At 62.5% G+C, this 115,343-nt stretch carries 94 protein-coding genes and 1 riboswitch (2 of these 95 running past the window's edge); of the genes, 37 read left to right on the top strand and 57 right to left on the bottom strand.

Annotated elements, in window-relative coordinates; all coding sequences use genetic code 11:
* The 9 genes from parC to nudF all read right to left on the bottom strand — a co-directional run.
* Positions 1–1,648, bottom strand: partial view of a DNA topoisomerase IV subunit A gene (gene parC, locus KCX70_RS19410; RefSeq protein WP_212618508.1) — the 5' portion only. It extends 611 nt beyond the left edge of the window; only the first 1,648 of its 2,259 coding nucleotides appear in the window; its start codon is at positions 1,646–1,648; its stop codon lies beyond the left edge, outside the window.
* Positions 1,645–2,028 (bottom strand): bleomycin resistance protein, encoded by a 384-nt coding sequence (locus KCX70_RS19415; RefSeq protein ID WP_212618509.1) that lies wholly within the window; start codon positions 2,026–2,028, stop codon positions 1,645–1,647. Before KCX70_RS19415 ends, parC begins: the two co-directional genes overlap by 4 nt.
* A gap of 11 nt (positions 2,029–2,039) precedes the next feature.
* On the bottom strand, positions 2,040–2,558 hold the full coding sequence (locus KCX70_RS19420; RefSeq protein WP_212618510.1) for a retropepsin-like aspartic protease family protein: 519 nt from the start codon (positions 2,556–2,558) through the stop codon (positions 2,040–2,042).
* Positions 2,555–3,538, bottom strand: a complete 984-nt coding sequence (locus KCX70_RS19425) for an esterase-like activity of phytase family protein (protein ID WP_212618511.1) — start codon at positions 3,536–3,538, stop codon at positions 2,555–2,557. The genes KCX70_RS19420 and KCX70_RS19425 overlap by 4 nt, the downstream gene beginning before the upstream one ends.
* Positions 3,535–5,421 carry a DNA topoisomerase IV subunit B gene (parE, locus tag KCX70_RS19430; protein ID WP_212618512.1) on the bottom strand — a complete coding sequence of 629 codons (1,887 nt, stop codon included), beginning with the start codon at positions 5,419–5,421 and terminating at the stop codon, positions 3,535–3,537. The genes KCX70_RS19425 and parE overlap by 4 nt, the downstream gene beginning before the upstream one ends.
* A gap of 18 nt (positions 5,422–5,439) precedes the next feature.
* Positions 5,440–6,057 (bottom strand): YqiA/YcfP family alpha/beta fold hydrolase, encoded by a 618-nt coding sequence (locus KCX70_RS19435; protein ID WP_212618513.1) that lies wholly within the window; start codon positions 6,055–6,057, stop codon positions 5,440–5,442.
* A 145-nt stretch (positions 6,058–6,202) separates the two neighbouring features.
* Positions 6,203–7,018, bottom strand: a complete 816-nt coding sequence (gene cpdA / locus KCX70_RS19440; RefSeq protein ID WP_212618514.1) for a 3',5'-cyclic-AMP phosphodiesterase — start codon at positions 7,016–7,018, stop codon at positions 6,203–6,205.
* A 168-nt stretch (positions 7,019–7,186) separates the two neighbouring features.
* Complete coding sequence (locus KCX70_RS19445; protein WP_021209718.1) at positions 7,187–7,633, bottom strand: DUF1249 domain-containing protein; 447 nt, start codon at positions 7,631–7,633, stop codon at positions 7,187–7,189.
* Positions 7,630–8,247 (bottom strand): ADP-ribose diphosphatase, encoded by a 618-nt coding sequence (gene nudF, locus KCX70_RS19450; protein WP_021209719.1) that lies wholly within the window; start codon positions 8,245–8,247, stop codon positions 7,630–7,632. Before nudF ends, KCX70_RS19445 begins: the two co-directional genes overlap by 4 nt.
* Positions 8,248–8,474: 227 nt before the next feature.
* Here nudF and KCX70_RS19455 point away from each other — a divergent pair, with 227 nt between their 5' ends.
* Entirely contained in the window at positions 8,475–9,203 is a 729-nt protein-coding gene (locus KCX70_RS19455) for an RsiV family protein (RefSeq protein ID WP_249121667.1), read from the top strand.
* On the opposite strand, the gene cytX is transcribed toward KCX70_RS19455, so the two are convergent.
* Together cytX and thiC are read right to left on the bottom strand one after the other, a co-directional pair.
* On the bottom strand, positions 9,175–10,470 hold the full coding sequence (gene cytX, locus KCX70_RS19460) for a putative hydroxymethylpyrimidine transporter CytX (RefSeq protein ID WP_212618516.1): 1,296 nt from the start codon (positions 10,468–10,470) through the stop codon (positions 9,175–9,177). The genes KCX70_RS19455 and cytX overlap by 29 nt on opposite strands.
* 681 nt (positions 10,471–11,151) lie before the next feature.
* Positions 11,152–13,032 carry a phosphomethylpyrimidine synthase ThiC gene (thiC, locus tag KCX70_RS19465; protein ID WP_212618517.1) on the bottom strand — a complete coding sequence of 627 codons (1,881 nt, stop codon included), beginning with the start codon at positions 13,030–13,032 and terminating at the stop codon, positions 11,152–11,154.
* Between the two features lie 104 nt (positions 13,033–13,136).
* Positions 13,137–13,243, bottom strand: a riboswitch (TPP riboswitch).
* Between the two features lie 173 nt (positions 13,244–13,416).
* Here thiC and KCX70_RS19470 point away from each other — a divergent pair.
* The gene (locus KCX70_RS19470; RefSeq protein ID WP_102853167.1) at positions 13,417–14,874 is read left to right on the top strand and encodes a TolC family outer membrane protein; all 1,458 of its coding nucleotides are present in this window, start codon (positions 13,417–13,419) and stop codon (positions 14,872–14,874) included.
* Between the two features lie 111 nt (positions 14,875–14,985).
* Here KCX70_RS19470 and waaA read toward each other — a convergent pair whose 3' ends face one another.
* On the bottom strand, positions 14,986–16,260 hold the full coding sequence (waaA, locus tag KCX70_RS19475) for a lipid IV(A) 3-deoxy-D-manno-octulosonic acid transferase (protein ID WP_212618518.1): 1,275 nt from the start codon (positions 16,258–16,260) through the stop codon (positions 14,986–14,988).
* Positions 16,261–16,405: 145 nt separating this feature from the next.
* Here waaA and KCX70_RS19480 point away from each other — a divergent pair, with 145 nt between their 5' ends.
* The 4 genes from KCX70_RS19480 (at position 16,406) to KCX70_RS19495 (ending at position 19,724) form a co-directional block, all read left to right on the top strand.
* On the top strand, positions 16,406–16,738 hold the full coding sequence (locus tag KCX70_RS19480) for a DMT family transporter (protein ID WP_031311223.1): 333 nt from the start codon (positions 16,406–16,408) through the stop codon (positions 16,736–16,738).
* A gap of 76 nt (positions 16,739–16,814) precedes the next feature.
* Positions 16,815–17,990, top strand: coding sequence for an NAD(P)/FAD-dependent oxidoreductase (locus KCX70_RS19485; RefSeq protein ID WP_212618519.1), 1,176 nt, complete (start codon positions 16,815–16,817; stop codon positions 17,988–17,990).
* Positions 17,987–18,799, top strand: coding sequence for an aldo/keto reductase (locus tag KCX70_RS19490; RefSeq protein WP_212618520.1), 813 nt, complete (start codon positions 17,987–17,989; stop codon positions 18,797–18,799). The genes KCX70_RS19485 and KCX70_RS19490 overlap by 4 nt, the downstream gene beginning before the upstream one ends.
* Before the next feature lie 37 nt (positions 18,800–18,836).
* Positions 18,837–19,724 (top strand): metal ABC transporter ATPase, encoded by an 888-nt coding sequence (locus tag KCX70_RS19495; RefSeq protein ID WP_212618521.1) that lies wholly within the window; start codon positions 18,837–18,839, stop codon positions 19,722–19,724.
* Positions 19,725–19,757: 33 nt separating this feature from the next.
* Here the strand turns inward: KCX70_RS19495 and hldE are convergent, their stop codons facing one another.
* The 4 genes from hldE to msbA all read right to left on the bottom strand — a co-directional run bounded on the left by hldE (position 19,758) and on the right by msbA (position 25,371).
* Positions 19,758–21,179: a bifunctional D-glycero-beta-D-manno-heptose-7-phosphate kinase/D-glycero-beta-D-manno-heptose 1-phosphate adenylyltransferase HldE gene (hldE, locus tag KCX70_RS19500; RefSeq protein ID WP_102853162.1), complete on the bottom strand. Its 1,422-nt coding sequence runs from the start codon at positions 21,177–21,179 to the stop codon at positions 19,758–19,760.
* 80 nt (positions 21,180–21,259) lie between these two features.
* Positions 21,260–22,654 carry a PIG-L deacetylase family protein gene (locus KCX70_RS19505; protein WP_212618522.1) on the bottom strand — a complete coding sequence of 465 codons (1,395 nt, stop codon included), beginning with the start codon at positions 22,652–22,654 and terminating at the stop codon, positions 21,260–21,262.
* Between the two features lie 3 nt (positions 22,655–22,657).
* The gene (locus KCX70_RS19510) at positions 22,658–23,554 is read right to left on the bottom strand and encodes a GNAT family N-acetyltransferase (RefSeq protein ID WP_212618523.1); all 897 of its coding nucleotides are present in this window, start codon (positions 23,552–23,554) and stop codon (positions 22,658–22,660) included.
* Positions 23,554–25,371, bottom strand: a complete 1,818-nt coding sequence (gene msbA / locus KCX70_RS19515) for a lipid A export permease/ATP-binding protein MsbA (protein ID WP_102853159.1) — start codon at positions 25,369–25,371, stop codon at positions 23,554–23,556. Before msbA ends, KCX70_RS19510 begins: the two co-directional genes overlap by 1 nt.
* 35 nt (positions 25,372–25,406) lie before the next feature.
* Here msbA and KCX70_RS19520 point away from each other — a divergent pair, with 35 nt between their 5' ends.
* On the top strand, positions 25,407–26,009 hold the full coding sequence (locus tag KCX70_RS19520) for a lipopolysaccharide kinase InaA family protein (protein ID WP_102853158.1): 603 nt from the start codon (positions 25,407–25,409) through the stop codon (positions 26,007–26,009).
* Here KCX70_RS19520 and KCX70_RS19525 read toward each other — a convergent pair whose 3' ends face one another.
* The 15 genes from KCX70_RS19525 to glnE form a co-directional block, all read right to left on the bottom strand.
* Positions 26,010–26,579: a serine acetyltransferase gene (locus tag KCX70_RS19525; protein ID WP_212618524.1), complete on the bottom strand. Its 570-nt coding sequence runs from the start codon at positions 26,577–26,579 to the stop codon at positions 26,010–26,012. It lies immediately after the preceding gene.
* Entirely contained in the window at positions 26,576–27,769 is a 1,194-nt protein-coding gene (locus KCX70_RS19530; protein WP_102853156.1) for a polymerase, read from the bottom strand. The genes KCX70_RS19525 and KCX70_RS19530 overlap by 4 nt, the downstream gene beginning before the upstream one ends.
* The gene (locus KCX70_RS19535) at positions 27,766–28,878 is read right to left on the bottom strand and encodes a capsular biosynthesis protein (protein WP_212618525.1); all 1,113 of its coding nucleotides are present in this window, start codon (positions 28,876–28,878) and stop codon (positions 27,766–27,768) included. The genes KCX70_RS19530 and KCX70_RS19535 overlap by 4 nt, the downstream gene beginning before the upstream one ends.
* A 7-nt stretch (positions 28,879–28,885) precedes the next feature.
* Positions 28,886–30,118: a hypothetical protein gene (locus tag KCX70_RS19540; protein WP_243391845.1), complete on the bottom strand. Its 1,233-nt coding sequence runs from the start codon at positions 30,116–30,118 to the stop codon at positions 28,886–28,888.
* 14 nt (positions 30,119–30,132) lie between these two features.
* Positions 30,133–31,050: a glycosyltransferase family 2 protein gene (locus KCX70_RS19545; protein ID WP_102853154.1), complete on the bottom strand. Its 918-nt coding sequence runs from the start codon at positions 31,048–31,050 to the stop codon at positions 30,133–30,135.
* The gene (locus tag KCX70_RS19550; RefSeq protein WP_212618526.1) at positions 31,037–32,791 is read right to left on the bottom strand and encodes a carbamoyltransferase family protein; all 1,755 of its coding nucleotides are present in this window, start codon (positions 32,789–32,791) and stop codon (positions 31,037–31,039) included. The genes KCX70_RS19545 and KCX70_RS19550 overlap by 14 nt, the downstream gene beginning before the upstream one ends.
* A 96-nt stretch (positions 32,792–32,887) precedes the next feature.
* A complete protein-coding gene (locus tag KCX70_RS19555) occupies positions 32,888–34,330 on the bottom strand; it encodes a lipopolysaccharide kinase InaA family protein (RefSeq protein ID WP_212618527.1) in 1,443 nt (480 codons plus the stop codon).
* Complete coding sequence (locus KCX70_RS19560; RefSeq protein WP_212618528.1) at positions 34,327–35,073, bottom strand: lipopolysaccharide kinase InaA family protein; 747 nt, start codon at positions 35,071–35,073, stop codon at positions 34,327–34,329. Before KCX70_RS19560 ends, KCX70_RS19555 begins: the two co-directional genes overlap by 4 nt.
* Positions 35,070–35,804 carry a lipopolysaccharide kinase InaA family protein gene (locus tag KCX70_RS19565; RefSeq protein WP_212618529.1) on the bottom strand — a complete coding sequence of 245 codons (735 nt, stop codon included), beginning with the start codon at positions 35,802–35,804 and terminating at the stop codon, positions 35,070–35,072. Before KCX70_RS19565 ends, KCX70_RS19560 begins: the two co-directional genes overlap by 4 nt.
* A complete protein-coding gene (gene rfaP, locus KCX70_RS19570) occupies positions 35,804–36,610 on the bottom strand; it encodes a lipopolysaccharide core heptose(I) kinase RfaP (RefSeq protein ID WP_021209743.1) in 807 nt (268 codons plus the stop codon). Before rfaP ends, KCX70_RS19565 begins: the two co-directional genes overlap by 1 nt.
* Positions 36,607–37,728 (bottom strand): glycosyltransferase family 4 protein, encoded by a 1,122-nt coding sequence (locus tag KCX70_RS19575; RefSeq protein ID WP_212618530.1) that lies wholly within the window; start codon positions 37,726–37,728, stop codon positions 36,607–36,609. Before KCX70_RS19575 ends, rfaP begins: the two co-directional genes overlap by 4 nt.
* Positions 37,728–38,732 carry a lipopolysaccharide heptosyltransferase I gene (gene waaC / locus KCX70_RS19580; protein ID WP_212618531.1) on the bottom strand — a complete coding sequence of 335 codons (1,005 nt, stop codon included), beginning with the start codon at positions 38,730–38,732 and terminating at the stop codon, positions 37,728–37,730. The genes KCX70_RS19575 and waaC overlap by 1 nt, the downstream gene beginning before the upstream one ends.
* On the bottom strand, positions 38,733–39,767 hold the full coding sequence (waaF, locus tag KCX70_RS19585) for a lipopolysaccharide heptosyltransferase II (protein WP_212618532.1): 1,035 nt from the start codon (positions 39,765–39,767) through the stop codon (positions 38,733–38,735).
* A gap of 68 nt (positions 39,768–39,835) precedes the next feature.
* On the bottom strand, positions 39,836–40,759 hold the full coding sequence (gene ilvE, locus KCX70_RS19590; RefSeq protein WP_212618533.1) for a branched-chain-amino-acid transaminase: 924 nt from the start codon (positions 40,757–40,759) through the stop codon (positions 39,836–39,838).
* A 42-nt stretch (positions 40,760–40,801) separates the two neighbouring features.
* Positions 40,802–43,744, bottom strand: coding sequence for a bifunctional [glutamate--ammonia ligase]-adenylyl-L-tyrosine phosphorylase/[glutamate--ammonia-ligase] adenylyltransferase (gene glnE, locus KCX70_RS19595; protein ID WP_212618534.1), 2,943 nt, complete (start codon positions 43,742–43,744; stop codon positions 40,802–40,804).
* Between the two features lie 278 nt (positions 43,745–44,022).
* On the opposite strand from glnE, the gene aceE reads away from it, so the two are divergent.
* Positions 44,023–46,668, top strand: coding sequence for a pyruvate dehydrogenase (acetyl-transferring), homodimeric type (gene aceE, locus KCX70_RS19600; protein WP_212618535.1), 2,646 nt, complete (start codon positions 44,023–44,025; stop codon positions 46,666–46,668).
* Positions 46,669–46,695: 27 nt separating this feature from the next.
* A complete protein-coding gene (gene aceF, locus KCX70_RS19605) occupies positions 46,696–48,693 on the top strand; it encodes a dihydrolipoyllysine-residue acetyltransferase (protein ID WP_212618536.1) in 1,998 nt (665 codons plus the stop codon).
* 77 nt (positions 48,694–48,770) lie between these two features.
* Here the strand turns inward: aceF and KCX70_RS19610 are convergent, their stop codons facing one another.
* Positions 48,771–49,298: a hypothetical protein gene (locus KCX70_RS19610; RefSeq protein ID WP_212618537.1), complete on the bottom strand. Its 528-nt coding sequence runs from the start codon at positions 49,296–49,298 to the stop codon at positions 48,771–48,773.
* A 114-nt stretch (positions 49,299–49,412) separates the two neighbouring features.
* Here KCX70_RS19610 and KCX70_RS19615 point away from each other — a divergent pair, with 114 nt between their 5' ends.
* Together KCX70_RS19615 and msrA are read left to right on the top strand one after the other, a co-directional pair.
* Positions 49,413–52,088 (top strand): sensor domain-containing protein, encoded by a 2,676-nt coding sequence (locus KCX70_RS19615; protein WP_212618538.1) that lies wholly within the window; start codon positions 49,413–49,415, stop codon positions 52,086–52,088.
* A 100-nt stretch (positions 52,089–52,188) separates the two neighbouring features.
* The gene (gene msrA, locus KCX70_RS19620; protein ID WP_021206476.1) at positions 52,189–52,836 is read left to right on the top strand and encodes a peptide-methionine (S)-S-oxide reductase MsrA; all 648 of its coding nucleotides are present in this window, start codon (positions 52,189–52,191) and stop codon (positions 52,834–52,836) included.
* 395 nt (positions 52,837–53,231) lie between these two features.
* Here msrA and KCX70_RS19625 read toward each other — a convergent pair whose 3' ends face one another.
* The 3 genes from KCX70_RS19625 to KCX70_RS19635 form a co-directional block, all read right to left on the bottom strand.
* On the bottom strand, positions 53,232–55,010 hold the full coding sequence (locus tag KCX70_RS19625) for an acyl-CoA dehydrogenase C-terminal domain-containing protein (protein WP_102853139.1): 1,779 nt from the start codon (positions 55,008–55,010) through the stop codon (positions 53,232–53,234).
* A gap of 240 nt (positions 55,011–55,250) precedes the next feature.
* Positions 55,251–57,044 (bottom strand): acyl-CoA dehydrogenase C-terminal domain-containing protein, encoded by a 1,794-nt coding sequence (locus KCX70_RS19630; protein WP_212618539.1) that lies wholly within the window; start codon positions 57,042–57,044, stop codon positions 55,251–55,253.
* 102 nt (positions 57,045–57,146) lie between these two features.
* Complete coding sequence (locus KCX70_RS19635) at positions 57,147–58,448, bottom strand: GGDEF domain-containing protein (RefSeq protein WP_212618540.1); 1,302 nt, start codon at positions 58,446–58,448, stop codon at positions 57,147–57,149.
* 10 nt (positions 58,449–58,458) lie between these two features.
* On the opposite strand from KCX70_RS19635, the gene KCX70_RS19640 reads away from it, so the two are divergent.
* Positions 58,459–58,599 carry a hypothetical protein gene (locus KCX70_RS19640; RefSeq protein WP_212618541.1) on the top strand — a complete coding sequence of 47 codons (141 nt, stop codon included), beginning with the start codon at positions 58,459–58,461 and terminating at the stop codon, positions 58,597–58,599.
* A gap of 3 nt (positions 58,600–58,602) precedes the next feature.
* On the opposite strand, the gene KCX70_RS19645 is transcribed toward KCX70_RS19640, so the two are convergent.
* Both KCX70_RS19645 and KCX70_RS19650 read right to left on the bottom strand, forming a co-directional pair.
* Complete coding sequence (locus tag KCX70_RS19645) at positions 58,603–60,408, bottom strand: phenylacyl-CoA dehydrogenase (RefSeq protein WP_021206472.1); 1,806 nt, start codon at positions 60,406–60,408, stop codon at positions 58,603–58,605.
* Positions 60,409–60,649: 241 nt separating this feature from the next.
* Positions 60,650–60,904: a hypothetical protein gene (locus tag KCX70_RS19650; protein WP_212618542.1), complete on the bottom strand. Its 255-nt coding sequence runs from the start codon at positions 60,902–60,904 to the stop codon at positions 60,650–60,652.
* A 196-nt stretch (positions 60,905–61,100) separates the two neighbouring features.
* Between KCX70_RS19650 and KCX70_RS19655 the strand changes: the two genes are divergently transcribed.
* Positions 61,101–61,889 (top strand): SRPBCC family protein, encoded by a 789-nt coding sequence (locus tag KCX70_RS19655; RefSeq protein ID WP_102846702.1) that lies wholly within the window; start codon positions 61,101–61,103, stop codon positions 61,887–61,889.
* Entirely contained in the window at positions 61,889–63,058 is a 1,170-nt protein-coding gene (locus KCX70_RS19660; protein WP_102853133.1) for a zinc-dependent alcohol dehydrogenase, read from the top strand. Before KCX70_RS19655 ends, KCX70_RS19660 begins: the two co-directional genes overlap by 1 nt.
* Here KCX70_RS19660 and bioD read toward each other — a convergent pair.
* The 5 genes from bioD to bioB form a co-directional block, all read right to left on the bottom strand.
* Positions 63,048–63,731: a dethiobiotin synthase gene (gene bioD / locus KCX70_RS19665; protein WP_212618543.1), complete on the bottom strand. Its 684-nt coding sequence runs from the start codon at positions 63,729–63,731 to the stop codon at positions 63,048–63,050. The genes KCX70_RS19660 and bioD overlap by 11 nt on opposite strands.
* Positions 63,728–64,552 carry a malonyl-ACP O-methyltransferase BioC gene (bioC, locus tag KCX70_RS19670; protein ID WP_212618545.1) on the bottom strand — a complete coding sequence of 275 codons (825 nt, stop codon included), beginning with the start codon at positions 64,550–64,552 and terminating at the stop codon, positions 63,728–63,730. The genes bioD and bioC overlap by 4 nt, the downstream gene beginning before the upstream one ends.
* Positions 64,552–65,271 carry an alpha/beta fold hydrolase gene (locus tag KCX70_RS19675; RefSeq protein ID WP_102853130.1) on the bottom strand — a complete coding sequence of 240 codons (720 nt, stop codon included), beginning with the start codon at positions 65,269–65,271 and terminating at the stop codon, positions 64,552–64,554. The genes bioC and KCX70_RS19675 overlap by 1 nt, the downstream gene beginning before the upstream one ends.
* Positions 65,264–66,445, bottom strand: a complete 1,182-nt coding sequence (gene bioF, locus KCX70_RS19680; RefSeq protein ID WP_212618546.1) for an 8-amino-7-oxononanoate synthase — start codon at positions 66,443–66,445, stop codon at positions 65,264–65,266. The genes KCX70_RS19675 and bioF overlap by 8 nt, the downstream gene beginning before the upstream one ends.
* An 85-nt stretch (positions 66,446–66,530) precedes the next feature.
* The gene (bioB, locus tag KCX70_RS19685; protein WP_212618547.1) at positions 66,531–67,586 is read right to left on the bottom strand and encodes a biotin synthase BioB; all 1,056 of its coding nucleotides are present in this window, start codon (positions 67,584–67,586) and stop codon (positions 66,531–66,533) included.
* A gap of 93 nt (positions 67,587–67,679) precedes the next feature.
* On the opposite strand from bioB, the gene KCX70_RS19690 reads away from it, so the two are divergent.
* Together KCX70_RS19690 and KCX70_RS19695 are read left to right on the top strand one after the other, a co-directional pair.
* On the top strand, positions 67,680–68,387 hold the full coding sequence (locus KCX70_RS19690) for a ComF family protein (protein ID WP_212618549.1): 708 nt from the start codon (positions 67,680–67,682) through the stop codon (positions 68,385–68,387).
* Positions 68,388–68,451: 64 nt separating this feature from the next.
* Positions 68,452–69,426: a serine/threonine protein kinase gene (locus tag KCX70_RS19695; protein ID WP_212618551.1), complete on the top strand. Its 975-nt coding sequence runs from the start codon at positions 68,452–68,454 to the stop codon at positions 69,424–69,426.
* A gap of 158 nt (positions 69,427–69,584) precedes the next feature.
* Here the strand turns inward: KCX70_RS19695 and KCX70_RS19700 are convergent, their stop codons facing one another.
* On the bottom strand, positions 69,585–70,433 hold the full coding sequence (locus KCX70_RS19700) for a 23S rRNA (adenine(2030)-N(6))-methyltransferase RlmJ (RefSeq protein ID WP_212618552.1): 849 nt from the start codon (positions 70,431–70,433) through the stop codon (positions 69,585–69,587).
* Positions 70,434–70,659: 226 nt separating this feature from the next.
* On the opposite strand from KCX70_RS19700, the gene KCX70_RS19705 reads away from it, so the two are divergent.
* Together KCX70_RS19705 and KCX70_RS19710 are read left to right on the top strand one after the other, a co-directional pair.
* Positions 70,660–71,700 (top strand): NAD(P)H-dependent flavin oxidoreductase, encoded by a 1,041-nt coding sequence (locus KCX70_RS19705; RefSeq protein WP_212618553.1) that lies wholly within the window; start codon positions 70,660–70,662, stop codon positions 71,698–71,700.
* Positions 71,701–71,785: 85 nt separating this feature from the next.
* Positions 71,786–72,313: a sterol desaturase family protein gene (locus KCX70_RS19710; RefSeq protein ID WP_021206459.1), complete on the top strand. Its 528-nt coding sequence runs from the start codon at positions 71,786–71,788 to the stop codon at positions 72,311–72,313.
* Here KCX70_RS19710 and KCX70_RS19715 read toward each other — a convergent pair.
* From KCX70_RS19715 to fni, 5 genes are read right to left on the bottom strand one after another with little or no spacing between them, the layout of a single operon-like run.
* Entirely contained in the window at positions 72,273–73,199 is a 927-nt protein-coding gene (locus tag KCX70_RS19715) for a phytoene/squalene synthase family protein (protein ID WP_212618554.1), read from the bottom strand. The two genes, KCX70_RS19710 and KCX70_RS19715, sit on opposite strands and share 41 nt — an antisense overlap.
* Positions 73,196–74,713, bottom strand: a complete 1,518-nt coding sequence (locus tag KCX70_RS19720) for a phytoene desaturase (protein WP_212618555.1) — start codon at positions 74,711–74,713, stop codon at positions 73,196–73,198. The genes KCX70_RS19715 and KCX70_RS19720 overlap by 4 nt, the downstream gene beginning before the upstream one ends.
* Positions 74,710–75,876, bottom strand: coding sequence for a lycopene beta-cyclase CrtY (gene crtY, locus KCX70_RS19725; RefSeq protein ID WP_212618556.1), 1,167 nt, complete (start codon positions 75,874–75,876; stop codon positions 74,710–74,712). The genes KCX70_RS19720 and crtY overlap by 4 nt, the downstream gene beginning before the upstream one ends.
* Positions 75,869–77,158 carry a glycosyltransferase gene (locus tag KCX70_RS19730; protein ID WP_212618557.1) on the bottom strand — a complete coding sequence of 430 codons (1,290 nt, stop codon included), beginning with the start codon at positions 77,156–77,158 and terminating at the stop codon, positions 75,869–75,871. The genes crtY and KCX70_RS19730 overlap by 8 nt, the downstream gene beginning before the upstream one ends.
* Before the next feature lie 43 nt (positions 77,159–77,201).
* Positions 77,202–78,251 (bottom strand): type 2 isopentenyl-diphosphate Delta-isomerase, encoded by a 1,050-nt coding sequence (gene fni / locus KCX70_RS19735; protein ID WP_212618558.1) that lies wholly within the window; start codon positions 78,249–78,251, stop codon positions 77,202–77,204.
* 145 nt (positions 78,252–78,396) lie between these two features.
* On the opposite strand from fni, the gene KCX70_RS19740 reads away from it, so the two are divergent.
* The 10 genes from KCX70_RS19740 (at position 78,397) to KCX70_RS19785 (ending at position 96,361) form a co-directional block, all read left to right on the top strand.
* Complete coding sequence (locus tag KCX70_RS19740; protein WP_212620392.1) at positions 78,397–79,278, top strand: polyprenyl synthetase family protein; 882 nt, start codon at positions 78,397–78,399, stop codon at positions 79,276–79,278.
* A 119-nt stretch (positions 79,279–79,397) separates the two neighbouring features.
* Positions 79,398–81,200, top strand: a complete 1,803-nt coding sequence (locus tag KCX70_RS19745) for an acyl-CoA dehydrogenase (RefSeq protein WP_212618559.1) — start codon at positions 79,398–79,400, stop codon at positions 81,198–81,200.
* Positions 81,201–81,523: 323 nt separating this feature from the next.
* Positions 81,524–83,269: a potassium/proton antiporter gene (locus KCX70_RS19750; RefSeq protein ID WP_021206451.1), complete on the top strand. Its 1,746-nt coding sequence runs from the start codon at positions 81,524–81,526 to the stop codon at positions 83,267–83,269.
* 110 nt (positions 83,270–83,379) lie between these two features.
* Positions 83,380–86,694 carry a mechanosensitive channel MscK gene (mscK, locus tag KCX70_RS19755; protein WP_212618561.1) on the top strand — a complete coding sequence of 1,105 codons (3,315 nt, stop codon included), beginning with the start codon at positions 83,380–83,382 and terminating at the stop codon, positions 86,692–86,694.
* Positions 86,695–86,774: 80 nt separating this feature from the next.
* Positions 86,775–88,235: a protein adenylyltransferase SelO gene (gene selO / locus KCX70_RS19760; protein WP_212618562.1), complete on the top strand. Its 1,461-nt coding sequence runs from the start codon at positions 86,775–86,777 to the stop codon at positions 88,233–88,235.
* Between the two features lie 280 nt (positions 88,236–88,515).
* Positions 88,516–89,034, top strand: coding sequence for an Hcp family type VI secretion system effector (locus tag KCX70_RS19765; protein WP_021206448.1), 519 nt, complete (start codon positions 88,516–88,518; stop codon positions 89,032–89,034).
* Between the two features lie 189 nt (positions 89,035–89,223).
* A complete protein-coding gene (tssI, locus tag KCX70_RS19770) occupies positions 89,224–91,287 on the top strand; it encodes a type VI secretion system tip protein VgrG (protein WP_212618563.1) in 2,064 nt (687 codons plus the stop codon).
* Positions 91,284–92,132: a DUF4123 domain-containing protein gene (locus KCX70_RS19775; RefSeq protein ID WP_212618564.1), complete on the top strand. Its 849-nt coding sequence runs from the start codon at positions 91,284–91,286 to the stop codon at positions 92,130–92,132. The genes tssI and KCX70_RS19775 overlap by 4 nt, the downstream gene beginning before the upstream one ends.
* A gap of 14 nt (positions 92,133–92,146) precedes the next feature.
* On the top strand, positions 92,147–95,584 hold the full coding sequence (locus KCX70_RS19780; protein ID WP_212618565.1) for a T6SS effector BTH_I2691 family protein: 3,438 nt from the start codon (positions 92,147–92,149) through the stop codon (positions 95,582–95,584).
* An 18-nt stretch (positions 95,585–95,602) separates the two neighbouring features.
* Positions 95,603–96,361, top strand: coding sequence for a hypothetical protein (locus KCX70_RS19785; RefSeq protein ID WP_249121669.1), 759 nt, complete (start codon positions 95,603–95,605; stop codon positions 96,359–96,361).
* Positions 96,362–96,597: 236 nt separating this feature from the next.
* Here the strand turns inward: KCX70_RS19785 and KCX70_RS19790 are convergent, their stop codons facing one another.
* Positions 96,598–97,314 carry a UTRA domain-containing protein gene (locus tag KCX70_RS19790; protein WP_102853109.1) on the bottom strand — a complete coding sequence of 239 codons (717 nt, stop codon included), beginning with the start codon at positions 97,312–97,314 and terminating at the stop codon, positions 96,598–96,600.
* 351 nt (positions 97,315–97,665) lie between these two features.
* Between KCX70_RS19790 and KCX70_RS19795 the strand changes: the two genes are divergently transcribed.
* The 6 genes from KCX70_RS19795 to KCX70_RS19820 all read left to right on the top strand — a co-directional run bounded on the left by KCX70_RS19795 (position 97,666) and on the right by KCX70_RS19820 (position 103,232).
* Positions 97,666–98,724, top strand: a complete 1,059-nt coding sequence (locus KCX70_RS19795; RefSeq protein WP_212618567.1) for an ABC transporter substrate-binding protein — start codon at positions 97,666–97,668, stop codon at positions 98,722–98,724.
* A gap of 101 nt (positions 98,725–98,825) precedes the next feature.
* Positions 98,826–99,629: an alkaline phosphatase family protein gene (locus KCX70_RS19800; protein ID WP_212618568.1), complete on the top strand. Its 804-nt coding sequence runs from the start codon at positions 98,826–98,828 to the stop codon at positions 99,627–99,629.
* Positions 99,626–100,537, top strand: a complete 912-nt coding sequence (locus KCX70_RS19805; protein WP_249121670.1) for an ABC transporter permease — start codon at positions 99,626–99,628, stop codon at positions 100,535–100,537. The genes KCX70_RS19800 and KCX70_RS19805 overlap by 4 nt, the downstream gene beginning before the upstream one ends.
* On the top strand, positions 100,524–101,336 hold the full coding sequence (locus KCX70_RS19810) for an ABC transporter permease (protein WP_212618569.1): 813 nt from the start codon (positions 100,524–100,526) through the stop codon (positions 101,334–101,336). The genes KCX70_RS19805 and KCX70_RS19810 overlap by 14 nt, the downstream gene beginning before the upstream one ends.
* Positions 101,337–101,577: 241 nt before the next feature.
* Positions 101,578–102,579, top strand: a complete 1,002-nt coding sequence (locus tag KCX70_RS19815) for an ABC transporter ATP-binding protein (protein WP_102853105.1) — start codon at positions 101,578–101,580, stop codon at positions 102,577–102,579.
* Complete coding sequence (locus KCX70_RS19820; protein ID WP_212618570.1) at positions 102,579–103,232, top strand: HAD family hydrolase; 654 nt, start codon at positions 102,579–102,581, stop codon at positions 103,230–103,232. Before KCX70_RS19815 ends, KCX70_RS19820 begins: the two co-directional genes overlap by 1 nt.
* A 1-nt stretch (position 103,233) precedes the next feature.
* Here KCX70_RS19820 and KCX70_RS19825 read toward each other — a convergent pair whose 3' ends face one another.
* The 7 genes from KCX70_RS19825 to KCX70_RS19855 form a co-directional block, all read right to left on the bottom strand.
* Entirely contained in the window at positions 103,234–104,430 is a 1,197-nt protein-coding gene (locus tag KCX70_RS19825) for a hybrid sensor histidine kinase/response regulator (protein ID WP_212618571.1), read from the bottom strand.
* A 3-nt stretch (positions 104,431–104,433) separates the two neighbouring features.
* Positions 104,434–105,033 (bottom strand): chemotaxis protein CheB, encoded by a 600-nt coding sequence (locus tag KCX70_RS19830; RefSeq protein ID WP_212618572.1) that lies wholly within the window; start codon positions 105,031–105,033, stop codon positions 104,434–104,436.
* On the bottom strand, positions 105,030–105,848 hold the full coding sequence (locus KCX70_RS19835; protein WP_212618573.1) for a CheR family methyltransferase: 819 nt from the start codon (positions 105,846–105,848) through the stop codon (positions 105,030–105,032). The genes KCX70_RS19830 and KCX70_RS19835 overlap by 4 nt, the downstream gene beginning before the upstream one ends.
* A 1-nt stretch (position 105,849) precedes the next feature.
* Positions 105,850–109,338 carry a response regulator gene (locus tag KCX70_RS19840; RefSeq protein ID WP_212618574.1) on the bottom strand — a complete coding sequence of 1,163 codons (3,489 nt, stop codon included), beginning with the start codon at positions 109,336–109,338 and terminating at the stop codon, positions 105,850–105,852.
* Between the two features lie 218 nt (positions 109,339–109,556).
* A complete protein-coding gene (locus KCX70_RS19845; protein ID WP_003301559.1) occupies positions 109,557–109,715 on the bottom strand; it encodes a YqaE/Pmp3 family membrane protein in 159 nt (52 codons plus the stop codon).
* A gap of 106 nt (positions 109,716–109,821) precedes the next feature.
* Positions 109,822–110,028: a hypothetical protein gene (locus KCX70_RS19850; RefSeq protein ID WP_212620413.1), complete on the bottom strand. Its 207-nt coding sequence runs from the start codon at positions 110,026–110,028 to the stop codon at positions 109,822–109,824.
* Positions 110,028–110,861, bottom strand: a complete 834-nt coding sequence (locus tag KCX70_RS19855; protein WP_212618575.1) for an MBL fold metallo-hydrolase — start codon at positions 110,859–110,861, stop codon at positions 110,028–110,030. The genes KCX70_RS19850 and KCX70_RS19855 overlap by 1 nt, the downstream gene beginning before the upstream one ends.
* A gap of 205 nt (positions 110,862–111,066) precedes the next feature.
* Here KCX70_RS19855 and KCX70_RS19860 point away from each other — a divergent pair, with 205 nt between their 5' ends.
* Genes KCX70_RS19860 through KCX70_RS19870 form a run of 3 tightly spaced genes read left to right on the top strand, consistent with a single transcriptional unit; the run spans position 111,067 to position 113,706 of the window.
* Positions 111,067–112,446: an NfeD family protein gene (locus KCX70_RS19860; RefSeq protein WP_212618576.1), complete on the top strand. Its 1,380-nt coding sequence runs from the start codon at positions 111,067–111,069 to the stop codon at positions 112,444–112,446.
* 3 nt (positions 112,447–112,449) lie between these two features.
* Entirely contained in the window at positions 112,450–113,211 is a 762-nt protein-coding gene (locus KCX70_RS19865) for a slipin family protein (protein ID WP_021206422.1), read from the top strand.
* A gap of 3 nt (positions 113,212–113,214) precedes the next feature.
* Positions 113,215–113,706 carry an LEA type 2 family protein gene (locus tag KCX70_RS19870; RefSeq protein ID WP_021206421.1) on the top strand — a complete coding sequence of 164 codons (492 nt, stop codon included), beginning with the start codon at positions 113,215–113,217 and terminating at the stop codon, positions 113,704–113,706.
* Between the two features lie 154 nt (positions 113,707–113,860).
* On the opposite strand, the gene treF is transcribed toward KCX70_RS19870, so the two are convergent.
* On the bottom strand, positions 113,861–115,343 hold the 3' portion of the coding sequence (gene treF, locus KCX70_RS19875; RefSeq protein ID WP_212618577.1) for an alpha,alpha-trehalase TreF. The gene runs 143 nt beyond the window's last position; only the last 1,483 of its 1,626 coding nucleotides appear in the window; its start codon lies off the right edge, out of view — the gene reads right to left on this strand; the stop codon is at positions 113,861–113,863.

The following is a 115,343-nucleotide window of genomic DNA, read 5'->3' on the forward strand; positions in this document are numbered from 1 at the left end:
CGTACTGGTTGGAGCGACCGGGAGCGGCAGCCTTGAAGCCATCGCCGGCCTTGTAGGACAGGCCGGTGGCGTCGATATCGTGGCCCTTGGCGCAGCGCGCCCAGCCCTTTTCGGAAATGACGACGGTGACCGGCTCGGAGGGCAGCAACTCGTTTTCCGACAGCGCCCGGGCCTCAGCGCGCGCGACGATAGGCGAGCGGCGTTCGTCGCCATAGGTTTCGGCGTCGGCGAGCAGTTCCTTGCGCACCAGTTTCTTCAGCTTGGTCTCGCTGCCAAGTAGCGCCAGCAGCCTCTCACGTTCCTTGGCCAGTTCGTCCTGCTCACCACGGATTTTCATCTCTTCCAGCCGTGCCAGTTGCCGCAGGCGGGTATCGAGGATGTAGTCGGCCTGCAGCTCGGAGAGTTCGAAACGCGCCATCAGCACCGGTTTGGGCTGGTCCTCGGTGCGGATGATGTGAATCACCTCGTCGAGGTTGAGAAAGGCGACCAGCAAGCCTTCCAACAAGTGCAGGCGTTTTTCGACCTTGTCCAGGCGGAACTGCAGCCGGCGACGCACCGTGCCGATGCGGTAGGTCAGCCATTCGCTGAGCAATACCTTGAGATTCTTCACTTGCGGCCGGCCATCGAGGCCGATCACGTTGGTGTTGACACGATAGCTGGACTCCAGCTCGGTGGTGGCGAACAGGTGCTGCATCAGCTCGTCGGCATCGACGCGATTGGAGCGCGGGATGATGACGATTCGGCAAGGGTTCTCATGATCGGATTCGTCGCGCAGATCGGCCACCATCGGTAGCTTCTTGGCCTGCATCTGTGCGGCGATCTGCTCCAGGACCTTGGAGCCGGATACCTGATGGGGCAACGCGCTGACCACGATATCGCCGTCCTCGACGCGGTACACGGCGCGCATGCGCACCGAGCCGCGACCGCTCTCGTACAGCTTCAACAGATCGGCGCGCGGCGTGACGATTTCCGCTTCGGTCGGATAATCCGGCCCCTGAACGTGCTCGCAGAGCTGCTCGACCGTCGTCTTCGGGTCGTCCAGCAGCCGTACGCAGGCGGCGGCCACTTCACGCAGGTTGTGCGGCGGCACATCGGTGGCCATCCCCACCGCGATGCCGGTGGTGCCATTGAGCAGCAGATTGGGCAAACGCGCCGGCAACGTCGCCGGCTCGTCGAGCGTGCCGTCGAAGTTGGGCACCCAGTCCACCGTACCTTGGCCGAGTTCGGACAGCAGCACCTCGGAATAGCGCGACAGACGCGCCTCGGTGTAGCGCATGGCGGCGAATGACTTCGGATCGTCCGGCGCGCCCCAGTTGCCCTGGCCGTCGACCAGCGTGTAGCGATAGCTGAAGGGCTGCGCCATCAGCACCATGGCTTCGTAACAGGCCGAATCGCCATGCGGATGGAATTTACCCAGCACGTCACCGACCGTACGCGCCGATTTCTTGTGCTTGGAATCGGCGTTCAGCCCCAGCTCGCTCATGGCGTAGATGATGCGCCGCTGCACCGGTTTGAGGCCGTCGCCGATATGCGGCAGGGCGCGATCCATGATCACGTACATCGAATAATTGAGATAAGCCTGCTCGGTGAAGTCGGCAAGGGAGCGGCGCTCGACGCCGTCCAGGCTCAGGTCCAGGGTTTCGCTCATGAGCAGTTTTCTTCACTAGAGGTGGATGTTATCGAGGCGTGTTCGCCGAATTTGATCAGATTGCCGTGGGGGTCGATGACGTACAGCTCCTTCATGCCCCATGGTCGCAACACCGGCGGCTGTAGCGCTAAGCCGTGCCGGCTGAACTCATCGAACAATGCCTGGCAATCGCCGGTGCGCACGTAGCAGGACGTGTTCTCTGCCACATGACGATCCGCGCACAGCCAGAAATGCAGCTCGGCCCCGTCACGCGCCAGCATCAGGTAATCGGCATCCTGTCGCAGCACCCGAAAGCCCAGATGGCTCACGTAGAAATCACGGCTCTCGTCGAGATCCAGCGATGCCAGTACCGGTACGGTCGCCTCTATGGAAGTGGTCATCAAGCCCGCCTTCAGGGAGTTTCCTGGCGCAGCACCAGGGTGCCTGCGCGCTGGGTGAATTCGAGCTGCTTCAAGGCGCTCATGCCGAGCAGCACCTGCTCTGCGCCAAAGCCTGGCGCGATGAGGGCACGCACATCATGCAGCACGATGTCGCCCAACGTGAGGCTGTCGAGCGTGGTGCGATACCCCGTGCTGGGGCCGTTGGCTGTCTGCAGCGCAACGCGAGCGCCACGGGACAAACCTAGACGTTCGGCCTGCTCCGCAGGGATCGCCACATCCGTGGCACCGGTATCCAGCAAGAAGGTTACCGGCAGGCCATTGATCAGCCCGTCCGCCACGAAATGGCCCTGGCCATTGCTGACCAACCGCACCTCGATGTGATTTCCCTGTACCACCGAAACGGGTTCGCGGTTTGGATTGAGGCGACTCTGCTCCCAGTCGGCGAAGAAACGCGTCGCCAGCAGCAGCCCCGCGCCCCATGCCAGTACCAGCATGACGCGGCCGGCACGGCGGCCGGCTGGCTGGGTCACTGCTTGACACCCCAACCGCCCTTGGGCGCGGCGAAGCGCCAGACAACCGGCCGTTTCTCGCCATCGGCACGCGTCATCCCATTGTTATCGATGCCGATCCAGGCGCCCTCCGCGTCTACCCACAAGGCCTCGGCATTGCCGAACGGCGTGTCGTAGCGACGCGCATCGGCCAACGCCGTGGTGGCGTAGGTCCAGCACGCCTCGCTATCGCCGGTGGCCGGCTTGCGTCGGCAGATCTGATGCCGGACAGGCTCGAGGGTGAACAGTTTGTCCTGATGGAAAGCCAGGCCGGAAAACCGTCGTGGCTGGTCGCCTTCATTCATTGCTGCCGGCGGCGACTCGCGGCCCCCTTCGACCAGCAAGACGCAACCGCCGGTGCATTTCCAGGCATTCTGCTTGCGATGCATCACCAGCAGCCCCCGACGACTGTGTTCGGCCGCAAGCCAGAGGCGATCAGCATCCGGGTCGACGGCAACGCCTTCGAACATGGCATTGAACTGGAGCAACATGCCGCTCGCACGGGCCTGACGAACCAGACCATCGGGAAGGCTCAGCCATTGCGCGGTACCCGCCGGATTGACCCGCAGCACCGCCGCGTGCGCTTCGCTGACCAGGTAGCGGTTGCCGAGGCTGTCGCAGCTCAGCCCCTCGAAATCCATCTCACCGCCGCGCAGCATGCCGGTAATGGCGGCCCGTATGCGCACGCCCCATGACAGCCCGGTATTCGGCACGGGCGGCAGCTCGAAGTGCTCGGCTTCGGCGCGCCAGACGGTATCGCTGGCATCGAGTCGGTACAGCACGTTGTCTTCGCGGTCCGACACCGCCCAGAGCGCGTCGCCGCACCAGGCCAGCCCGGAAAGATTTCCCTGCTCGATACCCTCGACAGGATGCTCACTGACCAGCGCCAGCTCCGAAAGGTCTTCGGCAGCCCATGCCGGTGCCACCAACGCCAGCAGCAATAAAAGCCAGCAACGGTTCAAATCAGCACCTCGGCCAGGTTGCCCTTCGACTCGAGCCAATTCTTGCGGTCGCTGGCGCGTTTCTTGGCGAGCAGCATGTCCATGATCTCGCGGGTACCGTCGAAGTCATCGAGGGTCAGCTGCACCAGCCGGCGGGTGTTGGGGTCCATGGTGGTTTCACGCAGTTGCGGCGGGTTCATTTCGCCGAGGCCCTTGAATCGGGTGACCTGCGGTTTGCCACGGCGCTTCTCGGCCAGAAGACGCTCGAGGATGCCGTCGCGCTCGGCCTCATCGAGCGCGTAGAAGATGTCCTTGCCCAGGTCGATGCGGTACAAGGGTGGCATCGCCACGTACACGTGTCCGGCGTCAACCAGCGGCCGGAAGTGACGAACGAACAGCGCGCACAGCAGCGTGGCAATGTGCAGGCCATCCGAGTCGGCATCGGCGAGGATACAGATCTTCCCGTAGCGCAACTGGGACATGTCCGCCGCTCCGGGATCGACGCCGATGGCGACCGCGATGTCATGCACCTCCTGGCTCGCCAGCACCTCGCCGCCATCGACCTCCCAGGTGTTAAGGATCTTGCCACGCAGCGGCATGATCGCCTGGAACTCCTTGTCACGGGCCTGCTTGGCCGACCCGCCGGCCGAATCGCCCTCGACCAGAAACAGCTCGGAGCGCGCCGGATCCTGCCCCGCGCAATCGGCCAGCTTGCCGGGAAGCGCCGGGCCCTGGGTGATGCGCTTGCGTTCGACCTTCTTGCTGGCCTTGAGGCGGCGCCCGGCATTGCTGATCGCCAGTTCGGCGAGCTGCATGCCCAGTTCGGGATGGGCGTTGAGCCAGAGACTGAAGGCATCCTTGACCACACCGGAGACGAATGCCGCCGCCTCGCGCGACGACAGGCGCTCCTTGGTCTGGCCGGAAAACTGTGGCTCCTGCATCTTGGTCGAGAGCACGAAAGCGATCCGCTCCCAGACGTCTTCCGGCGCCAACTTGACGCCGCGTGGCAGCAGGTTGCGGAACTCGCAGAATTCACGCATCGCGTCCAGCAGGCCTTGCCGCAGCCCGTTGACATGGGTGCCGCCCTGCGCGGTCGGGATCAGGTTGACGTAGCTTTCCTGAACGCTGTCGCCCCCTTCCGGCAGCCACAACAACGCCCAGTCGACCGCTTCCTTGCTACCGGACAGGCTGCCGCAGAAGGGTTCGTCGGGAAGCCGCACGAACTCGCTGACCGCGTCGACCAGATACGAACGCAGGCCGTCCTGGTAATGCCATTCGACTTTTTCGCCGGTGCTCTTGTCTTCGAAACTGACGCTCAGCCCCGGACACAACACCGCCTTGGCCTTGAGCACGTGCTTGAGCCGGCTGATGGAAAACTTCGGCGAATCGAAATACTTCGGGTCGGCCCAGAAATGCACGCTGGTGCCGGTGTTGCGCTTGCCAACCGTACCGATGATCTCCAGCTCGCTGGCCTTGAAACCGTCGGTGAAGGCCATGCGGTACTCGTTGCCATCACGCTTGACGGTCACCTCGACCCGGGTCGACAGCGCGTTGACCACCGAGATACCGACGCCGTGCAGGCCACCGGAAAACTGGTAGTTCTTGTTAGAGAACTTGCCGCCGGCATGCAGCTTGGTGAGGATCAGTTCGACGCCCGAAACGCCCTCCTCCGGGTGGATGTCCACCGGCATGCCACGACCATCGTCGATCACTTGCAGCGAGTTGTCCTGGTGCAGGATCACCTGCACGGAGCTGGCGTGACCCGCCAGGGCCTCGTCGACACTGTTGTCGATGACTTCCTGCGCGAGGTGGTTGGGCCGCGAGGTATCGGTGTACATACCCGGACGCTTGCGGACAGGGTCCAGGCCCGACAGGACTTCAATGGCTTCGGCGGTATAAGACATAAGCGTCTCGTGATGTCCTTATGAATCGGAAAAATCGAGTTCTGCGAAGCTGGCCGGATCGAAGCCGGCGAACGCCAGCAAAGCGGGAAGGCGCTCGGCGAAGCCCTGGAAGCCATGGTCGCCACCGGCCTGGATGCGCACCGCACAGCCCTGGTAAAAGCTCGCCGCATGGCGGTAGTCCAGCGTCTCGTCGCCGGTCTGCAGCCAGACCTGATAGCGCTCGGCATCCCGCGGCGGCGGAACTTCCAGCTCGGCGAGAGCCGTGACGTGATCCTCGGTAAGTTCCCAGACCTCGCCTGTATAAAGGTTGGTCTGCGGACCAAGATAGCCGTCGAAGTGGCGATGCGGCGTCACCGCCGGATTGATCAGCAGCGCCTTGAGCCCGTGGCGCTCGGCGAGGTGCGTTGCATAGTATCCGCCGAGGGAGCTGCCGACCAGCACGGGGCGCCCCAGTTCGACAATGGCCGCCTCGAGCTGGGCAATGGCCTGACGAGGGTGATGATGCAGGGCTGGCACTCGCAACCGGTCGATCGAGCCGATACGCTCCATTGCCGCGGTCAGCTGACTGGCCTTTTGCGATAGCGGAGAGCTGTTGAGGCCGTGCATGTAAACAATGGCGGGCTGCGTACGGGTCATGCTGGTTCGCTGAGCTGGCAAAAGACGGGAAAGGCTACTAGGCGAGATACGCAGGCTGCAAGCTGCGCCCGCCGTCCGAGCGGCGATTGGGTATCAAGCGCCCTTCGCGTGACTCGAAAAACGCTGTCCGCAGCCTGACGTAACGTCAGTAGCCCTTGACGTCGTAATTGACCTCGAAATCGACGCCAACCACGCGTGAGACGCCCGTTTCGAGTGCGCCGTCGGCATGCAGCCGCAGCCAGCGATAGCCTGGCGCGCGTGTATCGACCTGGAAGTCCTCGCTGCCAGGGGCGAACTGCACGCCGGTCGACGGCGTCGCCAGCAACCGAACACCGCTGCGCCAGCCGTCGAATTCCTGGTGAATGTGCCCCCAGAGCAAAGCCTTGACGCAACTGAAGCGATCGAGCACCTCGAACAGCGCTTCGCGGTTGTGCAAGCCGATGCTGTCCATCCATCGACTGTCGATGGTGACCGGGTGATGATGCAGGCAAACCAGGTGCGGCCGTTCCGGCGCCTGTGCCAGAGTCCGCTCCAGCAATTCCAGCTGATCGTCACGAAGCAGCCCGAACACCGAGCCCGGCACCAGCGTGTCGAGCATCACCACGCGCCAAGCGCCCATTTCCAGCACAGGCTCCATCAGGTCGCTGTCGAGCGTGGCCTCGCGCATGGCGTCCAGCTCGTCATGATTGCCAGGACACCAGCGCGCCGGCGCATCGATGCGCTCGGAAAGCTGGCGAAACCGCGTGTAGGAGGCAAGGGAGCCGTCCTGCGACAGGTCTCCGGTGGCCAGCACCAGATCCACGCTGGGTTGCTCGTGCAAGACCAGGTCGACGACTCGCTGCAGGCTCGCGGCAGTATCCATGCCCAGCAGTCGCCCGTCCGCCTCGGCAAACAGATGGCTGTCGGTCAGCTGTACGAGCAGCACCGAATCGTTGTTAGCAGTGAGGGGCGCAGCAGCCAAGACCCGTCTCCTTTGGCGAATTCGCAAAAGAATTATGGTGGCTCGCAGCTACAGGGGTAAACCACACGATGCGGGCATGCATCACAGACGAGCGAATCGATGCGGCGGCCGGGTTCCGGAAGCTGAACGCAGACCTCGACCTTTGGGTTGCAGAACCGATCGGCGCGCTTACAGAACCGGCTCGAGTTCGTGGCCACACGCCAGACAATGCCCCAGCCATTCACCGAGAAACAGGTTGAGCTGATTCTTCTCGTCGGGCTGATGCATTTGAGCGTTGGGATAGCTGTAGATGCCGCGGAAACGTCGAGCATTCTCGGCACTGATCACTTCCGCCATGCGCGCATCATGGTAGACCCGCACGTCCATCTGCGGTACTGGAAGCCAGGGCAAGCAGTCCTGCTGGCTGATCTGCACGGTGGTGGTGTAGGGGCAGCTCTCCACGACTTTCAGCACCAGCACGCCGAGCAGTCGATCGCCCTGGCTCATGGCGATTCGGCGAATGTCCGGCTGGTTGCGCATGTCCGGCAACAGGCGCATCAGCCGCAGGTAGTTGGCCTCGCAGGCCGCCTGCAGCTCCAGCAGATCGACACGGTATCGTTCGCGCGTTCGCCTCATGTCCACGCCCCCCTGATCTCGTCGCGATTCAGCGCCAGCCATTGCAGCGCGATGATGCTCGCGGCGTTATCGATGCCGCCGTCGCGTACGGCCTGCAATGCCTGCTGCAACGACCAGACGTGCACGCGAATATCCTCACCCTCTTCGTCCAGGCCGAACACGCCGCCCGCATTGGAGCTGTCGCAACGCCCCACGTAGAGGTGCACGCGCTCGGTGCTACCGCCGGGCGACGGGAAGTAGGTCGTGACCGGCCACAGCTCGCCCACTTCCAACCCGGCTTCCTCGATGGCTTCGCGCCGCGCCACCTCTTCGGGCTGCTCGTCCTTGTCGATCAGGCCGGCGACCAGTTCGATCAGCCAGGGGTTAGCCACCTTGCCGACCGCCCCGACCCGGAATTGCTCGATAAGCACGACCTCGTCGCGGCGAGGATCGTAGGGCAACACGCAAACCGCATCGTGACGGACGAACAATTCGCGCTCGAGCTGCCGGCCCATGGCGCCACTGAACAGGCGATGTCGCAGTTGCAGACGATCCAGGCGATAGAAACCGCTGAAGCATTGCTCTCGCTCGACGATCTCGACATCATCCGGACCGGGTTTGAAGGTATCAGTCATGAATCACTCACATATCGGTTTTGTCCGCGCCCAGGGCGCCGGAAAGGCTGTAACCGTCACGGCGTGAGCGGTTTCTCAGATGTCATCCTAGCGCGCCGTTTATTCAGGCGCAGCCTTTTGCAGACCACTCGTATCGGGAAAGATTGCCGACGCCCGGTTCGAGAACTTCGCATCCGTCAGGCACTCGAAACCGCACCGCAGCCACCACAAGAGCCATGAAATCGTCCATGTCCTTTCGCCAATCCGTCACTCTGATCACGCTCAGCCTGCTCCTCGGCGCCTGTCAGCATTTTCGCGGCGAGCCGCCGGTCGAGGTTCGCCAGGTCATCAGCGAACAGCGCCCCACCGGATGCGCCGAACAGGACGAGCACTGCCCGTTGGTCAACATCGACACCCAGCTGTTCGCCGACGAGCCTGCGCTGAACGCGCTGATCGATGCGCGGCTGCGCAAGATGACCGTGAACAGCCCAGACGCCGAAGTGCCCGCCACGCTCGAAGGCTACCAGCAGGCCTTTCTGCGCAACGCCGAACCCGGGTGGAGCAGCTATCTGCAATCGAAGCTGATCGATCAGCATGGTTCGCTGCTGGTGATCGAGCTGTCCAGTTACCTCTACACCGGCGGCGCGCATGGCATGCCGGGGCGCGGCTTCATCAACTATGACCGAGAGCAGGACCGCGAGCTAGGGCTCGCCGACGTACTGCTGCCCGGCAAGGAGGGCGCCTTCTGGCGCGCGACTGCCAAGGCGCATCAGCGTTGGCTGCTGGCGAACCAGCAGGACGCCGAGTTCTCCCGGCAGTGGCCTTTTGTGCGTACCGCCAACGTCGCACTGCTACGCGACAAGGTGCTGCTCAAATATGACGTCTACAGCATCGCGCCTTATTCGAGCGGCCATCCCGAGCTGGAAATCCCCTACACGGAACTGCGCGCTATTGTGAAACCGGAGTACCTGCCGTAGCGCGACCGAGACGACTCAACAGCAGCAGAAGCCCGCCGGACAAAAGCAGGGCCGGCAGGCTCGCACCGATTTCCGGCCAGGCGCTGGCCAGCACGTGGTAGGCGATCACGCCACAACCCCAGGCGAGCAGCGTATCCCAGCGCAAGGCCATGACCGCGACCTGCGACTGGCCCCGCTGGCGAAGCAGGTAATGGTCGACCAGCACCACCCCGAACAGCGGCGCGAACACCGAGCCGATCAGCAGCAGGAAGTTCTGGTATTCGGCCAACGGCGCGAGCCAGGCGATGAAGGTGCAGAGCACACCGATGGCGAGCGCCAGACACTCGACACCGACAGGCAGCAATACACCAACCGAAACCGCCGCAGAATGGATATCGGCGAAGGCGTTTTCCGTTTCGTCGAGCAGAATCAACAACAGCGGGATACCCAAGCCGGCCCCAGCCAACGCCAGCAACAGCGCATTGACCTCGCCGCTGTCGGCGAATGCCAGGGTGTAGGCAACGCCCAGGCCCATCAGCCAGACGTTGCCGATGAAAAAGCCCAGCACCGTGCCGCCGAAGACCCGCCGCGCCGCCTTGCCGTAACGCGAATAGTCGGCGATCAGCGGCAGCCACGACAGCGGCATGGCGATGGCGATATCGAAGCCCAGTGCAAAGGGTAGCGAACCATCGCCCTGACGCGCCCAGAGGGCCGCGAGATCGGCCTTGGCAAAAAGATTCCAGGTCAGCCAGAGGCAGGCACCCAGAAGCAACCAGATGCCCCATCTGCGCAGGATCCGGCGGACGAAGGTCAGCGGACCGGCAATCGCCAGCAGGGTGGCCAGCGCACCGAAGACCAGCGTCCAGAGCACCGGACTGACCAGCCCGCTATGCTCGCCGAACGCCCGTGTCGCCAGCAGACTCGCGGCGTCGCGCATGACGATGATTTCGAACGCGCCCCAGCCGACCAGCTGCGCCAGGTTGAGCAGCGCCGGCACGATTGCGCCGCGCTGACCAAGCGTGCGCTTCAGATTGGCCATAGATGACAGTCCGGTATCACTGCCGATCACCGCGACGGCCCCGAGCAGCAGGACACCGACCGCAGTGCCGCTGACGATGGCGAGCAACGCGCCGCTCATACCCAGCCCCGGCGCCAGCAAGGCACCGAGCTGCAGCACCATCAGGCCCACGCCAAGGGAAAACCACAGGGAAAACAGATCGCGCCCGCCGAACACACGGTGTTCAGAGGGGATGCGCTGATGCGGAGAGTAGCGGCCTGGAATGTTCACGTTTTGTCTCAAAGAATTGTTGTGGAAAACCGGCCCAGCCGGGTGTGTTTTGCTGCGTAGGCGGATCGCGCTTTATCGAACCACCGAACAGCGGCGTCACGCGGTGGATGTAAAAAGCGACATCCACGCTACGAAACTGCAGATACCACTGGAGCGTCGAGGAGCTCGCGGTCGAGACCGCTCCCACACTGCGGGGCTGGGTGGATCACGTTCATCGATCCACCGATCAGCTGCGTCGCCCAGTGGATGTGAAAAGCGACATCCACCCTACGAAACTGCAGACGCCCCTGGGGCGTCGAGAAGCTCGCGGTCGAGACCGCTCCCACACTGCGGGGCTGGGTGGATCACGTTCATCGATCCACCGATCAGCGGCGTCGCCCGGTGGATATGAAAAGCGACATCCACCCTACGAAACTGCAGATACCACTGGAGCGTCGAGAAGCTCGCGGTCGAGACCGCTCCTACACTTCGGGATTGGGTGGATCACGTTTCATCAATCCACCGAACAGCGGCGTCGCCCGGTGGATATGAAAAGCGACATCCACGCTACGAAACTGCAGATGCCCCTGGCGTCGAGAAGCTCGCGGTCGAGACCGCTCCTACATCAGGGGCTGGCGACGTGATCCCGCAGTATCCGGATCACGGAGCTCGTCCAGCCTCCCGCCTCCAGCGCATTTATCGTCAAACCTGCTTGTAGATCACGGAGCCTTCATCCTTGAAGCGCGAGGACTGTTCCTTGAAGCCGGCCTCGATGGCCTTTTGCTCGTCGGTCAGGCCGTTTTCGGCGGCGTATTCACGGACTTCCTGGGTGATCTTCATCGAGCAGAATTTCGGCCCGCACATGGAGCAGAAATGCGCGACTTTGGCCGAGTCCTTCGGCAAGGTTTCGTCATGGAAGGCGCGGGCGGTGTCCGGATCGAGGCCGAGGTTGAACTGGTCCTCCCAGCGGAATTCGAAACGTGCCTTGGACAACGCGTTATCACGGATCTGCGCCCCCGGGTGGCCCTTGGCGAGGTCGGCGGCGTGGGCCGCGATCTTATAGGTGATGATCCCGGTCTTGACGTCGTCCTTGTTCGGCAGGCCCAGGTGCTCCTTCGGCGTGACGTAGCAGAGCATGGCGCAGCCGAACCAGCCGATCATCGCCGCACCGATACCGCTGGTGATGTGGTCGTAACCCGGCGCGATGTCGGTGGTCAGCGGGCCGAGGGTGTAGAACGGCGCCTCGTCGCAGCATTCGAGCTGCTTGTCCATGTTCTCCTTGATCATCTGCATCGGCACGTGGCCCGGACCTTCGATCATGCACTGGACATCATGCTTCCAGGCGATCTTGGTCAGCTCGCCGAGGGTTTCCAGCTCGCCGAACTGCGCGGCGTCGTTGGCGTCGGCGATCGAGCCCGGACGCAGGCCGTCGCCCAGCGAGAAGCTGACGTCGTAGGCCTTCATGATTTCGCAGATTTCTTCGAAATGGGTGTAGAGAAAGTTCTCTTTATGGTGCGCCAGGCACCACTTGGCCATGATCGAACCCCCGCGGCTGACGATGCCGGTGACGCGCTTGGCGGTCAGCGGCACGTAGCGCAGCAGCACGCCGGCGTGGATGGTGAAGTAGTCGACGCCCTGCTCCGCCTGCTCGATCAGCGTGTCGCGGAACAGCTCCCAGGTCAGGTCCTCGGCCACACCGTTGACCTTCTCCAGCGCCTGGTAGATCGGCACGGTGCCGATCGGTACCGGCGAGTTGCGGATGATCCACTCGCGGGTCTCGTGGATGTGCTTGCCGGTGGACAGGTCCATCACGGTATCCGAGCCCCAGCGGATGCCCCAGGTCAGCTTGGCCACTTCTTCCTCGATCGAGGAACCCAGCGCGGAGTTGCCGATGTTGCCGTTGATCTTCACCAGGAAGTTGCGGCCGATGATCATCGGCTCGAGCTCGGTGTGATTGATGTTGGCGGGGATGATGGCGCGGCCGCGGGCGACTTCGCTGCGGACGAACTCTGGGGTGATTTCCTTCGGAATCGAAGCACCGAAGCTCTGCCCGACGTGCTGCTCGATGAGCAGGCCGGCCGCACGCGCTTCCTGCAGCTTCATGTTTTCGCGGATGGCAACGAATTCCATCTCGGGCGTAATGATGCCCTGACGCGCGTAGTGCATCTGGCTGACGTTCTTGCCCGGCTTGGCGCGGCGTGGATTGCGCACGTGGGCAAAGCGCATCTTGGTCAGCTCGGTATCGGCGAGGCGCTGCTGACCGAACTGCGAGGTCAGGCCATCGAGCAGTTCGGTGTCGCCACGGCCCTCGATCCAGGCCGAGCGCACGTCGGCCAGGCCTTTACGTACATCTATCTGTACGTTCGGGTCGGTGTAGGGGCCGGAGGTGTCGTAGACCAATACCGGCGCGTTGATCTCGCCACCGAAGTCGGTCGGGGTGACGTCGAGACTGATCTCGCGCATCGGCACGCGGATGTCAGGGCGAGAACCCTGCACATAGATTTTCTGCGAACGCGGGAAAGGCTGGATCGACTGCTGATCGACCTGGGCCGATTCACTGAGGTTTTGTTGTTCTGCACGCATCTGGCTGGCTCCTCGATAGTTGTCGGAGCGAACCTGAAAAACACGGCGGGAAAAGGGCATCGGGGTGCGCCGGGACTGGCGCCGAGAGAGCTGGCCGGAACGACTGGCGAGCACATCTTGTTCCCTACGCAGGCCTTAACCTGATCAGGTTCAACGGGATCCGGAACTTTCCGATCTCAGCCTTCGATTCAAGGCACCCCGACAAGAACGGGATCGAGTGTAATCAAGTGTTCGGTGGAAAGCCACGCCGAGCCGGAGACGCGCGACCGTCGGGTCACGTTTGCGATCTGCCACCCGGCCGCTTCAAGGCGCCGCCAAGCACCTTGACCGCTCGCCTGGCGGCGCATAGCCTTGCCCATCACTTCGCTTCAAGGAAAGACGCACATGCTGCGCAGACTCACGCTGGCACTCGCTGTGACGGCCGCCTCGTCGGGGCTGGCATGGGCCGATACCGCACCCTCGCTTTCCAGCCGCACCGACCTGATCAGCGTCTACCGACAGGCAGTGGAAAATAACGCCGATCTCGCAGCCGCCAGGGCCCAGTACCAGGCGACTCAGGAGATCGTGCCCCAGGCGCGCGCCGGATTGCTGCCCAATCTGAGCGCGGGCGCCGAGACCAGCCAAACCCGTACCGATGTCGACACCAGCGCCGGTTCGAGATCGCTGTCGCGTAGCGGCACGGTCTACCAGGCGACGCTGAGCCAACCGATCTTTCGTGCCGATCGCTGGTTCCAGCTGCAGGCGGCCGAAGCCATCAGCGAGCAGGCGGCGCTCGAGTATTCCATCGCCGAGCAGGACCTGATCCGCCAGACGGCACAGGCCTATTTCGCCGTGCTGCGCGCGCAAGACAACCTGGCCGCCGCCAAGGCCGAGGAGTCAGCCTTCAAGCGGCAGCTCGATCAAGCCGATGAACGTTTCGATGTAGGCCTGTCCGATCGCACCGATGTACTTGAGGCTCAAGCCGGTTTCGATACGGCTCGCGCCAACCGCATGATCGCGAAGCGCCAGGTCGATGACGCGTTTCAGGCCCTGTTCACGCTGACCAATCGTGAATATCTGGCCCTGGAAGGTATCGAGCACAGCCTGCCCGTGCTGCCGCCCGTGCCGAACGATGCGAGCGCCTGGGTTAACACCGCAGCGCAGCAGAATCTTAATCTGCAGGCGGTTGACCAGGCAGTCGTCGCCGCCGAGGAAACATTGCGCCAGCGTCGTGCCGGCCACGCGCCGACAGTCGACGCAGTCGCGCGCTACAGCAAGGGCGACAACGACAGCCTGGGCTTTTCCAATACCGGATCCATGGACATCCCGGGGTTCGATCTGCCGCGCTACAACGGCGATGTCGAGCAGAGCAGCATTGGCCTGCAACTGAACATTCCCTTGTATAGCGGCGGGCTGACGACCTCCCAGAGCCGCGAAGCCTTCTACCAGCTGACCCAGACCGAGCAGCAGCGCGAAAGCCTGCGCCGTCAGGTGGTCGAGTCCACCCGCAACCTGCATCGCGCGGTCAATACCGATGTCGAGCAGGTGCAGGCGCGCCGGCAGTCGATTGTGTCCAACCAGAGCGCACTGGAAGCCACCGACATCGGTTACCAAGTGGGCACGCGCAATATCGTCGACGTGCTCGACGCCCAGCGCCGGCTGTTCGCCGCAGTGCGTGACTACAACAACGCGCGCTACGACTACATCCTCGACAACCTGCGTTTGAAGCAAGCCGCTGGCACGCTCAATCCGGGCGACCTCGAAGATCTGCAACGCTTCCTAAAGGCGGACTACGACCCGGACAGCGACTTCCTGCCGCCGGACCTGTCGGAGAATCTTGGCCGACCGGTGCGGGTCGAGTAATCAGGCCAGACACTTGGCCGTTCGCGCAGTCACGCACCTTCAGGTGCGTCATCCGCATCGCTTGACAGTCGCGGCCGCCATCATCGAGCGGCCTGCGTCTCGGGCGGAGAGCTAACGTCGTTCCAGTAGACGTTCCAGCTCCGCCAGCAGGCGTCCCAGCGCGCCCTGATTGTTCTTTAGCACGCGGTAGCCTGCACGCCTCGCCTGCTCCGCCTTGGCAGCGTCGCGCCAAAACTCCATGACGGCCACCGCCAGCTCGGGAGCGCTGTCGAGCTCAACGAGCGCTCCGGCTTCGCGCAGTTGCGCTGCAATATCGAGAAAGTTGAACAGATGCGGGCCGGTCAACACCGGCTTGCCCAGGGCTGCGGGCTCGAGCAGGTTATGTCCCCCGGTCGGCACCAGGCTGCCGCCCACAAATGCCACATCGGCCAGTGCGAAGAGAAACAGCAGTTCGCCCATGGTGTCGCCGAGCACCACTTGCGTCGATGCCTGGGGCGGCTCGCCAAGCGAGCGCCGAACCGTGGAGAAACCTTGCTTGCGACAGAGTTCGTGAACCGAACCAAAGCGCTCCGGATGACGCGGCACCAGGATCAGCAGGGCGTCAGGTCGCTCCGCCAGCAACTGGCGATGCGCAGCCAGCAGGATTTCGTCTTCGCCGGTGTGGGTGCTCGCGCCGATCCATATCGGCCGCTCCGTTGCACCCCATTGTTGACGAAGCTGTTCGGCACGCCCGAGCAGCGAGGGGTCGACGTTCAGATCGAATTTGATCGAACCGGTTACCCTGACTGCACTGTCGCGCGCGCCAAGTTGCCGGAAACGCTCGGCTTCGGCTTCGGTTTGTGCGGCGATCAGACTCAACTCGGTCAGCATCGGTGCGGTCAGCCGGGAGAAGCGCGCATAGCCGCGCGCCGATCGCTCGGACAGCCGCGCATTGGCCAGTGCCACCGGAATGCCACGACGCGCACATTGATGGATGTGGTTGGGCCAGAGCTCGGTTTCCATCACCACGGCCAGCTTCGGCTGCAGTCGATCAAGAAAACGTGCCGCCGCGCATGGCAGATCGTAGGGCAGATAGCAGTGCTGCACGCTGTCGCCGAACAAGGCCCTAATACGTTCGGAGCCGGTTGGCGTCATGCAGGTGATGGTAATCGGCAACTGCGGGTAACGTGCCTGCAACGCACGCACCATCGGCGCGGCAGCAATGCTCTCGCCGACCGAGACCGCATGAACCCAGATACCGCCGGGTTGAAATACCGGCATGCCAACGGCAAAACGTTCACCGATGCGTTTTGCATAGGCCGGTGCTCGACGGGCACGCCAGAACAGTCGAATCACCACGAGGGGCAAGGCGAGATGGAACAGCACAGTGTAAAGGGTACGATTCATGGGCGCGGAGCTTAGCAAAGGCCTCGATGAAACGGCCACCACGAGGCCCTCACCGAAAACGCACCAGCAAGCCGAACTTGCGTGCACAGGCGCAGCCGAATGAAGCGCAGCGCGAATCGATCGCCCTGCTTGTACCGGAGGGCGTATGACTGGCTATCTGTATCTCGCTATCGCAATTACGGCCGAGGTGATCGCAACGACCTCGATGAAAGCCCTCGACGGTTTCAGTCGGCCATTACCGCTGTTACTGGTCGTCGCTGGCTACAGCCTGTCCTTCTGGATGCTCAGCCTGGTGGTCAAAACCATCCCGGTGGGCATCGCCTATGCCATCTGGGCAGGCCTCGGCATCGTGCTTGTGAGCGTCGCGGCCGCGGCGATCTATCAGCAGAAGCTCGACCTGCCGGCCGTTCTCGGCATGGTCCTGATCGTCGCGGGCGTGGTGGTGATCCAGCTGTTTTCTAGCAGCACGGGCCACTGAGGCTGCCACCGGGCGTCAATTAAAGCCGACGGGCAAGCGGTTATACTGCTCGCCTGATTTCACAGCGAGGCCGACCATGTCCGATTCCCTGAGCACCGACATCCTGATCGTAGGCGGTGGCGTCGCCGGCCTGTGGCTGAACGCGCGCCTGCGTCAGGAAGGCTATTCGACCCTGGTGGTGGACAAGGGCGCGCTGGGTGGCGGGCAGAGCGTCAAGTCGCAGGGCATCATCCACGGCGGCACCAAATACGCCCTGGGCGGCGCATTGACCGGCGCCTCCGAAGCCATCGCCGACATGCCACGGCGCTGGCGCGAAGCGCTGCAAGGCCACGGCGAACTGGACCTTTCCGGGGTGCATTTGCTCTCCGATGCGCACTATCTCTGGTCGCCCGGCACGTTGACCGGCAACCTCACCAGCTTTTTCGCCAGCAAGGCGGTGCGCTCCCGAGTCGATCAGGTCAAGGGCAACGAGTTGCCGCCGGCGCTGCAGCATCCGAGATTCAAGGGCAAGGTCTATCGCCTCAGCGAGCTGGTGCTGGATGTGCCCAGCCTGATTCGACGGCTGGCGGAGCTGGCCGGCCCGGGCCTGCTGAAAGCCGAACGGATCGAGCCGCTCAGAGAGCACAACGAGCTGACCGGACTGCTCGTCGACGGTCGCGCTATCCGCGCCCAACGCATTGTTCTTACCGCCGGTGCCGGCAACGCCGGGCTGCTGGACGCGCTGGGGCTGGCGCAGCCGGCGATGCAAAAACGCCCGCTGCACATGGTGCTGGTCAAAGCCGCCGCGCTGAAGCCGCTTTACGCACACTGCCTGGGCGGTGGCTCGAAGCCGCGGATTACCGTGACCAGCCATCCGACCGCCGATGGTCAATGGCTCTGGTACCTGGGTGGAGACCTGGCCGAGGCCGAGGGGGTCGCACGCGACGAAGCGGCGCAGATCGCCGCGGCAAAGAAGGAGCTGGCCGAACTGGTGCCCTGGATCGACCTGACCTCGGCCCAATGGGCCACGCTGCGCATCGATCGCGCCGAGCCGGCCCAGTCAGCGCTGGCCAGGCCAGACAACGCCTTCCTCGCAGACCAGGGCCGGCTGCTGGTTGGCTGGCCGACCAAGCTGGCGCTGTCGCCCGATTTCGCTGACCGCGTGCAGGCCGCGCTGGTCCGCGATGGCATTCGCCCTCAGCCGCACCCCGCACTGCCGGAACTACCGCACCCAGCCATTAGTGGGCCTTTCTGGCAGGGGCTGTTGGCATGAACGATACCCTGCACGACTTTCACAGGCCGCTGGGCGGCACCGGGCTCACCGTATCGCCGTTGGGGCTGGGTACCGTCAAGCTGGGTCGTGATCAGGGCGTGAAGTACCCCAACGGTTTCCGCATCCCTGACGATGCGCAGGCCCGCCAACTGCTCTGCCTGGCGCGCGACCTGGGCATCAACCTGATCGACACGGCGCCCGCTTATGGCATCAGTGAACAGCGCCTGGGACCTTTGCTTCAAGGCCAGCGGGAGCACTGGGTGGTCGTCAGCAAGGTCGGCGAGGAGTTCGTCGACGGCCAATCGCATTTCGATTTCTCGCCGGCGCACACGCGCCTCTCGGTGGAGCGCAGCCTCCGGCGCCTGCAGACGGACAGAATCGAACTGGTGCTGGTGCACTCGGATGGGCGTGACGTGGAAATACTGCGCAACAGCGGCGTCTACGAGACGCTTGCCGAGCTCAAGCACGAGGGCAAGATCCTTGGCTACGGGCTGTCCGGCAAGACGGTCGAAGGCGGCCTGCTTGCGCTCGAGCAGGGCGACTGCGCCATGGTGACCTACAACCTCAGTGAGCAAGCCGAACGTCCTGTGCTCGACTACGCTGCAAGCCACGCGAAGGGCATCCTGATTAAAAAGGCGCTGGCCAGCGGTCATGCCTGCCTGACACCAGGCGCAGACCCGGTACGGGCCAGCTTCGAGCTGTTGTTCGCGCATCCCGGGGTCGGCGCGGCCATTGTCGGCACCATCAACCCGCAACATCTGTCAGATAACGTGCATACCGCTGCAGCCGTTTTGTCCCAACAACAATAACGACGGCCCTACGGCCGACCGACCCAGGAGGAGCCGAATGCCGCGCGTATTGATCCGCAAGAATCCCACCGCGTTCAAGACCCTGCCAGTGCTCGTCGAGGCCAGCGCGGAGGGTTTGCGTTATCAGAGCCTGGGCCGTCCGCTGAATTTCGCCGAGGTGCTCGAACGTCGACGCCCTGTGGATGTAGACGATCCTTCGTGCTTCCGCCTCGAACTCGCCAATCTCGGTGTCTCGGTGCGCCTGACGCTCAGCTGGCAGGGCCAGGAATACTGGGTGCTGGTGCGTCAGCAGCGTCTGGATCGAGGCGACGTCGTGTTGAAGCTGATCTCCGGCTATGTACCGGCGCACGAACTCAGCCTGCCGCTGCTGACAGCCATTCAGGAGGTCGCCGAAGAATGCCTGCTGGAAACCCCGGAGGGCTGGCTCGCGGGGCGCTTCGGCGACATCTGGCTACCGGTACCCTATCAGGGCAGCCTGCGCTACCGCGAAACGGTGCATTTCAACCTGGCGTCGCTGTCCGGCTCGGCCCGACCGGTCCAGTATGGGCAAATGACCCTCATGGAGCGGCCCAGGGCTTATGTGCACCTGCCTACCGCATCGCTGCAACTGGTCTACGACATGCGCCTGGAACTGCCGAAAGAGACCCGTGAACTGAGCCTGTTCCATGTCGACGAGCGCCTCGAGGACGGCAAGCTGGTGGCCCAACTGGACCGCAGCCGTCCCGACCTTTACCTGATACCGTTGCAGCACGGGCGACCTACCGCCTCGCTACTGACCCTGCGCAAGGGCCTGCCGGTGCCGGCCAGTACCCGCGGGCTGTGGCTGTCGGAGAGTTTTGCACCGCAGCACGAGTGGGTGGTGCGCGACGAGCGCATACGCTGGCGCGACTGGATCGGCACGACCAGCGCTGCCGCGGGCCGCTAGCGGCCGACCCGAGCCGGCCTGGAGTGGCCGGGCTCAGCGGCTGCGGATCTTCTCGACGATGGCGGTGGTGGAGCTGTTCTCCACCAACCCCAGCACCTTCACGATGCCACCGTAGGCCGTCACCAGATCGGCGCCCACGACCTGATCGACACCATAATCGCCACCCTTGACCAGGATGTCCGGCTTGACCTGCGCCAGCAGATTTTCCGGCGTGTCCTCGGGGAAGCAAACGACCCAGTCCACCGCACCGAGGCCGGCCAGCACGGCCATGCGCCGATCCACCGAATTGATCGGCCGACCAGGCCCCTTCAAACGGCTCACCGAAGCGTCGTCGTTGACCGCGACGATCAGACGATCACCCTGCGCGCGGGCCTGCTCCAGATAGGTCACGTGACCGGCATGGAGGATGTCGAAACAACCATTGGTGAAAACGATTCTCTCGCCCTCGGCGCGTGCATCCTCGACTGCCGTCAGCAACTGCTCGACCGTCATCACGCCGCGCTCGGAGCCCTCCTCGCGCTGCACGGCGCGACGCAACTCGGGCGCGCTGATGCACGCGGTGCCCAGCTTGCCGACGACAATGCCGGCAGCGAGATTGGCCAATGCCACCGCCTGTGGCAGCTCTTCACCTGCCGCCATAGCCGCGGCGAGGGTCGAGATGACCGTATCGCCGGCACCGGTGACATCGAAGACCTCGCGCGCCCGCGCTGGCAAGTGCAGCGGCGAATGGTCCGGACGCAGCAACGTCATGCCATGCTCCCCACGGGTGACCAGCAACGCCCCGAGTTCGAGGCTGCGCATCAGCTCGGCCCCCTTGGTCACCAGCTCGGCTTCGTCAGCGCAATGGCCAACGATGGCCTCGAATTCGCCGAGGTTCGGCGTAATCAACGACGCGCCTCGATAAATCTCGAAATCCTTGCCCTTGGGGTCGGCCAGGACCGGGATGCCGCGCTGGCGTGCGGCCCGAATCAGCGCCTGATGGTTGCGCAGCGCCCCCTTGCCGTAGTCCGAGAGGATCAGCACCTTGATGCCGTCCAGCAGCTCTTCGACCTGCGCCAGCAGCGCTGCGGGATCGGTTTCGAAGGGTTCCTCGAAATCCATCCGCAGCAGCTGCTGATGACGGCTCATGACCCGCAATTTGATGATCGTCGGCTGATGTTCGATGGACTGGAAATACGCCCCAACCCCCGCGGCCGCCAGGCTATCGGTCAGGCTTTGCCGCGCTTCGTCGACGCCCGTTACGCCTACCAGCATCGCTGGCGCACCCAATGCCGCGATGTTCAGCGCTACGTTGGCCGCGCCACCCGGCCGGTCTTCGACCTGATCGACCCGGACCACCGGCACCGGCGCCTCCGGCGAAATCCGCGAGGTACCGCCATGCCAGTAACGATCGAGCATGACATCGCCAACCACCAGTACGGAGGCTTGGTCGAAACGGGGCATGGACAGCTTCATGGCGGCTCCGGTGAAGAAGAAAAACGGCGGCGATCATACCATGCATGCCTCTCCCGCCGGCCTCGGCCAGCGGGGCGGCCTCATAGCTTGCGCACCCAGAACAACTCGTGGCGGCGCACCGCCTTGCGGAAAAACTCATCATCGCCGGTGGCCGGCCAGCGACGGCCAGCCAATACCGTCTGAATCAACCGACGCAGTCGCTTCTTGAGCGGCAAACGCCCTTGCAGATCGTGCTGCATGCCCAGCGCCATCGCCTTGTTGAGGCGTGTCTCGGCATCCAGCACCGGGCTCCACAAAGGCTCGGCCGGCAGCGGCTCGATCGCCGGCGGCAACGCCACGCCGCCGTCAGCCGGGCCCATGGGCCAGCGATCGTTGTCGTGCAGGTGGTTGGCGTAGAGCAGCAGCGTTTCCGGCAGCCAATCCCCCTCCTTCATCGCCTGACACAACGCGCGCGTCGCCGCGACATGATCGGCATGCGGATCGAGTTCCGGGTGTGGAGTGACCACCACCTCGGGCCTGAAATGCGTGAGCAGCGCGCGCAGATCCGCCTGCAGGTTCTGCCAGCTGGGCTGGCCATCGTCGTCGCCGGGCAACCGCAGCGGATTGTTGCCGCGCACGCTGCGGATGTCCGCATCGCCCGATTCGCGAGAACCGAACGGCCGCTCGGGCTCCGCGGCCATCGCAGGCAACTGCAGGCAGTAGTACCCCAGCTGCACGCAACGTTGTGGCGGCACGCCGCCCCACAGCGGCACGGCGAGACTGTCCCAGCTACGCAGGCGTCCCTTGAGTCGCGCCGCAGCGCCAGCGTCGAGTCCCAGCCGGCGGTAGCTGTCCGCCTCGATCTCACCCTGAGTGAGGGTGACGATGGCCACCTCACTGGCGCGACTGTACAGCCCGAAGGCCGCCAGCTCGGCGTCGTCGGCATGCGGCGCGATGATCAGCAGCCGACGTTCGGCATAGTCCGGACAGGCCATCGCATGCAGGGTGGCGTCCGCCTCGATCCGGCAGTGCCGCCCGAGGATCGTCAGCGTGCCAGCACGCAACGCCTCCTGCTGCCCGGAAAGATTCAGATAACGTAGCCCATCGACGCCTCGCTCGAAGTCCTGCCGGTCGTCGCCAATATGCACCTGCGGGTCGAGAAAGCGGCCGAGCCAGTTCGCCTTGACCCGGACCTCGAGTATCAGCGTGTCGCCGTCCGTCCAGTCGGCAGCCGTTCGCAGCCGCCCGTGCTCGAGCCGAACCGCCAACTGTCGGGCATCCGGCGGGAAGTCGTAGCGGTAATCATCTTGCGGGCGATAGAACAGGTGATCGGCGAACCAGGCTTCATGGGCCACCCACCCCAGCAGGATCAATGGCAGCACCAACCACCAGCTAAGCAGCGCACCGATCAGCAACAGCAGCACCAGCGCCACCAGCAGCGCGATACGTTTGTGCTTGCGGTGACGTTTAAGCAGTTGCTGTTTGCGTGCGCTCATGGATCACACCTGGAAGACCGGAACTCGATGGCACCAGCGGTCCTTGTACTCGCGGTCCGCACGGCCGAAGGAATAGCGCAGCGGCTTGCCCAGCGCGCGGGCTTCGGCCCAGGCCGTCTGGGTATTGACGAAGCTGAGTACGCTGCCCGGGCTGAAATCGCGCTGCTGCGGATCGACGCCACCGTTGATGTATTCAATGGACACCCACTTCGGCGCTTCGACCCGGTAGAGCACCTGAATGGCGATGGGCTGCTCATCGAGCAACACCACCGAGCCGGTCATGAAATCGCGCAGTAACGCGAAGACCTCTTGCAGATGGCCCTTGCCAGGCGCCTCGAAACCCCAGCGACGCTGGAACAGATCGGCATACATCGAAGCCTGCTCGGCCGGCGAGAAATCCAGTATCGGCCGCAACACCCCGCCCGCCTCCTCCAGCAGTCGCTGCTCACGACGCTGGTTGTAGCGAAACTTCTTCGAATAGTCTTCCGGCTCGCGTGCGAGTGCCAACCCCTCGGGCTGATCACGCAGCGCGCTGATGCGGCCGGCGTTCAGCTCGGAGACATAACGCATACGCTGCCGTACCGGCACACAGGCCTGCTCGGCGATCGGCAGAATCACTTCGGCATTGCCCAGATCGAACAGACCGCGCTTGCCGGTCTTCTTCAGCACGTCCTTGGACAGCGCCAGATAGCGCCCCCAGCAAGGGATCGCCGCCATTACCTCGCCCGCCTGCTCCCAGCCGAGGTAACGCACCGGGATATCGGCGAGGCCGGCCAGCCGCTCGATCACTTCCGGATGCGTGGCCACGCTGCCGCCGTAACGGTGCCAGACCTTTTCATACGTCGAGGCATCGATAACCTGCCAGCCGCGCTCACGCCAGCTCTGTAGGAACTGCAGCATCAGGAGGCCTGCTCGTCCGGCGTTTCGTCCTTGAACTGCGTGGCGTGGAGCCTGGCGTAAGCGCCATTGGCAATCAGCAACTCGGCGTGCGTTCCGCGTTCGACGATACGTCCCTGCTCCATCACCAGAATCAGATCGGCTTTCTCGATGGTACTCAGCCGATGGGCGATGACCAGCGTGGTGCGGCCCTTCATGACATGGTCCAAAGCGCCCTGGATATGCCGTTCGGACTCGGTGTCGAGCGCCGAGGTTGCCTCATCGAGGATGAGCACTGGCGCGTTTTTCAGTAGCGCTCGGGCAATCGCCAGACGCTGACGTTGGCCGCCGGACAGCAGCACGCCGTTCTCGCCCACCAACGTCTGGTAGCCGTCAGGCATCTGCTCGATGAACTCGTCGGCGTAGGCATCACGGGCCGCCTGCCGTATATCTTCCAGCGGCGCGCCGGCCAGATCGCCGTAGGCGATGTTGTTGGCCACCGTATCGTTGAAAAGGGTCACTTGCTGGGTAACCAGTGCGATGTGTCGGCGCAGATTGCGAAGCGTGTAGGACTCGACATCTACCCCATCGAGCAGGATCTGGCCTGCCTCATGGTGGTAGAACCGTGGGATCAGATTGGCCAGTGTTGACTTGCCACTGCCAGAGCGCCCAACCAGCGCCACCATCTGGCCGGGCTCGACGGCGAAGTTGATGTCATGCAGCACGCGTTTATCGGTACCTGGATAGACGAAGTCGAGGTTACGCACCTGAAGATGGCCGCTGACGGCTTCGCGCTCGAGCGTGCCCCGATCGACTTCCGGCTCCTCGTCGAGCTGCTCGAAGATGCTCTCGGCGCCAGCTACACCTTTCTGGATGGTCGAGCTGACTTCCGATAGCTGGCGAATCGGCTTTGGCAGCAACCCGGCCAGCGTAATGTAGGCAACCAGGTCGCCGGCAGACGCGCCTCCACGCAGCAACAGCACCAGAAACATAAGTACCGCCATGGCGCTATAGATAACGAGCTGCAGGCTCGGTGTGTAAACCGCGTTCGTCTTGACCATACGTAACTGTTTGGCGGTGTTTTCGGTGCTCGCCGACAGAAATCGATTCTGCTCATAGGTTTCGCCACCGAAACTACGGACCACCCGATAGCCCTGGATCGTCTCGGAAGCCACATGCGTAACATCGCCCATCGCGGCCTGGATTTTCTTGCTTTGCTTGCGAAATTTCTTGCTAGCGCTCGATACCATCAGACCGATCACGGGCAGTATCGCCAGCATCACCAACGTAAGCTTCCAGTTCATCCACAGCAGCGTTGCGAACAGAAACATCACTGTCATGCCTTCACGCACCACGACCTTGATCGCATCGGTCGCAGCCCCCGTAACCATAGTGACGTTATAGGTAATACGAGATATCAGATGGCCAGAATTGTGGCTGTCGAAATAGCGGTTCGGCAGCGTCAGGATGTTGTTGAACAGTGCGACCCGCAGATCATGCACGAGACCGAGCGAAACCTTCGCGAGAAAGAAATTGCCCAGGAAAGATCCTATCCCCTGCATCAGGGCGATCAGGATGATGAGCAATGGTACGGCTTGCAACAGCTTGAGCTGAGCCAGCCATGGGACCTCGTTGAGATGCGGAACCTGGGCGAACAGGCTGGCATCGGGATTGCTCAAACCGTCCACAAAAAATTTAAGGATATAGCCCAGCATCGGCTGGGTAGAGGCGAATATCAGGAAGCCGAGAAGACTGATCGCGAACAGCCCCCAGTAGGGGAATACGTAGCGCAGCAGCCGCAGGTACACCTTTACGCTGGATTGCTGGGTAGAATTGGCCATTCGGCAAGCCCCATACGACTGGCTAGAGGAACAAGATGCGGATTGTAACAGCGCAGCAGTTAGAAAACTGGGTGACAGAAGGCACGGTGCTGGAAAGGGATGCGCGCGGTCCTAAAGTTTTGGCTCTGGCCGATGGAACCTTTCTAAAAGTTTTTTACACTCGTCGGCGCCCTTTTCTGGCTCGCCTGTTTCCTTATGCAGAACGGTTCGCCAAGAACCTTGCCATGCTGCGTGACTCGGGCTTCAGCGCTCCAGAGCTCATAGAAACCTTCTGGCTTGATAAGAGCCGTGGCCTGAGCGGCTGTCTATACCGGCCCCTACCTGGTGTTTCGATAGAGTCTATTTTCCGCGCCGACCCGAGCCTGGTCCGGCAGCACCTATGTGAGTTAGCTAAATTTATAAAAAGGCTGCACAAAGAAGGTATCTATTTCCGATCTTTGCACATCGGCAACATCATCCTGCTTCCGAACGGTTCGTTCGGTCTTATTGATGTTTTGGACCTACAGAAGAGGCCCCGCCCTCTTAGCCAAAACCTGATCAACCGAAACTTCGATCATCTACGAAATCATTTAAAAAGGAAGAATCTTGAGCAATTCCCCACAAAAGACCTTATCGAGCTGTACACAGCAACACCCTGATTAACTGGATGATTGAGCTTCACTGCCGCAGCCGAACCCGTCCAGCACCCGTTTATTGACATAGATCCCAGCGCTCGAAATATCCTTGTTCACCAAGGTCATCGCTCCGATTACGACATTATCTGCGATGGAGATAGCGTCACCGATAATACAAGAATTTACGCAGAGGCTGACGTTATCCCCTATGAATATAAACTTTTCTCCGTCACCGCCTTTTATACCGATAGTACAGCCCTGCCAGATCTTGAAATTCTTACCTATCTTGGAATAAGCGCTAATCACAATACCTGAGGGGTGGGCAATCCATAAACCTTCGCCCACCGTCGCGCCAAGCATGATTTCGACGTTGTATTTTCGGCTTATTCGCTCGTTCAGCATCTTGGCTCGTCGCTTCCAGAAGCGACCGCCTTCAGCGTGAAGCACGTAGGCAATACGAAACCAGAACAAATAAGCATAGCGATTGCTTCTTTTGCACTTTTGCCTGAGTCGACGCCACGAAAATTCTTTCGGGCTGCCACCTAGGATTTCTAGGCACCAGTACCGCTTCATGCTTTTCAACATTGGCATCATCGAACCTCCGGCTTCCCGCCCCCCGCACCCTCGTACAAAAGTATCGAGACCGGTAGCCAAAAAACGATCCAAAACACACTTGGCCGCAGGAAAATTACATAATAATTGGCAATAGAGACAACAACTACAAACACCATAAGTGCCAGCCCCAGAGGAGCGTAGCTTTGTTCCGAGCGATAACGCCACCCGCCCAGCAAAAGAGCCGCGATCAATAGGAGCAGGAGCAGCAAGCCGGGAAGCCCATATTCAAAGAAGAACTGCAAGTAAAGGCTGTGTGCCTGATTGAAACAGCGCCGAATGCCCTCGATACAAATATTCGGATCAGCTCCCGCTCCTGCTCCCCATAACCAGAACGTCCCTATTTTCGACGACCATTGCAAGAAGATCTCGTCTCGATAACTTGCGTCTATTCCGCCTACGCTTGCAAGAAAAAGGAACCCGGCTATACATAAAGGAGTAAACCCCCACAGCAACATGCGGAACTGTCGAGCTGTGAGCGAAACCGCCAGATAAGCCACTATCGCAGCTAAGAGGCCGACCCAGACCCCTCGCGAGTAGGTGAAATAGCAATACGCCGAGGCCCCAAGGAACGCAGTCAGGGACAATAACCTGAGCCCACCTTTCTCGCGCAGCGACAGGCAAAGTGCCATTATTGCTACGACACCAAAATACAAAGCGGATACGATCGGATTCGCAAAATCTGCTAGTTTGTGGCCTGCCCATGAATCCAGCCTGAACGCTCTAAAAGCGAAGCCTCGGTCGTCGACCAAGAGGGCTTGAAACAGGCTGAGCCATGCAAAGAGCGCCGCAGTACAGACGACCACCAAAAGCAGCACTCGCCAGAGCGCCTTGCTCTGCATGACCAAGCCAATGGCTAACGCATAGAGACCTACATAAAGGACCAACCGCAGCCATTTCCAGGGCGCGCCAGCGCTCCCCTCGTTAAACACGGCAACGAAGGCTACCCACACGCATAGCGCTATCAGCACGCTAAACGCCGTCTTATTCAAGGACGGCCATGATTGCCTAAAAAAAACGAGCGCGACCAATGCGGGCGCAAACAGCGTTAGGTTCGTAATGGTGGCATAACGACTACCGTCAGGTATAAAGCAAATCCCTGCAAGTTGCAGATACAGTCCAATCGAGAGCATCACCCGCAGAGAGACAGGAAGCGACCGGTGCAGAGTCATGCTGCCAACGCCTCGATTCTCCTAGCTACCGTCAAATAGTGTTCCGCATCGGCGTCTTGCCAACGGCCCGGCAAGCAGTATTCATCTCGAAGATAACTAATGAATGCCTGTCGCAACTCCTCGCTTAGGCCCCAGGCTGGCAGCTTTTCCAGCAAAGCAAGCGCCTCCTCTGCACTTTGCGCACGTGCCGCCACGCCTTCGACCGCATAGAAAGCCTCACCCAAAACCAGCACGGGTTTCGCCAACAGAATGCTCTCTAAGCCAACTGTGGAATTGACCGTAACGACGCAATCAGCGTTTTCAATTAATTCCTGCGTCGAGTTGCCGTTGGCGAAAATGACTTTGCTTGAGGCACGTTTAACTAGATCCGGATATTTCACCCGGCTTGATGGATGCTCCTTCAAAACCACGACCGTCCCGCTGCGCTGTGCAACCAGTTCGGCAAAGGCGAAAAGCTCGCGCATGTTACGGATCCACGGCGAGAACAACCGAATCTGCGTGTCCCAATCATCCTGAAACGGGATGAAGATATAGCTGCTAGGTAGCTCAACGGACTTACTTTGGCGCTTTGCGTCTCTAGGAACTAGCGCCACCGATCGAACACAGTTGAGTCGCTCAGGATATCGCTCTGCATAGCTTCGATAGAACTCAAGATCCCTGGGAACGGAGTTACGATAATTCACTCCTTGGGAGTCCAGGGTGGTAGTGCCGGGAAGCAGACCATTCTCGAAATACAACCTCAGCACGCGCTCCTCGCACATGCTTGCGAGGAGCGCGCAATAGCGATGACCGCCGTTCCACATGGCAACCGCGTCGGGCCGCTCCCTACGCATCAACCGACCGAAACGGAGCGCCACTACCAGTAGCTCCGCTCTAAGCAAGAGTCGGTATAAAACACCGTGATATCGCCCTTTCGTCGCCCGCTCGGTGCACTTCTCTCTTACTAAACGTTTCCACTCCACCCGACGTAGTACTTGTCGCAGCCCGGTGACAGACGGACATGGCAAAGCAGCCGGCGTGACAACGGTGCCGGTTAACTCGGAGTTTTCAAGAAGAGCGTTGAAATACGTTATTTGGTGCTTAGCCAAGCCGAGAAACACTACTTTCATAAATATACTATTGACATTTTAGGGTCGGAGCAGAGAGACGAATGCCTGCAGGCTCCAAGTCGTTCGCCACCAGTCGCACACTGTCCACTAGGGACTCAAGCGGTTTGTCTGCGTGACACATGTGATAGTGCAGGAACTCGGACAAGCGCTCCTTCGTCTTTTCCGGATCGGAAAGAACCTCTTCGACACGGGTCGCCAACTGCGATTCGGCAACGCTTCTTGGAAGTCCGAATCGAGCAACCGAAAAATAATCTTCGCCCTGCCCAAGCAGCACGAAAGGAGCACCGGCACGGGCCACGTCTAAGACAGCGTTGGTATAGCCACACAGCACAAGATCGAAGTCCCCGGCACACTGCTCGAGCGTCTCACCTGCAGGCAAGAGAGCGACTCGCTCAGAACTCGCCGCATAGTCCAGCCAGGGACAACCTTGCCCGCGAGGATGGAGCTTCACAGAAAGCGTTGCATCCTGATGCTGCTCGAGCCACGTCATGACCCACCTGCAATAGTGCTTATAAGACTCGGTATGCTCGTAATCCGGCCCCGAGCCGAGAAAAAGCAAACGTGGCGCCCGCTGACTGTCTGTCTCGACCCACACGGTTTTTTTTGGATCTGTCAGATAATACGGTCCCGCATACACTGCACAGCATTCGCCAAAAGCCTCACCAAGCGAAGAAAGATAGTCATAGGAGCTTCTGCCAAACATCAGGTAGTAATCGTAATCAAAATAGTCATAGCGACTGGATTGACCCGACGGCACCGAATGCGCCAAATGCATCACCCGCATGCGGTCAGTGCGTAACGCCTTGATGAAGCTTGGAACTATCCACCCGTTTCGCTCGGTCAACACCACTTTGGCCTTATAACGTCGCAACAGGAACGCTGCGTGCGCTGCATACCAGTACAGGAGTAACGGGACCGGCTTGACGGGTCTGACGAACTGCCGAGTGCGACTCAGCACACTATCTGACTCTTCGATAAACTCCTCAACGTGAAGACCGCTGGCCCTCAGCGCCTGCACAAATGCGCCTTTTCGGCCTTGCTCGTATGATTTGCGCGAGGGATGAATTAACAGGACGTCGCAAGACGTTGTTGGGATATGACGGCGTTCTGCAAACAAGTAAGCCAACAGACTCTTACCTGCCAGCCGGCAGCGCAAACGCCAGGCAGCCAGCCGCCCCTTGCCACGGCGCACGGGCGCGTCGACTACGAAGTCAAGCAGCTGGCGCAACGCCGCGTCCATGGGCCTCCCCACGCTCAGCTTTTTCCGCCCAGCCAGAGCCGCAGCGCTTTGCGGGTGTAAGACGTCTTGAATATCACCCGCCAATCAGTAGCGATCGCCTGACGGTACATCCCACGCGCCTCGGCAAACTGCCCTGCGCTCAAAAGCCCACGAAACAGCGAAAGGCAGCGCTGAGCTTTGAATGGTTTGCGTAATGACGCCATGGCAGCAGGCACTCGCCCGTTGTCGAATATTTCATCGACGACGGCCAGCCCAACCGCACAGTCCTGCTTGATGTCATGCCGCATACTGTCATCGTGCTTGTAGATCAATGCCATGGGCTCAGCGAGAATCGTGCAGTCGAAGTTTGCGAGCGCTTGGCTGAAGACTGGAATATCCTCGGCGTTGCGGAAGCTTTCAGGGTAATTCCCCAGTTGAAAAACGTCGCAATGAATAGCGGACGCGCCGTTGGCAAGGCTGATAGTCTTGTTTAGCAAATATCCGCGTAATCGCTCCAGCCGATCCTCCGGAAGCGCCGCAGGCAAATGCTTGCGATGCTTACCATCGGGCCATACCGCCCAATGCCCGCCAATTACCATGCGTGTTTGTGGATATTGCTCAAGATGCTCACTCAACAACCTCAGGGCATCCGGCGCCAACTCGTCATCGGCATCCAGAAATACCAGATAGGCTCCTTTAGCTTCTGCAATACCGCGATTACGCACTGAAGAGAGCCCGCCGTTAGGCTTATGAATCACGCGAAACCGTGCTGGATGTCTGGCTTGCAACTCGGCAAGCACAGCAGGAGTTTCGTCGGTAGAGCCGTCATCTATTACCAACAGCTCACTATGCTCGCTCAGCTGGGTGACGACGGACTGGACTGCACGCGGGAGTGTTTTCGCGTAGTTATATGCCGGTATGACGACGGTAACCTGCAAACTAGACATGCTCATACCAATCCTTGCCGTCCTTGACCACGAGGATGTCCTCCATGATCAGGTATTGCAGGTCGGAGCCATAGAACATGTTCAGCGCATCGGTTGGCGAGCAGATCATCGGTTCGCCGCGACGGTTCAGCGAGGTGTTCAGCGAGACGCCGTTGCCGGTGAGTTTTTCCAGTTCCAGCATCAGGTCATACCAGCGCGGGTTGTGGCGGCGTTCGAGGACCTGAGCGCGGGAGGTGCCGTCCTCGTGGACCACTTCGCCGACGCGCTCCTTCCAGCCTTCGTTGACTTCGAAAGTGAAGGTCATGAACGGGCTCGGGTGATCGACCTTGAGCATCTGCGGGGCGACGGTGTCGAGCATCGACGGGCAGAAGGGCCTCCAGCGCTCGCGGAACTTGATCTGCTCGTTGATGCGATCGGCCACGCCCGGCACGCTCGGGCAGCCGATGATCGAGCGACCACCGAGGGCCCGCGGACCGAACTCCATGCGCCCCTGGAACCAGGCCACCGGATTGCCGTCCACCATGATTCTCGCGATGCGCTCGGTGGTGTTGGGGATCTGTTTGAACACGGGCTTGTTCGGGTGCCGCGCGCAGGCGGCGATCACGTCTTCGTTGGAGTACGACGGGCCGAGGTAGACGTGCTCCATCTTCTCGACCGGCACGCCGCGTTGTACCGACACGTATGCCGCCGCGCCCACCGCGGTCCCGGCATCACCCGAGGCGGGCTGGACGAACAGCTCCTTGACCTCATCGCGCGCGATGATCTTCTGGTTGAGCTTGACGTTCAGCGCGCAGCCGCCGGCGAAGGCGATCTTGCCGGTTTCGCGAATGATGTCACCCAGGTAGTAATCCATCATCTGCAGCGCGAGCTTTTCGAAAAGCGCCTGCATCGCGGCCGCATAATGGATGTAGGGGTCGTCGGCGATGTCGCCTTCGCGCTTGGGCCCGAGCCACTCGATCAGCTTCGGCGAGAAGTAATAGCCCTTGCCCTTCTCCTTGTAGCGGCGGAAACCGATGACGTTGGCGTACTCGGTGTTGATGGTCAGCTCACCGTTCTCGAAGGTGGCCAGACGGGAGAAATCGTATTTGGCAGCATCGCCATAGGGCGCCATGCCCATGACCTTGAATTCGCCGTCGAGCATCTCGAAGCCGAGAAATTCGGTGATCGCGCCATAGAGGCCGCCGAGCGAATCCGGGTCGTAGAATTCCTTGATCTTGTGAATCTTGCCGTTCTCGCCCCAACCGAAGAAGGTGGTGGCGTATTCGCCCTTGCCATCGATGCCGAGGATGGCAGTCTTCTCGGTAAAGCCGGAGCAGTGATAGGCGCTGGAGGCGTGCGCCAGGTGATGCTCGACGGGCTGCAGCTTGACCTTCTTCAGGTCGAAGCCCAGTTGCTGCAGGCACCACTCGATACGCTTCTTGTAGCGGTAGTAGCGGCGGTTACCGGTGAAAATGGCATCCAGCGCACGATCCGGTGCGTACCAGTAGCGCTTGGCATAGTGCCAGCGCGCCTTCTCGAAGATGCTGATCGGCGCGAAGGGAATCGCCACCACATCGACGTCCGCTGGCTTGATGCCGGCCTGCTCCAGACAGAACTTGGCCGACTCGTAGGGCATGCGGTTCTTGGCGTGCTTGTCGCGCACGAAACGCTCTTCTTCGACGGCGGCGATCAGCTTGCCGTCGATGTACAGGGCGGCGGAAGGATCATGACTCAGAGCGCCGGATAGACCGAGAATCGTCAATGCCACGGGTAATGCCTCTTCAATGCAGTTGGCAGCTCGAAGCCGAAAGCTCGAAGCGCCAGCGATATGTCTAGTTCAACCCCGTGGGGCGTTCTTCCAGCTTCAAGCGTTCGGCCTCAAGCTGTCCCTCGGCAACCGTTCGTCCAGCAATCGATGGAGCGCTGAATCGGTCGGCCAGTTGCGCAGAAAACGCGCGCGGTCCTTGGCGTAGGCGCGGGCGAAGCTGGCATCACTCGAATGCTGCTGCACGGCATCGAGGTCGATGAGCGCCCAGCGGCCCTGCTCCCAGAACAGGTTATGACCTTTCAGATCACCGTGACTGATGCGTTCGCGTATCAGCGCGGCAAACAAGCGATCCAGCGCAGCCAGCTCGTCCTCCGGCGGCGCCTCGTTCAGGTACGGCTGAAAACGCGCGATTATATCTTCTCCGCCAAGCAATTCGGTAATCAGCCACGCCGGCCCGCGCAGCCACAGCCAGCGGCGCTCGATGACCGACAGCAGGCGAGGTGTGGCGATACCGAGAAAATCGAGGCGATTCCCCTCGACCCAGCTATGCCAGGCGCGACTGGGACGCCAGAAGCGCTTGCACCAGTGCAACGGGCTCTTGATGTTGTAGCGCTTGATCAGTAGCGGCTGGCCATCCACTTCGATGCGCGCCACCGTGGCGGCGCCACCGGTCTTGTATAAATGGCCCCACGCAATGAACCCGTCTGGGTCGTCCAGTACATTCTGCAGTCGCGCTTGCGCGTCGCGTCGCACCACCCGTGCGCCGAATGCACCGATACGTGCGCTGAACAGGCTGCAATCACGAGCGACTTTCTTCAGGAAATCGTTCAGGCGCCAGGCGCGAACCTTACGCACCTCCTTGAGCAGCGCCTCCAGGGGTAGCGCGTGCTCGCTGTTGGCGAGCAGGTAGTGCACCAGCAATTCCTCGATGAACGGCTCGACCGTCGGCGGCAACTGAGCGAAGAACACGCCCAGGTTGGCCAGGACGCGCTCGCGAGACAATGGTTGCCCGGGCGTCTCGGCCCTGACGCCGCCACCATCGACCACGTGCAGCACACCGGTCTGTAGCAGCAGGTTGTCGAGATGCAGATCCTCCTGCCAGAGCCCTCGACTGTGCATCTGCGCGATGAGCCCCAGCGCAGCGCCCAGCAGCTCGGTCTGGCCTTCGGTCAACGGCGCTGCATGCTCGCATTCGCGCCAGACATCCCACAGGCTGCGGGCGTCATCGAGAAACTCGAACAGCAACCAGCCACCCTCGCCCGCACGCCAGCCTTCGGCCAGTACGCCGGGGGTCGCCAAGCCTTGCGCGATCAACAAGGCCGCGCCGTCCCGCTCGCGCAGGTAGTGCCGGTGCCCGTTGCCACCGACCATCAGTTTCGCCAGCACGGTTCTGCCTTGCCACCGCGCCCGCCCCACATAGCGCTGCCCCGGCAGCACACGAAGCCATTGCTCGACGACCAGATCGCCCGCCTCGCCGACATCGACGGTCAGCGGTAGCGACGGTTGCCGCCCGCAGGTTGCCAGCTCCGATAGCCTCATGCGCGCGCCGCCTTGTGACGCCGGCGGCGGTTCAGCCGATGCATCCAGTCGTCGATGTCTTTGTCGTCTTGTAGATAGGTGTCGAGCAGACAACGAATCTCCTCGTCGCTCCAACAACTGGCACGTCGCAACAGCGGTTCCAGATCCTTGACCCGGTCGGCGCGCCCGAGCAGCAGCGGGCGGGTTTTCTCCAGATCGATCAGGCGAGCCTGCCAACCCTCCGGCTGCTCACGGAGAAAGATGTGCTTGGGGTAGAAGCAGCCATGCATCTGCCCCGCCGCATGCAACTGGCGGGCAAGCACGCCGGTCGCCCGGACAATGCCGGTGCGCCGCGCGGCGCTCAGCTCGGGCCATTGCATCAACCAGCCGTCCAGATCCTGCCAGCCATCCAGGGCGCGGGTGAGCAGCACGGCGCGCTGCTCGCCGCCGACCCGTCGACAGCCGAAATAGCTTGCCTGCAAGGCGGGGATACCAAGGCTCTGGAACTGCCGGATGGCGCGAAATTCGCGGGCAAACGTAGGCTCGCCGAGTGGACGCGTCAGGCTGCGAGTCAGATGGTTGCTCTGGCGTTTCAGATAGAACGCGACACCCTCCAGCTCCAGTCGGAACACGCTGCTCCAGCCGCCGCGCTCGACGTTCGGCTCGTCCACGGCAGTCAGCCGCAGCGTCCAGAGTGCGTCGAAATCAGCCATCCCGTGACGCATGAGCAGGTCGCGATCCGCCTCCGCGATGAAGTCCTTCATTCACGTCCCTCGAAATAGTCCAGCACCTGGCGAAGCCGCGCCTTGTCCTGAGCCGTCAGGCGGTCGCGCTCGGCATACCGCAGATAGAAGCGCAACCGCTGGGTCCGGCTCAGGTGGTACTTGGCTACCTTGTCCAGGCAGGCGAGATCCTTGACGATTCGCCGCTCGAGGAACGGGCCCCACCAGAACGCACCCGTAGGGCAGTCGATCAGGTAAAGATTGAGCTGCGGATCGACCAGCAAGTTTCGCCATTTCAGGTCGTTGTGCGCGAACCGTTTCGCATGCATCTGCCGCGTCGCCGCGGCCAGTTGCAGGCTTACCCGACGCACCCACTCGCCATCACGGAGGCAGGGGTCGTTGCGCGAGGCGAGGGCCGCCAGATCCTCGGTGCGCTCCAACTCACGGGTGATCAGCGCACCACGACTAAAGCTGCCGTGCTGGCGCTCCAGTCCGTAGGCGACGATGGGCGCGGTGGGGATACCCCAGCGCCTGAACAGCTTGAGGTTCTGCCACTCGGCCTTGACCCGGGGCCGACCGAGGTAACGCCGCAAGCCCTTGCCGGAGCCGGTGTAGCGCTTGACGTAGTAGATGACGCCGCAGCGCTCTACACGAATGACCTCCGACATCGCGTCCTTGGTGACGCGCTCGCCCGCCAGGTCGAATACGGCCTCCAGGCTGCCAAAATCAGACGACAGCGCGGCATATCCGGGGTCCAGTGTCCAACCGGCCATCAGAGTGCGTCCCCGTAGCGCTGCTTGCGGGCCATGAGCCTCCCCGCCTTGCGCTGCAGCGCCTGCAGCAAAACGGCCTCGTCACGCAGGATCTCACGCAGCGGTCGCTGAAAATAACCGACGAGAAACCGCAGCTCGTCACGCCGGGTCAGGCCGATGCCCAGCGCCGAGAAATACAGGCCTGCCAGATCCTTGTCGCGCCAACGGCGAGGCGTCTGGCGGCGAACCTGGGCGCGATGTAGGTCGATCAGCGACAGGCGAAAATCGCCCGCCGTCACCGGTTTATCGGTGTGCAGCAGAAAATGGCAGATGTAACAGTCGCGATGATTCACGCCGGCGCGGTGCATGGTGCCGGTCATGCGCGCGACCTCGGCGATCAGCGCACGCTTGAGCACTGGGTCGGGCGGATTCTGCAGCCAGTCGAGGCTGTAGTCTTCGAGGCTGATCGTCGGCGCCAATTCCTCGGTGATGATGAACGAATGCTGGGCCGCGGGATTGCTGCCGCGCGCACCGTAGGCCACCGCCGTCATCGTCGGCACGCCCACCTGGTGCAGGCGCTGGATGGCGCGCCACTCCTGCCCGGCACCGAGCACCGGCAGCTTAGCGGTCGCAAGATTCTTGACGATTTCGCCCCAGCCAATGCCACGGTGGATCTTGACGAAGTACCCACGCCCCTGGACTTCGGTACGCAATGTGCGCCGGCCGTCGAGTTCGCGATAGACCTGGCCCTGAAGCTGCTCGACCGCATCGAATGGGTCGCGGCCCGCCCAGAGCGTCTGGAAGGGCTCGCCAAGGATCAAGCTCATGGTCGCTCCGCCAGAATCACATCAGCTGCCCGCTGGGGCATGCTGTAGAGGTCCGCGCTATCGGCGTAGGCCAGCGCATTGTGTGCCCAGCGACTGCGCTGCACGTCGTCAGCCAGCATTTCGGCCAGCGTGCGGTCGAGCCGGCTTTGCTCGAAGGGGCTGGGAATCACGCGTCCGCAATCGGCCTCGGCAATGTAATGGGCATAACCGCAGACATTCGTCACCACCACCGGCAGGCCGGCGACCAGTGCTTCCAGCAGGACGGTACCGGTGTTCTCGTTGTAGGCCGGATGAATCAGCAGGTCCGCCCCGAGCAGGAAGCGCGGGATGTCGCTGCGCCCCTTGAGAAACTCGACCTGACCGGAGATGCCCAGCGTCTTGGCCTGCAGCTGGAAGGGTTTCGGATCGTCCTGGCCGATGACGAACAACCGTGTGCGTCGTTTCAGCTCACGCGGGAGCGACGCCAGCGCCTTGAGACTGCGGTCGAGTCCCTTGGTCTTGAAACCCGAACCGATCTGTACCAGCAGCAGCTCATCGCTTCCCAGATCGAATTCATCGCGAAAGGCCTGGCGGATCTCTGCCGCGTCATCCGGCGCGCGGCGATCCAGAGCGATGCCCGGTGGTAGCAGATGGAAGCGCTCGGCCGGGGTCGCGTAATGCTTGATGAACAGCGGCTGCTGGACCTCGGAAATCATCAGGATCTCGGTCCGGGAGCGCGGGTCGAAAACCGCCCGCTCGTATTCGGCAAAATGCTTGTAGCGTCCCCAGCGGCGGTAAATCGGGTTGCGCAGCGTCTGCGCCTTGTCCTCGAAGCAGGGATCGGCCGCGTAATAGACGTCGAGCCCGGGCATCTTGTTGAAGCCGACCACTCGCGCCACGGGCCGCTTGGCCAGGTCGGCCTCGACCCACGCGGTGAAGCGTTCGTTGCGTGTGTGGTTGAACAGGGCTTTGACCGGCGCGATCAGCACCTCGAAACCCTCGGGCACCTTGCCCTCCCAGATCATCGTATAGACCCGGATGGCATGGCCGCGCTGCTGACACTCCAGGGCGATGCGCATGAAGTCGCGCTGCAGCCCACCGAAGGGGAAATACTTGTAGAGGATGAACGCCAGCTGCATCAGGATGACGCCTCCGCGGACCGCAACAGGGCCTTGAGTTCGTTGGCGACGCGCTCGGGCAGCAGATCGTCGAAACAGGGCTTGTGGCGATCCCCCTTCCCGGCGTTCGGCCCACTCGCGCACAGGTGTACCTGGGAGCGACCATAAGCCCCCACCAGGCCTGGCGAAGTGGGGCCATACAGCGAAATACTGGGGACATCCAGCGCAGCAGCCAGATGGCCGAGGCCGGTATCCACTGCGACACAGGCGCGCGCCCCGGCAACGACCTTGGCGATCCCACCGAGATTCAACCGGGGCAGTACCGATACGCTGTCCAGCCCCTGCGCGATACGCTCGGCGCGCGCCTTCTCGTCGGCATTGCCCCACGGCAGGCGGATCGCCCAGCCGAACGCGCTCATCCGCTCGGCCAGTGCTCGCCAATAGGCTTCGGGCCAATGTTTGCTCGGCCAGGTGGTGCCGTGCAGAAACAGCAGATAGGGCTGCTCGCCTGGCGCCGCCAGCTGGTTCCTGTCCAGACCATAGTCCGCGACCGTCTCGGGTAACAGATAGCCCAGCGCCTGGGCGAACAACTGACGCACCCGCTCCAGTGCGTGCTGCTCGCGCGGAACCGCATAGGGCCGGTCGTAAAAGCGCGAGGCCAGTGGTTCGCGCGCCGATTCCCGGTCGAGCCCGGCGACCGGTGCTTTGACGTAGCGTGTCAACCAGGCGCTTTTCAGCAAGCCCTGGGCATCGATCACCAGGTCATAGCGCGTTTCGCCGAGCCGCGCCTTGAAGCGCTTCCACTCGCCGGATCGAAGTGTCTGCATCGGGTGCTTGCGCCAACGGCGAATCGCCACGGGAATGACCTGGGCCACCGCGGGGTGCCAGGCCGGTATCTCGGCGAAGCCCTCTTCCACCACCCAATCGAACTGAATGCCAGGTATCGCGCGCTGCGCATCGGTCAGCGCCGGCAGCGTATGCACCACGTCGCCCAGCGAGGAGGTCTTGATCAGCAACACCCTCACTCAGCGCACCTCGACTGGCTGCGGGAGCAGGCGGTCCAGCGCTTCGATGACCAGCCGCGGCTCGAGCTCGCGCATGCAGTTGTTGTGGCCGAAACGGCAGGTGCGCTCGAAGCATGGACTGCAATCGAGGCCCAGACGGACGACTTCGACCTGTTCCGACAACGGTGGGGTAAAGGCCGGCGATGTGGATCCGTAGACCGAGATCAGCGGACGGTCGAGCGCGGCGGCTACGTGCATCAAACCCGAATCGTTCGACACCACCGCATCGGCGCAGGAGAGCAGATCGATCGCCTCGGCCAGGCTGGTCTCGCCGGCCAGGTTCACCGCTTCCTCACGCAAGCCAGGAATAAGCTGCTGGATGATCTCTTCGCCGACGCCGTGATCGTTCTTCGAGCCGAACAGCCAGACCTGCCAGCCTTCACGAACCTTTCTCTCGGCGACCCTGGCGAAATGCTCGGCCGGCCAGCGCTTGGATTCGCCGAACTCCGCGCCCGGACAAAGCGCCAATACCGGACGGTCAAGCGTCAGCCCGAAGCGCGCCAATGCGGCATCGCGGGTTTGCTCGACAATACGCAGCGACGGCTTCGGGTAGGGCTTGGGCAGCTCGACACCCGGCTCGTAGGCCAGCGCCATGAAGCGCTCGATCATCAGCGGGTAGCGCTGCTTGTCCAGCTTGCGCATGTCGTTGAGCAGGCCGAAGCGCATCTCGCCACGCCAGCCGGTGCGCTTGGGAATCCCGGCGAAAAACGGCACCAGCGCCGACTTCAACGAGTTCGGCAGCAGGATCGCCTGCTGATATTGACCGCGCAGGCTCTGCGCGATGCTGCGCCGAGTCGCCATATCGAGCACGCCATGCCCTACCGGGAAGCTCAGGGCCTGGCGCACCTCGGGCATGCGCTCGAGAATCGGCCGACTCCACTCGGGTGCGAGCACGTCGATCTGGCAATCGGGATGGCGCTGTTTCAGGCAGACGAACAACGTCTGCGCCATCACCATGTCGCCGACCCAGCTGGGACCCACAATCAGAATATTCATAACAAAAGCCGCCGGAGGCTGGAGGGAGGAAGGCTAAACGAAGAAGCACTTCGTCCAGCCTAGAGCCTTTAGCCTACGAGGGTCCGCCATTCGGTGTGAGCATCGGTCTTGCCGGAGACCAGATCGAAGTAAGCGGTCTGGATGCGTTCGGTGACCGGCCCGCGGCGACCGATGCCGATGTTGCGGCCGTCGACTTCGCGGATCGGCGTAACTTCGGCGGCGGTGCCGGTGAAGAAGGCTTCGTCGGCGATGTAGACCTCGTCGCGAGTGATGCGCTTCTCCACTACCTTGATGCCCAGCTCGGCGGCCAGCGTCAGCACGGTACTGCGGGTGATGCCATTGAGGCAGGCGGTGACTTCCGGGGTGTAGATCACGCCGTCCTTGATGATGAAGATGTTTTCGCCCGAACCCTCGGCGACATAACCTTCCGGGTCCAGCATCAGCGCTTCGTCGGCGCCGCCGGAGATGGCTTCCTGCAGGGCCAGCATCGAGTTGATGTAGGCGCCGTTGGACTTGGCGCGAGTCATGCTGATGTTGACATGATGGCGGGTGAAGGAGCTGGTGCGAACCTTGATGCCCTTCTCCAGCGCTTCGTCGCCCATGTAGGCGCCCCAATGCCAGGCGGCGACGATTACATGCACTTTCAGGCCGCTGGCGCGCAGGCCCATGCCTTCAGATCCGTAGAAGACCATCGGGCGGATGTAGGCGCTTTCCAGATTGTTCTCACGAACGGCGGCGCGGGTCGCCTCGTTAATTTCTTCCTTCGAATACGGCATCTTCATGTTCATGATGTGTGCCGAATCGAACAGGCGATCGGTGTGCGCCTGCAGGCGGAAGATCGCGGTGCCGGCCGGCGTGTCGTAGGCACGCACGCCTTCGAAAACGCCCATGCCGTAGTGCAGGGTGTGAGTCAGCACATGGGTGGTCGCGTCGCGCCACTGAACCATCTCACCGTCATACCAGATCACGCCATCACGATCGGCCATCGACATTGTTGCCACCTCAAGTTCGATAAATGCTGTTTGCAGACGAGATCAGCTGAGTCCCAGCTCGCGCCAGATGCGCATCACCGCGCGACGCTCGTCATGAAATTGATCCCCACTCACCACGCCGGGCAGTTTCTGCAGTGATTGCCGGTGGGCCGCGGCGCGGTATGCCTTGTAGGCATCCTGCAGCAGCCGAACCTCATCGCCGGTCATCAACCCGGCCTGCTCCAACCCATCGAGAATGCGGATGTTGTCGGTATAGCGCAGCAGTTGCGGATGCTGGTGCGACCACGCCAAAGCCGCGTATTGCACCATAAATTCGATATCCACGATACCACCGGCATCCTGCTTGAGATTGAACTCGCCCTCCGCCTCGAACGCCTTCTCGGCCAGGCCCGCCTGCGTTGTACGGGTGCCGAGGTTGTCGCGCATCTTGCCGCGCATCTCGCTGACCTCGCGGCGCAACTGCTCCAGATCGCGCGGACGCCCGAGCACTGCCGCACGAACCTTCTCGAAGTCCGCCGCCAGCTGCGGGCAGCCGACCAGCACGCGAGCCCGCACCAGCGCCTGATGCTCCCAGGTCCAGGCCTCGCCGCTCTGGTAGCGCTCGAAGGCACTCAACGAGCTGACCAGCAGCCCGGACGCGCCCGACGGTCGCAGCCGCATGTCGACCTCGTAGAGCTGGCCGGAGGTGGTCTGGGTGGTCAGCAGGTGGATGATGCGCTGGCCCAGGCGGGTGAAGAACTGGGCACCGTCGATGGGTTTGGCGCCATCGGTTTCGGCGTTGGGATCGCCGTCGTGGATGAATACCAGATCGAGATCCGAGCCATGGCCGAGCTCGATGCCGCCGACCTTGCCGTAGCCGACAATGACGAACGCCGGATCGCACAGCGAACCATCCGTGCGCCTCGGCTGACCGTGACGGGCCACCGTATGACGCCAGGCCAGTGCCAGCACCTGTTCGAGAATCGCCTCGGCCAGCCAGGTCAGGTAGTCGCTGACCTTCATCAGCGGTAAGGTTCCGGCAATTTCCGAGGCTGCCACGCGCAGCCGATGCGCCAGCTTGAAATGCCGCAGCGCCTCCATTTGCTGTTCGAGATCGTCTTCGGGAATGCGCGCCAGCCTCTCACGCAGCTCGGCCGCCAGCTCCGGCGCCTGTGGCGGGCTGAACAGCCGTCCGGCGTTGAGCAGCTCGTCGAGCAGCAACGGGAATCGCGCGATCTGTTCGGCAATCCAGGGGCTGCCGGCGCAGAGCTCGAGGAGCCGCTGCAAGGCCCCGGGGTTTTCCGTGAGCAACACCAGATAGGCAGAACGCCGGGCGACGGCCTCGACCAACGGCAGCACCCGCTCGAGCACCAAGTCCGGATCATCCTGCTCGACCACCTGCGCCAGTAACCGCGGAATGAAGGCGTCCAGCCGCTCACGGCCCAGCCGCTGCATGGTCCGCACCTGATTGCCGCTGCGCAGCGCGGCGAGGCGTTGACAAGCGGCCGGCCCGTCGCGAAAACCGGCGTCGCTCAACTGCCGACAGGCGAACTCTTCGTCCCAGTCCTGCTCCCACAGTGGCAACCACTCACCGCCGACCAAGGCCTCGCCCTCGGTTTCGTCTTCGTCCGGGTCGGCGATGACCTGATTGAAATGCCATTCGACACGACCGCGCCAGTGCAATAGCTGGCGGTGGAACGCCTCCCAGTCGTCGAACCCCAGCATGAAGGCGACCCGGTCGCAGTCGGCCTGGTTGTCCGGCAGCATCTGCGTCTGACGGTCATCGATGGCCTGCAGCGCGTGTTCCGTGTAGCGCAGAAACTCATAGGCCTCACGCAGCTCGTCGACCGCCGCCGCCGGTAGATAGCCCTGCCCGGCAAGGGTCGCCAGCACCTTCAACAGGGGGCGCTGCTGCAAGCTGAGATCGCGCCCGCCATGGATCAGCTGGAACGCCTGGGCGATGAATTCCACTTCGCGAATGCCGCCGGCGCCCAGCTTGATGTTGGCCGCCATGCCCTTGCGCCGCACTTCCTGCTGGATCAGCTGTTTCAGGGTGCGCAGCGCGTCGATCGCGGAAAAGTCCAGATAGCGCCGATAGACGAAGGGTCGCAGCATTTCCAGCAGCTCCTTGCCGGCCACCTGATCGCCACCCACCACGCGCGCCTTGATCATGGCGTAGCGCTCCCAGTCACGTCCCTGATCCTGGTAGTACTGCTCCAGCGCATTGAAACTCAGCACCAGCGCCCCCGACGAGCCGTAGGGTCGCAAACGCATGTCGACACGGAACACGAAGCCATCGAGAGTCGGCGCATCGAGCGCCTTGATCAGTCGCTGGCCGAGGCGGACGAAGAACTCCTGATTGTCCAGCGAGCGTCTGGTACCGACGGTTTCACCGCCCTCTGGATAACCGAAGATCAGATCGATATCGGAGGACAGATTGAGCTCGCGCGCACCGAGCTTGCCCATGCCGAGGATGACCATATGCTGCGCATCACCGCTGCGCCGGCCGGTCGGCACACCGAACTGCTCGCAGTGGCGGCCGTACAACCAGTGATAGGCCAGGTCGATACAGGCGTCCGCCAGGTCGGACAGATCGCCGCAGGTCTCGGCCAGATCCGCCTGCCTTGTCAGGTCACGCCAGATCAATCGCACCTGCTGGCGGTTGCGAAAGCGCCGCAGCCGGCGCGCCAGCCCGTCTTCATCGGTGCAATCCTCGAGCGAGTCGGCGAGCGTGGCACGCATCTCGGCTTCTCGCAGCGGCCGCTCCAACAGCTCTGACTCTGCCAACTGGAGCAACATTTCCGGATCTCGGCTAACCTGTTCGCTGACGAAGTCACTGGCGGCGCACACTCGATCGAACGCTTCGCGACGCTCCACCGGCCACGCCGCGAATCGTTCCCGCACCTGTAGCGCCGGGTCGTGCTCCGCGCCGAGGAACGTCTCGTGCGCACGGAGGACCAAAGGTTGGAGTGATTTCGGCAATGCAACCAGCGATGGCAAACTCATAAGGTTCCTTAGCGCAAAAAATGGCTACGGGGACAACGGGAGCGCCCGAGCTAGAGGCGGTGGCGGGTATATCAAGGCACCAGAGCGAGCCGCCGCGATTGTAGTTTTACTACGAAAGAATGTTGCAGGGGGCTGAATCAGCCGTTGTTTTGTAGTAAAACTACAGAGCCCGGCTCTACCCCCGGCCAAAACATCCAAGAACATAAACGCACCGGCTCACAAAGCCGACCGCGAAGCAGGCAACCGATTCTGGAAGCCTTTCCGCCCTGGAGCAAGCCATGCAAGATCTCGATCCCGTCGAAACCCAGGAATGGCTGGACGCCCTCGAGTCAGTACTCGACCGCGAAGGTGAAGACCGCGCCCACTATCTGATGACCCGGATGGGGGAACTGGCCACCCGCAGCGGCACGCCACTTCCTTACGGCATCACCACGCCGTACCGCAACACCATCCCCGTCACCCGTGAAGCCAAGATGCCCGGCGACCTGTTCATGGAGCGCCGTATTCGCTCCCTGGTCCGCTGGAATGCCCTGGCCATGGTGATGCGCGCGAACCTGAAGGACCCGGACCTGGGTGGGCATATCTCCACCTTCGCCTCCAGCGCGACGCTCTACGACATCGGCTTCAACTATTTCTTCCAGGCTCCCACCGAAGAGCACGGCGGCGACCTGATCTACTATCAGGGTCACGCCTCCCCCGGCATCTACGCCCGCGCCTTCCTCGAAGGCCGCCTGAGCGAAGACCAGATGCTCAACTTCCGCCAGGAAGTCGATGGCAAGGGCCTGTCGAGCTACCCGCACCCGCACCTGATGCCGGACTTCTGGCAGTTCCCGACCGTGTCCATGGGCCTTGGCCCGATTACCGCGATCTACCAGGCACGCTTCATGAAGTACCTGGAAAACCGCGGCTTCATCCCGAAGGGCAAGCAGCGCGTCTGGTGCTTCATCGGCGACGGCGAGTGCGACGAGCCGGAAACCCTCGGCGCCATCTCGCTGGCCGGCCGTGAGAACCTCGACAACCTGGTGTTCGTCATCAACTGCAACCTGCAGCGCCTCGACGGCCCGGTTCGCGGTAACGGCAAAATCATCCAGGAACTGGAAGGCGCGTTCAAAGGCGCCAACTGGAACGTCAACAAGGTCGTCTGGGGCCGCCTGTGGGATCCGCTGTTCGCTGCCGACGAAGACGGCCGCATGCAGCGCCGCATGGACGCAGCGATCGATGGTGAATACCAGAACTACAAGGCCAAAGACGGCGCCTACGTGCGCAAGCACTTCTTCGGCGCCGACCCGGAGCTGCTCAAGCGCGTCGAGAGCATGTCCGACGAGGAAGTCTGGAAGCTCAACCGCGGCGGCCACGACCCGTACAAGGTCTACGCGGCCTACCACCAGGCGGTCAACCACAAGGGCCAGCCGACCGTCATCCTGGCCAAGACCATCAAGGGTTACGGCACCGGTGCCGGTGAGGCGAAGAACATCGCCCACAACACCAAAAAGGTCGATATCGACAGCCTGAAGAAATTCCGCGACCGCTTCGACATTCCGGTCAACGATTCGCAGCTCGAAGAACTGCCGTTCTACCGCCCAGCCGAAGACAGCGCGGAGATGAAGTACCTGCGCAAGTGTCGTGAAAAGCTCGGCGGCTCGCTGCCGCAGCGCCGACCGAAGAGCTTCAGCATTCCGACGCCGCCGCTGGAAACCCTGAAAGCTGTGCTCGACGGCTCTGGCGAGCGTGAAATCTCCACCACCATGGCCTTCGGCCGGATCCTGTCGCAGCTGGTCAAGGACAAGGATCTGGGCAAGCGCATCGTGCCGATCCTCGCCGACGAGGCGCGCACCTTCGGCATGGAAGGCATGTTCCGCCAGCTGGGCATCTACTCGCCAGTGGGGCAGCTGTACGAGCCGGTCGACCGCGACCAGGTGATGTACTACCGCGAAGAGCGTGACGGCCAGATCCTGCAGGAAGGCCTCAACGAGGCCGGCGCCTTCTCGTCCTTCATGGCGGCCGGTACCGCCTACAGCAACTACAACCAGCCAATGCTGCCGGTCTACATCTTCTATTCGATGTTCGGTTTCCAGCGCATCGGCGACCTGGCCTGGGCGGCGGGCGATGCGCAGACCCGTGGCTTCCTGCTGGGCGGCACCTCCGGGCGCACCACGCTCAACGGCGAAGGCCTGCAGCACGAGGACGGTCACAGCCATATCCTGGCCAGCACCATCCCCAACTGCCGCAGCTACGACCCCACCTACGGCTACGAGCTGGCGGTGATCATGCATCACGGCATGCACGAGATGATGGAGCTGCAGAAGAGCGTCTACTACTACATCACCGTGATGAACGAGAACTACCAGCAGCCGGCTATGCCCCAGGGTGTCGAGGACGGCATCATCAAGGGCATGTACCTGCTCGAAGAAGCCAAGGGCGACTTCAAGCATCGCGTGCAGCTGCTGGGCTCGGGCACCATCCTGCGCGAAGTACGTGCGGCGGTGGACATCCTCGCCAAAATGGGCGTCGGCGCCGACGTCTGGAGCGTCACCAGCTTCAATGAACTGCGCCGCGACGGTCTGGCGGTGGATCGCTGGAACCGCCTGCATCCGACCGAGGAACCGCGCAAGAGCTACGTCGAGCAGTGCCTGGAAGGCCGCGAAGGGCCGGTAGTGGCCTCGACCGACTACATGAAGCTGTTCGCCGATCAGATCCGTCAGTGGGTACCGTCACGCGAATACCAGGTGCTGGGCACCGACGGCTTCGGCCGCAGCGACTCGCGCGCCAAGCTGCGCGACTTCTTCGAAGTCGATCGCCGCTGGGTCGCCGTCGCCGCACTGCAGGCACTCGCCGATCGCGGCGCCATCGAACGCAAGGTCGTGGCCGAGGCCATCACCGAGTTCGGTATCGACCCCGAGAAGCGCAATCCGCTGGATTGCTGATGCTGCGTGCGCACAGGAGAACCTATTGTGAGTGAAACCATACGCGTACCCGACATCGGCAGCGGTGAGGGTGAAGTTATCGAGTTGTTCGTCAAGGTCGGCGACCGTATCGAGGCCGACCAGAGCATCCTGACGCTCGAGTCGGACAAGGCCAGCATGGAAATCCCGGCGCCCAAGGCGGGCGTCGTGAAAGCATTGAAGGTCAAGCTCGGTGATCGTCTGAAGGAAGGTGACGAGCTGCTTGAGCTGGAAAGCGAAGACGGCCAGAGCACCGAGGCCCCGGCGCAAGCCGCTGCCGAACCTGCCGGCGCAGCAGCCGGCGGCCCTGCCGACGAAGCCGAAGCACCGACCCCTCCTGGCGATGACAATCCATCGGCCTCTGCCGAAGAAGGCGAGTCGCAGGAGATCAAGGTTCCGGACATCGGCTCTTCCGGCAAAGCCAGCGTGATCGAGATTTCGATCAATGTCGGCGATACCATCGAGGCCGAACAGCCGCTGATCACCCTCGAATCCGACAAGGCGAGCATGGAGATCCCCTCTCCTGCCGCCGGCGTGGTCGAGAGCATTTCGGTCAAGGTAGGCGACGAAGTCGGTACTGGCGACCTGATCCTAGTTCTCAAGGGCGCGGCCGCAAGCAAGCCGGCAACGGCAGATAGCGCGCCGCAAAGCCAGCCAAAGGAACAGCTCACCGAGCAAGCTGCCGAGGAACCCACCGAAGCGACGGGCGACTCCGTCGAAGAGGTGCGTATCCCGGACATCGGCTCCAGCGGCAGCGCCAACGTCATTGAAGTCATGGTCAAGGCCGGCGACAGCGTCGAAGCGGATCAGTCGCTGATCACGCTCGAATCCGACAAGGCCAGCATGGAGATTCCGGCGCCGAAAGCTGGCATTGTGGAATCCCTGTCGATCAAGGTCGGCGACGAGGCCAAGACAGGTGATCTGATCCTGACCCTGAACGTCAAAGGCGCAGCGCCGGCGAAAAAGGCCGCGCCCAAGCCGCAGGAAGCCGCTCCGCAGCAGCAGGCGGTCGCACCGAACAAGCAGGGCGTGCCCGAAGCCAAAGTGGCCGCCACGCCAGCTCCTGCGGTAAGCGGGCCAAGTAAGGCCGGCAGCAAGGTACACGCGGGTCCCGCGGTACGCATGACTGCACGCGAGTTCGGTGTCGAGCTGGCCGACGTCCAGGGCACGGGACCAAAGGGACGCATCCTCAAGGAAGACGTCCAGGCCTACGTCAAGAACATGATGCAGAAAGCCAAGCAGGCGCCAGCTTCAGGCGCGGCGGGCGGTGCGGGCATCCCAGCGGTTCCGGAAGTCGATTTCAGCAAGTTCGGCGAAATCGAAGAAGTGCCGATGACGCGACTGATGCAGGTGGGCGCTGCCAACTTGCATCGCAGCTGGCTGAACGTGCCGCATGTAACCCAGTTCGAGTCGTCAGACATTACCGAACTGGAAGCCTTCCGCGTTTCGCAGAAGGCCGTGGCAGAGAAGGCCGGCGTCAAGCTGACCGTGCTGCCGCTGCTGCTCAAGGCCTGTGCGCATCTGCTCAAGGAACTGCCGGAATTCAATGCCTCGCTGGCGCCTAGCGGCAAGGCGGTCATCCGCAAGAAGTACGTGCACATCGGCTTCGCCGTGGATACACCAGACGGCTTGCTGGTTCCGGTAATCAAGAACGTCGACCAGAAGAGCCTGCTGCAATTGGCAGCCGAGGCCGCGGAGCTCGCCGAGAAGGCACGGACGAAGAAGCTGTCGCCCGATGCCATGCAAGGCGCCTGCTTCACGATCTCCAGCCTCGGCCACATTGGCGGTACCGGCTTCACGCCGATCGTCAACGCGCCGGAAGTGGCGATCCTGGGCGTTTCCAAGGCGACCATGCAGCCGGTGTGGGACGGCAAGGCCTTCCAGCCTCGCCTGATGCTGCCGTTGTCGCTGTCCTATGACCATCGCGTCATCAACGGTGCGGCGGCTGCACGCTTCACCAAGCGGCTTTCCGAGCTGCTGGCAGATATCCGCACGATGCTGCTGTGATCGGATGAGCCTAAAAAAACCCGCCAATCGGCGGGTTTTTTCATTTCATGGGCATGGCGGCGAATCGCGCCGGCGTTTCAGCCCTTCTGCAAATCACGCAGGAGGAACGACAAGGCTTTGGCCAGCGCCTCCGCCCCGTCAGGGTCACGCAGGATAGTCAGCCATGGGTCGCCACCCGCCGGATCATCGAAAAGGCACACGATGCCCTGTGGCGGGCACTGATAACGAACATAAGGGTCCATACCGAACACCGAAAAGCTGCGGTTGCGCACCGCGATGTTGCCAGACGCGTCACGCCGCTCCTCACGAATGCGCAACTCGCCGGGCACGCCCACGCTCAAGCGATAACTCACGTCCTGTGGATTGGCCTGACCGACCTGGTAGGCGGCCTTCAGCGCATGACTTTCAAGCAGCGCATTACTATGCGCGAGCAGGGCTTCGCGCTCGTTCGAGGTAAGATACAGGTCCTTTAGCCGAGCCAGGTATTGGGCCGGCTCGGCCGAGGTCAGACCGGCTGTTTCAGCGGCCTTCAACGATACACTGACACCCAGGAACAACGAGATCAGCAGTAACTTCGAAACCAGGCTTGTCAGTCCCTGTCGCATGATGCACCCTTGCCGTAGCCTAATATTATTTAGCCATCGTTTCGCCGGTGAAAACGCTGCATTTTTATGGCTAGCGAGACGACTCCCCGCAGCATACTGGAAGCTAACCGCTCGATGAAAATACATACCGATGCCGCCAGCCGTTTGGCGACCGAGGTTGTGACGCAGTTGCCAGTGCCTTCCAGGCTGGGAATGCTGCGTTTCGAGCGTTTGAACGAGCCCAGTTGGGCGCTGCTTTACCTGGACCCCGCTTGCGAGGGGCATTTCGGTCTGCCCGCTCACCAGTTGTGCTCCCTGGTTGATTCGCCCTATGCCAGCCTGATGGAACCCGCCGTGCGGCTGCGAATGCACGACACCGTCCAGGCACAGCTGGCGACCCAGGGCCACTATTCCATACGCTATCGCCTGCATGCCGCCAGCGGCTTGCTGAACCTGCTGGAAATTGGCGAGCTGAGCCAGCAGTACGGTCGCGATCTGCTGCGCGGCTACCTCGTAGTCGAGCCGGGCTCAATGGAGGCCGTGCCGCCGCTGGAACTGCCGGCTGCCACGCTCGACCTGACCGAGAATGACCAGCAGACCTTCTCCGATGTGCACCTCGAACACCTCATCCGTTCACGCGCGCAACAGAACCTAATCGTTCGCCTGGCACGACACCGCTACGGCTCTACCAATCCCCAGCTCGAAGCGGCGCAACTGATTACCCAGGCCGCCAGCGAGGCTTATGACATCGCGCGCGCGGCCATCTGGCACCTGAACGGGGACCGACTCGAAGCGATCGCCGCGTACCGGCGCGACAACGACAGCGCCGAGTATCCATCCGCGCTGGACCTCTCGGCGCTCCCTCGCTACATGGAAGCCGTACACAGCGGGCGCGCCATCGACGTCTCCAATGTGCTGGAGGACCCTCGCACCCAGGAGCTGGTGGAGCACTACTTCAAGCCGCGGAACATCACCGCCATTCTCGATGCGACCATTCGAGTCGGTGGCGAAGTCATCGGCGTGCTTTGCCTGGAACATTCAGGAAGCCGGCGCACCTGGCATGCCGATGAGGTCGCCTTCGCCGGCGAACTGGCGGATCAGTACGCGCAGGTGCTGGCCAACCAGCAACGACTTAATGCCACGCATACCCTGCACCTGTTCCAGCGTGCCGTGGAGCAGAGCGCAAGCGCCTTCATCCTCGTCGACAAGAATGGCATCGTCGATTACGTCAACCCCAGCTTTACCGCCATTACGCAGTTTTCGGCCGATGAAGTCCGTGGCCGTCGTCTTACCGAGCTGACCGCTCTGGAAAACCTCAGCGAGCTGCTGTTCGACACCTCTTCCAGCCTGGCGCAGCACAACAGCTGGCAGGGCGAATTCCGCAGTCGCCGCAAGAACCTCGAACCCTACTGGGGTCAGCTATCGATCTCCAAGGTATACGGCGAGAACGGAGAGCTGACGCACTACATCGGCATCTACGAAGACGTCACCCAGAGCAAGGTGGCGCAGCAACATATCGAGCGCCTGGCCTATACCGACAACCTGACCGGCCTGGGCAACCGTCCGTTTTTCATCCGTAGCATCGAAGAGCGCTTCGCCAACGGTAAAGCGCCACGTCTGTGCCTGTTGTTGGTGGATATCGACAACTTCAAGCGCATCAATGACAGCCTGGGCCATCAGACTGGCGACAAGCTCCTGACCAGCCTCGCGCGGCGCCTGCGCAACAGTCTGAACCGGGACAGCGTGCTGGCACGATTCGCCAGCAACGAGTTCGCCCTCCTGCTCGACGACATGGACCTGGAAGAAGCCCAGCACCTGGCCAACAAGGTACTGCGCATTCTGGACAAGCCACTGTTCGTCGACAAACAGCTGATCAGTGTCAGCGGCTCGCTGGGGCTGGCTTGCGCGCCGCTACATGGCGACGACCCGGAAACGCTGATGAAGCATGCCGGCCAAGCCCTACATAAAGCCAAGGCCAACGGCAAGAATCAGGTACAGGTGTTTACCGAAGCCCTGCACGCCGAAGCCAACTACAAACTGTTCGTGGAGAACAACCTGCGCCGCGCACTGGTGCAGAACGAACTCGAAGTCTTCTATCAACCCAAGCTCTGCCTGCGCAGCGGACGTCTACAGGGTCTGGAGGCGCTGCTTCGATGGAACCACCCGGAAAAAGGCATGATCCGGCCCGATCAGTTCATCGGCGTTGCGGAAGAAACCGGGGTGATCATCCCCATCGGCAAATGGGTGGCTCGCGAGGCCTGCCGGATGGGCTTGCAGCTCGCATCCATGGGGTTGGGCACACCACAGGTCGCGATCAACCTCTCGCCGAAACAGTTTTCCGATCCTGAACTCGTCGCCTCGATCGCGGCCATCCTCACCGAAGAGCGTTTACCGCCGAGCAGCCTCGAGCTGGAGCTAACCGAAAGCCTGCTGCTCGAAGCCACCGAGGAGACGCGCCAACAGCTGATCGGTCTGAAGGCGCTCGGCGTCACGCTGGCGATGGATGATTTCGGCACCGGCTATTCTTCGCTGAGCTACCTGAAGAAGTTTCCCATCGACGTGATCAAGATCGATCGAAGCTTCATCAAGGACATCCCCGACAGCCAGGACGACATCGAGATCACCGCCGCGGTGATCGCCATGGCTCGAAATCTCCATTTGAAGGTGGTTGCAGAGGGCATCGAAACGGCCGAACAGCTAGCCTTCCTGCGGCATCAGCGCTGCGATATCGGTCAAGGCTACCTGTTCGACAAGCCTATTCCCGGTAGCCAACTGATCAACTCCCTGCGTCGTTACCCGCACTGGCTTTAAGCCTTTCATCAGGTGTAACGTTTGGCCGACGGTGCTTTGGTCGTGCCGTTTGGTAGCCTAGGCAACCAAGGCCATCCGACTTTCAGGCTCGAGGACCACCATGACCCTGCGTTCGCAAATTCTCGTCCACAAACAGGCTTTGCCCGATGCCGGCCAGGCACTCCCTGGGCGCGCCACGCCCGTTCCGGTTCCGGCCGCCCATTTCGTCAATGGCAACCCACTGCAACCTCCATTTCCGGCTCACCTGCGCCAGGCCATCTTTGCCATGGGTTGTTTCTGGGGAGCTGAGCGGCGCTTCTGGGAGCAACCAGGCGTATGGACCACGGCCGTGGGCTACGCTGGCGGTCACACGCCGAATCCGAGCTACGAAGAAGTTTGCTCCGGCCTCACCGGGCATACCGAAGCGGTGCTGGTAGTCTTCGATCCGCAGCAAATCTCCTACCAGGACCTGCTAAGGCTGTTCTGGGAAGCGCACAACCCGACTCAGGGCATGCGACAAGGCAATGACATCGGTACCCAGTATCGCTCGGCCATCTACTGCTCCGACACGGCCCAACTGGAAGCGGCACGCGACAGCGCTCTCCGTTTCCAGGCCGAACTGGGCAAGCATGGGCTTGGCAGCATCACCACGGAAATCGCCGAAGCCCCGGCCTTCTACTACGCGGAGGCCTACCATCAGCAATACCTGGCGAAGAATCCGGGAGGTTACTGCGGGCTCGGCGGTACGGGCGTCTGCATGCCCGCGTGACGCTGGCGCCACCTAGCCTGGCCGTGATGCGCCCTGCCTAACTACAAAAACGCGTTGTAGGCCGAAAAAAGAAAACCCCGCCGAAGCGGGGCCTTTGCAGACTGAATCCTGACATCCGTGACTTGCGCCTTCCTGGCGTCGTTCCGCTACGCTTCCTGTTTTTTCTGATGCGCTTCCATACGCAGCGTCCAAGCACAAAGACTACCGCCGGGCCGACAAGACCTGTAGTGGCAGTTTTGCACTACGATTTGTAAGCAATGACTTACATGGATGCCGATCCCTGGCTTCGCTTGTAAGCCATTGACTACATGGCGCGGGTTTATGACTGGCGTAGTGGCCCATTGTTCCCGGACATGGCGAATTAATTTCATTATGCCGCTACAGATTAATCCCGCTTAGAACTGCTCCGCTTTCAGCAGATACAACGAATCGCTGCCAGCCTTGACGGTGGCGCTCAGCGAATGGATGCGTGGCAGCAGTCGAGCGAAATAGAAGCGCGCCGTGCCCAGCTTGCTGGCGTAGAAGTCGTCCTGCTCCTCCTTGCCCAGCGCGACCGCGGCCATCCGCGCCCACATGTAGGCGTAGGCGGTATAACCGAACACATGCAGGTATTCGACCGAAGCCGCACCGATCTCGTTGGGATTGCGCTTGGCGCTGTCGAGCACGAAGGCGGTAAGCTCGTCGAGGTTATCCAGCGCTGCGCGCAGCGGGGCGATGAACTCAGCCTGCTCGGCACCCGCTGCGCTGCAAAAGCTGCGAATCTCGTCGGCGAACGCCCGATACAGCTCACCACCGCTGCCAACCACCTTGCGACCCAGCAGGTCGAGGGCCTGGATGCCGTTGGTGCCTTCGTATATTTGGGTGATGCGGCAGTCGCGCACTAGTTGCTCCTGGCCCCACTCGCGGATAAAGCCATGGCCGCCGAATATCTGCTGGCCATGGACGGTGGTTTCCAGGCCCATGTCGGTGAGGAAGGCTTTGGCGACCGGCGTCAGCAATGCGACCTGGGCTTCGGCTCGCTGACGGGCTTCTGCATCATCGCTGAACTTGGCGATATCCAGCTGCAGCGCGACGTAGCTGGAGAAGGCGCGACCGCCTTCGTTGAGCGCTTTCATCGTCAGCAACATCCGGCGTACATCGGGATGCACGATGATCGGATCAGCGGCTTTTTCCTGGGCGACCGGGCCGGTCGGGGCGCGGCTCTGGATACGTTCGCGGGCGTATTCGATGGCGCTCTGGTAGGAGCGCTCGCCGGTGGAAAGCCCTTGGATGCCGACCCCCAGGCGCTCGTAATTCATCATGGTGAACATCGCCGCCAGTCCCTTGTTCGGCTCACCGACCATCCAGCCGGTGGCGCCGTCGAAGTTCATCACGCAGGTGGCCGAGGCCTGGATGCCCATCTTGTGCTCGATCGAGCCGCAGCTCAGGCTGTTGCGCTCGCCCAGGCTGCCGTCCTCGTTGACCATGATCTTGGGCACCAGAAACAGCGAGATACCGCGCGAGCCGGCGGGCGCATCGGGCAGCTTGGCCAACACCAGGTGGATAATGTTGTCTGTGAGATCGTGCTCGCCGCCGGTGATGAAAATCTTGGTCCCGCTGACCTTGTAGGAGCCATCGGCTTGTGGCTCGGCCTTGGTGCGAATGATGCCCAGGTCGGTGCCGGCATGGGGCTCGGTCAGGCACATGGAGCCGGACCAGACACCCGCGTACATGTTCGGCAGGTACTTCTGCTTCAGCTCTTCGTTGGCGTGCGCATAGATCGACAGGCAAGCGCCGGACGTCAGCATCGGGTACAGACCGAAGGCCAGGCTGGCGGAGTTCATCATCTCCTCGACCTGCGCGGAAATGACCTTGGGCATGCCCATACCGCCGTAGGCCGGGTCACCACCGACGCCCACCCAGCCGCCCTCGGCATAAAGGCGATAGGCCTCGGGGTAGCCGGCCGGTGTGCTGACCGCGCCATCGACCCAATGGCAACCTTCCTCATCACCAGTGCGGTTGAGCGGGGCAATGGTATTGGCGGTGATCTTGCCCGCCTCCTCAAGAATCGCCTCTGCGGTTTCCGCGTCGACGACTTCCGCCAGCGCTGGCAAGGTCTGCCAGAGCGTCGGGGCATCGAAAACTTCGTTCAGAACGAAACGCATATCGCGCAGCGGTGCTTTGTAGTCAGCCATGGAGAAAGACCTCGCAGAAACATGTCACCCGGCCGATTGGCCGCAGCAGTTTCGCGAGTCTAACTGAAGACGGATCGGCGCCCGAAGCGTCTTAAAATGACCGACCGGTTCTCATCCAGACTTCACATCCAGACGAGTGAGTCAGCTTTGCGCGACGAACGGACAGTACCGGAAAGTCGCCGCCTGCAGATAAAAAAGCCCGCGCAGGCGCGGGCTAAGTTGTCCTGTCTGTCGGACGAATTAGAACGCGAACTGATCGGCCGCCAACTTCATCAGGCTCGCGCTTCCCGCCTCGATCGCCGCGCGGTGAGCCGCGGTACGGGGCAGCAGACGCGTGAAGTAGAACTCGGCGGTGGCCAGCTTCGACTGATAGAAGGCCGCATCATGGCCGGCCTGCTCGAGACGGCTCTGGGCCACCACAGCCATGCGCAACCAGAAATAGCCCAGCACCAGATAGCCGCAATACATCAGGTAATCGACCGACGCCGCGCCCACCTCGTCCGGGTTCTTCATCGCCGCCATGCCGATGCACTTGGTGATCTCGCCCAGATCGCGGTTGAGCCCCGCCACCTGCTCCACGTAACGCTGCAGCTGCGGGTGGCCGGCGTTGGCTTCGCAGAACTTGTGCACCCGCTTGGTGAAGCCGAGCATCAGTTTGCCCTGGCTGCCGAGCACCTTGCGCCCCAACAGGTCGAGCGCCTGGATGCCGTTGGTGCCCTCGTAGATCGGGGCGATGCGGCAGTCGCGCACCAGTTGCTCCATCCCCCATTCGCGGATATAGCCGTGGCCGCCGAAGACCTGCATGCCGAGGTTGGTGACTTCCAGTCCCGTGTCGGTCATGAAGGCCTTGCAAATCGGCGTGAGGAAGGCGAGCTGATCTTCGGCCTCCTTGCGCTTGTCCGCGTCCGGGCTATGGATCTGATCGAGCAGCTGCGCGGTGAAATATGCCAAGGCGCGATTGCCTTCGTTGAACGCCTTCATCGTCAACAGCATGCGCCGCACGTCAGGGTGAACGATGATCGGGTCGGCCGGCTTGTCGGGAAACTTCGCGCCAGTCAGGGCGCGCATCTGCAAGCGCTCGTTGGCGTACTGGATCGCGCCCTGAAAGCTCGCCTCGCCATTGCATAGCCCCTGCATCCCCGTACCCAGGCGGGCATGGTTCATCATGGTGAACATGCAGTTGAGGCCCTTGTTCGGCTCGCCGATGAGAAATCCGGTTGCCGCATCGAAGTTGATCACACAGGTCGCCGAAGCCTTGATCCCCATCTTGTGCTCGATGGAGCCGCAGGCGACGCCATTGCGCTCACCCGCCTCGCCGGTCGCATCGGGCAGGAACTTGGGCACGATGAACAGCGAGATGCCCTTGGTACCCGCAGGTGCGTCGGGCAACTTGGCCAGTACCAGGTGCACGATGTTCTCGCTCAGGTCGTGCTCGCCGGCCGAGATGAAGATCTTCGTGCCGCTGATCGCGTAGCTGCCATCGGCCTGCGGGACCGCTCGGGTCTTGATGATGCCCAGGTCGGTGCCACAATGCGGCTCGGTCAGGCACATGGTGCCGGTCCAGCGCCCTTCGGTCATGCGGGTCAGATAGGCCTGCTTCTGCGCCTCGGTGCCGTGGGCGCCGATTGCCGCCATAGCGCCGTGGGTCAGCCCCGGGTACATGCCGAACGAGGTGTTGGCCGAGCCAACCATTTCGCCGATCACCAGGCCCAGCGAGTGCGGCAGGCCCTGGCCACCGTAGGTCGGGTCCGAAGCCAGCCCCATCCAGCCACCCGCGGCATACTGCGCGAAGGCTTCCTTGAAGCCCTTGGGTGTGGTCACCACGCCATTGTCGAAGTGACAGCCCTCCTCGTCACCGCTGCGGTTCAGGGGAGCGAGTACCTGTTCGCAGAACTTGGCGCCTTCCTCCAGGATGGCGCTGACCATGTCCGGCGTCGCATCCTCGGCACCGTTGGCGGCGTAGCTGCCATGAAAATCGAAAACTTCGTCGATCAGGAAGCGCATGTCGCGCAGGGGAGCCTTGTAAGCGGGCATATCGTTCTCCAGGACGGCACCAGCGATGTGTGCCGGGCACGCTACTGGCTGTTCGTCCTGCGAGCCATCACATTGCAGGCGCTGAATGCGGCGCCATAACTGTCACACGTCGGCCGCGCTGCGCTTCGCCGTGCGCACCGCACCGCGGCGGTTGTCGCCGTGCGAGCGAATGCAGTTGCGCCCCGCACTCTTGGCGCTGTAGAGCGCCTGGTCGGCCTGTTTGATGACTTCCTCCGGACTGCGCTGGCTCAGTGTTCGCTCAGCCACCCCGATGCTGATGGTCACCGAAACCTCCGCCGTCGCGCTGGCACCGCGACGCTGTCGCCCCTGCGCAGCATCCCTGGGTCGGTTGGTCTTGTCGCGCAACTGCAGCGGATAGGTCTCCACGGCCTGTCGAACGGCTTCCAGATGCGGCAGGCAATGCTCCAGATCGCTCCCGGGAAACACCAGCGCGAACTCCTCTCCGCCGTAACGATAGGCGCGCCCTCCTCCGCCCACCTTTCGCAGACGGCTGGCGACCAGGCGCAGTACCTCGTCGCCGACATCGTGCCCGTGGGTGTCGTTGAACGCCTTGAAACGATCGACATCGGCCATCGCGATCACGTACTGCCGGCCCAGGCGTTGCAAGCGCTCGTTCAGCGCGCGGCGCCCAGGCAAGCCGGTCAGCTCGTCGCGAAAGGCCATCTGGTAGGCCTCCTGCGCAACCGCAACGACCAGCGCCAGCATCACCAGACTGCTCAAGACGTTGAGCGCCCCCGGACGGCTGAACACCTGGGGCAGCATCAACAGCAGGCCTACCAGCGCCACGAGCTGAGCCGCGTGCACTGGTCGCGGCCGCCGCAGGTACTGGAACAGCAGGCCCAGCAGCGCTAGCAGGAAAACCGGATAGGCCAGCTGGATCAATTGCAGCCAGTCCGCCTGTAACGACGGCCAGCGAACCTCGGCCAGCCAGTTGAGCATTGCATCGGGAAACCGCCGCGCCAACGCGCATGCCGGCACCACCACGGCGAACATCACTGCCACGCGCGCCACACCGTCCTGCAGCAGGTGGGCACGCTCGTTCCACAGTGCAAACAGCCCATACAGCGCCGGTAGCAGCAAGCTGCACAGGTGAAAGGTCAGCGCGGCGTCCGGTAGCAGCGCGCCGGTAAAACGGTAGTGATCGACCTGAGTGTCCAGCAGGAAATAGCTCAGGTAGATGACTGCCAACAGGCAGGTCTCGCGAATCCGCGCATAGGCGATGCAGAACGCCCCGCCGAGCAGCAGCAGGACCGTCGGCAATACGTTGAACAGCGAGGTGAAGAACTCGTTCAGGCTCGGTTGACGAGCAGCCGCCAATCCACCGGCGAGCAGCGCCAGAGGGGCGTAGAAGTGGCTGAAGCGTGCAGGGCTCAAACGAGGCAAGGCGGCTCCGGTGTTCGAGCGCTTGAGGATTAAGGCATTTTGCCTGCATTTGCCGGCTTATTTCACCCTGCGTGAACAAAAACCGATCAACGCCCCTCAGCCGGGGCAAAAAAAAACCGCTGCCGAGGCAGCGGTCTTCTCGTTGCACTGAGCCTTAGTAGGCCAGTTCGAAGTGCGCCTCGTCCATGTCCATCAGGTTGTCAGCACCGGACAGCATGGCTTCGACGTGAGTACGGGTACGCGGCAGAATGCGCTGGAAGTAGAAGCGCGCCGTCTGCACCTTGGCGGTGTAGAAACCATCGGCGTCTTCGCCAGCTGCGATCTTTTCCGCAGCCAGACGTGCCATGTCGGCCCAGAAGTAGGCCAGGCAGGCGTAACCGCAGTACATCAGGTAGTCCACCGACGCGGCGCCGACTTCTTCGCGGTTCTTCATCGCGGCCATGCCGACCTTCATGGTCAGGTCGCCCCACTCCTTGTTCAGCTTGGCCAGCGGCTCGACGAACTGCTTGACCGCCTCGTTGCCTTCGTTGGCCTGGCAGAACTTGTGCACGACCTTGGTGAAGCCCTTCAGCGCTTCGCCCTGGGTCATCAGCACCTTGCGGCCCAGCAGGTCGAGTGCCTGGATGCCGGTGGTGCCTTCGTACAGGCAGGAGATGCGGCTGTCACGGACGTTCTGCTCCATGCCCCACTCGGCGATAAAGCCGTGACCACCGTAGATCTGCACGCCGTGGTTGGCCGCTTCGAAGCCGACTTCGGTCATGAACGCCTTGGCGATCGGAGTGAGGAAAGCCAGCATCGCGTCGGCGGCCTTGCGCTGCGCTTCGTCCTGGCTGCGCTGGACGATATCGACCTGCTTGGCGGCGAAGTACAGCATTGCGCGGTTGCCTTCGGCGAAGGCCTTCATGGTCAGCAGCATCCGGCGCACATCCGGATGCACGATGATCGGGTCAGCGGCTTTCTCGGGCGCCTTCGGACCGGTCAGCGAACGCATCTGCAGGCGCTCACGCGCATACTTGATGCCGCCCTGGAAGCCGATCTCGGCGTGGGCCAGGCCCTGCAGAGCGGTACCCAGACGCGCAGTGTTCATGAAGGTGAACATGCAGTTCAGGCCTTTGTTCGGCGGGCCGATCAGGAAGCCGGTGGCGCCGTCGAAGTTCATCACGCAGGTGGCGTTGCCGTGGATGCCCATCTTGTGCTCGAGCGAGCCACAGGACACACCGTTACGCTCGCCCACGCCGCCTTCGGCGTTCGGCAGGAACTTGGGCACGATGAACAGGGAAATACCCTTGGTGCCTTGCGGCGCGTCGGGCAGGCGGGCCAGAACGATATGGACGATGTTGTCGGCCATGTCGTGCTCGCCAGCGGAAATGAAGATCTTGGTGCCGGACACCTTGTAGCTGCCGTCTGCCTGAGGCTCGGCCTTGGTGCGCAGCATGCCCAGGTCGGTGCCGCAATGCGGCTCGGTCAGGCACATGGTGCCGGTCCACTCGCCGGAAACCAGCTTGGTCAGATACGTCTGCTGCTGCTCGGGCGTGCCGTGCTCATGCAGGGTATTCATCGCGCCGTGGGACAGACCGGGATACATGCCCCAGGACCAGTTGGCTTCGCCGACCATCTCGCTGATGGCCATGCCCAGCGATTCCGGCAGCCCCTGGCCGCCGTGCTCGACGTCATGGGCCAGGCTCGGCCAGCCGCCTTCGACGAACTGTTGATAAGCCTCTTTGAAGCCGGTCGGCGTCTTCACGCCGCTTTCGCTCCAGGTGCAACCTTCGATGTCGCCCACGCGGTTGAGGGGGGCAATTACCTGCTCACAGAACTTGGCGCCTTCGTCGAGAATGGCATTGACCATATCCGGGGTGGCGTCTTCACAACCCGGAAGGCTTTGGTAGTGCGCTTCGTAGCCGAGCAGTTCGTCACGTACAAAGCGAATATCGCGCAAGGGGGCCTTGTAGTCAGGCATAGCGTAAACCTCAGCGGTGGGTTCTTGGTTCAGGTGACTGGCAGATCAGCCACGCTTGATTTCGATTGGACCCTCCGGCGTCGCTCCGGCAGGTCAAACAGGCGTTTGAAACATACGTTTAGGCCTGAACGATGTCAAGCAGCGGCCATGACGCCATTCGTCGGCATCGGATATTCACAGGCAGGATTGGCTCGCGCGAATTCGGGCGAGACAGCCGGCCACAGAGGCCGGCCGGAGTAAGTCAGGCTTTGGTGTTGATCAGCGTGCCGAGGACTTCGTCGGCAGACTGCAGGAGCCGGGCACCCGCGTTGGCTTGATGCTCGCCGACTTTCATTTCTATGAGCTGCTCGGTCAGCTCGACGGTATCGGCCACCGCCTGGGAGGTTTCAGCAGCCGGCAGGGTGAAATCCGCTATGGCAGCACTGGCCTGGTCAACACGCTGCTGTCCGGCTTGATACGCCCCGAGGCCGGCAGCCAGAAGGTTGTTGATCTGCATGGTTCAATTCCCACCGAAGACACTTGGCCATCATTGAAGCAGAGCCGTTTCGCTGGCGCCAGTCGCATGTCGCTATAAACAATCGCTCTTTCATTCCTGGCGTGAAATCACGTTCATCGGAGGGACTGCGGGCGCTGGAACGGTGGCGAAGAGAAGGCAGTCAGCTATTCGATAGCCTTCAATTTGGGAGACAACCATGAACCCGTCGCACTCGCCGCTAATCTCCACCCGCAATGCCCCTGGTCGAACTGGCGATCCCAATCTCCACGGTGTCGAACGCTTGGTGTCCGGCCTGCTGGGCGGCTGGCTGGTGGCGCGCGGGTTGCGCAAAGGAGGCGTCCTGGGCCTGCTGGAACTGGCCGCAGGCGGCATGGCGATCGCCCGCGGCGGTTCAGGCCAGTGCAATGCCAAGCGCGCGTTGTCGCCGACGCCCTATGAAAGCCAACTGGCGGATGAGCATCACTGGGGCCGCGCCCGGGCCTTGTCGAAAAGCATCACGGTGAACCGCCCCCGCGACGAGGTTTACCGCTACTGGCGCGACTTCAGCAACATGCCGACCTTCATGGAGTTCATCGAACGTGTCGAGACCCGCGACGACCACCATGCCCACTGGGTCGCGCGCGTGCCGATGATGGACAAGAGCATCGAGTGGGACACCTATGTCACCGAGGACATTCCCGGCGAGCGGCTGGCGTGGATGTCCGAACCCAACGCGCCCGTCCGCAACCTGGGTTGGGTGACCTTCCGCGAGGCGCCCAATGGCAGCGGTACCGAGATACAGGCGGTGGTTGCACATGAAGTCCCTGGCGGGCAGCTCGGGTATGCGCTGGCCCGTGGCGTCAGCAAGTTCAGCGGATTCAAGGCCGAACAGAATCTACGTCGCTTCAAGCAACTGATGGAGACCGGCGAGATCTCGACCGGCCAGATGAACCGCGAACCGGCCGACAAGCACACCGGCATCGCAGCGACCGGGGAGGCTCGATAATGCGCGCATTGACCTGGCAAGGCCCGAACATGCTGCAAGTCGACACCGTACCGGACCCGCAGATCGTCAACCCGAAAGACGTGATTCTCAAGGTGATCATGTCCTCGGTCTGTGGCTCTGACCTGCATCTGGTCGACGGCTACGTTCCGACGATGCATCCCGGCGACATCCTCGGCCACGAGTTCCTTGGCGAGGTGGTGGAGACGGGTAGCGCCGTGACGCGCTTCAGCAAGGGCGATCGCGTGATTGCGATTTCCATCATCGGCTGCGGTGAGTGCAGCCACTGCAAGGCAAGCAATTTCAACTGCTGCGACAACTCAAACCCCAACAGCCCCGAGACCGAAATCGCATACGGCTACACCTGCTCAGGCATCTTCGGCTACAGCCACGCCTTCGGTGGCTATGCCGGCAGCCACGCCACCTATATCCGTGTGCCCTATGCTGAAGTGAACCTGTTCAAGGTGCCGGAAGGTGTCAGCGATGAGCAGGCCGTGTTCGTATCCGACGCCGCGCCGACCGGGTATTTCGGTGCCGACCAGGCCGACATTCAGCGCGGCGATACCGTAGCCGTGTGGGGCTGCGGCGGCGTCGGCCAGATGGCCATTCGCAGCGCCTACCTGATGGGCGCCGAGCGCGTCATCGCCATCGACCGTTTCGCTGATCGCCTGGCGCTGGCAGAGACAAAAGCCGGCGCCATCACCATCAACTACGAAACCACCGACGTGCACGAAGCGCTGCTGGAACTCACCGGCGGGCGCGGCCCGGATCGCTGCATCGACGCGGTCGGCATGGAGGCGCACGGCACCGGCATCGAACACGCCTATGACAAGGTCAAGCAACAGCTGCGGCTGCACACCGAACGCGGCGTCGCATTGCGCCAGGCCATTCACTCATGCCGCAAAGCCGGTACGGTGTCAGTGCTGGGCGTGTATGGCGGCCTGATGGACAAGTTTCCCATGGGCGCGATCGTCAACAAGGCGCTGACGGTCCGCTCGGGGCAGCAGCCGGGGCAGCGCTACGCCGAGCGCATCTTCCAGCACATCCTCGACGGCGAAATGGATCCTTCCTATCTACTGACGCACCCGATGGATCTGGAGCAGTCACCGGAGGGCTACAAGCTGTTCAAGCACAAGACCGAACAGTGCATGCGGGCGGTCTTCAAGCCCTGAGCGGCGCCAGGTCGAGGTAGCGTGCGACCTCGGCCGGGCTTGCAGGCGACAGGTGTGGCACCCGACCGAGGCAGGGCGCCTCGAGTCGCTCAGCCAAGGTCGCGAGGTTTTCCTGCAAGCGTGCGGTAGCAGGTTCGACGATGTTGGCGACCCAGCCGGCGATCCTCAGCCCGTCGCGCTCGATGGCCTCTGCGCTGAGCAGCGCATGGTTGATGCAGCCGAGGCGCACGCCGACCACGAGGACCACCGGCAGACCGAGCTCAATCGCGAGATCGGACAGCGCTTCGTCTCCGGCCAGCGGCACGCGCCAGCCGCCGGCGCCCTCCACCAGGGAAAACTGCGCCTGCATTGCCAGCACTTGCCGAACCGGTGCAGCCAGCGCCGCCACGGTCAATTCGACACCTGCCTCGCGGGCCGCCAGATGCGGGGCGATTGCCGGCTCGAAAGCCAGCGGATTGACCTGCTCGTAGCGCAGCGGCAGCGTGCACTCGCCAAGCAACGCCAGCGCGTCGCTGTTGCGCAGGCCTTCGGCAGTGATTTCGCAACCGGATGCCACAGGCTTGGCCGCAGCCGTGCTGAGCCCGGCCCGCCGCGCCACATGTAGAAGCCCCGCAGCGATGGTGGTTTTGCCGACTTCGGTGTCGGTACCGGTGACGAAATATGCCGCGTTCATTTCAGCTCCTTGCGCAACACGCCGTACACCACCTGATAGGTCGCGGGGAGCCCGCGCGGCGTACGAAACCGCTCGTAGGCATCAATCAACGCGCGAAAACGTGCGCGCCCGGTAAGCCCGCCCGGACGGCCAGGGTTCAGATTGTGCGCGCCGAGCGCCTTGAGCTCGCCGGTCAGCTGCCGTAGCTCGGCGAAATGCAGCACCTGGGGCTCGACCTCCAACCGCTCCAGCCGCAAACCACTGGCGGCGCAATGCCGTTGATAGGCGCCAATCGGCCGGAAGCGATTCACATGGGCAAAACCGTCCACCGCCTGCCAGCTGTCGCGCAGCTCCCGCAAGGTGCCGCTGCACAGACTGCTAAAGGCGAGCACCCCGCCAGGGCGGAGCACCCGCTTCGCCTCACTCAGCACGGCGGGAAAGTCTTCACACCACTGCAGCGCCAGGCTGGAGAACATCAGCTCCACCGACGCATCACGCAGCGGCAGGCATTCGGCATCGCCAGCAATGAAACGGCTCGCGCCACCCTGCGGCCGGGCATGGCGCAGCATGCCTTCGGCGATGTCCAGTGCGATGCCTTCACCGGCCGGGAAACGACTCGCCAGGAGCCGCGAGAAATAACCCGTACCGCAGCCCAGGTCCAGCCAGCGCGCCGGTACCAATGTCGAGGGCAGACGCTCCAGCAGCGCAGTACCGACCGTACGCTGCAACTCGGCCACGGCATCGTAGCTGGCGGCCGCGCGGGAAAACGATGCCGCAACCTGACGCTTGTCAGGCAGGCTGTGTTCCTCATCAGGCACCACTGCCGTGGCCACTTCGTTCATCAGACTTTGCCTTTTATGAATGCCGCGATCGTTGCCGCCACGTCGTCGGCTCGCTCTAGCGGAAGACCGTGACTGGATCCCGGCACCAGCTCGGCCAGGATGCCAGGCATCCAGCGCTGCAGCGCGGCGCAGGCCGACGCCGGGACCAATGCATCGTTGCCCGCGAACAGATGCAGTTGCGGGCCGAAATAGCCATGCAGCGCGGCGCGCCCATCGAGTTCGGCCAGCAACTGCAGGCCGGCGTCCAGTACGGCGACCGGCAGTTCGGCGTGGCTGACCTGCAACTGCCTCGCCAGCGTTCGCGGATCGTAGGCACCGCGACTGCATAGCGAGCGGAAGCGCTTCAACGTCTCCTGCGGGTCGAGCCTGAACGCCTCATGAAAGGCATCGAAAATATCCGGGGCCATGCCTTCGGGCCACTGTGGTCGGGCACGGAAGCAGGGATTGCTGGCGATGGTGATCAGCCCGCGGCAGCTATCGACACGCCGCGCGGCGAGCTGCGCGGCCAGCATGCCGCCCAGGGACCAACCGGCCAGCCAGCTGTCGCGGGGAATGCGACGGTCCAGCTCGTCGAGCCAGGCGTTGGCCTGGGCCAGTTCGGGCAGGGGTTCGATGACGACGTCGAGTTCCGGCGCGAGCTCTGTAAGCGCCTCGCACAAGGGCTGCAACGCCGCCGGGCCAAACGCCCATCCGGGCAGCAAAATCAGCTGTTCACGCATCCGCTTCAGGCTCCTCGGCCAATCGATTCCAGCATTCGGCCAGGATATCCAGCAGTCGTTCCACCTGGGCTGCGCTATGCGACGCGCTGAAGGTCACCCGTAGCCGTGCGCTGCCGGCCGGCACCGTCGGAGGGCGGATGGCGCCGACCAGCACACCCCGTTCACGCAGCGCCGCAGAGAGTTTCAGGGCACGCTCGCTGCTGCCGACAAGAATCGGCTGAATGGGCGTCGGACTGTCCATAAGCGTCAAACCGATCTCGGCCGCACCCTGGCGGAAACGCGTTATCAGGCTGTTCAGATGATCGCGACGCCAGCTCTCTGCGCGCAGCAGCTCGAGACTTTTGAGGGTGGCGCAGGCGACCGCCGGCGGCTGGCTGGTGGTGTATATGTAGGGCCGGGCGAACTGAATCAGCGTCTCGATCAGTTCCTCGCTGCCGGCGACAAAAGCCCCTGCGGTCCCGAACGCCTTGCCCAGCGTGCCAACCAGCACTGGCACGTCATCGATACCCAGCCCGAAATGCTCGACGATGCCACCACCAGTTTTGCCCAGCGGGCCGAAGCCATGGGCGTCATCGACCATCACCCAGGCGCCTCGGGTTGTCGCGGTGGCACACAGCGCTGGCAGGTCGGCCAGATCGCCGTCCATGCTGAACACCCCGTCGGTGACCACCAGCGTATCGCCGGTGGCCTTGTCGAGACGCTTGGCCAGGCTGTCGGCATCGTTGTGCAGGTAGCGCGAAAAGCGCGCGCCACTGAGCAAACCGGCGTCGAGCAAGGAAGCGTGGTTGATACGGTCTTCCAGTACCGTATCGCCCTGCCCCACCAGCGCCGTAACGGCCGCCAAATTGGCCATGTAACCGGTGGAGAACAGCAACGCGCGCGGCCGGCCGGTGAAGTCAGCCAGGGCTTCTTCGAGCTGGTGATGCGGCGTGCTGTGGCCCATCACCAGATGCGAGGCGCCGCCACCCACACCCCAGCGCTCGGCACCCTGCTGCATGGCGCGGATCACCTCGGGGTGGCTGGCCAGCCCCAGATAATCGTTGGAACAGAACGCCAGCAACTGTTCGCCATCGACCATCACCTCCGGCTGCTGAGGGGTCTCGAGCAACGGACGCTGACGATAGAGGTGCGCGGCGCGGCGCTCGGCGAGGCGGGAAGCGAGATCGAAAGGCATAAAGGCTCGATAAAAGCGGCTGGACGCTAGAGGCTGGACGAAAGAACCCTCTCGTCCAGCCTTCAGCCTCAAGCCTTCAGCGGCTTTATAACGCCGCGTTAACGAACAGCTTCGAATCGCGCTGCTCGACCAGGGCCTGCTCGATGGCGGCCTGGTGCACTTCGTCGTCGTGCTCTTCGCGCGCTTCGGGCTGGATGCCCAGGCGCTTGAACAGCAACATGTCCTTGTCGGCCTGCGGGTTGCCGGTGGTCAGCAACTTCTCGCCGTAGAAGATCGAGTTGGCGCCGGCGAGGAAGGCCAGGGCCTGCATCTGCTCGTTCATCTGCTCACGACCGGCCGACAGGCGCACATGGGACTTCGGCATCATGATCCGCGCCACGGCGAGCATGCGGATGAAGTCGAAAGGGTCGACGTCCTGCTCATCGGCCAGCGGTGTGCCCTTGACCTTGACCAGCATGTTAATCGGCACCGACTCGGGATGCTCCGGCAGGTTGGCCAGCTGGATCAGAAGACCGGCGCGGTCGTCCAGCGACTCGCCCATGCCGAGGATGCCGCCCGAGCAGATCTTCATCCCCGCATCGCGGACGTAGCTCAGCGTTTCCAACCGGTCGGCATAGGTGCGGGTGGTGATGATGTTGCCGTAGAACTCAGGCGAGGTATCCAGGTTGTGGTTGTAGTAGTCCAGGCCCGCGGCCGCCAGCGCCTTCGTCTGCTCCTGGTCGAGCTTGCCGAGGGTCATGCAGGTTTCCAGGCCCAGCGCCTTCACGCCTTCGACCATCTTCAGGACGTAGGGCATGTCCTTGGCGGACGGGTGCTTCCAGGCGGCGCCCATGCAGAAGCGCGTCGAGCCGATGGCCTTGGCTTCGGCGGCGGCATCGAGCACCTTCTGCACTTCCATCAGCTTTTCTTTATCGAGGCCAGTGTTGTAGTGGCCTGATTGTGGGCAGTACTTGCAGTCTTCCGGGCAGGCGCCGGTTTTGATCGACAGCAAGGTCGAAACCTGGACGCGGTTGGCATCGAAATGCTGGCGGTGCACGGCTTGAGCCTGGAAGATCAGGTCGTTGAAGGGTTGTTCGAAGAGCGCCTTGACTTCGGCGAGGCTCCAGTCGTGACGGGTAACGGAAGCGGCAGTGGCGCTCATGGGCATTCCTTGTAATAAATAGCGGCTCGGCGGCCTGGCACGGATGCGAAATGGTTAGCCAAGGCCGAGGCGCTGTCAACCAGGAAAGGAATCATGGTTTACAACTGGCTAAATATTGAACACCACTGTTCGCTCTGCGACGAGCGCTGTGAAACCGGCCAATCGGTTTGTGGGGCCTGCGAAGCAGAACTGCCCTGGCTGCGCGAGCACTGCACCCTGTGCGCCCTGCCGTTACCGGCGTCCGGCCTGATCTGCGGTGAATGCCTGAAGCGCCCACCCGCGTTCGATCGGGTGATCGTACCGTGGCGCTTCGCCTTCCCTGTGGACACGCTCATCAGCCGCTTCAAACACCAAGCACAATGGCCGCTCGGCCGGCTGCTGGCGGAGCACCTCTCGCAGCATTTGCAGCACGCGTTCGATGAAGGTTTGCCACGTCCCGATGCGCTTTTGCCGGTGCCCCTGGCCCGCAAACGGTATCGCCAGCGCGGCTTCAATCAGGCCCAGATGCTTGCCGATTGGCTAAGCGCGGCATTGGCGATCCCGGTCGACAAGAAGCTATTGCAGCGGGTCCAGGACACTCAATCGCAGCAGGAGCTCGACGCCGCCGGTCGGCGGCGGAATCTGCGTCAAGCATTCGCTCTGACGGACGACCAAAAGCTGGCCGGGCGTCATCTGGCGATTGTCGACGACGTGCTCACCACGGGCGCCACCGCCGAGGCCCTGGCGCGCCTGCTCAAGCGAGCTGGCGCCGTACGCGTCGATGTCTATTGCCTGGCGCGTACACCGAAGCCCGGCGACTAGCCAGGACTGCGGTTGTGTAAACACGCCAGTGCAATACACTGGCGGCCCGTCCACGGAGCCGACCATGAGCCACCCCTTCGACACGCTTACGCCTGACCTTGTGCTCGATGCGGTGGAAAGCGCCGGCTTCATCAGCGACGCTCGCGTACTGGCATTGAACAGCTACGAAAACCGCGTCTACCAGGTGGGCATCGAGGACGAGACGCCGATCGTGGCGAAGTTCTATCGCCCCGGCCGCTGGAGTAACGAGGCCATTGTCGAGGAGCATCAGTTCTCCTGGGAGCTGGCAGATCGCGAAATTCCAGTCGTGGCGCCATTTGAGCGCGACGGCAAAACCCTGTTCGAACACGCCGGCTTTCGCTTTGCGCTGTTCCCCCGCCGCGGCGGTCGCGCGCCGGAGCCGGGCAACCTGGATCAGCTCTACCGCCTCGGCCAACTGCTGGGTCGCATGCACGCGGTCAGCGCCAGCCGCCCCTTCGAGCACCGGGAAACACTCAATGCCCAACATTTCGGCCATGAGTCGCTGGCGACGCTGCTCGACGGTGGTTTCGTGCCCAAAAGCCTGCTGCCGGCCTACGAGTCGGTGGCGCGCGACCTATTGAAGCGTGTCGATGACGTTTTCGCCCGCACCGACTTTCAGCCGATCCGCCTGCATGGCGACTGCCACCCCGGCAACATTCTTGCCCGAGATGACGCGTTCCATCTGGTCGATCTGGACGACTGTCGCATGGGCCCGTCCGTGCAGGACATCTGGATGATGCTCGCCGGCGAGCGTCACGAGCGGCTCGGACAGCTATCGGAGCTGGTGGACGGCTACAACGAGTTCCACGACTTCGCCCCGCGGGAACTGCCGCTGATCGAAGCCCTGCGCGCCCTGCGCCTGATGCACTACAGCGCCTGGTTGGCACGCCGCTGGGATGACCCTGCCTTCCCGATGAGCTTTCCCTGGTTCGGCAGCGAACGGTACTGGGGCGACCAAGTGCTCATCCTGCGTGAACAGATGTCGGCACTGCAGGAAGAACCGTTGAAGCTGTTCTAACGGCGGCTGGCGGCTGGACGATTTCGTAGGGTGGATCACACTTCATCGATCCACCGGGTGGCGTTCCACCGGGTTGCGGCCCACCAACCATGCTCGGCGGATGTAAAAACCGACATCCACCCGACGAGCCTCGTCCAGCCTTCCAGCCTCCAGCGCTCTTATTCGGCTTTACGCTCTTCAACCAACCAATCCAGCCGCCAGCCACCTTCGCTCTGGCCGAGCAACTTAGCCAGCCAAGGCAGCAACTCACGCAACTCCTCTTCCAGCCCCCATGGCGGATTACTGATGGCCAAACCGGAGCCATTCAGCCGCAGCGCTTCGTCGGCGGGGTGGACGAACAGCTCGGCGCGCAGCAGTTTCGGCGCGCCGCTACGCGAAAGGTCCTGATAGAAGCGCTTGAGCTGACGTTCATCCTTGATCGGATACCAGATCACGCCGACGGTCTGACGCATGCGTCCGAGCGCCTCGGTCAGCGCCTGCACGCAGCGGCTCAGCTCGTCGGCCTGCTCGAAGGGTGGGTCGATCAACAGCACCACGCGCTTTTCGGCGGTCGGCATCAAGGCGCGCGGCACGTGCCAGCCTTCGCCCAGATGCACCGCCACGCGACGGTCACCGGCCATGTTGTCTTTCAACAGACGGCCGTCTTCGGGGTGCTTCTCGTTGAGCTGCAGGCGATCCTGCTCGCGCGTCAGCTGGCGCGCCAGCTCCGGCGAGCCCGGGTAGTAACGCAGCGTGCCGTCAGGATTGAGTGCACGGATCACATCGAGATATGCCTGCGCCATCGCCGGGACGTTCTCTGCCTGCCACAGGCGTGCGATGCCCTGCAGCCATTCGCCGGTGCGGCTGGCCTGGTCGCCGGCGAGGTCATACAGGCCGACGCCTGCGTGGCTGTCGAGATAGGCGAACGGCGCCTCCTTGCGCGCCAGCATGGCGAACAGACGGGACAAAACCAGGTGTTTGAAGACGTCGGCGTGATTGCCGGCGTGGAAAGCGTGGCGGTAGTTCATCGGGCACTCCTGAAGTGCGCACAGTCTAACTGCGCAACGCGGCGATTCGCAGGGGCTGGGCGAGGCGCACCGCAGTCCGACACGCTGGAATCGATGAGCGGGTGCTAGGCGTTCACTTCGATGCCGCACCGCACGGCTCCGGCAACCAGAATCGGCCCTCCCGCTTGCGTCCGGGGCCTGGCGGGCTACAGTGTCAGCCCGTCCCGCCATTGCTGAGGAGTTTTCGATGGACATCCGCGCGCTGTTTCAGATTGCCCTACCTATCATTCAGGCGCCGATGGCGAACTCGCAGAACCACCAGCTGGCCGCTGCGGTATCCGAGGCGGGCGGGCTGGGCTCGATCCCCGCTGGCTCACTTGACGCCGAGGGGCTGGACGCCGAGCTGAGCGCCATCGCCGCGCTGACGAACAAGCCGTACAACGTCAACTTCTTCTGCCACCAGACCCAGCCCGCCGACACTGAACGGAACACGGGCTGGCTGGCGCTGCTGGCACCCTATCTCGAAGAGATGGGCATCGACCCTGCGCGCATCCCCGCCGCTGCCAGCCGCAAGCCGTTCGACGCCACGATGGCCGACGTGCTGGAGCGGCACCGCCCGCCTGTTGTCAGCTTCCACTTCGGACTGCCTGCAGCGGACCTGCTGCAGCGGGTCAAGGCGACCGGCGCGAAAATCATCTCCAGCGCCACGACGCTGGAAGAAGGCCGCTGGCTGCAGGCGCAAGGCGTCGACGCGGTGATTGGCCAGGGCGTCGAAGCCGGCGGGCATCGCGGCATGTTTCTCAGCGAGGACATCGACACACAGATAGGCACCTTCGCCTTGCTTCCGCAGTTGGTGGCTGAGCTGAATATTCCGGTGATCGCCGCAGGTGGCATTGCCGGCGCTCACTGCGTATCCGCCGCGCAGGCGCTGGGCGCCGCCGGCGTTCAGGCCGGCACCGCGTACCTGCTGTGCGACGAGAGCCGCACCAGCCCGTTGCACCGCAAGGCCTTGCAGAGCGCGGCAGCAGAGAAAACGGTGCTGACCACGTTGTTCTCCGGGCGCCCGGCCCGCAGCATGATCAACCGACTCATTCATGAACTCGGCGCCAGGCCCGATGCGGTGCCGGCATTCCCGCTAGCTGGAAACGCCATCGGCAGCCTTCGCGCTGCAGCCGAGCCACAGGGCATCGACCATTTCTCTCCACTTTGGGCCGGACAGAATGCCAGCGGCTGTTTGGCTGTTCCGGCGGCGCAACTGACGAAAGCGCTCGCGGCCGGCTGGCGCTAACCGGCGCTCGCCGGGCGTCGGCGCCGGGTCGACTGGCGCGGCGCAACGCGTAGACTGATACCTCTGCAAAACCAACGGATCGGACATGACCGTGCTGACCAACACACTGGTATTTCTCGCCACCCTGGCCGGCATGGAGCTGTTCGCTTGGTGGGCTCACAAGTATGTGATGCACGGCTGGGGGTGGGGCTGGCACAAGTCGCACCATGAGCCGCGCAGCGGCTGGTTCGAGAAGAATGATCTGTATGCGGTGGTCTTCGCCGGGGTCGCCATCCTGCTGATCGCCCTGGGCACGGCGGGCTACGGCCCGCTGGAATGGATCGGCGCCGGAATGACAGCCTACGGTTTCCTCTACTTCGTCGCCCATGACGGGCTCGTGCATCACCGCTGGCCGCTACGCTATGTGCCGCGCAACGGCTATCTCAAGCGGCTCTACCAGGCGCATCGGCTGCACCATGCCGTCGAAGGCAAGGAGCGTTGCGTATCCTTCGGTTTCCTCTACGCGCCGCCGCTGCCGGTGCTCAAGCAGCAGCTGCGCGAGCTGCATGATGGCCCGCTGCGCAAGGTGACTGCTAGCGAGGGCGCTTCCAGAGCGAATCAGGACGCGGCCTGACCTGCATCCGCCGCGAAGCCAGCGCCAGCACGGCCCCGCCCAACAAGAACTGCAATTTCTGCCCCTTGCTGGTGGAGATTCGCGAGTCCCAAGCCGCCGCGCCGCGCGCTTTCACCTCAACGCCAATTTGCCGATAGATGCCATGGGCGGTGGCGATCGACCAGGCCGAGCGCAATGGCAGGTCGCGCAAACCCTGCGACGCCGACAGGTAATAAGGCTCGGCCAGATCGACCAGACGGGCCGAGAGCAGCGCCAGCGCCGGCCGCTTGTGCAGCAGGCCGACCCCATCAGCGGGGATGCCCGCTTCCGCGAGCCAGTCGGCCGGTAGATAGACGCGTCCGATCGCTGCATCCTCGACGATATCCCGCGCAATATTGGTCAGCTGGAACGCCAGGCCCAGATCGCAGGCCCGGTCCAGGGTCGCCTCCGCCTCGGCGCCCATCACCCGCGCCATCATCAGGCCCACCACCCCGGCGACGCGGTAGCAGTACAGCAGCGTGTCGTCGAAGGTCTGGTAGTGGTAGCCCTGCACGTCCATGCGAAAGCCCGCCAGATGCTCCAGCGGATACGCTTTGGGTATCTGGTGGCGTTGAATGACCTGCTGAAAGGCCGCAAATGCCGGGTCCTGCATCGGCTCGCCGGCATAGGCGCGCTCGGTCAGATCAACCAGTTCGGCAAGGCGCGCTTCGCCTGTGGAACGATCCCCGTCGACCTGGCCGTGCCCGAGGGTCTGCCCGTCGATCACGTCGTCACAATGACGACACCAGGCGTAGAGCATTACCGCGCTCTGGCGAGTGCGCTCGTCGAACAGTTTCGCCGCCGCCGCAAAGCTCTTGGAGCCGACGTTGATGGCTTGCGTCGAGTGATCGATGACCTGATCGTTCATCCGGCCTGCTCCTCCAGCATGAAATCCTCCAGCATCAGGCCGGCCGTGGCCTTGGCCGAACCGACAACCCCCGGCACACCTGCACCGGGATGCGTGCCGGCACCAACGATGTAGAGGTTGGGAATCACGTCATCACGGTTGTGTGTGCGGAACCAGGCGCTCTGGGTGAGGATCGGCTCCAGCGAAAATGCCGAGCCGAGATGCGCGTTCAGTTCGTCGCGAAAATCGTGCGGCGTGAAGATCCGGTGGGTCACCAAATCCTCGCGCAACCCCGGAATGTAGTGGCGCTCAAGGTATTCGAAAATGCGGTCGCGGTATTTCGGCCCCTCCACCGCCCAGTCGATGTCCGCCGTGCCTAGGTGCGGCACCGGCGCCAACACGTAATGACTGGCACAGCCCTCCGGCGCCAGCGAGGGGTCGGTGACGCAGGGCGCGTGCAGGTAGAGGGAGAAGTCGTCCGCCAGGGTTTCACGCTTGAAGATCTCGTCGATCAGTTCTCGGTAGCGCGGACCGAAGCACACCGTATGGTGCTGCAGGTGCTCGTGGCGACGTTTCAAGCCGAAATGGATGACGAACAATGACATGGAGAAGCGCTTGCCGGAGAGGCGCTTGGCCTCGTCGCGACCGCGCGTCTCATGCCCGAGCAGCTGCTTGTAGGTGTGCACCACATCTGCGTTGGAGGCCACCGCATCGGTGTCGAAGCGACGGCCGTCGCCGGTGATCACCGCACTCGCCTTGCCGCCGGCCAGCTCGATACGCGCCACCTCGGCGTTCAGCGCCAGCGTGCCGCCCAGGTCCTCGAACAGCCTGACCATGCCCTGCACCAGCGCCCCAGTGCCGCCGCGGGGAAACCAGACGCCGCCCTGGCGCTCCAGCGCATGGATCAGCGCGTAGATCGAGGAGGTCTCGAACGGGTTGCCGCCCACCAATAGGGAGTGGAACGACAACGCCTGGCGCAGCCGCTCGTTCTCCACGAACTTCGCCACCATGCTGTACACGTTGCGCCAGGCCTGCAGTTTGGCCAGCTGCGGCGCGACGCCGATCATGCTGCGAAACGACAGGAAGGGCACCGTGCCGAGCTTGACGTAGCCCTCTTCGTACACGGCCCGCGAATAGGCGAGAAAACGCTGGTAGCCGGCCACATCCTTTGGGTTTAGCGCATGGATCTGTCGGTCCAGCTGGGCCTGATCGTTGACGTAGTCGAAGCTGTAGCCGTCTTCCCAGCACAGCCGATAGAAGGGGCTGACCGGCAGCAGCTCGACATAATCGGCCATGCGCTTGCCAGCGCCGGTGAACAGTTCGTCCAGCGCCGGCGAATCGGTGATCACGGTCGGGCCGGCGTCGAAGGTAAAGCCCTGGTCGTGATAGACGTAGGCGCGGCCGCCCGGCTTGTCGCGCTTCTCCAGTACCGTGGTCTGGATGCCGGCGCGTTGCAGCCGAATCGCCAGCGCCAGCCCGCCGAAACCGGCGCCAATCACCACCGCCCGTTTCACACCGCCAGTTGCCTCGTTCATCGATTGTCCTTGTGGTGCAGATTGCCGGCCGCCAGCGCTCGAAGCGCTTCGCCCACCGGCACGGGAGGTTTGCCCGAGACGATGCGCAAGCGGTCCCAGGTGGTCAGATTGGCTGCGTAGAAGCGCTGAATCAGCGGTTCACGTAAGCGGTAGAAGCGCTGCATCACAGCCCAACGGTGATCTGCCGGCCCGGCCATGAACAGCATCCGGTTGAGCAAGCGGAAGAACCCACGCTGGCGCCACTGCAGCAGCGAATAGTCGCGGATTGCCGTGAACAGGCTGTCGGCGTCCCATTGGTTCAGCACAACCAGATGATCGGCCAGGCGCACCGCATCGGGCAGCGAATAGCCGGTGGTGGGATGGAACAGGGCGGCCGAGAGGCCCGTCTGCGGCACGCCGCGGGCCTCGTCCCAAAAGGCCGGCAGGTCGCCGGAGAGCACGATAGGCAACACTCCCTGCTCTTCACGCAGCGTCTCGGCGATAGCCCAACCACGCTCCGAGGCATAACGGCCGATGTTGTCGCGCAACGTATCGAGCGCAACGGCGTCGCCGTCGGCGTAGTAGGTATCCTCGATCAACAGGGTGTCGGCGCTGAGCGGCAACACATAGACGAAGCGGTAGCCGTCCTGCTGGGCGACGCTGGCGTCCATGATGATCGGCTCCTGCAAGCCATGGGGCTTGTGCAGGCGCAACTCCTGACCAAGGAATTTCTGGAAGCCCAACGCCAATCGGTCGGTCCGGCGCACGCCGCGCCCATCGATCACCGCCCCTGCACGCAACACCGCGCCAGAACCCAGCCGTACCAGTCGGGGCTCGACGTGAGTGACCGTCGTGTGCAGGCGCACCCCGTCTGCGAGCTCCGACATCAGCAGCTGATGAAGTCGATTGGAGAAAATGCTGGCGTAGCCACTGCCGAGCCGACGTCGAAGATCCGGAAAAATCACCTCGTAGCCAGGCCAACGATTGCCTACCAGCGGCTCCAACCAGGCCCGCTGCGCGGGCGTCAGGTCATGCTCATGAAAGGACCAGGTATGGTTGCCGCCGAGGGTTTCGCCCTGCTCGATGATCAGCAGTCGCAAATCCGGACGCGCCTGGCGCAAGCACAGGGCCAGCAGCCCGTTGGCCAGACCACCACCGACGAAAATCAGGTCCGCATCAACCATGCTCGGCCCTCCGCAGGATTGGCGACTCAACCTTGAGCGCCGCCTCGATCAACTGCGCCGCTCGCGGCGCGCCACCAGCGGTGCGAACCTCTTCGCCCAGATTCTTCGCACGCTGTGCAAAACCGGGTTCGCGTAGCAGCCGACGCAGCCCCTGCACGATACGGCGACGACTGGCCAGACGCGGATCGAGCTTCAAGCCCACGCCTGCATGCACCACCCGAGCAGCGACGCCGGGCTGATCGAAAGCAATCGGCAGCGCCAGGCTCGGCACCCCGGCTTCCAAAGCATCGAGCACGGTGTTGAGCCCGGCATGGGTGATCAGCGCATCCGCTCGCGCCAGCACCGCGCGCTGCGGCGCGAAATCGGTGACCCAACTGGCGCCGGCGTTGAGCAGTCGTCGTTCCTGCGTTGCCTCGAGACGACCACAATGGGCGATCAGCAGCTGCACATCCAGCTCGCGGCATGCCTCGGCTATCCGCTGGAACAGGCCGAAGCGATCACCCTGAAGCGTGCCCAGCGAGGCGAACACGAAAGGCCTGCCGGTGGCGACCGGGATATCCATCGGCGGCTCGGCAGACAAGGGCGAACGCAGGGGGCCGACGCAGTGGAAATGTTCTGGCAGCGCGGTCCGCGGAAAATCGAAACCAGCGGTCGTCTGACTCAATTGCAGCAGCGGTGACAGGCATTCATCGAGGCGCTGGCGAGGCGGCAGACCAAACGCGGCGGCATACCGCGCGATGACCGAGGCGTGCGCCTGCATGGCCCGGTCATAGACGCCGCTGCTGTGCAGATTCAGCTGCTCGCCCCAGGGCGTCGGCCGATAGCGCCAGGGCATGACAGGCAGCGGCACCTGCGCTTCGCGATTGACCGGCAACGCACAGGCCACCGACACGAATGGCAGCCCGAGATACTCGGCCACAAGCCCACCGGCCGGCTCCATCTGGTCGGCGATGATGCAATCAGCGCCGATGGCGCGAAGCACGGCTGGCGCGTCCCGGCAGAACATCTCGGTCGCCGAGGCCATATCAGCAATCACGCGGCGTATGCCCCATGGCCCGCCGGGCCGTGCGGCACGCTCGATCACCGCCTTGAGCGAGCCAGACGGATGCGAACCCGCGCCGACCTGGGCGAACGCCAGTGCCGGATGCCTTAGTCCTGCGGCGACGTCGGCCTGTTGCACGACGGTCACCCGATGCCCCCGGTCGAGCAATTCGCAGGCGATGGCCTCCATGGCACGCAGGTGACTGAGAAACGGCGGCGAAATCACCGCGAAGTGCCTCATCGAGGCGCGTCCGTCCAATCGGCGGCACCGCGTAGCGATCGCATCAAGGATTGCTCTGATCGAAGGCCGGCAACAGCGGCGCCCGCGCCAGCGCGGCCAGATCAGCCGAACCGGTGCAGAAGCAGGCGATGCGAAGTTGCTGGATCAGCACCTGGAAATGATCGACGACCGCCTGCGGTCCGGTCAGCGCGGCGTCCAGCACGCCGGCGGCCTGCCCCACCAGATCGGCACCGAGGCGGATCGCCTTCGCGGCATCGATGCCATCGCGAATCCCGCCCGAGGCGATCAACCGGGCCCCCGGACAGGCACGACGCACCGAGGCAATCGCCTGGGCGCTGGGTATGCCCCATCCGGCGAAGGCCTGGGCGATGGCGCGCTGGCGCGGGTCGGGCTGGCGCTCGGCTTCGACGGCTGCCCAGCTGGTGCCCCCGGCCCCGGCGACATCGATAACCGCGACCCCAGCCTCGAGCAATCGCTGCGCCACCCTCGGTGAGATCCCCGCGCCGACTTCCTTGGCCACCAGCGGCACCGGCAGGCGCGCCGCCAGCGCTTCGATCGCTTGCAGCACACCGCGCCAATCCCGGTCGCCGCCCAATTGCACGGCCTCCTGCAACGGATTGAAATGAATGATCAGCGCATCGGCCTCGATCATGTCGATCGCCCGTTGCGCCTGCTCCAGGCCGTAACCGGCGACCAACTGCGCGGCGCCGAGATTGGCCAGTAGCGGAATACTCGGCGCCAGTTGGCGCAGCTGCCGGGTAAGCCCCTGGTCTGCGCCTGTTTCCAGTGCAATGCGCTGCGAGCCGACACCAAGCGCGATGCCCAACGCCTCGGCGGCTTCGGCCAGGTTGCGGTTGATTTGCGTGGCCCGTGCCGCGCCGCCGGTCATCGAGCTGATCAGCAGTGGCGCCGCCAGGCGCCGGCCGAAGAGCTCGGCGCGAATGTCGATATCGTCAAGGCGCAACTCCGGCGCGGCGCAATGTTCGAAGGTCAGGGCGGCATAGCCAGCGCTTACCGTGGAGCCCGCACGATTAGGGTCCAGCACGATATCCAGATGGTCATTCTTACGTCCCGCAATCATTTCGTCGTTCATGCAGCGCCTCGCTCGATGACCTTATGTTGACGAATGTGGTCATTAAAAGTGCCGGACCTGTACATGCGCACCCATAATGTACAAGATCTGTCACGATTTTAAGAGTCCGAACCAGGAGGTCACCGTGGCCACTGCCTTGCCGAACATGCAACACGATTTCGACCAGACGGTAAGAGCGTTACGTGCGCAGATCGACGAAAGGCTCGACCAGTGGCTGCCCCAGACGCCGCTACCGGACGTACTCGCGGCCGCCATGCGAGAAGGGACCCTCGCACCCGGCAAGCGGGTTCGCCCGCTGCTCTTGATGCTGGCCTTGAAGGATCTGCAAGACGAGCAGGCCACCGCCGTCGGGCTCGATCTGGCGTGCGCGCTCGAAATGGTCCACGCCGCCTCGCTGTTTCTCGATGACCTGCCGTGCATGGACAACGCCGAGATGCGACGCGGCAGGCCCACGATCCACCGGCAGTACGGCGAGGATGTTGCCGTTCTGGGTTCCGTGGCATTGCTCAGCCAGGCTTTCAACATAGCCGCGTCAACCCAGGGCATCGCTGCGGACATCCGCAACCAGCTGGTGCAACTGCTCGCCCAGGCGACCGGCTCGCAAGGTTTGAGCCGGGGTCAATTCCAAGATCTGCGCGAGGGCAAGCATGCACGGCCGCTCGAGGCCATCGCCCATTCCAATTGCCTGAAGACGTGCCCGCTGTTCACCGCTGCGGTGGGATTCGCCGCGCTACTGGCCGGTGCCAGCGTAGCCTGCCGCCACCATCTCGACGGATTCGCCACTGAATTGGGCCAGGCGTTCCAACTGCTAGACGATCTTGCCGATGGGCTCAGCCCCCAGCAAAGCGGCAAGGACGCCGGCAAGGATAGGGGCAAGAGCACCGTGATCGCCCTGCTTGGTCGAGACGCGGCTCGTCAGCGGATAGAAGCGCACCTGGCGTGCGCCGAGCAGCACCTGATCGGCGCGGGTATCGGTAGCGGTCATCTGGCGCAGTTGCTCGATTATTTCTGTGCAAGGCCACACTGAACGGGGCCGCACAAGCCCCAGAAGGCATCTCTGTGTCGCTTTATCACTCGAATGTATGGTGCTAGGCATCTGTCTCGGCGGCTCCTTAGACTCGCTCGCATAACACCGGAGGAACTGTCATGCCCGAGACTCTGCTTTGCCCACGCAACCTGGCCTTCGAGCTTTACGAAGTGCTCGATGCCGAGGCCCTGACCCAGCGCGAGCGTTTCGCCGAGCACAGCCGCGAAACCTTCAATGCCGCCGTGGACACCGCCCGCAGCATTGCCGAGAATCTCTTCGCACCGCACAACCGCAAGGCCGACGAAAACGAGCCGATCTACAAGGACGGCGAGGCCGTGCTGATTCCCGAGGTCAAGCCGGCGGTCGACGCCTTCATCGAGGCCGGCTTCCACAATGCGTCGCGCAGCTTCGAGGACGGCGGCATGCAACTGCCCAACCTGCTCTCACGGGCATGCTTCGCGCATTTCCAGGCGGCCAATATCGGCACTTCCTCGTATCCGATGCTGACCATGGGCGCCTCGCACCTGATCGAAGTGTTCGGCAGCGACGAGCAGAAGCAACGCTTCCTCCAGCCGATGCTCGAAGGCCGCTTCTTCGGCACCATGGCGCTGACCGAGCCGCATGCCGGCTCTTCCCTGTCCGACCTGCGCACCCGCGCCGAGCCGGCCGGTGACGGCACCTATCGCCTGAAGGGCAACAAGATCTTCATTTCCGGCGGCGACCATCCGCTATCTGAGAACATCGTGCACATGGTCCTGGCCAAGCTGCCGGACGCCCCGCCCGGCGTGAAAGGCATCAGCCTGTTCATCGTGCCCAAGTTCCTGGTCAACGACGATGGCTCGCTGGGTGAGCGCAACGACGTGATCCTTGCCGGGCTGTTCCACAAGATGGGTTGGCGCGGTACGACGTCGACCGCGCTGAACTTCGGCGACAACGGCAACTGTGTCGGTTACCTGGTGGGCGAGCCGCACAAGGGCCTGTCGTACATGTTCCAGATGATGAACGATGCGCGCATCGGTGTCGGCATGGGCGCGATCATGCTTGGTTACGCCGGCTACCTGTACTCGCTCAACTACGCCCGTGAACGTCCGCAAGGCCGCCTGCCGGACGGCAAGAACCCGGCGTCGGCGCAGGTGCCGATCATCCAGCACACCGACATCAAGCGCATGCTGCTGACGCAGAAAGCCTACGTCGAAGGCGCCTTCGATCTCGGCCTCTATGCCGCTCGCATTGTCGACGAAGAGCAGACCGCAGCGACCGAGCAAGAGCGCAAGAACGCCCATGAGCTACTGGACCTGCTGACCCCCATCGTCAAATCCTGGCCGTCGGAGTTCTGCCTCAAGGCCAACGAGATGGCGATCCAGATCCTCGGCGGCCATGGCTATACCCGCGAATACCCGGTCGAACAGTATTACCGCGACAACCGCCTGAATCCGATACACGAAGGCACCCACGGCATCCAGTCGCTCGATCTGCTGGCGCGCAAGCTGACGCAGAACGGAGGCGCCGGGCTGCGCCAGTTGCTCGGCCTGATCCAGGGTACCTGCCAGCGCGCCGGCGAGTTCGGTTCGCTGGATGCGCTGCGTCAGCCATTGGAGCAACTGCTGGCGCGCCTGACCGAGGTCACCCAAGCCCTGCTCGGCGACCTCATGGCCGGCAAGATCAACCAGGCACTGGCCAACTCGGCGCTGTATCTGAAGGTGTTCGGGCACACCGTGATCGGCTGGCGTTGGCTGGAGCAGGCGATTCGCGCGGAACAAGGGCTGGCGAACGGCAACGAAGCGGACGTCGACTTCTATCGCGGCAAGCTGCAAGCGGCGCGCTACTTCCTGACCTGGGAAGTACCCAGCTGCCATCACGAGCTGGACTTGCTGGCCGGTCGTGACGATACCTGCCTGAGCATGCAGGACAGCTGGTTCTAGCCGTTACCAGGCTGGAAGCCGACAAAACGCTCAAGGCCAAGGCCTGAATGTTGGGCGTGTGCAGGTGATCAGCCGTCGCTTACCGATGGACGGGTGATCACCGATCCTACGTTGCCGCTTCCGTAGGATGGGTGCAACCCATCACCCACTTCGGCGCAGGCGCAAACCCTCGAACCGATCGGCATCCGATCGTGGCCACGGCGAGCTCAGCATAACGCCCCCTGTTCGCCGATCGTTTTTTGACAGCACGTCAAATCAGCGGGTTAGAATCGCTGGCATGCGCCCTGCATGTTGTCAGCGGCACTAACCCACGGAGCGCGCGCTTGGATATCGGCCACATCAACCAACTGTTCTTTGTCGGTGCCCTGTTGGTTGCGGCGAGCATTCTGATGAGCTCGCTGTCGACGCGCCTCGGCGTGCCGATCCTGGTGATCTTCCTGGCGGTAGGCATGCTCGCGGGCGTCGATGGCATCGGCGGCATCGTCTTCGACGACTACTCGCTGGCCTTCCTGATCAGCAACCTGGCCCTGGCAATCATTCTGCTCGACGGCGGCATGCGTACCCGCGCCGCTACCTTCCGCGTCGCGCTCTGGCCGGCGTTTTCCCTGGCCACTGCGGGCGTCGTGATCACCTCGGGCCTGACCGGCCTGGCGGCAGCCTGGCTGTTCGACCTGCCGCTGATGCAGGGCCTGCTGATCGGCGCCATCGTCGGCTCGACGGATGCGGCCGTGGTATTCAACCTGCTCAACGGCCGCGGATTGAACGAGCGGGTCGGCTCGACGCTGGAGATCGAGTCGGGCAGCAACGACCCGATGGCCATGTTTCTCACCGTCGCACTGATCGACATGCTCGCCTCCGGCCAGACCGGCTTCGGCTGGGGCTTTTTCGCCAATCTGTTGCAACAGTTCGGCATCGGCACCCTGCTGGGCCTTGCCGGGGGCTGGTTGTTGCTGCAACTGATAAATCGCCTTTCGGTCGCGGACGGCCTCTATCCACTGCTGGCGGTGGCCGGCGGCATCATGATCTACGCGTTGTCCGGTGCCATCGGCGGCAGCGGCATCCTCGCCGTCTATGTCTGCGGCCTGCTGCTGGGCAACCGGCCGATCCGCAACCGCCACGGTATCCTGCACATGTTCGATGGCCTGGCCTGGCTCAGCCAGATCGGCATGTTTCTCGTGCTCGGCCTGCTGCTCACCCCCAGCAACCTGCTGCCCATCGCCTTGCCGGCGCTGGCCCTGTCGTTGTGGATGATTCTCTTCGCCCGTCCGCTGGCGGTCTTCGTCGGCCTGCTGCCGTTTCGCAGCTTTCATCTGCGCGAGCGGCTGTTCATCTCCTGGATCGGGCTGCGCGGCGCGGTACCGGTGATCCTCGCGGTATTCCCGTTGATGGCCGGCCTGGAGAACGCCCAGCTGTTCTTCAACGTGGCGTTCTTCATCGTACTGGTCTCGCTGTTGCTGCAAGGCACGACGCTGACCTGGGCAGCGAAGAAGGCCAAGGTCGAGGTGCCACCTTCACCGTTGCCGATCTCCCGCGCCGGCTTGCAGATCCACACGACCAGCCAGTGGGAAATGTTCATCTATCGGCTGACAGCCAAGAAATGGTGCGTCGGCGCCGCCCTGCGCGAACTGAAGATGCCGGCCGGCACGCGCATCGCCGCGCTGTTTCGCGGCAAGGCGTTGCTGCATCCCTCCGGTAGTACGCGGCTGCAGGTCGATGACATTCTCTGCGTGATCGGCCATGAGGAAGACCTGCCGGCGCTCGGCAAACTGTTCAGCGAGGCACCACAGCGTGGGCGCGACATGCGTTTCTTCGGCGATTTCATCCTCGAAGCCGAAGCCGAAATGAGCGCGCTCGCCGCGCTGTACGGCCTGAAACTCGGCGATGTGGACGGCAACCAACAGATCGGGCAGTTCATGGCCGAGCGTGTCGGCGGCAAGCCAGTGACCGGCGACCAGGTCGAATGGAACGGTCTGATCTGGACGATTGCCGAGATGGAGCATGGCGAGGTCCGCAAGGTCGGCCTGAAGTTCCCCGAAGGCAACAAGCCCGGCCCCAGCCTGCACTTTTAAGAAGCGCCGCCAGGCTACGTGGAGGGCGGCAGCGCGTTCCGATCTGTGGGCTCGCCTCGCCCATCGTCAGCCCTTAGACTCTGCTCTCATTTTTATCTTCGATGCTACCCATGGCCCTCCTGCGCTCCCTGATGCTGGCGACACTGCTGGCCATCGTCCCGTCTTTATCCGGCATTCAAGCCGCACCTTCCGTGCCTGGCCTGGGCGGTACTTCAGCGGCTGAAGCCGAGACACCGAAAGACTCGCAACCCAGTCTCGACGAGCGCGCGCAGCGGCTGGCGGAACAGGCCGAAACGGCGCAACAGCGCCTGGCCGATCTCAAGACCGAACTGGCTGGCGCCCCGAAGGAGATCACCAAGTCACAGGATGAGTTGAACAAACTCAAGGGCAGCGAACTCGGTGATCTGGCGGCGAAGCTGGCCAAACTGCCGGTCGCCGAACTGGAGCAGCGCCTGGCCGAACGTGTCGACGAACTGTCGCGCTGGCAAACCGCGCTGACCGCCGCCAACAGCATGATCATCAGCGCGCAGACCCGCCCCGAACGCGCACAGGCCGATATCAGCAAATTCCAGACGCGCATCGATGAAATCAACAACCTGCTCAAGAGCGGGCGTGAGGGCGGAAAACCGCTTAATGACGAACGCCGAGCGCTGCTCAGCGCCGAGAAGGCCGCGCTGAACGCGCAGATCGAGCTACGCCGCGCCGAGCTGGCGGGCAACAGCCAGCTGCAGGACCTCGGCGTCGCCCGCCGTGACTTGCTGTCCGAGCGGATCGCGCGCGCCGAACAGGAGACCATCGCGCTACAGACAGCCATCAACAACAAGCGCCGCGAAGAGTCCGAGCAGACCGTCGCCAAGTACTCGCTCAAAGCGGAAAAAGCTGGCTCGGACAAACTGCTACCCGCCGAGAGCGCGGAGAACCGGCGGCTTTCGGGCTACCTGCTGCGCGCCACCGAGCGCCTCAACGACCTGACCCAGCAGAATCTGCAGACCCGCCAGCAGCTCGATACGCTGAACCAGGCCGACCAGGCGCTCGAAGAGCAGATTGCCGTGCTCGAGGGCAGCCTGTTGCTGTCGAAGGTCCTCTACCAGCAGCAGCAGGCCCTGCCGAAGCTGAAACTGGACAAGGATCTGGCCGATGAAATCGCCGACATTCGCCTTTACCAGTTCGAACTGAACCAGCGCCGCGAGACAGCCGGCAACCCGGAGGACTACGTCGAGCAGCAGCTGGCGAGCCAACCACCGAGCGAGGTGACGCCGGAATTGCGCAGCGCGCTGCTGGAGCTGGTACGCACCCGTGGTGAGCTGCTAGACCGGCTCAATCACGAGCTCAACGCCCTGCTCAGCGAATCGATCACGCTGCAATTGAACCAGCGCCAGCTGCAAACCAAGGCGCAGGCCATGCGCGAGACGCTGGACGAGCAGATGTTCTGGATTCCCAGCAACAAGCCGCTCGACCTGGACTGGCTCAAAAGTGTTCCGACGCTGCTCGACCGGCAGTTAAGGGCGATGCCATGGGCGTCGGTGTTCGACGCACTGGGCGCAGGCCTGCTGGAACGACCACTGTTCTTCGTACCGTTGCTGTTGATGATCGGCCTGTTGCTCTGGCGCCGGCAGGCGATCAACGCCAAGCTCGATGCCCTGAGTGGCGATATCGGCCACTTTCGCCATGACAGCCAGCTGCACACGCCGCTGGCATTGTTGCTGAATCTGCTGTTGGCGCTGCCGGGCGCATTGTTTCTCGCACTCTGCGGCTACCTGTTGCAGATGGATGGGCGCGGCCAGAACACCAGCCTCGGCGCCGCCTTCTATCAGATGGCCCAGGCCTGGATGGTGTTCTACAGCGCCTATCGAATGCTCGCGCCGAACCGGGTCGCCGAAACGCACTTCGGCTGGTATCGCCCACAGGTGGCGTTCCTGCGCAACGAAATCCGCCGACTCGGGCTGGTGGTCATGGCACTGGTTGCCGTGGTGGCGATCGCTGAGCACCAGCCGGGCAGCCTCGTCGACGATGTGATCGGAATCGTCGTCGTGCTGGTCTGCTTCGCGTTGATGAGCTGGCGCCTGACCCGCCTGCTGCGCAAAGGTCCGTCGAGCCAGAATGCTCCCCCGTTTCGCCGGTTCATCGGCCTGCTGTTCAGTGTGCTGCCGCTGGCGCTGATCGTGGTGGTGGGCTTCGGCTATTACTACACCGCACTGAAGCTGACCGGCAGGCTGATCGATACGCTCTATCTGTTGCTGGCCTGGATCGTCATCGAAGCCACTCTGATCCGCGGCCTTACCGTTGCCGCGCGCCGGCTCGCCTACCAACGCGCACTGGCCAAGCGCGAAGCACAGGTCGACGAAGGCAGCGACACCAGCGAGACCACCGGCGCCACGACGCTGGACATCGAGCAGGTCAATCAGCAGTCGCTGCGGCTGACCCGTCTGGCCATGTTCGGCCTGTTCTTCGTGGTGCTCTACTGGGTCTGGGCCGACCTGATCAGCGTCGTCTCCTACCTGGATAACGTGGTGCTCTACGAGTTCGTCAGCAGCACGGGCGATACGGCCACCACCAATGCGATCACTCTGAACAACTTGCTGGGCGCGCTCTTGATCGTCGCCATCACGTTCGCCGTAGCCCGCAACCTGCCCGGTCTGCTGGAAGTACTGGTGCTGTCCAAGATGCATCTGGCCCAGGGCAGCGCCTATGCCACCACGACCTTGCTGTCCTATCTGCTGGCCGGCATCGGTATCGTCTCGACCCTGTCGACGCTGGGCGTGAGCTGGGACAAGCTGCAGTGGCTGGTCGCCGCGCTCTCGGTAGGCCTGGGTTTCGGCATGCAGGAAATCTTCGCCAACTTCATCTCCGGCCTGATCATCCTGTTCGAGCGCCCGGTGCGCATCGGCGACGTAGTGACCATCGGCAACCTGTCGGGGACGGTCAGCCGTATCCGCATCCGCGCCACCACCATCACCGATTTCGACCGCAAGGACATCATCGTTCCGAACAAGACCTTCATCACCGGCCAGCTGGTGAACTGGTCGCTGAGCGACACCGTCACCCGCGTGACGATCAAGGTCAGGGTGGCCTATGGCTCGGACCTGGATCTGGTGAAGAAGCTGCTCTACAAGGCGGCGCAGGACAACCCGCGGGTGCTCAAGGATCCGGAGCCGCAGGTGTTCTTCCTCAATTTCGGCGAAAGCACGCTGGACCACGAGCTGCGCATCCACGTGCGGGATCTGGGCGACCGCAACCCGGCGAACGACGAGATCAACCGTTTCATCGATCGCGAATTCGCCAAGGCCGGGATCAACATCGCCTTCCGCCAGGTGGACATATTCCTGAAGAACTTCGACGGCAAGCAGCTGCAGATCGGGACCGTGCCCAAGCAGAACGATCAGCAGGACAAACCTGCCGCGCCGCCCGCCGGTAGTCAGGGCTGAGGAACGTCACCGCCACCCTGGCCTCCAAAATTCGAGTGCGCCCGTAATCGGACGCTGTAATGCCCTATTCCGGAGCTGCCGTGAAGACGCTGACCGAGCTGCATTTCGACAACCGCTTCGCCCGGCTAGGCGATGTGTTTTCCACCGAGATCACGCCCCAGCCGCTGGAGCATCCGCGCCTGGTGGTGGCCAGCGAGGCCGCGATGGCGTTGCTCGACCTCGACCCGGCGGTGGCCGGAGACCCGCTGTTCACCGAGCTGTTTTCCGGCCACAAGCTCTGGAGCACAGCAGAGCCCCGCGCCATGGTCTACTCGGGGCACCAGTTCGGCAGCTACAACCCGCAACTGGGCGACGGCCGTGGGCTGTTGCTTGGCCAGGTGATCAACGAGGCGGGCGAGCACTGGGACCTGCACCTCAAGGGCGCCGGGCTGACGCCCTACTCGCGCATGGGTGATGGCCGTGCTGTGCTGCGTTCGTCGATTCGCGAATTTCTCGCCAGCGAGCACCTCCATGCGCTGGGCATTCCTACCTCGCGCGCGCTCTGCGTAACCGGCTCGGATACGCCGGTCTACCGCGAGCGTCAGGAGCGCGGCGCGATGCTGATGCGCCTGGCCCAGAGCCATGTGCGCTTCGGCCATTTCGAATTCTTCTATTACACCAAGCGGCACGACGAACTGAAAAAGCTGCTCGATCACGTGGTCGAGAACCACTTTTCCGAATGCCTAGAGCATCCCGAGCCTTACCAGGCCTTCTTCCGCGAAGTGCTGGAGCGCACCGCCGAGATGGTCGCTCGGTGGCAGGCATACGGCTTCTGCCACGGCGTGATGAACACCGACAACATGTCCATCCTGGGCATCACCTTCGACTTCGGCCCCTACGCCTTTCTCGACGACTTCGATGCGCGCTTCATCTGCAACCACTCCGACCATGCCGGCCGCTATTCCTACGAGAATCAGGTGCCGATCGCTCACTGGAACCTCGCCGCGCTGGCACAGGCCTTGACGCCGTTCATCGCCATCGACCAACTACGCGCGACCATGGATCTGTTCCTGCCGATCTACGAAGCGGCCTGGCTCGACTTGATGCGCAAGCGGCTGGGCCTGCAAACCGCCGAGGAGAGCGACAAGGAACTGATCCAACGCCTGCTGCAACTGATGCAGAGCAGCGCCATCGACTACACGCGCTTCTTCCGCGAGCTCGGCGACAGCCCGACGGAACAGGCGCTGGCTCGGCTGCGCGAGGATTTTCTCGATATCAAAGTCTTCGATGACTGGGCGGCGACCTACCGCCAACGTAGCGAACGGGAAGGCATCGACCACGAGGCGCGCCGGACCCGCATGCACGCCGCCAACCCGAAGTACATCCTGCGCAACTACCTGGCGCAGAAAGCCATCGAGGCGGCCGAAGCCGGCGACTACGGCCCGGTGCGTGAACTGCATCAGGTCCTTAGCCGTCCCTACGACGAACAGCCAGGCATGGAGCACTACGCCGAGCGACCACCGGAATGGGGCAAGCACCTGGAAATCAGCTGTTCGTCCTGAGCCTCGGGCTTGCGCAACATGCTGCGCAGGTCGCAGCTCGACGACCCGCCCCTATCGCCGCGATACGGCCGATAACGGGGCCCGCACAGGGGTGCGCCAGATCTTGCGCAGGTGCCGGCAGGATGTTGCCCAGATAAATGTGAGCAACGGCCCAGCGCGGCTTCGCGCGCCACCCACTCAGCTCACAACCTATTGAAAATAAAGGGTTTATCCAAGATGGCACGCCACTTGTAACTGTTTCGATGCCATTCCGGCATTCAACAAGGCAAGGAGAGCGTTCATGCCAACACCCGCGTATCTGTCACTCGAAGGCACCAAGCAAGGCCTTATCACTGCTGGCACTTTCACCGAGGACTCGGTTGGCAATATCTTCCAGGAAGGACACGAAGACCAGATTCTGGTGCAGGCCTTCCAGCATCAGGTCATCATCCCGCGCGACCCGCAGTCGGGCCAGCCCACCGGCCAGCGCGTACACAAGCCGCTGATGATCACCAAGGTGTTCGACAAGTCGTCGCCGCTGATCTTCAACGCCCTGACCTCCGGCGAGCGCCTGAACAAGTGCCGCCTGGAGTGGTACCGCACCTCCTCCACCGGTACTCAGGAGCACTACTTCACCATCGAACTGGAAGATGCAGTGATCGTCGACGTGCAGTCGCGCATGCCCAACTGCCAGGACCCGAACATGTCGCACTTCACCCATCTGGAAGACGTGTACTTCACCTACCGCAAGATCGTCTGGACCCACGAAGTCTCCGGCACGTCCGGCTCCGACGACTGGCGCACCCCGATCGCCAGCTAAGGCGATAGCGCATCCAGGACTTCGGCCGGGCACGTCCCGGCTGAAGCTTTTTTGCGAAGCAGTAAGAGAATTTGACACCGCGGCGCAGCAATGCGCGACCCAGCGCACCGCAACGCCGTCGATGCGTGGTACATCAGGCCCCCGCATGCGCCCTGGCGCACATCATGGACGGATCCAGGAGGAACAAGGATGTTCGCCCCCGCCAACCAGACGCACTTTTCCCTGCACATCGAAGGCATCGAGCACGACCTTCAAGTACTTGAGTTCAGCGGCCACGAAGCCATCAGCCAGCCCTACCGCTTCGAACTGGAGCTGGTCAGCGAGCATCCACATATCGATCTGGAGAGCCTGCTTCAGCAGTCCGCTTTCCTGGCATTCGCCGGGAGTGGTGCCGGCATTCATGGCCAGATCCATCACGCCGCTCAAGGCGAATCCGGCAAGCGGCTGACGCGCTACCGATTGGTCCTCGTCCCCAGGCTTGCCTATCTGACGCACCGGACCAACCAGCGTATCTTCCAGCACCTCTCGGTGCCGCAGATCATCGCCCGGGTACTCGAAGAGCACGGCATTCTCGCCGGCGACAGCCATCGTTTCGACCTAGGCCCGGTGATCTATCCCGAGCGGGATTACTGCGTTCAATACGACGAAACCGACCTGCACTTCATCCAGCGCCTGTGCGAGGAAGAAGGCATTCACTACCATTTCCGACACAGCGAAACCGGCCATATGCTGGTGTTTGGCGATGACCAGACGGTGTTCCCGACGCTGGCCCCGGTCGCCTACCAGCAGGACAGCGGCCTGGTCGCCGATGAGCCGGTCATCAAGCGCTTCGGCGTGCGCGTCGAAACCCGCACCAGCCGCGTTACCCGCCGCGACTATGACTTCGAGAAACCCCGCCTGACGATGGAAGCGGCGGTTCATAGCAGCATTCAACCCGACCTCGAGGACTACGACTACCCCGGCCGTTTCGTCGACCGCGAGCGCGGCAAGCACCTGTCCCGTCGCGCCCTGGAACGACACCGCCACGATTTCGAGCTAGCCGAAGGCGCTAGCGATCAGCCGCTGTTGGTCAGTGGCCATTTCCTCTCGCTCAGCGAACACCCGCGCGGCGACTGGAATCAGCTATGGCTGCTCACCGAGATTCGCCATGAAGGCAAGCAACCGCAGGTGCTGGAAGAGTCGGTCACCGACTCCGCACCCTACGGAGCGCAAGACCCGGTCGACGACACCGGCTTCATCCAAGGCTATCGCAACCACTTCACCGTCACCCCATGGAGCGTCCCCTTCCGCCCCACGCTCGATCACCCCAAGCCACGCATCCTTGGCAGCCAGAGCGCGGTGGTTACCGGCCCGCCCGGCGAAGAGATCCACTGCGATGAATATGGCCGTGTGAAGGTGCAATTCTTCTGGGACCGCCATGGCCAGGCCGACAACAAAACCAGCTGCTGGCTGCGCGTTTCATCGAGTTGGGCCGGGGATCAATACGGCGGTATCGCCATCCCCCGCGTCGGCATGGAAGTACTGATTACCTTCCTCGAGGGCGATCCCGACCAACCACTGATCACTGGCTGTCTCTACCACAGGGAAAACGCGGTTCCCTACGAACTGCCCGCGAACAAGACCCGTAGCGTCTTCAAGACCCTGAGCTCGCCCGGCGGCGCTGGTTACAACGAAGTTCGCATCGAAGACCGCAAGGGTGCCGAGCAGATCTACGTCCACGCCCAGCGCGACTGGGACCAAAACATCGAGCACGACCAGAAGATCCGCGTCGGCCACGAACGCCACGACACCATCGAAGCCAACAGCTACAGCGAGTTCCGCGCCGAAGAACACCGCACCACACACGCCGATCGCCGCAGCGAAATCAAAGCAAACGACCACCTGACTGTCGGCAACAACCAGCACATCAAGATCGGCACCAGCCAGTTCATCGAAGCCGGCAACGAAATCCATCTATCCAGCGGCCTGAAAGTCGTTCTCGAAGCCGGCAGCGAACTGACCTTCAAGGCCGCGGGCAGCTTTATCAAGCTGGATGCAGGCGGCATCACCATGGTCGGGCCGGTGGTCAGAGTCAACTCTGGCGGCAGTCCGGGTAAGGGGTCGGGAGCAGCGCCGGTCCAGCCGGGCGTGGTGAAATCGGCGGACGCGGATAAGGCAGGCGAGCTCCTAGTGCCTGCGCAGCGCCAAGCTTTACTACGAGCCTCTCCACGCTGTGAGATCTGCGAGCGAGCCAACCAGGAGGCCGGGGCATGAGCCGAGACTTCTTGCTCGTAGATGGTGTGCTCCGCCAGGACGCTCTGCAATGGCTTTATACAGCAGGCGAGCATATCGAGGTCATTCCACTTTACAACGGCACCCGCTGGGACGGCGTCAAAGAAATCGGTCCGATTCTGGTAGGGCTAGATACGCATTCATCATTGCTCAATGAATGGCAACACAACCCTCTTCTTCAGCGTCAGGCCAGCAAGCTACAGAGTTCGGCACCGCTGAACGATGTCGCCGATCACCTGAGCCAGTACATCACCGTCACGGACGACTTTGGTAGCTACAGCCTCTTCCGTTTCGCTGACCCACTGGTGGCCTCTTACTGGTTGAACAGCTATCCCTCGTCCGCTTATCAAAGCCTGTTGGGCCCCATCGGTGAATGGCTCGTTCCACTATCCCCCCCAAGGTGGGCGCCCTCGGTAGCAGTCGAATGGCATTTCTATCGTCCGCAACCACACAGCCCGACGTTAGAGGGCAAACTCAACCACCTCGCCGATGATCAGGTTCAGGCCCTAGAACAGGCCTATCGGCGAAGCTTCAAGGAACGCCTCTACGACTGGTTGAACGAAGACTACCCACAAACCTTATCGATCCTTGCCGAACAAGAGCGAGATCCATGGTTGGAACAGCGCCTGCTAGATGCCGAAGCCTGGGGGCTGGTCAATGAACAGAGCATTGCTATCTGGATCGAGCGCTGCGTCTGCTGGGGAGACGACTTCACCACACGCCTCGATAGCCCCTACCAAGCTTGGCTAGCCAAGGTGCCAGACGCCCAGAAACTGCCTCCAGAGCGACGTATTCAAGCTCTGGATGAAGATTGCCTTGCCGGCTAAAGGAACGGATTTCCATGAGCACGACAACTTCTGACAAAGCGCTGCAACAAGCCAAACGCAATCAGGCCTTCGAGAACAAGCCCGCCAATGCAAACGGCCAGTGCCCGTTGAAGGCGGGTGAAATTGCAATCCATCCCGTTCGCTATGCGATAGATGAGTCACCGGCACGCGGCAGTGCTAAAGGTCCAAACCCGCTGCCAAAAGGCTGGTCCAGCAGCCACCTGCCGAAGCTAAAGACGCGTAGTTATACCCTGCGTCAGCTCCGTGACGGCTGGCTTTATGTTTGGAATGAAACTGATCGCACCCTTCACGAATATCAAGTAAATGGCCACCAATTCATCCGCCATCAATGGGGTAGTGCACAACTGGGCAAGGATGAGCGAAACAACCCCGGTGACAGCAAACCCTATCTGCTTTACCCAAAGCGCAGCCACCTGCTCATTGCCTACGCGCCTGTTCAGTGGACCTGGCGCCTGTGCGAAAAAATGCGCATCAACCCCCAAGAGCAGAAGCGATGGATGCGCGCACTGAACCTGCCACAGTACTGTAGCCAGATGCAGGCGACACACGCCGCGCCAATCCGTGAACTCGGTAGCGCTGTCGCCGATATCCTGGCAGGAGGAGAAGCCCCAACCTTCGAAAGCTGTCTTGTAGCATCGAACAAAGAAGACACCACCCGACCCTGCAAGAAACCTATCGACCAAGCGCTGATCCTGGGCAGCGTGCCCGACCAGGACAGTGCCCTCTTTGTCGCTCTGGACGACCCCATGGCCATCGTTGATGACCTGGCCATGAATCTGCAGGGGCGCTGGCTGGAACTGGCAGCGGCTGATACGCAGCATGCCAACAAGATCAACAGCGCCACCCTTATCCAGGGGCTTTGCGGCGTCAAACTAGACCCCTTCATGCCCAAATCGGTATCGACTAACCCAAGCCGCAAGCAAGCTTTCATCAGAGACGCTCACAGCCTGCTCGATAGCGAAGCACAGCTACTTAATCACAGTGGCAGTGACGCGACCCTGACACTCAAATCATTGAAAGTGCAGCAGGCCCAACAGCAGTTCCGTACAAACTGGGGAACCTCACCCTCGGGGAAAGACTGGCGCGGACTGGTAGACGAATGGCAACAGAAAAAGACCTGGCGCGAGGACGTTCGCTTCGAAGAGGCCTGGACTTACCTACAGGAGCGCTCCGATGAAATGGAGCGCCTCAACGCGCATATACAACGCAGCGAAAGCGATCTGCTCGCCTGGTTGAAAAATCTCAGCCCCAAGGCGGAGGAGGTTTTTTATGACCCCTGCCACCAGCAGCAATCAACTGAACTACTGGAAACCATGGCTAACCTCTATGAGCAATTGGGCGCGAGCGATACGGGTAAGACATGGCTATGTGAGCAGTACGGCAAACCCACCACGTTGGCGGGCCTTGCGTTATTTAATTTCAGCGCCGAGCTTTCCGCACTGATCGACAAGATTTCCGTCAACTTCACCACTCACGGCACCATCGACAACCAGGGCCAGCAGGGCGACGGCAGCGGCCAAGCTCACGGCGGCCTCTCCGACATCACCAGTGAAGCCAGCCGGGCCAGCGAGGTGAAATCGGTACTCGATCTGCCGAGCGTACAAGGTAGCAACCTGTACAAGAGTCTTTCCGAACCCGGCAAGCGTGCCTTCGAGACCTTGCGCACTGTGGTGGGGCAAAAAGCCAAAGACAGCTGGAACCTGATGGCTTTCGTCCTGCTGCCGGCCTTGAGCACGAAACTCGCTCCCGAGGTTCGCATTTTTGCTTTCAGCGTGACCCAGGTGCTGGTTTCAACCGAAATATCCATGCAAACCCAACTGATCCGCGATCCTGCATTTGCTAAGAAGAATCGTAAATGGCTGATGCAATATGCCCAACTGAACAAAAACATAAAGGGCCTGCAACGCAGCCTCGCACTCCCAGGAAAAGGGACGGACAAGCGCTCGGCACGTATCCAGCTACAAGATCTTGAGCAAAAACTCCACACACTCAATCTGCAAAGACCGAACGAGGTTGTGGGAGCAATTGCCAAAGAAACACGCATCAAAACCACACAAACCCGCCAAGTGAAGGCATGGCTGTCCACACTAGGCCAATCGGAGCTACTTGAACAGCTACAGCTCAAGGCAAAGAATGCCGCTGGCTATGCGGCCCGCAGCCGCCTTTGGGTCAATCAGGAACTCGGTGGCAGCCTGCCCGTTCTGGTCGCAGGTCTGAATGTTTGGAACTTCATCAACAGCCTGGATAAGGCGCGCAATGACGGCATTTTCAGTGAGGATGAGCTACGAACGGTCGGGGCTAACGCTGCCTATACCGCCAACGCATTGATGGCGCTCTGGACAGTACCGGCGTGGAATAAATGGGCCAAGCTTGAAAAAGCAATTGGTCGGAATACCGCTCAACTTGCAAGGGCGGGCGTAGGGGCTTGGCTTAAAACTGGCGAAGTTGAAGCCTCATTGTTGGCTCGGCAGCTCGTCTTACGCACCATGGGCATGGCTGCATTCGGCGCTATCGCTGCGGGAGTGGAAGCCTGGCAGGTTTCAAAGGATGTGGATAAGGCGACTGGTAAAGCCGAAGAAGCGGCATTGAACGTAAAAATGTATACCTTGATGGCAATGACGACAGTTGCCGGCGGCCAACTCATAGGCAGTGCCTTGGGCTTCTGGTTCGGCTTCGCCTGGGTCATGTCCAACCCGGTGACCATCATCATCGCGCTGCTCGGCGTGATCTACCTTATTTCCAGCATGATAGCCAACCAGTACAAGCGCGAAGGCCTGCGGCTCTGGCTATATCGCAGCAGTTGGGGCAAATCTCCCACCTGGACGCACAGCGAAGAGGATCACAAAGACGAACTGCGCACCCTGAAGGAAATCAGCATGCGCCCCAGCCTGGCGGCTCGCGCCTCCACCCTACCTTACTATGGGCGTGGCCCGCGCATCTATACCGGCTTCTGGCTACAGCTCCTGCTACCGTCCGAACTGGCGGGAAGAGCCGTGAAACTGCAACCGGCCATGGTCGACAGCGGCTGGTTTTCCGATAGCCTGATGCAAGGCATGGCAGACAAGTTCTACGACCAGTTCCTCGAAGGGCACTGGGCGCCCATCGAGCAATTTGGCCAGCCGCCTGCACAGCGCCCCAACGGGCCGCTGTCCGGCGACACCTTTTACCCCAAGGATACGCAACACCGCCTATGGCAAACCTGGATCGCCTACCAGCGCCCCCCCGTGCTGGAGCTGGAAGTTCGCTACCCGGAGCAGATACTGGAAAGCGCCAACGGCCAGGGTTACATATTCCGCGTGGATATAGGCGCCTCGTCCTCCGAGGCGGATCTGAAAAGCGATGCTTTCGGCAAGGAACCCAATACCGATATGGTTCTCTCTTCACAAAGCACCCGATTACTCCCCCTGCAGGTGCCACATACGAGTGAATGATTGCTTATGAGTAGTACCTTGAACAAAGTCCTGCAGGCTCTTCCCTGGAATCAGCCTATCGAACTTCCAGACCACCATAAGTGGAAGCACGCGAGCCAATCTGGCTTGTTGGAGTGGAAGATCAAGGCGCGCCACTACAATACGAAAATCGCAAATGCCATGTTTCTCTTCCTTTTCCTATTTGCAACTATATTCTTTGGATGGATGGGTGAGATATTTAACCAGAACTCCTCAAAATCTATAGCAATAGGCATACCGCTTTATATATTAACCATGACCGCCATATATGGCACAACTCATCAAAAGACAAAATTCGCTTATCGCCTGACCGAAACAGGCATAGAGGTCTGCGAATGGAAAGCCCCTGGCAAAGGCTGGATGATCGCCTTGAAATGGCTGACAATTATCGCGGCTATCGCCATACTATTTGTCATTGCACTTGACCCATCGGCATTTTGGATAGCACTCGCCGGCCCCGGCGGAATGGGTCTACTTTATCTAGGACTGGCAAACTCAAAGCAGTTCCAAGAAATGCATAGCCTCTACAGGCACAATGTATTTACGTGGGATGAAATAAAGCACATTTACATAGACAGATCGCGCCACCTAATAAGTCTGGAATACGAATGGCTCAACGAAAGCATCAACAAGACGCTACCATGGTGGACATACGTCTTCTGCCATAAAAAAGATTTTGAAACCGCTGTCAAAACCATAATTTCAAAAAATACAAACACTCCTCACACACGCGAAAAAGTAGAAGTCTTACAGTTTTAGAAACCACCGACGGCAAGCCCAACACTGTTCTATTTAAAGACCCGGTCGTTTCCCCAATTGCCCATACCCGAATGAATGATTAGTCAGAATATTATCTCCTCCCACCACTCTGTTAGCCGAATGGTCCAAGCTCTGCCGAATGCACAGAGGACCAAACGCTCACCCGGGCAGGAACGAGCCATCGCTGAGCGAAGCAAACTGGCGGTGCAGGCCAAACCCGCCCTAACGGCCGGCCTCTACTCCGGCACCTCAACACACACATGAATCGCATCATGCCGCCAGTACTCCACGTCGCAATCGATCAACCGGTCATGCTGGTCGCGGTTGAGGCGGGTGATGCGCAGGGCTGGGCTGCCGGGGGCGGTGCGCAGGGTTGTGGCGGCTTCGGGGTGCAGGGCGGTGGGGACCATGTCGAAGCGTACGCGGCCGTAGTGGATGCCATATTCGCTGGCATATAGCTCGGTCAGCGAGCGGGTCAGGTCGTGGTCGAGAATGCCTGGAAAATAGCTGGGGTTCAGATAATGCTCGACGTACAGCACGAGCCGCCCGTCGATGCGGCGGGCGCGGCGGATCTGGATCACACTCGATAGCGCTGGCAGCTCCAGGCGCGCGCAGATGTCTGCCGTCGCGGGTTGCAATCTGGCCGATAGGACCTCGGTCGCGGGTGACCGACCCTGTTCCCCCACCATGGCGTGGAAATGGCTGCGCACCAGCGGGTTGTACAGCACCCGGGGTGGCGATACGAACCAGCCGCGACGGTCTTCGCGGTAGATCAAGCCAAGGGATTCGAGCTGACCGAGCGCTTCACGCAGCGTGATGCGGGTGGTATCGAACAGCTCGCTGAGCTTGCGCTCTGACGGCAATTGCCCGCTGGGCGGCAGCAGACCGTGGCCGATCTGCTCCTGCAATGCGCGACAGATCGCGGTCACTGTTCGCGGTGCCTCATCACGCATCAGCGTCTCCCCTGCTGGACTAGTCCAGCACCAGAACAGCACATTTCGCGCTCCCTATCCTCTCTTTATTCGCCGGCCAGCCTAGGCCGGCCAAATGAAGAGTTCATGACAGACGCGGATACCGAAAGCGGTGCACGGGCGTAACCGATCGACCTGCACCACACTATTAAAAAAGCCGCAACGCCGGCAGGGCAAGGCCTTCAGCCTGAGCTAGGCTTGCTACGGCACTCCTGTCGCGGTGTCGCTCTTACGGGCGGCGGCGGAGGCAACGACATCAAATTGTCATTTGCGCCCCCTAGATTGGCTCCAGTCTTGCTGATCTAGACCAACGACCTGCGAAAGGAGCTTCTGATGAAACGACTGCTGCTGGCTTCACTGCTGGGATCAGCGATCGCCCTGGCGACATCGGCGAACGCTGCACAAACGGACCTGAAGAGCCTCGAAGAGGCGGCGCGCGCGGAAGGTGAGGTCAATAGCGTCGGCATGCCGGACAGCTGGGCCAACTGGAAGGACACCTGGCAGGACCTGGAGAAGCAATACGGTCTCAAGCACATGGACACCGACATGAGTTCGGCCCAGGAGATCGCCAAGTTCGCCGCCGAGAAAGACAACGCCACGGCCGACATCGGCGACGTCGGTGCCGCGTTCGGGCCGATCGCCGTGCAGCAGGGCGTGACGCAAGCCTACAAGCCGAGCACCTGGGACCAGGTCCCGGACTGGGCGAAGGACAAGGACGGCCACTGGCTGCTGGCCTACACCGGCTCGATCGCCTTCATCATCAACAAGCAGCTGGTCGACAAGGCGCCGACGTCCTGGGCCGAGCTCAAGGATGGCAAATACAAGGTCGCCATCGGTGACGTCAGCGCCGCCGCGCAGGCCGTGAACGGCGTGCTGGCTGCGGCCATCGCCAACGGCGGCGACGAGACGAATATTCAGCCGGGCCTGGACTACTTTGCCGAGATCGCCAAGCAGGGCCGCCTGTCTCTGTCGAACCCGACGATCCAGACGCTGGAACGCGGTGAAGTGGAAGTCGGCGTGGTCTGGGATTTCAACGGCCTGTCCTACCGCGACCAGATCGACCCGAGTCGCTTCGAAGTGCTGATCCCTTCCGATGGTTCGGTGATTTCCGGCTACACGACGATCATCAACAAATGGGCCAAGCACCCCAACGCCGCCAAGCTGGCGCGCGAATACATCCTCTCCGACGCAGGGCAGATCAACCTCGCCAAGGGCAACGCGCGGCCGATTCGCGCCGAGCACCTGACGCTGCCGGCCGAGGTGCAGGCCAAGCTGCTGCCGAACGAGCAGTACGCCAAAGTCAAACCCATCAAGAATGCCGAAGCCTGGGAAGCGACCTCCAAGGCGCTGCCGCAGCAATGGCAGGAAAACGTGATCATCGAGATGGAGTGACGGCTGGACCCCGTAGGGTGGGCTAATACCACCGGAACCGCCTCGCCTTCGTAGGGTGGGCTGAAGCCCACCCTACGGCGCAGCCTCAACAGGAACGTCCCATGCGCAAAGCCATCCTAGTGATCCTCGACGGCCTGAGCCACTCGGTGGCCGAGCATGCCATGGGTCACCTGCACGCCTGGTGCGCCGCCGGGCGCGGCGCCTTCTACCGGCTCGACTGCGAGCTGCCGGCCCTGTCCCGCCCGCTCTACGAATGCATCCTCACCGGTGTGCCGCCCATCGACAGCGGCATCGTGCATAACGATGTGGTGCGGCTTTCCACCGAACGGAGCATCTTCCACTACGCCCGCGACGCCGGGCTGAGAACGGCCGCCGCGGCCTATCACTGGGTCAGTGAGCTGTATAACCGCGCGCCGTTTCACGCGGCACGCGACCGCCACAGCGAGACTCCCGAGCTGCCGATCCAGTACGGGCACTTTTATTTCGAGGATCATTACCCGGATTCACATCTGTTCGCCGACGCGGAAAGCCTGCGTCTGCGACATGACCCGGGCTTCCTGCTGGTACACCCGATGAACATCGACGACGCCGGCCACAAGCATGGTCTGGATTCGTCTCAGTACCGCAACGCGGCACGCCGCGCCGACATCCTGCTGGCCGAGTACCTGCAGCGCTGGCTGGAGGCTGGTTATCAGGTGCTGGTCACGGCGGACCACGGCATGAACAACGATCGCTCCCACAATGGCCTATTGCCGGAGGAGCGCGAGGTACCGTTGTTCGTCCTCGGCTCGGCGTTCAGCCTCGACGCGGCGGCGCGGCCGAAACAGACCGAACTGTGCGGCACGCTGTGCGAGCTGCTCGGCGTAACGCATGACAAACCGGCGTGTCGGGAGCTGCTGAAATGACCGCGCCGCTCGAGAACAACCTCAAAACTGCCGCCATACGCGACAGCGCTACGCCAGTCTCCACGGGCCGTCGCGCGCCACGCAGCAAGCGCCTGGCGTTGCTCTGCCTGCTGCCCTTCGCCCTGTTCTTCTTCGCCTTTCAGATCGCCCCGCTGCTCTGGGTGACGATCAATAGCCTGCACACACCCGAGGGCTGGGGCCTGGCCAATTTCCAGAAGATCTTTGCCTCGAAGTTCTACCTGCAAGCCATCAAGCACAGCCTGCAGATCGCCTTCTGGTCGAGCCTGTTCGGTATCGTCATCGCGATTCTCGGCAGCTACTCGCTGCGTCAGGTCGACTCCAGGCTGCGCGACTTCGTCATGGCCTTTTCCAACATGACCAGCAACTTCGCCGGCGTGCCGCTGGCGTTCGCCTTCGTCATTCTGCTCGGTTTCAACGGGGCGCTGACGATCCTGCTCAAGCAGGCCGGGATCATCGAGGACTTCAACCTCTACTCCAAGACCGGCCTGATCGTGCTCTATACATACTTTCAAATTCCGCTAGGCGTGCTGCTGCTCTACCCCGCCTTCGACGCGCTGCGCGAGGACTGGCGCGAGTCGGCGTCTCTGCTTGGCGCCGGAACCTGGAGCTATTGGCGCCATATCGGCCTGCCGGTGCTGACGCCCGCGTTGCTCGGCACCTTCGTCATCCTGCTGGCCAACGCGCTGGGCGCCTATGCCACCGTCTATTACCTCACCACCGGCAACTTCAACGTCTTGCCGATCCGCATCGCGGCGATGGTGTCCGGTGATATCTCGCTGGACCCGAACATGGCCAGCGCCCTGGCTATGGTGCTGGTGGGGCTGATGGCGGTGATCACTGTGGCGCACCAGCTGTTGCTGAAGAGAAGCTACCATGCGAGCCGCTAACGCCAGACGCGGCCAGCTCTACCACCGCCTCGTGGTGTGGTTGCTGTTCCTGATCCTGCTGCTGCCGCTGGCAGCGACCTTTCTGTATTCGATCTCCAGCAGCTGGTCGGCGACCATCCTGCCGGACGGCCTGACCTTCGATTGGTATCTGCAGCTATGGAGCGATGAGCGCTTCCTGCGCGCCTTCGGCCAGTCCTTGCTGGTCTGCTTCGGTGCTCTGGCGCTGGCCGTGGTGCTGATCCTGCCGCTGCTGTTCGTGGTGCATTACCACTTCCCGAAGCTCGATGGCCTGATGAACATCCTGATCCTGCTGCCCTTCGCGGTGCCGCCAGTGGTGTCTTCGGTCGGGCTGCTGCAGCTGTACGGCTCGGGGCCGCTGGCGATGGTGGGTACGCCGTGGATCCTGATTGGCGCCTACTTCACCATCGCCCTGCCGTTCATGTACCGGGCGATCAGCAACAACCTGCAGGCGATCAACCTGCGCGATCTGATGGACGCCGCCCACCTGCTCGGTGCCAGCACCTGGAAGGCGGCGTTCCTCGTCGTGCTGCCGAACTTGCGCAAGGGGTTGATGGTGTCGCTGTTCCTGTCTTTCTCCTTTCTGTTCGGCGAATTCGTCTTTGCCAATCTGCTGGTGGGCACGCGCTACGAAACCCTGCAGGTGTACCTGAACAACATGAAAAACAGCAGCGGCCACTTCAACAGTGCGCTGGTGATCTCTTACTTCTTCTTCGTGCTGGTGTTCACTTGGGCGGCGACCCGGTTGAATCGTGAGCGCACGGACAAGGCGGTGGGTTGAAGCGGAACGCCGCCCGGACAAGGCTGATTGATGCCAACCGCAGTTTCGTAGGGTGGGCTTTAGCCCACCAGACAAACGGTGGGCTGAAGCCCACCCTACAGGACCGGTGTTTACTGGGCGGCGACGCGATTGAATCGGGAAAGGAATTCGCCGTGATGGTTCGCGAGCAAGCTCGCTCCTACAGGGGCGCTACACCTGCCCATGCAACGCTCTTACCCGACGACTTTTCAACGAGGCCGACATGAGTTTTCTCAGCATCCGCAACCTGCATAAAGCCTTTGGCGACACCCGGGTCTTCAGCGATATCAATTGCGAAGTCGCCAAGGGCGAGCTGATCACCCTGCTCGGCCCGTCCGGCTGCGGCAAGTCGACTTTGCTGCGCTGCATCGCCGGGCTTACCGAGGTGGATGGCGGGCAGATCCTGCTGGACGGCGCGGACCTGGTGCCGCTGGCCCCGCAGAAACGCCAGATCGGCATGGTGTTCCAGAGTTATGCGCTGTTCCCCAACATGACCGTGGAGCAGAACGTCGCCTTCGGCCTGCGCATGCAGAAGGTCGCGCGGGATGAAAGCGCCCGGCGCGTGGCCGAGGTGCTGGAGATGGTCGAGCTGAACGACTTCGCCCGCCGCTACCCCAGCCAGCTGTCCGGCGGCCAGTGCCAGCGCGTGGCACTGGCGCGCTCGCTGGTCACCCGCCCGCGCCTGCTGCTGCTCGATGAGCCGCTCTCCGCGCTGGACGCCCGCATCCGCAAGCACCTGCGCGAGCAGATCCGTGCGATTCAGCAGGAGCTGGGGCTGACCACCATTTTCGTCACCCATGACCAGGAGGAAGCGCTGACCCTGTCCGACCGCATCCTGCTGATGAATGCCGGACGGATCGTGCAGAGTGCCGATGCCGAAACCCTCTACACCGCGCCAGCGGATGCATTCGCGGCCGGTTTTATCGGCAACTACAACCTGCTCGCCCCTGACCTGGCCACGCGCCTGCTGCAACGTCCGGTCAGCGCCCAGGTGGCGATCCGCCCGGAAGCCATCGTGCTGAGCGAAAGCGGCGTAATGGGTGATGGCATCTCAGGGGTTATCAAGAGCCACAGCCTGCTCGGTAATGTGATTCGCTACCGCGTCGAAGCGCGAAATGTCGAGCTGCTGGTTGACGTGCTCAACCGCTCCCCGGCCGATCTCTATCCCCACGGCCGCCAGGTAAGCCTTACCATCGACGCTTCGGCAATTCACGAGGTGGCTTGATGGCATTGGCAATTTTCGACCTGGACGAAACCCTGATCGACGGCGACTGCGCCAGCCTCTGGTCCCACGAAATGGCCAAGATTGGCTGGGTGGATGGCGAATCCTTCCTGCGCAAGGATGCCGAGCTGATGGCCGAGTACGCCTTCGGCCGGCTGGCGATGGAGGACTACATGGCCTTCAGCCTCGCGCCGCTAGTGGGCCGCACGGCCGAAGAAGTCGCCCACGTGGTCGAGCCCTTCGTCGAGGACGTTATCGAGCCGCTGATCTATAGCGACGCCATGCGCTGCCTCGCCGAGCATCGCAAAGCCGGCGACCGCATCTTGGTGATTTCCGCATCGGCGGAGTTTCTCGTCGCGGCCGTCGCCGAACGGCTCGGTATCGACGAAGTGCTGGCGATCCAGCTGGAGGAGCAGCACGGCTTCTACAGCGGCAATACCCGTGGCGTGTTGACCTACCGAGAAGGCAAGGTGACGCGGTTACGCGAGTGGGCCGACGCAGCGGGCGAATCGCTGGACGGCGCGCATTTCTACTCGGACTCGATCAACGACCTGCCATTGCTTGAGCAAGTGGCGCATGCGCACGTGGTGAACCCCGATCCGCTGTTACGCGAACAGGCCGAGGCGCGCGGGTGGCCGGTGCTCGCCTGGCGCTGAATCAGGATTCGGCGTTCAGCGGCAGCAGCACCCGGAACAGCGCGCCTTTGCCCTCTTCGCTCACCACCTGAATGCGGCCGTTGTGCGCCTTGACGATCTGCTCGGCGATGAACAATCCAAGCCCGAGCCCGGCGCTGCTCTCGCTGCCCTCGGCGCGCTCGAACTGGCAGAAGATTCGCTCCAGGCTTTTCTGGCTGATGCCGATGCCCTGGTCGCGCACTTCGATGCATGCACCCTCTGGTGTCGCGCTGACGCTGACTTGCACCGGCTTGCCCGCGCCGTAACGCATGGCATTGGTCAGCAGGTTCGCCAGTACCTGTTCGATACGAAACTCGTCCCATACACCGATGATCGGCTCCGGCCGCTGGAACAGCAGCGTGCAACCGCTGGCTTCCATTTGCGGCGCGAAGTTCTCCACCACGCTGGCCGCCAGCTTGCCTAGGTCGGCGCGACTCGGGCGAATCGACAGCTTGCCGGTGCGAATCCTCGACACGTCGAGCATGTCGTCGATCAGCCGGATCAGGCTCTGGATCTGTCGCTCGTCCTTGTCGACCATCTGCCGCAACCGGTCCTCACTGAACGCTGCGAGGTTGTTGCGCCCCAGCTGAAGCTTGCGCAGCTGAACCTCGAGGATCAGCGTGTTGAGGGGCGTTTTCAGCTCATGCGAGACGATGGACATGAAGTCGTCGCGCATGCGCACCGCAGCCTCCAGTTCGGCCTTGGTACTGCGCAGCTCATCGAGCAGTACCTCCTGCTCGCGACGGCTACGCTCGAGCGCCTCGAGCTGGCGCGCCAGGCGCTTGCGATTACGATACAGATCGACGAACACGCTGACCTTGCTACGCACCGCGTGGATATCCAGCGGCTTTTGCATGAAATCCACAGCGCCGCTCTCGTACCCCTTGAAGGCATAGTTGAGCTCTCGTCCAGCGGCGCTGACGAAGACGATGGGAATGTGCTTGGTGCGCTCGGTGCTGCGCATCAGCTCGGCCAGTTGAAAACCGTCCATGCCGGGCATCTGGACATCCAGAATGGCCAGGGCGAACTCGTGACGCAGCAGCAATTCGAGCGCCTGTTCTGCCGATTCGGCACGATGCACACGCACACCCGGTGCCTTGAGCAAGGCGTCCAGCGCCAGCAGATTCTCCGGTAGATCATCGACGATCAGCAGGTTCGCTTCGTCCGTTCGGTCAGGCATGAGTCACTCCAGTTCGCGCAACAGTCGATGGATATCGCGCAGGGGCAAAATATAATCCGGCGCAAAGCGCTGGAGTGCAGCAAGCGGCATGGTTGGCACTTCGGCCTCTTCTGGATCCTGGACGATGCTGATGCCGCCAGCCTGTTTGATCGCCTCCAGACCGGCCGCGCCGTCCTCGTTGGCACCGGTCAGCAAAACCCCGGCAAGGCGCTCGCCCCAGGCGTCGGCGGCCGACTCGAAGAGCACATCGATCGAGGGACGGGAGAAATGTATCGCCTCGTCCTGGCTGAGCGACAGGCTCAGGTCCGTTTCCACCAGCAAGTGGTACCCGGGCGCGGCGAAATACAGGGTGCCGGTGCGCACCGTCTCCTTGTCATCGGCCTCCTTGACCCGCAGCGCCGTCCTGCGCTGAAAGATCTCGGCCAACTGGGTCGGCCTGCCCGCCGGTACATGCTGAACCACCAGCAGCGCCTGGCGCAGAGTGCCTGGCAGCCCGTCGACCAGCATGCTCAACGCAGCCAGGCCGCCCGCAGAGGCGCCGATCACCACCGCGTCTATCGGTCGAGGGGAACGGACTGGAATGCCGGCGGCCTGGTGTTTCATAGCTTGCGGAAGATCCTCTCCTGCTTGTCGAACGCTTCGTAGCGTCCAGCGTAGCCGGAGAGCTCCACGGTTTCCTTGCTGCCCAACCCAAGAAAACCACGATGGCAGAGGGAATCATGGAACAGGCCAAAGGCACGGTCCTGCAGGGGCTTGTTGAAATAGATCAGAACGTTGCGGCACGAAATCAGTTGGGTTTCGGCGAAGACGCTGTCCGTCGCGAGACTATGATCGGCAAAAGTTATCTTATCTTTCAATGACTTATCCATGATCGCCGAGTCATAAGCCGCCGTATAGTAATTGCTCAGGCTCTGTTTGCCGCCGGCACGCTGATAATTTTCGGTGTACTGGCGCATATCGCCGATATCGAAGATGCCTCGGCGCGCCTGCTCCAGCGAGCGCGGATTGATGTCGGTCGCATAGAGGATGGTGCGATCGAGCAAGCCCTCCTCCTTGAGGAGAATGGCCATCGAGTAGACCTCTTCTCCGGTGCTGCAGCCGGCGATCCATACCTTCAGCGAGGGATAGGTTCGCAGCACCGGAACCACCTGCTCGCGCAGCGCCAGAAAATAACTTGGATCACGAAACATCTCGCTCACCGGGATGGTGAGGTACTGCAGCAGCTCCATGAACACCTGAGGCTCATAGAGGATCTTGCGTTGCAGCTCGGAGATGCTGTCGCATTGCAGTTGCTTGAGCGCCAGCAATATCCGGCGCTTGAGCGAGGCGCCGGAGTAGTCGCGGAAATCGTAGCTGTAGCGCAGATAGATCGCTTCGATCAGCAGCTTCAGTTCGATGGCCTGGTTGCGGTCCGGCATGTCACAGCAGCTCCACTTTTGGTAGCCACACGCGAATAAGCGAGAACAGACGATCCAGATCGATGGGCTTGGCCAGATAGTCGTTGGCCCCGGCGAGCAGACAACGATCCTGATCGTCCTTCATGGCCTTGGCGGTGACCGCAATGATTGGCAGCTTGGCGAAGCGTTTGTCCTTGCGGATCTCCTGCATGGCCGTGAAGCCGTCCATCTCGGGCATCATGATGTCCATCAGCACCAGGTCGATGTCTCCCACTTCGCGCAGCTGGGTAATCGCCTCATGGCCGTTGCGGGCGATCTCGATCAGCGCACCCTTCTGCTCCAGCGCGCTGGTCAAGGCGAATACGTTGCGCACGTCATCGTCGACCACCAGCACCTTGCGACCTTCGAAGGCCTTTTCACGGCTGCGCACGCTTTTGAGCATCTGCTGCCGCTCCAATGGCATGTCCGACTCGACCTTGTGCAGGAACAGCGTGACCTCGTCCAGCAGACGTTCCGGCGAGCGCGCGCCTTTGATAATGATCGAGCGCGAATACTTCAGCAGCGCCGCTTCTTCATCGCGGGTCAGGTTGCGTCCGGTATACACGATGACCGGCGGGAACGAGCAGATCTCCTCCCGTGCCATGCGTTCGAGCAACTCGTGGCCGTCCATGTCGGGCAGCTTGAGGTCGATGATCATGCAATCGAAAACGGTCGAGTGCAGCAACTCGAGCGCCTGTTCGCCAAATTCGACGGCGGTGATCTCGATGTCGACGTCCTCGATCAACCGCGACACGCTTTCGCGCTGCCGGGCGTCGTCTTCGACCAGCAGGATGCGCTTGACCTTCTGCGCCAACTTCGCCTCCAGCCGATCGAACACCTGCTTGAGATCGTCTCGGCTAGCCGGCTTGAGCGCATAGCCGATCGCGCCCATCTGCAGGGCAGCCTCCTTGCGATCCTCCACCGAGACGATGTGCACCGGTATGTGACGGGTGATGGGGTTTTCCTTTAGCCGTTCGAGCACGGTGAGGCCCGAGTGATCGGGCAGGCGCATGTCCAGCAGGATCGCATCGGGTCGGTATTCGACAGCGGTGTCGAAGCCGGCATCGGCGTTTTGCGCGATCAGGCAGCTGTATTTCAGCTCCCGTGCGAGGTCGCGCAGGATGCAGGCGAACTGGGGATCGTCTTCGATGACCAGTACCGAGCGCTCGCTGGCGGCCGCAGCGCTGCGATCATCGGCCAGCACAGGGACCGCGGGCTCGTCTTGCCGCAGCGTGGATGCCGGAAGCGCAGCGGGTGCGGGGGACTCCTGCATCACGATCGGTTCGGGCTCGGTCGGCATCGGTGAGACCGGTTCGCTGTAGGTCTCCGGAACGATCAGCGTGAACACGCTGCCGGCGCCCGGTTCGCTGCTGACTTCGATGGTACCGCCCAGCAACTGGGCCAGCTCGCGGGAGATCGACAGTCCGAGACCGGTGCCACCGTAGCGCCGGTTGGTGGTTCCGTCTGCCTGACGGAACGCCTCGAAGATCACCGCCTGCTGATCGTCGGGGATGCCGATGCCCGAATCATGGACAGCAAAGGCCAGCTGGCGATCGTCATGGCGGGTCACCCGCAGGGTGATCGAGCCCTGCTCGGTGAACTTGAACGCGTTGGACAGCAGGTTCTTGAGGATCTGCTCGAGCCGCTGGCGATCGCTGTACAGGCTCGCCGGCAGCCCATCACCGAGCTCCACCTCGAACCGCAGCGACTTGTCGAGTGCTTGAGCCAGAAACAGGCTTTTCAGGCCGTCCATCATCCGCGCCAGCGATACCAGTTCGGGGTGCACATCGAGCTTGCCGGCTTCGACCTTGGCAATGTCGAGGATATCGTTGATCAGGTGGAGCAGGTCGTTGCCGGCCGAATAGATGGAACGGGCGAACTGCACCTGATCGTCGCTCAGGTTGCCCTCCGGATTGTCGGCCAGCAGCTTGGCCAGGATCAGCGAACTGTTCAGCGGCGTGCGCAACTCGTGCGACATGTTGGCCAGAAACTCGGACTTGTAGCGACTGGCTCGCTGCAGTTCCTCGGCACGCTCCTCGAGCAGCAACTGCACCTCGTGCAGGCGAGTGTTCTTCAGGTCCGTCTCATCACGCTGACGGGCGAGCTCCAAGGTCTGCGTGGCGAGCTGCTCGTTGGTCTGCTCCAGCTCGGCCTGCTGCTCTTCCATGTGCGCCTGGGACTCACGCAGGGCGTTGGACTGCTCCTCCAGCTCCTCGTTGGCGGCGCGCAGCTCTTCTTGTTGCACTTGCAGCTCTTCGTTGAGCTGCTGGGTTTCGGCCAAGGCCCGCTGCAGGCGCTGGCGATAACGTGCGGCCTCGATGGCCGAACCGATGCTTTCACCGACGCGACGCAGCAGCTCGCTGTCCTCGTCCTGCAACGGCCGCAGAAATCCTATCTCCAGCACAGCGTTGAGCATGCCGCTGTCTTCGATCGGCGCGACCAGTACCGACTGGGCATCGGCGTTGCCCAGGGCGGATCGCACCTTCAGATAGCCGGGCGGAACGCTGTCGAGCAGCATCATGCGACGCTCCAGCGCCACCTGCCCCACCAGCCCCTCGCCCAGCTCGAGGGTACGACCGCTGTTGAGCGTTTCCTTGTCCCAGCCAAACTCGGCGACGCGCTGCAATTTGCCGTCCTGTGTCACGTACAGCGCGCCCACCGCCACGTCGAGGTAGCGTGAAAGAAAGCTGAGCACGTTCTGCCCCAGGGTCGGCAGCGCCTGCTCGCCGATCATCGACTCGCTGAGCTGGGTCTGGCCGGTGCGATACCAGGCCTGCTTTTCCAGCGCCTGAGCATGAGCCTGCTGCCTGGCGAGGGATTCGGCGTAGCTGTCAGACAGGCTCAGCAGGTCGCGGCGCCCGAAATAGCCCAGCAATCCGCTGAAAATCAGGCTGAACAGCAGGAAGCCGCCAATCAGCACCGTGGAGATCATTTCCGCCGTATCGGTGCGCTCGCCTCTGACCTGCCGTTCGTAGGCGATGAATTCGTTGAGCAACTGGCGCTGCTCTTCCTTCAGCTCCAGCCCGCGGCGGCTGCGCACATAGTCGATTACGGATTCGTTCTTCGCACGACGGGCGATCGCCTGCTCGGCAAAGTCCACCCATTGGTGGTGCAGCTGCTCAACGCGCGCAACGCGTCCCCGCTGTACCGGATCATCGCTCGAGTAGCCTTTGATCTTGCGCAGCTGTTCGGCGAACGCCGGCAGGTTGGTTCGATAAGGCTGCAGGAACACCTCGTCGCCGGCGATAAGATAGCCGCGCATCGAAGCCTCCAGTTCGCCTATCTCTTTCAGCATCTCGTGCGCATAGGAAACGCCCAGCACCGAGCGCTCCACCCAGTGGCTGACGTTCAGCAGGAAATAGACGATGACGCTGAAGAAAAACGCGCTGAGGAAACCGAAGCCCAGAGGAACCGCCACGTTGCGGTTCAGGACGCGCCGGAAGTGATTCTGATCGATGAAAGAGTCGCCCATCTGGTTCCTTCCTGAGTGCCGTCCTGTGACGGACACGCACGATCGCTCGGGCAGCTGCGTGGCGCTGGTGCCAAACGCACTGATCCCTGCAAGTACTAGGTGATTCGCGCGAGATCGCCCCACGCACGTGAAAGTCGACCTCGGACTTTACACTGCCTCGCTTGCGAGCACAAAAAACCCGGCCGAACGGCCGGGCTAGACGCATCCGATGCCGCGCGTCAGCGTCGCGCGATGACCCACACCGCGTGAATGATGCCCGGAATATAGCCCAACAGCGTCAGCAAGATATTCAGCCAGAAGGCCCCAGCAAAACCGACTTGCAGGAACACGCCCAGCGGGGGCAAAAGTATCGCGATGATGATTCGAATCAGGTCCATTCGGGTTTCCTCGGGTCTGCCTGCTGTAAGCGTATGGTGAATCGACCCGATCGGCCTTCAGGGGTTCCTTGGCCACCCTCGTCAGGCACGGCGTCTGGCCGGGTGATCAACCCCGGGAGGAATGATTGTCACGCTTGCGGCGAATGTTGATCCAGGACAGCGCCGCCAGCGCCAGCATCAGGCCGGCCATGTTGAACTGACCGATGAGCAGGTAGCCCAGCCCGGCCAGCGAACAGGCCACCAGACCGACCCAGCGCGCGTACCGCATCACGGTGCGCACGGCGCTGCCGACGCGCTCGTCCCGCAGCGGCATCAGCGCGCCCCCGCACGCATGCGCTCGAGCTCCTTGGCATCGTGGCTGCAGAACAGCGTCACCTCGTGCTTGTGCTCCAGCGACAGGGTCCAGAGCCGGTGCTGGTTGGCCAGGCGCGCCGGGCGATCCACTTCCATCATGCGCTGATAAAGCCGCAGCCCCGGCGAGCAGTGGCGCTCGTTCTGGCCCACTTCGTCGCGATAGAAATAGGCGTCACCGGCATGCAGCAGCCAACCGTCGTCGCACTGCAGCGCGACGCCGGCATGGCCGTGTGTATGCCCTGTCAGCGGAATCAACAGAATCTCCGGCGGCAAACCGCGCAATTCCCTGACGGCCTGAAAGCCGAACCAGGTATCGCCACCCGGCTCGTAGAACTGCCAGTTGCGCACGCCATCCCATTGCGCATGGCGATAGCGTTGGTGGCCTACGAAGCTGTGGGTAGAGCGCGCCGCGTCCATTTCGCGTTGCAGCACGTGAACCTGCGCCTCGGGGAAATCCTCCAAGCCGCCAGCGTGATCGAAATCCAGGTGCGTCAGAAGAATATGCCGGACGTCTTGCGGGGCGAAACCCAGCTGGCGTATCTGCTCCACTGCGGTGAAGCGGCGTTCGAACTTGATGTTGTTGAGCGCGATGAAGAAGGCGCTCAGGCGCTTGCGTGGCTCCAGCACGTCGCAGCTGCCAAAGCCGGTATCGACCAGCACCAGGCCGTGTTGCTCGGTCTCGATCAGCAGACAATGGCACACCAGACTGGCGGTCAGTCCCGGACTGAAGCCATCGAACAAACGTCCTCCCACCGGACACATGCAGCCGCAGTTGAGGTGATGAATACGCATAAGACACTCCCATGCCGGGCCACGGGTCGCCGAACCAAATGCGACCTCGTCAACGTTCTGAGGCCCGACGGCGCCCTAGAGTTCAGCCCGTTTGGACTTCGCCGGAGAAAGCGCCCGCGGCAGAACAGGGACCTGGCCCGCTGAACTATCCTCTTGGGTATGACCGGCCATTGCCGCTCCATTTTGTCCTCGGGAGGAACACGTCATGTTCAGCCGCGTTCACTGTCCGCCAACCTGGCTGTCGGCGCTGCTGCTGATGGGATGGCTGCTCCTCGCGGGTGCGGCCCAGGCGGCAGCGCCGGTCACGGTCCTGCGGCTCGACGGGATCGTTGGGCCGGCCAGTGCCGATTATGTCGTCGGCGGCATTCGGCACGCCGCACAGACCGATTCCCAATTGCTGGTGCTGCAGCTCGATACGCCCGGCGGCCTGGACAGCTCGATGCGCGCGATCATCAAGGAAATCCTCGCCAGCCCCGTACCGATCGCCGCCCATGTCACGCCCAGCGGGGCACGCGCCGCCAGCGCCGGCACCTACATGCTCTATGCCAGCCACGTCGCCGCAATGAGCCCGGGCACCAACCTCGGCGCCGCTACCCCCGTGCAGATCGGCGGTACGCCCGCCGCGCCGCCGGATGACCCACCGGACAAGCAAGCGCCAGCAGGCGAAGACGGCGACGCCATGAGCCGCAAGCAGGTCAACGATGCGTCCGCCTACATTCGCGGACTGGCGCAATTGCGCGAGCGCAACGCCGAGTGGGCCGAGCAGGCCGTGCGCGAGGCGGTCAGCCTGTCGGCCAGCGAGGCGCTGGAACTCCAGGTGGTCGATTACATCGCGGTGGATCTCGCTGACCTGCTGCGTCAGCTCGACGGCAAGACCCTGCAGACCCGTACAGGAGAACGGACGCTGCACACCGCCGACGCCACCCTGGATCGCTACGATCCGGACTGGCGGGTGCGCCTGCTGGCGGTGATCACCAACCCCAGCGTGGCGCTGATCCTGATGATGATCGGCGTCTATGGTCTGATCTTCGAGTTCTCCAATCCCGGCACCGGCGCGGGTGGTGTGGTCGGCGGCATCTGCCTGTTGCTGGCGCTGTACTCGCTGCAGCTGCTGCCGGTGAGCTATGCCGGCGTGGCGCTGATCCTGCTGGGGCTCGGCTTCATGATCGCCGAGGCGTTCATTCCCAGCTTCGGCGTACTCGGCCTGGGCGGAATCGTCGCCTTCATCACCGGCGCGGTGATCCTGTTCGATACCGATGTGCCGGGCTACGGCATTCCATTGAGCTTGATCGGCACCCTGGCAGTGGTCAGCGCGCTGCTGTTGTTTGCCATCGTCAGTATGGCGCTCAAGGCGCGCCGGCAACGCCTGGTCAGCGGCGATGCCGAGCTGGTCGGCAGCCTGGTGACGGTGACCCGCATCAAGGCGAACGATTCCGCCCACGGCTGGGTGCAGCTGCAGGGCGAACACTGGCAGGTGGTGAGCCCGACGCCCCTGCGGCCCGGTCAACGGGTCCGCATCATGGCCAGACGCGGACTGCTATTGGACGTCACCGCGGCCGACGCGCCGCCAACCGAGAAGAGGTGAATCATGGGTTTCGAAATGAGCTTCATCGCCGTGCTGGTGCTGCTGATAGCGCTACTGGCATCGGCGTTCCGCATTCTGCGTGAGTACGAACGCGGGGTGGTGTTCCAGCTGGGCCGCTTCTGGAAGGTCAAGGGGCCGGGGCTGATCCTGGTGATACCCGGTCTGCAGCAGATGGTGCGAGTCGACCTGCGCACGCTGGTACTGGACGTACCGACCCAGGACGTGATCTCGCGCGACAACGTCTCGGTCAAGGTCAACGCCGTGGTCTATTACCGCGTTCTGGATGCCGAGAAGGCGATCATCCAGGTCGAGGACTATCACTCGGCGACCAGCCAGCTGGCTCAGACCACCCTGCGCGCCGTGCTCGGCAAGCACGATCTGGACGACATGCTGGCCGAGCGCGAACAGCTCAACAACGACATCCAGCAGGTGCTCGACGCGCAGACCGATGCCTGGGGCATCAAGGTGGCCAACGTCGAGATCAAGCACGTGGATCTGGATGAGTCGATGATCCGCGCCATCGCCCGCCAGGCTGAGGCGGAACGCGAGCGGCGCGCCAAGGTCATTCATGCAGAGGGCGAACTGCAAGCCTCGGAAAAACTGATGCAAGCGGCCGAGATGCTCGGCCGCCAACCTGGCGCCATGCAACTGCGCTACATGCAGACGCTGAGCAACATCGCCGGCGACAAGAACTCCACCATTGTCTTCCCGCTGCCCATGGAACTGTTGCAGGGGCTGGACAAACTCACCAGGAAATCCGAGTAGCCTATGCGCCGAATCCCATCGTACCTTGCGCTGTTGTCAGTGCTGTTGCTGGTCCTGTCGGGCTGTGCGGCGTTCAGCCAACGCGATCCGCTCAACGTCCAGGTCGCCGGCATCCAGCCATTGCCCGGCGAAGGGCTGGAACTGCGCATGAACGTCAAGCTGAGGATCCAGAATCCCAACGACATGGCGCTCGACTACAACGGCGTGGCGCTGGATCTGGAAGTCAACGGTCGGCGCCTGGCCAGTGGAGTCAGCGATGCGCGTGGCAGCGTGCCGCGCTTTGGCGAGACCGTGCTCAGCGTGCCGGTGACCGTCTCGGCATTTTCCGCCGCCCGCCAGGCGCTGGGGCTGGCCGAGCACATCGGGCTCGACGAAGTCCCTTACGTGTTGCGCGGCAAGCTGGCCGGAGGCCTGTTCGGTACCCAGCGTTTCGTCGAGAAAGGCACCCTGGAGTTGCCCGATACGCTGGCAAGTCCCTATCGACGCACGCCCTGACGCAGTGCCAGATGGGCACAAGATCAAAAGCTTCGCGCCGAGGTCGCCCCTCCCACAAAGCTAAAAACCACACCGCGCCGCTTTATTGTGGGAGTCGCGCCCTCGCGGCGAATGCGGCCCCACGAAGCTCAACCTGAGACCTCGATTCCGCCGCTCAACTCTGATCATCCATCGAATCAGCCCATTCCGGCCGGCATTGCCCCGCGCGGCAGCGGTGGGCCTCGTGGGTCGGGTCTTCCTGCATCAGTTTGCGGGTCACGCCATTGGTCCAGCCGAAACCGTCCTGCAAGGGGTACTCGCCACCACCGGCATGCTCGGCACTGGGGCGCAGCACGTACTTTTCCACCAACTTGCTATCCCGCTCGTAGAGCAGCGACACGATCTTCAGCCAGCGCTCCTCGATCTGCAGCGCCAGCGCGTCATGACCGTAATATTGCAGGCCGCGAATGCCGATCCACTGCAAGGGCGCCCAGCCGTTGGGGCGATCCCACTGCTCGCCGGTACCGCTCATCTCGGTGGTCGACAATCCCCCCGGCGCCAGCAATCGGTCACGGACGACATCGGCAACCCGGGCCGCCTGCTGCTCGCTGGCGAGCTTGACGAACAGCGGCGTCAACGTAGCCGCGGTGAGGTTGTCGCGCGGCTGGCCGAGTGACCAGTCGTAGTCGAAGTAGGCCCCCTGTTGCTCGTTCCACAGGTAACGATCGATCGCGGCGATACGCGCTTGTGCCCGCTGACGAAACTCTTCGGCACAGGAGTGCCAGCCTTTCGCCTCGCTGAGGCGGCAGATCTGGCGCTCGAGGTGGTAGAGAAAGCAATTCAGGTCGATCGGGACGATCTTGGTGGTGCGAATGCTCGACAGGCGCTGCGGGTCGCCCAGCCAGCGTGAACTGAAATCCCAGCCCGACTCGGCCCCGGCGCGCAAGTCGCGATAGACCTCATGGGCGGGCCGGCTTGAAGAGCGGGCCGTCTCGACATCCTCGAGATAGGACTCCTCGCGCGGCGTGTCGCGCTCGTCCCAGTAGCGGTTGAGGACGCTGCCGTCGGCCAGGCAGACGCAGCGGCGGTGGGTTTCGCCGGGCCGCAACTGGTCGCCGCCCTCGGTCCAGAAGGCATGCTCCTTGCGCAGCTGCGGAAGATAGTCGTGGGCCTTGTGCACGCCCGACTCTTCGAACAGATCGGTCATCAGCGCGAACACCGGCGGCTGCGAGCGGCTCAGGTAGTAGGAGCGGTTGCCGTTGGGCACGTGGCCGTAGGTGTCGATCAGGTAGGCGAAGTTGTCGGCCATGGACCGCAACAGTTCGCAGTGCCCGCTCTCATCCAGGCCGAGCATCGTGAAATAGGAATCCCAGTAGTACATCTCGGTGAAACGGCCGCCAGGCACCACGTAGTCGTGAGGCAACGGCAACAGCGAGGAGAACTCCGGGTGCTTTCGCGGCTGGCGGGTCAGGACCGGCCACAGCCGATCGATGTGTTCGCTCAGGCTGTTGTCCGGATCGGCGACGAACTCGGTCGGCTTACGCTGGTAGACCTCGAAATGCTCATGCACGAAGCATTTCAGGTCGAAACCCGGCTCCTGGTTGCGCGCCCGATAGGCCTCGAGAATTCGCTCGGGATGCTGCCGCGGGGCGCAGTCG

This window comes from Stutzerimonas stutzeri (assembly GCF_018138085.1).
Classification (GTDB): Bacteria; Pseudomonadota; Gammaproteobacteria; order Pseudomonadales; family Pseudomonadaceae; genus Stutzerimonas; species Stutzerimonas stutzeri_AI.

Bases quoted from the DNA above. Each gene is read 5' to 3' on its own strand.
- KCX70_RS19855 (WP_212618575.1), bottom strand. From the start codon at position 110,861: ATGCGTATTCATCACCTCAACTGCGGCTGCATGTGTCCGGTGGGAGGA.
- KCX70_RS19655 (WP_102846702.1), top strand. From the start codon at position 61,101: ATGAACCCGTCGCACTCGCCGCTAATCTCCACCCGCAATGCCCCTGGT.
- KCX70_RS19630 (WP_212618539.1), bottom strand. From the start codon at position 57,044: ATGCCCGCTTACAAGGCTCCCCTGCGCGACATGCGCTTCCTGATCGAC.
- fni (WP_212618558.1), bottom strand. From the start codon at position 78,251: ATGAACGACGAAATGATTGCGGGACGTAAGAATGACCATCTGGATATC.
- KCX70_RS19765 (WP_021206448.1), top strand. From the start codon at position 88,516: ATGCCAACACCCGCGTATCTGTCACTCGAAGGCACCAAGCAAGGCCTT.
- bioC (WP_212618545.1), bottom strand. From the start codon at position 64,552: ATGAACGAAGTGGCCACGGCAGTGGTGCCTGATGAGGAACACAGCCTG.
- KCX70_RS19455 (WP_249121667.1), top strand. From the start codon at position 8,475: ATGTCCTTTCGCCAATCCGTCACTCTGATCACGCTCAGCCTGCTCCTC.
- KCX70_RS19870 (WP_021206421.1), top strand. From the start codon at position 113,215: ATGCGCCGAATCCCATCGTACCTTGCGCTGTTGTCAGTGCTGTTGCTG.
- nudF (WP_021209719.1), bottom strand. From the start codon at position 8,247: ATGACTGATACCTTCAAACCCGGTCCGGATGATGTCGAGATCGTCGAG.
- KCX70_RS19645 (WP_021206472.1), bottom strand. From the start codon at position 60,408: ATGCCTGACTACAAGGCCCCCTTGCGCGATATTCGCTTTGTACGTGAC.
- KCX70_RS19695 (WP_212618551.1), top strand. From the start codon at position 68,452: ATGAGCCACCCCTTCGACACGCTTACGCCTGACCTTGTGCTCGATGCG.
- KCX70_RS19710 (WP_021206459.1), top strand. From the start codon at position 71,786: ATGACCGTGCTGACCAACACACTGGTATTTCTCGCCACCCTGGCCGGC.
- KCX70_RS19525 (WP_212618524.1), bottom strand. From the start codon at position 26,579: ATGATGCCAATGTTGAAAAGCATGAAGCGGTACTGGTGCCTAGAAATC.
- KCX70_RS19660 (WP_102853133.1), top strand. From the start codon at position 61,889: ATGCGCGCATTGACCTGGCAAGGCCCGAACATGCTGCAAGTCGACACC.
- KCX70_RS19805 (WP_249121670.1), top strand. From the start codon at position 99,626: ATGACCGCGCCGCTCGAGAACAACCTCAAAACTGCCGCCATACGCGAC.
- KCX70_RS19860 (WP_212618576.1), top strand. From the start codon at position 111,067: ATGTTCAGCCGCGTTCACTGTCCGCCAACCTGGCTGTCGGCGCTGCTG.
- KCX70_RS19535 (WP_212618525.1), bottom strand. From the start codon at position 28,878: ATGAAAGTAGTGTTTCTCGGCTTGGCTAAGCACCAAATAACGTATTTC.
- KCX70_RS19560 (WP_212618528.1), bottom strand. From the start codon at position 35,073: ATGAAGGACTTCATCGCGGAGGCGGATCGCGACCTGCTCATGCGTCAC.
- KCX70_RS19810 (WP_212618569.1), top strand. From the start codon at position 100,524: ATGCGAGCCGCTAACGCCAGACGCGGCCAGCTCTACCACCGCCTCGTG.
- KCX70_RS19815 (WP_102853105.1), top strand. From the start codon at position 101,578: ATGAGTTTTCTCAGCATCCGCAACCTGCATAAAGCCTTTGGCGACACC.
- bioD (WP_212618543.1), bottom strand. From the start codon at position 63,731: ATGAACGCGGCATATTTCGTCACCGGTACCGACACCGAAGTCGGCAAA.
- KCX70_RS19470 (WP_102853167.1), top strand. From the start codon at position 13,417: ATGCTGCGCAGACTCACGCTGGCACTCGCTGTGACGGCCGCCTCGTCG.
- KCX70_RS19790 (WP_102853109.1), bottom strand. From the start codon at position 97,314: ATGCGTGATGAGGCACCGCGAACAGTGACCGCGATCTGTCGCGCATTG.
- KCX70_RS19690 (WP_212618549.1), top strand. From the start codon at position 67,680: ATGGTTTACAACTGGCTAAATATTGAACACCACTGTTCGCTCTGCGAC.
- msbA (WP_102853159.1), bottom strand. From the start codon at position 25,371: ATGGCCAATTCTACCCAGCAATCCAGCGTAAAGGTGTACCTGCGGCTG.
- waaF (WP_212618532.1), bottom strand. From the start codon at position 39,767: ATGAATATTCTGATTGTGGGTCCCAGCTGGGTCGGCGACATGGTGATG.
- KCX70_RS19575 (WP_212618530.1), bottom strand. From the start codon at position 37,728: ATGCAGCTGGCGTTCATCCTCTACAAGTATTTCCCCTTCGGTGGGCTG.
- KCX70_RS19505 (WP_212618522.1), bottom strand. From the start codon at position 22,654: ATGAGCGCACGCAAACAGCAACTGCTTAAACGTCACCGCAAGCACAAA.
- KCX70_RS19545 (WP_102853154.1), bottom strand. From the start codon at position 31,050: ATGAGCATGTCTAGTTTGCAGGTTACCGTCGTCATACCGGCATATAAC.
- rfaP (WP_021209743.1), bottom strand. From the start codon at position 36,610: ATGAGCTTGATCCTTGGCGAGCCCTTCCAGACGCTCTGGGCGGGCCGC.
- KCX70_RS19415 (WP_212618509.1), bottom strand. From the start codon at position 2,028: ATGACCACTTCCATAGAGGCGACCGTACCGGTACTGGCATCGCTGGAT.
- crtY (WP_212618556.1), bottom strand. From the start codon at position 75,876: ATGGTTGATGCGGACCTGATTTTCGTCGGTGGTGGTCTGGCCAACGGG.
- KCX70_RS19825 (WP_212618571.1), bottom strand. From the start codon at position 104,430: ATGCCTGACCGAACGGACGAAGCGAACCTGCTGATCGTCGATGATCTA.
- KCX70_RS19445 (WP_021209718.1), bottom strand. From the start codon at position 7,633: ATGAGGCGAACGCGCGAACGATACCGTGTCGATCTGCTGGAGCTGCAG.
- aceE (WP_212618535.1), top strand. From the start codon at position 44,023: ATGCAAGATCTCGATCCCGTCGAAACCCAGGAATGGCTGGACGCCCTC.
- KCX70_RS19745 (WP_212618559.1), top strand. From the start codon at position 79,398: ATGCCCGAGACTCTGCTTTGCCCACGCAACCTGGCCTTCGAGCTTTAC.
- KCX70_RS19615 (WP_212618538.1), top strand. From the start codon at position 49,413: ATGAAAATACATACCGATGCCGCCAGCCGTTTGGCGACCGAGGTTGTG.
- KCX70_RS19610 (WP_212618537.1), bottom strand. From the start codon at position 49,298: ATGCGACAGGGACTGACAAGCCTGGTTTCGAAGTTACTGCTGATCTCG.
- KCX70_RS19625 (WP_102853139.1), bottom strand. From the start codon at position 55,010: ATGGCTGACTACAAAGCACCGCTGCGCGATATGCGTTTCGTTCTGAAC.
- msrA (WP_021206476.1), top strand. From the start codon at position 52,189: ATGACCCTGCGTTCGCAAATTCTCGTCCACAAACAGGCTTTGCCCGAT.
- KCX70_RS19510 (WP_212618523.1), bottom strand. From the start codon at position 23,554: ATGCTGCAGTTCCTACAGAGCTGGCGTGAGCGCGGCTGGCAGGTTATC.
- KCX70_RS19565 (WP_212618529.1), bottom strand. From the start codon at position 35,804: ATGGCCGGTTGGACACTGGACCCCGGATATGCCGCGCTGTCGTCTGAT.
- KCX70_RS19840 (WP_212618574.1), bottom strand. From the start codon at position 109,338: ATGGGCGACTCTTTCATCGATCAGAATCACTTCCGGCGCGTCCTGAAC.
- KCX70_RS19520 (WP_102853158.1), top strand. From the start codon at position 25,407: ATGCGGATTGTAACAGCGCAGCAGTTAGAAAACTGGGTGACAGAAGGC.
- KCX70_RS19720 (WP_212618555.1), bottom strand. From the start codon at position 74,713: ATGAACGAGGCAACTGGCGGTGTGAAACGGGCGGTGGTGATTGGCGCC.
- KCX70_RS19555 (WP_212618527.1), bottom strand. From the start codon at position 34,330: ATGAGGCTATCGGAGCTGGCAACCTGCGGGCGGCAACCGTCGCTACCG.
- KCX70_RS19865 (WP_021206422.1), top strand. From the start codon at position 112,450: ATGGGTTTCGAAATGAGCTTCATCGCCGTGCTGGTGCTGCTGATAGCG.
- tssI (WP_212618563.1), top strand. From the start codon at position 89,224: ATGTTCGCCCCCGCCAACCAGACGCACTTTTCCCTGCACATCGAAGGC.
- bioF (WP_212618546.1), bottom strand. From the start codon at position 66,445: ATGCCTTTCGATCTCGCTTCCCGCCTCGCCGAGCGCCGCGCCGCGCAC.
- hldE (WP_102853162.1), bottom strand. From the start codon at position 21,179: ATGAAGCTGTCCATGCCCCGTTTCGACCAAGCCTCCGTACTGGTGGTT.
- KCX70_RS19775 (WP_212618564.1), top strand. From the start codon at position 91,284: ATGAGCCGAGACTTCTTGCTCGTAGATGGTGTGCTCCGCCAGGACGCT.
- KCX70_RS19835 (WP_212618573.1), bottom strand. From the start codon at position 105,848: ATGCCGGACCGCAACCAGGCCATCGAACTGAAGCTGCTGATCGAAGCG.
- KCX70_RS19820 (WP_212618570.1), top strand. From the start codon at position 102,579: ATGGCATTGGCAATTTTCGACCTGGACGAAACCCTGATCGACGGCGAC.
- KCX70_RS19830 (WP_212618572.1), bottom strand. From the start codon at position 105,033: ATGAAACACCAGGCCGCCGGCATTCCAGTCCGTTCCCCTCGACCGATA.
- KCX70_RS19530 (WP_102853156.1), bottom strand. From the start codon at position 27,769: ATGACTCTGCACCGGTCGCTTCCTGTCTCTCTGCGGGTGATGCTCTCG.
- waaA (WP_212618518.1), bottom strand. From the start codon at position 16,260: ATGAATCGTACCCTTTACACTGTGCTGTTCCATCTCGCCTTGCCCCTC.
- ilvE (WP_212618533.1), bottom strand. From the start codon at position 40,759: ATGTCGATGGCCGATCGTGATGGCGTGATCTGGTATGACGGTGAGATG.
- KCX70_RS19780 (WP_212618565.1), top strand. From the start codon at position 92,147: ATGAGCACGACAACTTCTGACAAAGCGCTGCAACAAGCCAAACGCAAT.
- KCX70_RS19495 (WP_212618521.1), top strand. From the start codon at position 18,837: ATGCCGCGCGTATTGATCCGCAAGAATCCCACCGCGTTCAAGACCCTG.
- KCX70_RS19715 (WP_212618554.1), bottom strand. From the start codon at position 73,199: ATGAACGATCAGGTCATCGATCACTCGACGCAAGCCATCAACGTCGGC.
- bioB (WP_212618547.1), bottom strand. From the start codon at position 67,586: ATGAGCGCCACTGCCGCTTCCGTTACCCGTCACGACTGGAGCCTCGCC.
- KCX70_RS19730 (WP_212618557.1), bottom strand. From the start codon at position 77,158: ATGAGGCACTTCGCGGTGATTTCGCCGCCGTTTCTCAGTCACCTGCGT.
- KCX70_RS19540 (WP_243391845.1), bottom strand. From the start codon at position 30,118: ATGGACGCGGCGTTGCGCCAGCTGCTTGACTTCGTAGTCGACGCGCCC.
- KCX70_RS19795 (WP_212618567.1), top strand. From the start codon at position 97,666: ATGAAACGACTGCTGCTGGCTTCACTGCTGGGATCAGCGATCGCCCTG.
- KCX70_RS19675 (WP_102853130.1), bottom strand. From the start codon at position 65,271: ATGCGTGAACAGCTGATTTTGCTGCCCGGATGGGCGTTTGGCCCGGCG.
- KCX70_RS19740 (WP_212620392.1), top strand. From the start codon at position 78,397: ATGCAACACGATTTCGACCAGACGGTAAGAGCGTTACGTGCGCAGATC.
- KCX70_RS19845 (WP_003301559.1), bottom strand. From the start codon at position 109,715: ATGGACCTGATTCGAATCATCATCGCGATACTTTTGCCCCCGCTGGGC.
- parE (WP_212618512.1), bottom strand. From the start codon at position 5,421: ATGTCTTATACCGCCGAAGCCATTGAAGTCCTGTCGGGCCTGGACCCT.
- mscK (WP_212618561.1), top strand. From the start codon at position 83,380: ATGGCCCTCCTGCGCTCCCTGATGCTGGCGACACTGCTGGCCATCGTC.
- KCX70_RS19435 (WP_212618513.1), bottom strand. From the start codon at position 6,057: ATGACCCGTACGCAGCCCGCCATTGTTTACATGCACGGCCTCAACAGC.
- KCX70_RS19485 (WP_212618519.1), top strand. From the start codon at position 16,815: ATGTCCGATTCCCTGAGCACCGACATCCTGATCGTAGGCGGTGGCGTC.
- KCX70_RS19705 (WP_212618553.1), top strand. From the start codon at position 70,660: ATGGACATCCGCGCGCTGTTTCAGATTGCCCTACCTATCATTCAGGCG.
- thiC (WP_212618517.1), bottom strand. From the start codon at position 13,032: ATGCGTGCAGAACAACAAAACCTCAGTGAATCGGCCCAGGTCGATCAG.
- KCX70_RS19800 (WP_212618568.1), top strand. From the start codon at position 98,826: ATGCGCAAAGCCATCCTAGTGATCCTCGACGGCCTGAGCCACTCGGTG.
- glnE (WP_212618534.1), bottom strand. From the start codon at position 43,744: ATGAGTTTGCCATCGCTGGTTGCATTGCCGAAATCACTCCAACCTTTG.
- KCX70_RS19700 (WP_212618552.1), bottom strand. From the start codon at position 70,433: ATGAACTACCGCCACGCTTTCCACGCCGGCAATCACGCCGACGTCTTC.
- KCX70_RS19490 (WP_212618520.1), top strand. From the start codon at position 17,987: ATGAACGATACCCTGCACGACTTTCACAGGCCGCTGGGCGGCACCGGG.
- KCX70_RS19850 (WP_212620413.1), bottom strand. From the start codon at position 110,028: ATGCCGCTGCGGGACGAGCGCGTCGGCAGCGCCGTGCGCACCGTGATG.
- KCX70_RS19480 (WP_031311223.1), top strand. From the start codon at position 16,406: ATGACTGGCTATCTGTATCTCGCTATCGCAATTACGGCCGAGGTGATC.
- KCX70_RS19650 (WP_212618542.1), bottom strand. From the start codon at position 60,904: ATGCAGATCAACAACCTTCTGGCTGCCGGCCTCGGGGCGTATCAAGCC.